The sequence below is a fragment of the Leisingera sp. SA215 genome, assembly GCF_055902035.1.
Genome location: NZ_JBVVXU010000019.1, coordinates 1 through 100441, shown reverse-complemented (window position 1 = coordinate 100441; position 100441 = coordinate 1). Strand labels below are relative to the sequence as shown.

Below are 100441 nucleotides of genomic sequence, written 5' to 3'. Positions count from 1 at the left end.
GCTCAGCAGGGTGTCGAGGCTGGCCTTTGCGTCGCCGTAGAACATGCGGGTGTTTTCCTTGAAGAACAGCGGGTTCTCGATGCCGGAATAGCCGGTGCCCTGGCCGCGTTTGGAGACGAACACCTGTTTCGCCTTCCAGCATTCCAGCACCGGCATGCCGGCGATGGGCGAGTTGGGATCCTCCTGCGCTGCCGGGTTCACGATGTCGTTGGAGCCGATCACGATCGCCACATCCGTCTGCGGGAAGTCCTCGTTGATCTCGTCCATCTCCAGCACGATGTCATAGGGCACCTTGGCCTCGGCCAGCAGCACGTTCATATGGCCCGGCAAGCGGCCCGCCACCGGGTGGATGGCAAAGCGCACGGTCTTGCCTTTGGCGCGCAGGCGGCGGGTGAGCTCGGCGACGTTCTGCTGCGCCTGCGCCACCGCCATGCCGTAGCCGGGGATGATCACCACAGAGTCGGCCTCCTCCAGCGCTGCCGCCACGCCGTCGGCGTCGATGGCGATCTGTTCGCCGTCGATCTCCATCGCCGGGCCCGCCGCGCCGCCGAAACCGCCAAGGATCACGCTGACAAAGGAGCGGTTCATCGCCTTGCACATGATGTAGCTGAGGATCGCACCCGAAGAGCCGACCAGCGCGCCGACCACGATCAACAGGTCATTGCCAAGGCTGAAGCCGATGGCGGCGGCGGCCCAGCCGGAGTAGCTGTTCAGCATCGACACAACCACCGGCATGTCGGCGCCGCCGATGCCCATGATCAGGTGGTAGCCGATAAACAGCGCCGCCAGGGTCATCAGCAGCAAGGGCAGGAAGGCACCGGAGTTGAAATACCAGATCAGGCTGAGAAAGGAGAGGCCTGCGGCGCCCGCGTTCAGCATATGGCCGCCCGGCAGCTTGGTTGCGGCGGATGTGACCTTGCCCGCCAGCTTGCCGAAGGCAATGACCGAGCCGGTAAAGGTGATCGCGCCGATGAAGATGCCGAGGAACAGCTCAACCCGCAGAAACGCGATCTCGGCCGGGGTCTTCTTGGCAATCAGCTTGGCAAAGGTGCCCAGATCCCCGGTGCTGCCCGCGGCCAGGGTCGCCGCCGCATTGCCGATCTCGAAATGGGCGATGAAGCCCACAAACACTGCGGCCAGGCCGACCAGCGAGTGCATCGCCGCAACCAGCTGCGGCATCTCGGTCATCTGCACCTTTTTCGCGACATAAGTACCGATCAGGCCGCCGCCCGCGATCAGCAGGACCGACAACAGCCACAGGCCGGAGCCGGGGCCGATCAGGGTCGCAAAGACCGCCAGAGCCATGCCGGCAATGCCGTACCAGACCGCGCGTTTGGCGCTTTCCTGACCCGACAGACCGCCCAAGGACAGGATGAAAAGAACAGCCGCAACAACGTAAGCGGCGGTGGTGAAACCGTAATCCATTGTACCTGCCTCGCTTTAAGATTTCTGGAACATGGCGAGCATGCGCCGGGTGACGAGGAAGCCGCCGAAGATGTTGATCCCGGCCATGAAGACGCTAAGCGCCGCCAGCAGGATCACCAGCCAGCTGCCGGAGCCGATCTGCATCAGGGCGCCCAGGATGATGATCGAGGAGATCGCATTGGTCACCGCCATCAAGGGCGTGTGCAGCGAGTGCGCGACACCCCAGATCACCTGGAAGCCGACAAAGCAGGCCAGCGCAAAGACGATGAAATGCTGCATGAAGCTCGCGGGCGCAAACAGCCCCACCAGCAGCAAGAGCGCGCCGCCGCCTGCCAGCAGGGTGACCTGGCTTTTGGTCTGCGCCTTGAAGGCCTCGACCTCCTGGGCGCGTTTTTCCTCCGGCGTCAGCTCCGGCACCACCTCCTTGGGCTTGGCCGCAATCGCCTGAACTTTCGGCGGCGGCGGCGGGAAGGTGATCTCGCCCTCAAAGGCCACGGTGGCGCCGCGGATCACGTCGTCTTCCATGTCGTGATTGACCAAACCGTCTTTTTCCGGCGTCAGGTCAGTCATCATGTGGCGGATGTTGGTGGCATAAAGCGTCGAGGCCTGCGCCGCCATCCGGCTGGGGAAATCGGTGTAGCCGATGATGGTGACGCCGTTGTCGGTCACGATCTTCTCATCCGCGACGGTCAGCTTGCAGTTGCCGCCCTTTTCCGCCGCCAGATCGACGATCACCGAGCCCGGCTTCATCGCCGCAACCATGTCCGCGGTCCACAGCTCGGGCGCTTCGCGGTTGGGGATCAGCGCAGTGGTGATGACGATGTCCATTTCCGGCGCCAGCTCGCGGAACTTGGCCAGCTGCGCTTCGCGGAATTCCGGCGAAGACACAGAGGCATAGCCGCCGGTGGCGGCGCCGTCCTGCTGTTCTTCCTCGAAATCGAGATAGACAAACTCGGCGCCCATCGATTCCACCTGCTCGGCCACTTCAGGCCGCACGTCGAAGGCATAGGTCACCGCGCCCAAGCTGGTCGAGGTGCCGATCGCGGCAAGCCCCGCGACGCCTGCGCCGACCACCAGCACTTTTGCGGGGGGCACCTTGCCCGCCGCGGTGATCTGGCCGGTGAAGAAACGGCCGAAGTTGTTGCCCGCCTCGATCACCGCGCGGTAGCCGGCGATATTGGCCATGGAGCTGAGCGCGTCCATCTTCTGCGCGCGGCTGATCCGCGGCACCATTTCCATCGCGATCACATTGGCGCCCTTGGCCTTGGCCGCGTCCATGCCCGCGTCATTGCCGGCCGGGTTGAAGAAGGAGATCAGCGTCTTGCCCTTGGTCAGCCGTTTCAGCTCAGTCTCATCCGGCTGGCGCACCTTGGCGACAATATCGCAGGCTTTCCAAAGCGCTGCCGGCGTCTTGATGATCTCGACCCCCGCCGCCGCATAGGCCGCATCGGAAAAGCCCGCCGCCGCACCGGCCCCCGCCTCGATCGCGCAAGAATACCCCAGCTTCTGCAACTGCGTCGCGGACTCCGGCGTCAGCGCCACGCGCGCCTCTGCTTTCGCCGTTTCCCTCGGCGTTCCAATAAGCACTTTGATGTCCTCCCTTTGCGCAGCCCAGGCCGTTGAAACGGGGGCCGCGATTGAGGAAGAGTATTTGATTCTTTTACTTAGTAGTCAATAAATTTTACAATTCAGATTTTTTCACTTTAAAAACAGATGATTAATCCATTCAAATTTCGTGTTTCTGTATTTTTTTTGATCTACTGATAAAAAATATTTGACAGCCACGGCCCTTCTCCACAGTCTGAGAGGCACAGGGAGGACCCCATGAACACCGAAAAGCTCAGCACAGGCACCGCCTGGGCGGAGACCGGAGATTTGCGCGCTCTGATGATGCGTGCCGCCCGGATCCGCGACACCCACTGGGGCCGCACGGTCACCTATTCGCGCAAGGCCTTTGTGCCGCTGACCAACATGTGCCGCGACACCTGCGGCTATTGCACATTCGTCAAGCATCCGGATTCGCCGGAAGCCAACATCATGACGCCGGAACAGGTTCTGGCAACCGCGCTGAAAGGCGAACGCGAGGGTTGCAAGGAACTGCTGTTCAGCCTCGGCGAGAAGCCTGAGTTGCGGTACGAGAAAGCCCGCAAGGGCCTGGAGCGGCTGGGGTATACGCGCCTTTCCGACTATTTGCGCGACATGTGCAAGCTGGTGCTGGAGGAAACCAGCCTGCTGCCGCATGTGAACGCGGGCACGCTGAGCGATGACGAGATCGACGTGCTGCGCCCGGTGTCGGCCTCGATGGGGATGATGCTGGAAACCGTCAGCCGCCGCCTGACCCGCAAGGGCCAGCCGCACTATGCCTGCCCCGACAAGGTGCCGGTGCAACGGCTGCGCACGCTGGAACGGGCGGGGCAGAAACAGGTGCCCTTCACCACCGGCCTGCTGATCGGCATCGGAGAGAGCTTTGCCGAACGCATCGAGGCGCTGCACGCGATCAACGACGCCCACGCCCGCCACGGCCACATCCAGGAGGTCATCATCCAGAACTTCCAGCGCAAGCCGGATATCGAGATGGCCAGCCACCCGGAACCAACGCTGGACGACATGCTCCGCACCATCGCCGCCGCGCGGATCATCCTGGCGCCGGACATCAGCCTGCAGGCACCGCCGAATCTGAGCGCCCGCCATATCGCCTATCTGGAAGCGGGCATCAACGACTGGGGCGGAATCTCCCCCGTCACCATCGACTTCATCAACCCGCAGCACGAATGGCCGGAGATCCGGGCGCTGGCACAGTCCTGCACCGAAGCCGGATTCGCGCTGCGCGAGCGGCTGACCGTGTATCCCCGCTACCTGACTTGCGAGCAGGACTTCATCAACCCCGCCATTCTGGCCCGCGCCGCCGGCATGGCCGGACCCGGCGGGCTGGCCCGCGACCAACGCCACATCGGAGCGACAGCATGACCCATCAGCCCCCAGCCGAGAAGTTTGCCACCCTGCCCGCGGTCATCGCCGGAGCCTCTGCCCCGGTCCGCTCCATTCTGGAGGTGGCACTGGAAGGCGGCGAGGTGTCTGAGGCGGAAGGCGCCGAGCTGTTCCGCACCACCGGTGCCGATGCCGAGGCGGTCTATGCCACCGCCGATGAGCTGCGCCGCCGCGCCAATGGCGACCACGTATCGTTTGTGGTGAACCGCAACATCAACTTCACCAACATCTGCTACATGGGCTGCCGCTTCTGCGGCTTTGCCAAGCGCAGCGAGGACAAGGACGCCGAGTGGCTGGAGCCGGAACAGATTGTCGAGCGCGCGCAGCAGGCCTGGGACCGCGGCGCCACCGAAGTCTGCATTCAGGGCGGGCTGCACCCCAAGATGGAAGGCACCTACTACCGGGACATCGTGCGCGCCATCAAGGCAGCCCTGCCGGACATGCACATCCACGCGTTCTCGCCGTTCGAGATCTGGTATGGCGCGTCGAAGACCAAGATGTCCTATCACGACTTCCTGGCGGATCTGAAAGAGGCCGGGCTGGGGTCGATGCCCGGCACCGCGGCGGAGATCCTGGATACCGACGTGCGCCTGCAGCTGACCAAGAACAAGCTGAGCGCCGAAAAATGGGTGGAGATCATCCGCGCCGCGCATGAGGTCGGCATCCCCACCACCGCCACCATCATGTACGGCCATATCGATGCGCCTGAGCATTGGGCAGGCCACATCCGCCTGCTGCGCGACATTCAGAAGGACACCGGCGGATTTACCGAGCTGGTGCCGCTGTCCTTTGTGCATACCGAATCGCCCCTGTGGGCGCAGAACCCGGACAAGGTGCGCCCCGGCCCCACCGCGCTGGAGGTCGATCTGATGCACGCGGTGGCGCGCATCATGCTGCATGGCTGGATCGACAACATCCAGGTGAGCTGGACCAAGCTGGGCGCGGCCCGCGCGCAGCAGATGCTGTCGCGCGGGGTCAACGATCTGGGGGGCACGCTGATGAACGAGAGCATCTCGCGCGCGGCTGGGTCGGGCCACGGGCAGGAGATCACGGCCCGCGAGCTGACGCAGATCATCCGCGCCGCGGGCCGGGTGCCGGTACGCCGCAACACGATCTATGAAATCCGCGACATCTATGATGACCACGACCCCGAGGAGCTGGCGCCGCTGGTAGACCGGCAAGGCAGCAACCCTCTGGCATTCCTAGAAATGTTCCCAGATCGCACTGCGCTGGAGGCGGCGGAATGAGCGCCGCGGGCAAGCACAAGGTCACGCTGCTCGCCGGCGGTGTTGGCGGCGCCAAGATGGCCGAGGGGCTGGCGGCGCTGCCGGATGTGGCGCTGTCGGTCATCGGCAATGTGGCCGATGATGACGAATTCCACGGGCTGTGGGTCTCGCCCGATATCGACACGCTGACCTACAGCCTGGCGGATGTGATTGATCGCAACCAGGGCTGGGGCGTGGCGGACGAAAGCCACCGGGCGCTGGACACGCTGACGAAACTGGGCAACGACACCTGGATGTCGCTGGGGGATCGCGACTTTGGCCTGCACATCCACCGCACCATGCGGCGGCTCAAGGGCGAGCGCCCGAGCGTGATCGCCCGCGACGTGGCCCGCGCCTTTGGAGTCGAGGCAGAGATACTGCTGCCCACGGACGACCGGGTTCAGACCCGGGTGCGCACGGATGCGGGCTGGCTGAGCTTTCAGGAATATTTCGTGCGCGAACGCTGCGCGCCGGAGGTGCGCGAGCTGGCCTTTGAGGGGATCGAACAGGCCCGCCCGACGCCAGAGGCGCTGGCGGCCATTGCCGGGGCGGATCTGATCGTGATCGCGCCGTCGAATCCGCTGGTCAGCATCGCGCCGCTGCTGGAAACCCCAGGAATCAAGGCCGCCCTGCGCGCCGCAAGCGCCTTCAAGGTGGCGGTCAGCCCCTTCATCGCGGGCAAGGTCGTCAAAGGGCCGGCCGACCGGATGATGGCGGCGCTGGGGCTGCGGGCCGATGCGGCGGGCGTGGCCGAACGCTATGCTGGGCTTGCACAGACCCTGGTGATCGACCATCAGGATGCCGCTCTGGGCGATGACATCCGCGCCTTTGGCCTCACCCCTGTGTGTTCGCATATCCTGATGAAGGACAAGACGGACAAGGCGCGGCTGGCGCGCGAAGTGGTGGACCTGGGGCTGGCCCCCGCCGTGGCGGAGGCAGTGGCATGAGCGCCGCGGCACAAGGTGGCAAGCGCCTGGTGGTGATCCCGATGAAGGATCCCGCCCGCGCCAAGACCCGGCTGGACCCGACGCTGACGCCGCAGAAACGCGCAACGCTGGCGCTGACCCTGTTCCGCGCCACCGTGACCCGCCTGCAAGAGGCGCTTGCGCTGCTGCCCGGCGCCGGAGTGGAGATCGCGGTGGTGACCTCGAGCCCGAAAATCACCCGGCTGGCGCAGGCCATGGGGCTTTTGCTGATCGACGAGGGCCACCGCCGCGGCCTGTCGGAGGCGCTGGATATGGCGGCGGATTGGGCCACGGCCCGCGGATACGGCGCCATGTGCGCCCTGCCCGGCGATCTGGCGGCGCCGCTTCCGGCTGAGCTGGCACGGCTGCTGGTGCATGATCTCGGCAATGGCCAGATGGTGCTGTGCCCGGCAGCGGATCTGGGCACCAACGCGCTGCTGGTGCCGCTGCCCTGCCCGTTCCGCTTTGCCTATGGCGTGAAATCGGTGGTTGCTCACCGGCAGGCGGCCGAGGTCGCAGGGCTGTGCCCGGTGATGCTGCCACTGGCCAGCCTGCGGGCTGATGTGGACACCGTCAGCGACCTGCAAGACCTGCTGAGCCATCAACCCCAGCTTCTGATGCAGGAGGGTGCCCGATGAGCCTGTCCGTCTCGATCACCGCCGTGCCCGGCATTCCCGACATTCAGAACGGCGACGATCTGGCCGCAATTCTGGGCGATTGCATGGAACAGGCCGGCCTGTTCCCGCAGGAGGGCGACATCCTGTGTATCGCGCAAAAGGTGTTCTCCAAGGCGGAGGGCTGCATCATCCCGCTGTCCACGGTCACCCCCTCGGAAGAGGCGATCAAATACGGCGAGGAGCTGAACAAGGATCCCCGCAAGGTCGAGATCGTACTGCGCGAAAGCACCCGCGTGGTGCGGTCCTTCCGCCGCCCCGATCAGGTCAGCGGCACGATGATCTGCGAACACCGGCTGGGCTTCATCTCGGCCAATGCGGCGGTGGATGAATCCAACTTCGGCGAGGAAGACGCCGCCATGGTGCTGCCCGCCGACCCGGACGCGAGCTGCGCGCGCATTCAGCAGGGCTTTGCCGAGCGCTTTGGCGTGCAGACCGGCGTGGTGATGACCGACACCTTCGGCCGCCCCTGGCGGCTGGGCCAGATCAACGTGGCGATCGGCCTGTCGAAGGTGCCCGCCACCATTCAGGAGCAGGGCAACCTGGACGCCTGGGGACGGCCGCTGATGGTTACGGAACCGGCGCTGGCGGATGAGATCGCCGCCGCCTCGGGGCTGGTGGTGCGCAAGAACGGAAAAACACCGGCGGTGCTGCTGCGGGGGCTGGGCTGGCAGCCAACCGACAGCCGCGGCGCCGACATAATACGAAAAAAACAGGAGGATATGTTCAGATGAAAATCGCAATCATTGGCGGCACCGGGCCGCAGGGCCAGGGTCTGGCCCTGCGCTTTGCCCGCGCCGGGATCGCCGTGGCGCTGGGGTCGCGTGATGGCGCGCGCAGTGCCGGCATCGCGGCCGACCTGATGCAGAAACTGCCCGCAGACGCCGCCCAGATCGAAGGGCTGGACAATGAGGCCGCCACCAAAGCCGCCGATGAAATGGTGGTGCTTGCGGTGCCGTTTTCAGCCCATAACGCCACGCTGGAGGCGCTGAAACCGCATCTGGCCGGCAAGATCCTGGTCGACATCGTGGTGCCGCTGAAAGAGGGCGACCCCAAAAAGGTCGAGATGCCGCCGGAAGGCTCCGCCACCGAGGCCGCGCAGGCGCTGCTGGGGGACGACATCCCGGTGATCGGCGCGCTGCACAACGTGTCCGCCGCCACGCTGAACAACCTGGACTGGCCGATCAACTGCGACATTCTGGTCTGCGGCAACAGCCTGCCTGCCCGTAAGAAGGTGATCGAACTGGTCCGCGCGCTGGAGGTCGAGGGCTACAACGCCGGCGACGCCGAGGCGGCGCGCTGCATCGAGGCAATCACCCCGATCCTGATCCGGCAGAACATTTCCAAGGCGGTGCCGTTTACCCACGCCGGTATCCGCATCTGCCCCCCCGCACATTAAAATTCCAACGAGGAGGAAAACACACATGGAATTCGGAATTTGCTTCAAGGGGTTCGTTGAACCCGACCGCGCCCGCGCATTGGTCCGCCAGGCGGAAAACGCTGGCTTCACCTACTGCTGGTTCTACGACAGCCACATCCTGTGGCGCGAAAGCTTCGTGGCGATGGCGATGTGCATGGAGCACACCACCAGCATGCGCTTCGGCCCGCTGGTGACCAACCCGAACTCGCGCGAGTGGTCGGTCGCGGCCTCGCTGTTCGGCTCGCTGGCGAAACAGTCCGGCGGCCGCTTCGACATTGGTCTTGGCCGCGGCGACAGCGCGGTGCGGGTGATGGGCAAAAAGCCGTCAACCCTGAAGCGGCTGGAAGAATTCACCCATGTGGTGAAATCGCTGATCCGCGGCGAGGAAGTACAGTACGGCGAATGCCCGGAGCCGGTGAAATTCCCCTGGGCCAACGGCTATGAGCTGCCGGTCTGGATCGGCGCATACGGTCCCAAGGCGCTGGCTTCGGCCGGTAAGGTCGGCGACGGTGTCGTGCTGCAAATCGCCGAGCCCAAGATCATCAAATGGCTGGCAGATCAGGCCAAGGCCGGTGGCGAGGCGGAAGGTCGCGACATGTCCAACTACCGCGTGATGGCTGCGGCACCCGCACACACTGGCCCGATCGAAGAAGGCATCGAGAAGACCAAATGGTTCCCCGCCATGGTCGGCAACCACGTCGCTGACATCGTCGAGAAATACGGCACCGACGGCGATCAGGTACCCACCAGCCTGACCGATTACATCAAGAACCGCAAAGGCTATGACTACTCCAAACACGGCCAGAGCGATAACCCCTATCTCGATTTCATCACCGAGGACATCATCAAGAGCTTCTGCGTACTGGGCACCCCGGACGAGCATATCGCCAAGATCCGCGACCTTGAGGCGGCCGGCACCACCCAGTTCAACATCTACCTGGACAGCGGTGACGAGGAAAAGATCATCGCCGATTACGGTGACAAGATCATCCCGGCATTCAGGGAACAGGCTGGCGCCTCATCCCCGATGCTGGCTGCGTCCTGACCTGTCTTCCTTGACGTCATAACCTGCCGGCGGACAGTCCTCTCTGTCCGCCGGCGCTTTGATACGCGCGGCTTCCCGGATTGAAGCCTCCGCCCGCGCCTGCTGGCCTTAGCCTTCGAATTATGACATGACGGCGCCAATTCATATTAGAACGAAGTGGCAATTTTCGTATGGCACGCATGTCGGCAGAGAAACCAAAAACAAAAATTCAACTGCAAAAGACAGAGCAGATCATGGCAGCCGCGCTAGAGGTCTTCTCCCGGCACGGTTCGTCAGGCGCGTCGATCAATCTGATTGCCAAGACCGCCGGGCTGACCACGCCCAACTTGCTGTATTACTTTGAAAGCAAGGATGCGATCCGCCGGGAACTTCTGGCCCGCACGCTTCAGTTGTGGATGGCGCCATTGAACATGCTCAGCCCGCGCGGCGAGCCGATTGACGAAATCTGCGAGTACATCCGGCGCAAGTTGGAGATGTCGCGGAGTTTCCCCAAGGAAAGCAAGTTCTTCGCAAATGAGGTCCTGAGTGGCCTGCCGCGATCCCGCAGCGAGATTTTCGGACCGTTGAAAGACCTGTTCAACGCCAAGGTCGTGATGCTTGAAGACTGGATGCAAGACGGGAAAATTGCGGCCGTCGACCCGCATCACCTTCTGTTTTCGATTTGGGCGACCACGCAGCATTATGCCGATTTCGACGTTCAAATCGAAGAGATCGCCCCAGCGAAAGCGGAAGACCGGTACGCCGAAGCCGAAGTATTTCTGCTGGAGATGTATAGAAAGCTGCTCACAGTCTGACCTGCCAGCGCCGTTTCTTGTCCCGGCGGGCTTGCCGAAATCCGTGCCTGCGCCGAAAGGCCGGCGGGACGCAGCTGCCCCGCCCGGACAACCGGGGTGACGGCCGGACGGCAGGAGCGGGCAGACCGAAGTATTCGATGTGCTGCGAGCTCGCCTTGGCAGCCGGGCGGCGTTCGAACCGCTGGCGCGCCCGCCCCTCACTCTCGTAAAGCTCTCCCAGGTCCATCATAGGTTTGGTCATCGGGGTCTTCCTTCGGTTCAGCTTGGCTTTCACCCTCCCATTCCCGAAGCAGCCTTTCGTTATAACGGCTTAACGGAATCAATTGCTTGCCATGAAGCCAATTTGGAACCGCCGCCAAGCCGCAAAGCCAGACTTTCCCGCTTGACAGAACAAATCCGGTTTGCCTAAGTCCCGGCTATTCTGGTCCGGCTGGGAGACCACCCGGGTAAAAGGGAACACGGTGAGGTGTAGCCAACAGGCGCCGAATCCGTGACTGCCCCCGCAACTGTGAGCGGAGAGCAATGCTGCGAAATGCCACTGCCCCGAGGGGCGGGAAGGCGCGGCAAAGCCTCGACCCGCGAGTCAGGAGACCTGCCAGGATGATCACCCTATCCCGGTGCGGGGCGCGCCGTAGATAACGGATTTCCGTAGTGGTGGCAGTTTTCACCGTCTGCGGAGGCAAGGCCTTTCAAAGACCCGACCCGAATACACTGCCCGCTTGGGCAGTCACTTGGCCTGCGCTTGTTGCGCGGGCCGGGAGGAATGGAATATGCGCAAGGCAAGCTTGTCCCTGGCCGCGGCCCTGGCCGCCACCCCCGCAATCGCAACCGCCCAGGATTCGGATGTCACCGATCTGGGCGAAATCATCGTCTCCGGCGGCTTTACTCCGGTCGAGGCCCAGAAATACGGCCGCTCTGCCTCGGTCCTGACCAGCGAGGAGATCGAAGACCGCGGCATCACCACCGTTCAGGACGCGCTGCGCTCGGTTCCCGGCCTGATGGTGAGCGGCTCCGGCGACAGCTTCACCCAGGTCCGCATCCGCGGCGCCGAAGCCAACCACACGCTGATCCTGATTGACGGCGTCGAGGCTTCCGGCGGCGACAGCGAATACATCCTCTCCGGGCTGGACACCGCCAATATCGAGCGCATCGAGGTGCTGCGCGGCCCGCAATCGGTATTCTACGGCTCCAACGCCTCGGCCGGTGTGATCAACATCATCACCAAGACCGGCGGCATCGGCACCGAATACGGCGGCAGCGCCGAGGCCGGCAGCGACGGCTACCGGGCCTCGGCGCGGGTGTCATCCCGCACCGGACGCGGCGGCGTCTCTTTCAGCCTCGCCCATGACAACGACGACGGCTTCGACACCTCCGGCGATGGCGGCGAAGAGGACGGCATCCGCCGCAACACCCTGCAGTTGAAGGGCGATTACCTGGCCACCGGCCGGCTGAAGCTCGGCTTCAACTTCCGCACCTCGGATGAGCGCTATGACAGCGACAGCACGTCTTTCACCGCAACTGATGCCGCCAGCTATGTCGTGGATGATCCCACGCAGTTCAGTGACCGGGATGAGCAGCAGGCCCAGGTCTATGCCGAGCTGGACACTTTGGGCGGCCGCTTGAAGCACCGGCTGTCGCTGGAGCGCACTGACTTTGACCGCTCCTTCAATGGCGGCACCCCGACCGAGACCAAGACCGAAGCGGCGAAGTACCTGCTGAGCTTTGGCCTGGACGGGCAGCCGGCGGATCAGGCGGAGCATCTGCTGAACACAATGCTGGAATGGGAAGAGGATTCCAGCAGCTCCAATTCTGACTTCCGGCGTAAAACCAACTCGATTGCTCTCGAATACCGCGGCAGTTTTGACAACGGCCTGGATCTGCAGCTGGGGGTGCGCCACGACAGCAACAGTGCGTTTGAGGACGCCACCAGCTGGACCGCCAGCGCCTCCTACACCTTTGCCGGCAGCGGCGTGCGGCTGCACAGCTCGGCCGGCACCGGCGTCGTGAACCCCTCTTATTTTGAGTTGTTTGCAGATGAGGACTATGGGTCCTTCACTTACAGCGGCAACCAAAACCTGCAGCCGGAGGAAAACCGCAGTTTCGACATTGGTATTGAAGTGCCCTTCCTGCAAGGGCGCGGGCTGGTCGATGTGACCTATTTTGACGAAACGCTGACGGGTGAGATTGAGAGCTACGTGGTGAACGCGACCACGTTCTCTTACCGCAACCAGACCGGTGACAGCGACCGCAAAGGCGTCGAGCTGGCGGCCAGCCTGGAAGCCACTGATGCCCTCGACCTGCGTCTCTCCTACACCTATCTGGACGCCTCCAACCCCGATGGTTCGGTCGAGATCCGGCGCCCGGAGCATGAGCTGCTGCTGAGCGCCACGCTCGACACCTTTTATGGCCGCGGCTCCATCACCACCGATATCCGGCATGTCGCGGGCAACTGGGACACTCAGTATTTCAACTCCAGCACTGTTGCCGAACTCGACGACTACACCACCGTCAATGTCTCGGCCCAGTATGAGCTGACGGACAACGTGGTGCTGACCGGCCGGGCGACCAACCTGTTCGACGAGGACTACTCGGACGTTTGGGGCTACGCCAAGCGCGGCCGTGCGGCCTATGTTGGCGTAAGAGCCTCGTTCTGATCCATGCGCAGACTGCCCGGCATAGCCCTTGCCCTTCTGTGGGCCGCCACCGGTGCTTTTGCCGGGCCGTCGCGCGTGGTCACGATGAACCTCTGCGCCGACCAGCTGGCGATGATGCTGGCCGCCCCCGGCCAGCTGGCCTCGGTCTCCTATATTGCGCGGGATGCCCGCGCCTCGGCCATGGCAGGCGCGGCCCTGGCCTATCCGGTCAATCACGGGCTGGCGGAGGAGATCTATCTGCTGAATCCGGATCTGGTGATTGCCGGTGCCTATTCAACGCCGGCCACCACGGATATGCTGCGGCGTCTTGGCGTGCCGGTGGTAGTGTTCCAGCCTGCGCTATCGCTGCAAGACGTTCGTGCGCGTATTCTGCAGATGGGCCAGGTACTGGGCCGCAAAGACGCCGCGCAAGTACTGCTGGCGGAGTATGACCAGCGGCTCGCCGCCTTGCAGGACGCCGGGCCTGAGGCACCGCGGGCCGCGCTTTATGCCGCCAACGGCTTCACCTCGGGCAGTATGACACTGGCGGGCCAGATCCTGCGCGCAGCAGGGCTGCGCAATATCGCGGATGAGCTGGGCTATGCGCGCTCCGGCCACATGCCGCTGGAACTGCTGGCCATGTCGGCACCCGATTTGCTGATCGGAACGTCGCCCTATCCGCGCGCCTCGCGCAGCGAGGACAATCTGGCGCATCCGGTGGTGCGCCAACTGGCCGCCCGCAGCAGCGCCGGGCAGATCCGCGATGCGGATTGGGTCTGCGGCACCCCGCATGTACTGCGCGCGGTGGAAACCCTGGCCGAAGAGCGCCGCCGGTTTGTGGAAAAGGAGGGCAGCCAATGACCCGCCTGGGGTTGCCCCTATCCGCAGTGGTGCTGGCGCTGTTCCTGCTGTCGCTCACGGTTGGACCGGCTGATGTCGGCGCCGGCGATAGCCTGGCGGCGCTGTTTGACGATGGTTACGGGCCGCTCACCCTGGTGATGCGGGAAATCCGCCTGCCGCGGGCGCTGCTGGCGGTGATCATCGGCGGCGGGCTGGGGCTGGCGGGGGCCGCCATGCAGGGCTATCTGCGCAACCCGCTGGCCGAACCGGGGCTGATCGGCGTCTCCTCCTCGGCAGCTCTGGGGGCAGTGCTGGCGATCAACACCGGAGTGGCGGCCAGCCTCACCCTGGGCCTGCCGCTGGCCGCCCTGGCTGGTGCTCTGGCAGGTGTCTTTCTGGTGATGGCGCTGGCCGGACCGCAGGGCGGCTCGCTGACGCTGATCCTTGCGGGCATTGCGATTTCGGCGATGGCTGCGGCACTCACGTCTCTGGTGCTGAACTTGTCGCCGAACCCCTTTGCCGCCAATGAGATTGTGTTCTGGATGATGGGCTCGCTGGCGGACCGCTCGATGCTGCATGTCTGGCTGGTGCTGCCCTTTGCGCTGACAGGGGCCGCGGTCCTTCTGACTCTGGCACGGGGTTTGGATGCGCTGACCCTGGGCGAGGATGCGGCGCAGACCATGGGGGTGAACCTGAACCGGCTGCGGCTGCTGCTGGTGGTCGGCACCGCCAGTGTGGTTGGCGGCGCCACCGCGGTGGCCGGGGCCATCGGTTTCATCGGTCTGGTGGTGCCGCATATCCTGCGGCCCCTTGTTGGCGGCCAGCCGTCGCGCCTGCTGTGGGCCTCGGCGCTTGGCGGTGCCATCATGCTGCAGCTGGCGGATATCGCGGTGCGGCTGATCCTGCCCGCGCGCGACCTGAAGCTCGGCGTGGTCACCGCCCTGGTCGGCGCGCCGCTGTTCCTGCATCTGATCTACAAGACACGGAAGGGGCTGGCATGAGCGTGCTGTCGGTCGAAACCCTCTCGGTCACCCTGCGGGGCCGTCCGGTGATCCGCGATGTGTCGTTTGAAATCCAAGCAGGTGAGTTCGTCGGCCTGCTGGGGCCGAATGGCGCCGGCAAAAGCAGCCTGATGCGATCCGCCCTGGGGCTGATACCGGCGCAGGGCCGCAGCTCGCTGGCGGAAATGACCGCCGCAGACCGGGCCCGCGCAGCCGCCTGGATGCCGCAATCGCGCGAGATCGCCTGGCCGGTTCCGGTGGAGCGGCTGGTGGCGCTTGGCCGCCTGCCGCATCTGCCGCAGGGGCTGCGGCTGCCGCCGGGGGATCAGGCGCTGGTCGATCAGGCCATCATCCGGATGGGGCTGGAGCCGTTCCGCCAGCGCGCTGCCTCGCGCCTGTCGGGCGGCGAGCAGGCCCGGGCGCTGATTGCCCGCGCACTGGCGCAGGACACGCCGCTGTTGATGGCGGATGAACCCGCCGCCGGGCTGGACCCGGCGCATCAGATCTCCGCCATGGAGGTCTTTGCCAGCCTCGCCGCCGAAGGCCGCGCCGCGCTGGTCTCGCTGCATGACCTGGGGCTGGCCGCACGCCACTGTACCCGGCTGATCCTGCTGGCCAATGGCGGCATTCTGGCTGACGGGCCGCCCGCCGAGGTGCTGACACCGGCGCTGATGGCCCGGGCCTTCGGCATCTCGGTCTGGCATCAGCACACAGCGCAAGGGCCGGTGTTCCAGCCGCTGGAGGTGCTGTGATGGGCAGAGTCACGCTGGAACGCCCTTGGATCGAATTTGACCTCGGCGCAGAGATGCGGGTGCTGAGCTGGGCTGTGAACCGCCCCGGCCTCGTCACCGCCCGCCGCATCTTGTGGCGCGAGGTCCGGAACAGCGACCTGCCACCGGGTTTGGATGTTCGCGAATGGTTCGCTGCGGAACTCTTTGCGCGGAGCGGCGAGGATGCCGTGGCCTTTCTCACCTCGCGCGATGTGCGCCGCTATTGCGAGGCAACAGCCGAGGTGGAGGGCATTTGCGCCCATGCGGTGGCCACTGTCGGCCTGTCCAATGCCGAGCGCGTAGGCAGCCGGATAGATTACTCCAGCCGCAACTGGGGTACCATCAATGTTGCCGTGCATCTCACGCACGGCCTGACACATGCCGGGCTGATCGAAGCCATGAGCATCGCTATCCAGGCCCGCACCGCCGCGGTGATGGAGGCAGGCATCACCCTGCCCGCGGGCGCCGCAACCGGCACTGGCACCGATTGCGTCGCGGTGGCTGCTCCTGCAGGCGCAAATCCTTATGCCGGCTTGCACACCGCAACTGGCGAAGCCATCGGCAAAGCCGTTTACCAGGCCGTCCGCATCGGCGCGCTGGAATGGAAATCAACCAACAGGAGGGCAGCACATGCCTGAGCTTGAACAGGTTCTGAAAGACGCGCTGATGCAGGAGGACTGCGGCTGGAACATGGGGTCCTTCGGGGCGATTGCCGAGTTCCATCACGTAGCGGGCGACCCGGCGCCGCGGCAGCACCCCGGGCTGATGCAGGTGACCAGCCGCGGCGGGATCCGCATCGAAACCCTCACAGGCGTGCGCCCGGTGGCGTATGAAACCCTCAGCCCCAAGCCGCACCGCTGGACCCAGGCGGTCTCGCTGTGCCTGCCGCGTGATGCCGCTGCGATGAACCAGCGCGATGTGCTGACTGCGCTTGGCCCCGACGACGATGCCCTGCGGGACGAGGACCGCGGCGCCAGACTGTTCGACATGGGGCTGGGCCAGTTTCAGGCGGATTTCTGCATCCGCACCGCCGACCCGGAACTGCTGGCGGTGCTGGATGAAAACGCCGGCCGTTCGTTGTTCGCGCAGGGCAATCCGGCGATGGGGGCAATCCTGAAGCACCATCCCCGCCGGGTGCTGCTGACCCGCCTCGGCCGGGTCGAGGTCTATCAGATGATCGGCGGTCCCGACACCGGCGGCAAATCCCCGGAGGGCCCGCATACCCATGTGCTGCCCAAGCTCCTGAAGGCCGAGCGCACCCATTCCGCCAACACCCCGATCCCCGAGGGCTGGGTGCCCTGCTGCGATGTGCATCCGGAGAACCCGGTGATTACCCGTCTGGGCGAGGACAAAGTGTTCAACCCGGCCGCCTTTGCTGCCTTCCAGGAACTGCTTGCGGCCTGGGGGGCCGACGCATACTGCCAGGGCAAGCAGGCGGTCTGGGAGCTGCTTAATACGGAAACCCCTGCCGAGGCGGCGAAAGAGCCGGAGACCCGCGAAGGCCGGGCCGGCTGGCGCAATGGCATCCGGCAATGGCGGGTTCTGCATGGGCCGGACCGGCTGACCAAAGCCTATGCGCAACATTTTGACCGCGGTGTTGAGCAAACAGACCCGGAAAACCCGGGCCACTGACAGAGGCTGCGATGCCCCTTGTCGCAGAAAGGGAGAGATCATGACGGCGGAAACAGGCCGGGGCCGCAAACCCGGGCCTTTCGGTCAGGCAAATGTTGTCGGGACGGATAGGCCTCCGGCTGTCTCGGGTGTTCGGCCACTTTGTCCGCTATGCTGATCTCGCCAGGCCTCTGCTTACGCAGTTGCAGCGACTATCTCCTTCGACGGGCCGCGGCGCAGCCTCCTGAGCAAATGGCAGAGCTCTGCTCAGGGCCGTCCCCCATCACCCTTGGCGATGAGGGTATCGGTCGGGCTGCGCAGATCGCTGGCAAAGGCGCCGGCCTTGTCCCGCTCGATGAAACTCCTTGCCCGCGCCAGACCGGACAGCCGCCGGACGATCAGCTTGGCAATGGCCTCGGGGCCGGATTTCCCGGCCAGCGCCATGGGGATCTGCGGCGTTCTATTTGAGAGCGGTGCGGATCGTTGAGCGCAACGGGAGCGGCCTGGTCTGCGAGCACGCACCGAAGCAACTCTACACGGACTCACCAGCCAGAAACACCAGCAATTCGTCCAGACGTTCGAGTGTTGAGGCCAGGCCGGTTTCCATGCCCATGTCGATGACTTTTTGCAGATCTTCTGGAGAATTGTAGGAAACCAGCATTTCCACCATCGTGCGCCCGTCCAGATCGGTAAAGGCCTGGCGGATATGCGAGCGGGGCATGTCCGGGTTCACGACGCCGGTTTCGTCGGTGAAACCGTCATAGGCGGTATAGCCTTCGATCGGCGTGATCGTTTGGTAATCCGTGCGGCTCCAATAATATGTGCCTTCGGGGTCGATCATGGCGAAATGCCAGTGGCCGCCATCGCGGAAATCCATGGATTGGGTCTCTGTCGTCAACGGCTTGGGGGCGTACCATTTGTCCAGAAGCTCAGCTTTGGTGTAGCAGTCCCACACCAGTTGCCTCCCGGCGGCGAATTCGCGCCGGACGGTCAGCGTGCTTTTTTGCATGTCGGCGATAAAGTCAAAGCGCAGATCAGGTTTCATTGATTTCTCCTTTGAGCGTTGTCAGCAGATTGTCGAGATTGTCAAAGCGGCTGGCCCAAATGGCGCGTTGGTCACCGAACCATTTCTCAGCGGCCTCCAACTGGTCGGGTTTCAGCGTGCATGTGCGCACGCGGCCCTGTTTCTGCGAGGCAATCAGCCCGGCCTGTTCCAGCACGCTGATATGTTTCATGAATGAGGGCAGCGCCATCTTGAAAGGGGCCGCCAGTTCCTTCACCGGCGCGGGGCCTTCCACCAGACGCTGCACCACGGCCCTGCGGGTGGGGTCCGCAAGAGCGTGAAAGACCGAATCGAGATAAATTGAATGGTTATCCATGCGGCTAACTTTACGGCGCGGCAAACGGTTAGGTCAATGGGTAACTATCTTCAGCTTTCTGGATGCCCGCTTTCAAGAAGATGGCCTATGCAGTTCTCCTCTGCATCACCGCGGCACATCCGTTGCCTTGTGACCCGCCTCCGCACCGCCGGTCCGTGAAGGCAATCACGTTCAAATTTCCCTGGAACTGCCCTTCCAGAATCTGCTTCTCGCACCCCCGCCAATGATGTAGCGTCCCTGGCAGGGGGCGAGCGTGGCGTCGATCCTCTCGAGGTAAGCAACAATCCCCGGGCCCGTTTCAACTTTGCCTGGATCGCCAACTACATAGCAGGTCATGGCTTGTCTTCCCTTGTTGAATATTCAAGCGACGGCGGGACGGTGCTCCACTGCGCACCCTTCCGGCCAAGCCATATCCTGGCCCGGCTCACCCGTGGGATTGATCCTTCTGCTGACACCACGCTGGTTGCCTTGCGCGGCAAGCCTGCTGCGTTCCCAGCTCCCGCGGGCACTGCGCCCCGCTGCATCTGTGGGGCCTGTGAAAGCCGCATCGAAGCATTCTTTCCGGCAAACCAAGAAACTGACGCCATGAAGGCGCGGATCGCAGAGAAAGGGCCTTGAATGACGGTCAAGCGTATTGTTGCAAACCTGCCTGCCGCACAGATTTCCGAGGTGCAGGATTTCTACACCCGCCTGTTTGACCTGGACGTTGTGATGGATCACGGCTGGATCGTGACGCTCGCATCAGGCGCCGCCGCCGCCGTCCAGATCAGCATCGCGAGCCAAGGCGGATCCGGGACCCCGGTGCCTGATCTGTCGATCGAAGTCGACGATGTGGATACGGTCTTCGCACGGGCCGAAAGCCTCGGTCTCGACATCGTCTACGGCCCCGCGGATGAATCTTGGGGCGTGCGCCGCTTCTATGTCCGCGACCCGGCCGGCAAGTTGCTGAATATTCTGGCTCACCCCGGCTGAGTGGCCGCCGCATTCACCCTTGACGCGCAATTTTAGAATACCCTCAGCAAGGCGCTTCAGGGCAGAGCTGCCGCTGAAGCGCATCTCAGCATCTTCCTCCGCGCTGCGCAGCAGCGCCCGGCCCAACCGGCCAAGGGCATGTCAATGCCTGCAGAACGGGCGGGAGCTCCCGTCCGTCCCAGCCCGCATCTCAATACGGCATCGGATGCATCCGGTGTGCTGCGTTGATCTCCTCCAGCACCTCCTGGCTCAGCTCCAGCTCCACCGATTTCAGCACATGCTCCAGCTGCGGCAGGTGAGTGGCGCCAAAGAGTGCCGAGGCCATGAACGGCCGTGTGCGGCACCAGGCCAGCGCCATATGCACCGGGTCCAGCCCATGCCGCCCAGCAATCTCCAGATAAGCCGCCACGGCATCGTATACCCGCGGGGAATGGCGCCCGCCCAGCTCGGGATTGATCGACTTGCGCGAGCCCTCCGGCACCGCTCCGTCCTGATACTTGCCGGTCAGCAGCCCGGTGCCCAGCGGCGAAAACGCCAGCAGGCCGACGTCCTCGTTGACGCTCAATTCCGCCAGATCGGTGTCATACATCCGGCAGACCAGCGAATATTCGTTCTGGATCGAAGCCACCCGCGGCCCGCCCTGCGCCTCCGCGATCCGCAGCCATTGCGCGGTGCCCCAGGCGCTTTCGTTCGACAGGCCAAAGGCGCGGATGGTGCCGCGCTCCACCTCGCGCTGCAGCGCCTCCAGGCAATCCTCCATATTGGCCAGCGTCTCCACCCGGTTCTGGGCCGACGGATCATAGCTCCAGTTCTGCCGGAACATATAACTGCCCCGGTTCGGCCAGTGGAATTGGTAGAGGTCGATGTAATCGGTCTGCAGCCGCTTCAATGACGCCTCGATGGTTGCAGCGATGGTCCTGGAGGAGATCGGCGCCCCGTCCCGCACATGCTGCATCCCCGCGCCGGAATGCTTGGTGGCCAGAATGTACTCGCCCCGCCGCCCCGTCTGCGCATTCCAGGCGCCGATGATCCGCTCACTGTTGCCCAGGGTTTCCGCACTCACCGGGTTCACCGGATACATCTCGGCGGTATCGACAAAGTTCACGCCGCCCTCCAGTGCCAGGTCGATCTGCGCATGGGCCTCGGCCTCCGCGGTCTGGGTGCCGAATGTCATCGTGCCCAGGCACAGCTCCGACACCATCATGCCGGTGCGTCCCAATGGATTGAGTTTCATGCTGCGGTCCCCTGTCCTCGATTTGCCTGCGACCCTAAGGGCTCGTCCGGGAAGTGCAAGCCGCTTGCACATGCGCGGCAAACCGGCCAGCCTCTGTTCAGCTTAAGGAAAGGATACCCGATGCCGCAGACCATCACCAAGGGCGTCAAGGCGCTGCTGACCGAGGCAAACAGCCTCGTCGAAACCATGTCTGTCGAGGCGGCCAAACAAAAGGTTCTGGACGAGGATTACGTCTTCATCGACCTGCGCGACATCCGCGAGCTGCAGCGCAGCGGCATGATCCCCGGCGCCTTCTCCTGCCCGCGCGGCATGCTGGAATTCTGGATCGACCCGGACAGCCCCTATCACAAGCCGGTGTTCAATCAGGACAAAACCTACGTGTTCTACTGCGCCAGCGCCTGGCGTTCTGCCCTCAGCGCCAAGGCGGCGCTGGAAATGGGGCTGAAGCCGGTGGTGCATCTTGAGGGCGGTTTTACCGAATGGGCCAAACAGGGCGGCCCGGTTGTCCCCCGCGAGGGCTGAGATCCGCCGCCCCGTGCATCGTGCGGCGCCTGTCCAGCGGCGCAGGTCCGCAGCAGTGCGTGATTGAGAACAAAAGTCGAACATGTTAATCTGGCTGCATGCCGACTCACCTGCTCACCCGCCGCCGCCACAGATCCTGCCCGGCCCTGTCCGTGATGGAGGGGGTTGCGCTGGAGCATGGCCGCGTGCACGAGGCCTGCGGCCCCGCCCGCCACAGTTTTGCGCTGTGGCTGGCCGCCGCCGCGCAGGAGATCGCACCGGGGCCGGTCCTGTGGCTGTCCCCGGCGCAGGGCAGCAAGCAGCTGAACCCGGACGGGATGGCGGAATTTGCCAGCCCCGCCCGGTTCCTGTTCGTGCAGCCCCCCCGGACCGAGGATCAGCTTTGGGCCATGGAGGAAGCTTTGCGCAGCGGCGCGGCGGCTCTGGTGGTGGCAGAACTGGCTGAGCCGCCCGCAATGACCCCGGTGCGGCGGCTGCATCTGGCGGCAGCGGCCGGCGGGCGCTTCGGTCCGGCGCCGCTGGGCCTGCTGCTGACCCCCGGCACAGGCGGCGCCCAGGGCATCGAAAGCCGCTGGCACCTGGCCCCTGCCCATACCCCGTTGCCACATGATCCCTTGCCCCATGCCGCGCCGGCACACAGGCCCCCGGCCGGTCCGGCCAGCGATGGCACCGCGAAGACCCGGACCTGCTGGACCTTGCAGCGCCTGCGCGCCCGCACCCTGCCGCCTTGCAGCTGGCAGATCACCCGGGCCGCCGGCGGCTGCCCGCACCAATCTGCCCCGCTCCGGCCCGCTCCGCCCTGCCCTGAGCCCCGCGGCATAGCCCCGCACCCATTCCGGAAGCAGCCCGGACCAGCCCTCCCGCCCTGACGGTGCCCTCCCGCGCCCGCAGGCGGACCTGGCTGCGCCGGCACCGCCTTAGCGGCCTTGGGCCCGGCACCGGGCCACGCCCGGTGCCGGGCCCAACAGGCAGAGGCTTTGCCAAAAGCCGGCGCCTGGCGGGAGCCCGCCGCCGTCTCACAAGCGCCCCCCGCGAAAGTGCGCAGCCTGCGGCGGAAAATCCGGCTAAGGTCAGGGCGCGGCATCAAAGGCGCCCTGTAAAAGCGCCCTGTAAAACCAGCCTGTAAAGCCACCCTGCAACCGGAGAAGAAGCCCCCATGAGCAACCACAGGATGCACCGGCGGACCCTGATCGCCTGCCTTGCCGCCAGCCTGCTGGCCGCGCGGAGGCTGCCTGCAGCGCCCCTGCCTTACCGCCTCATACCGGACGCGACCGAAGTGCGCTTTACCTTCCGTCTCAGCGGCCGGCCGCAGCATGGGCGGATCCCGGTCCGCGCCGCCCGCATCCGGATCGATCCGCAAAACCTGGCCCGCAGCCAGGCCGATATCACGCTTGACGCAACCCGGGCCCGGACCGGGCTGATCTTTGCCACCGAGGCGCTGAAAAGCCCCGGCGTGCTCGACACTGCGCGGTTCCCGGAAATCCGCTTCCGCTCCACCCGCATCCGCCTCGGGCCGGACGGGCGGCTTTCGGGCGGCGCGCGGATTCACGGCGGCCTCACCCTGCGCGGCACCACCCGGCCGCTTACCTTGCATGCCGCGCTCTACCGCCGCCCCGGCACCGCGGCGGATGACTTGCGCGAGCTGGATGTGCATCTCAACGGCAGTCTCAGCCGTGCGGCCTTCGGGGCCGCCGGCTATCCGGATCTGGTTGCCGACCGGGTCACCCTCGCCATCAAGGCCCGCATCCGCCAGGCGGCCTGAGCCGCGGGCAAAACCCTGGTCCGCGCCCGGTGCCGAAAAACACCGCCGCGCAAAAATACGACACAGCCGTGACGGAAACCGGCTGGCAAAGCCGCTGCAGCCTGTCATGGTCGCAGCATTATGCGCCTGATCATCTCCTTTGCCGCCCTTTTCTTATCTGTCATCCTGCTGCAGCTCTCGACCGGCGGCGTCGGCCCTCTGGATGCCATTTCGGGTCTGACGCTGAACTTCAGCAAAGAGCAGATCGGTCTGCTCGGCTCGGCGCATTTCTTTGGCTTCTTCATCGGTTGCTGGTGGGCGCCGCGGCTGATGGGCAATGTCGGCCATTCCCGCGCCTTTGCGGTCTGCACCGCGCTTGGCGCCATGGGCCTGCTGGGCCACACCCTGACCGAAAACCCCTATGCCTGGGCGGCGATGAGGATCGCCTCCGGCCTCTGCGTGGCCGGCGCCTATACGGTGATCGAGGCCTGGCTCAACGCCAAGGTCACCAATGAAAACCGCGGCCGCGCCATGGGCACTTACCGGATTGCCGATATGAGCGCCTCGCTGGCGGCGCAGCTGATCATCGCGGTGCTGCCGCCGGCCGCCTATGTCTCCTACAACCTCTTGGCGCTGCTGTGCTGTGCGGCGCTGCTGCCGCTGACCCTGACCAAGGCGAACCAGCCGGAAACCCCGGATGCGCCGCGCCTGCGCCCCAAGCTGGCCTGGCGCTGTTCGCCGCTGGCGGTGGCGGGCGTGACCGTCGCCGCGCTCAGCTCCGCCTCGTTCCGCATGATCGGCCCGGTCTACGGCCAGGAGGTCGGGCTGGAGATCGGCCAGATCGCCTTTTTCCTTGCCTCCTTCGTGCTGGGCGGGGCGCTGGCGCAATACCCGATGGGCTGGCTGGCCGACAAATACGACCGCCGCTGGGTGCTGATCTGGCTCTCCGCCGCCGCGATCCTTAGCTGCGGCATCACCATGGCGGCCAGCGGCACCGGCACCCTGGGGGTGATGCTGACGGCCGCCATCTTCGGCTTCACCACCTTTCCGATCTTCTCGGTCTCCGCCGCCCATGCCAATGATTTTGCCAGCTCCGCCGAGCGGGTCGAGCTGTCTGCGGCGCTGATGTTCTGGTACGCGCTTGGCGCCATCGCCTCGCCTTATGTCTCCTCGGCACTGATCGACAGCTTCGGACCGCCTGCGCTGTTTGCCTATGTGGCTTGCGGCCACGTGCTGCTGATCATCTACGGCCTCAACCGGATGCGGGCCCGCCCGGCGCCGGAAACGCGCACCAGCTACGTCTATGCGCCGCGCACCTCCTTCACCATCGGCCGTCTGCTGAAACGGTCTCGCCAGAGGCGGTGAAACAGGTCAGAAGCCCTGTCCAATTGTTTCGCGCGCGAAACATCCGGACAGCAGCTCTGACCCTTTAAGGATCTGCTTACACTTGCAAAAGTGCTGAAAGCTCCGGCACCGCCACTCTGCCCGTCAGGGCCAGGACAGGGGTGCACGGCGCGCATTTGCCATCGGACAGAACGCCAAACAGCCTTGGCCGGCCCCAGACGGCTTACACCGGCAGGCCATGCGAACAGCAACGCCCTCGTGTCCTTTCAGAGGCTTGCAACAGGTTTCCGCAACCATCGTGCGCGCCGGCCCGCGGTCCGGGTCAAGCCGGATCCGGCCCTGTATCTCCAATTTTCAGGGAAATCCGCAGCCGGGGTTTCCGCCGCCTGCGCCATGCGGTAGACGGGCCTTTGACACTTTACCTGGATGGATAGCATGGCACGCATTCTGATCACTTCCGCGATCCCCTACATCAACGGGATCAAGCATCTGGGCAACCTGGTGGGCTCGCAGCTGCCGGCCGACCTTTACGCCCGGTTCCAGCGCGGACGCGGCAACGAGGTGCTGTTCCTCTGCGCCACCGACGAACATGGCACCCCGGCTGAGCTGGCCGCCGCCAAGGCGGACAAGCCAGTGGCGGAATACTGCGCTGAAATGCACGCCGTCCAGTCGGAAATCGCCAAGGGCTTTGCCCTGTCGTTCGACCATTTCGGCCGCTCCTCCAGCCCGCAGAACCACACGCTGACCCAGCATTTCGCAGGCAAGCTGGCCGAGGCCGGGCTGATCCGCGAAGTGACCGAAAAGCAGGTCTATTCCAATGCCGACGGCCGCTTCCTGCCCGACCGCTATATCGAGGGCACCTGCCCCAACTGCGGCTATGAACGCGCCCGCGGCGACCAATGCGAGGAATGCACCAAGCAGCTGGACCCGACCGACCTGATCAGCCCGCGCTCCGCTGTCTCCGGTTCCACCGACCTGGAAGTGCGCGAGACCAAGCACCTGTACCTGTGCCAGTCGCAGCTGAAGGATGATCTGGACGCCTGGATCGACAGCAAGAAGGACTGGCCGGTCCTGACCACCTCAATCGCCAAGAAATGGCTGCATGACGGCGACGGGCTGCAGGACCGCGGCATCACCCGCGATCTGGACTGGGGCGTGCCGGTCAAAAAGGGCGGTGCGGACTGGCCCGGCATGGAAGGAAAAGTGTTCTACGTCTGGTTCGACGCCCCGATTGAATACATCGCCTGCGCCGGCGAATGGGCCGAGGCCAATGGCAAGACAGACGCCGACTGGCAGCGCTGGTGGCGCACCGACAAGGGCGCAGAAGATGTTAAATACGTCCAGTTCATGGGCAAGGACAACGTCCCCTTCCACACCCTGTCGTTTCCGGCTACCATTCTGGGTTCGGGCGAGCCGTGGAAGATGGTCGACCACCTGAAGTCGTTCAACTACCTGAACTATGACGGCGGCCAGTTCTCCACCTCGCAGGGCCGCGGCGTGTTCATGGATCAGGCGCTGGAGATTCTGCCGGCCGATTACTGGCGCTGGTGGCTGCTGTCCCATGCGCCCGAAAGCAGCGATTCCGAGTTCACCTGGGAGAACTTCCAGCAGTCGGTGAACAAGGATCTGGCGGATGTGCTGGGCAATTTTGTTTCCCGCATCACCAAATTCTGCCGTTCCAAATTCGGCGAGGAAGTTCCCGCAGCCGGTGAATACGGCGAACAGGAACAGGCGCTGATCGCAGAGCTGACAACCCGCATCCGCGCCTATGAGGGCCATATGGAGGCGATGGAGGTCCGCAAATCGGCGCAGGAGCTGCGGGCGATCTGGGTGGCCGGCAATGAATACCTGCAATCCGCCGCGCCCTGGTCGGTGTTCAAGCAAGACCCCGACCGCGCGTCTGCGCAGGTGCGCCTGGGCCTGAACCTGATCCGCCTTTATGCGGTGCTTTCGGCCCCCTTCATCCCGCAGGCCGCGGACACGCTGATGGCGGCGATGAATTCGGACAACCGCAGCTGGCCCGAAGATGCTGCGGCCGCCCTGTCGGCGCTGCCCGCGGGCCACAGCTTCACCGTGCCCGAGGTACTGTTCGCCAAGATCACCGATGAACAGCGCGAGGACTGGCAGGAACGCTTCTCCGGCACCCGAAGCTGAGCCATTCAGCTCAGAATTTCTCAAAGGCCGCCCAATGGGCGGCCTTTTGCGTTTCCCCTATCCCCTGCTGCCGCCGCAAAAATTATTCCCTACTAAAAAACTCGGATTGACATATCCGAGCAAATAAATCAGGAATATGGCATTCCAGCCAGCCTGACTCGGGTCAGGCGAGCCCGAGCGACCTGTAATCAACCGAGATCGCCCCCATGCCGACCAGAGACAGCCGCCCCAGCGGCCCGCAGACCCCAGAGCTGGAGCCCGAGGACATGCGCCAATTTTGGCCGCAGCTCTTTGCGCCGTCCGGCGCTCTGTCCGGTTTTTGTCTGGAATGGCTTCTGGACAGGGCGGAATTCAGCAATGGGCGAAAGATATGAACCAGATTGCCTCCAAGCCGGTGCCGACCACCGCAACCACCGAAGTTTTCCCCACCTACCACGCCGAGGATCTGACCCGCGGCGGCGCGCAGGCCCGCATTCTGCTGAACGGGCAGATCTATTCGCTGCGCATCACCCGCGCAGGCAAGCTGATCCTGACCAAGTGAGCTGACCGGCATGAGCACTGCGCACCCCTCTCCCCGCGGCGGCGTGACCGTCGGCACCCTGTCCGAGCTGCCGCCGCTGGAAGCCGGCGCGGTGATCTATCTGCGGCACTGGTTTTCCGGTGCCGAGACCCGCGACCGGATGCGCCGGGACTTCGAGGTGAACTTCGGCCCGGAAATGGCCGAAACCGCGTTTGAGGCCTTTGGCTCTCTTTGCAATTTCTGCGCCGCCCATGGCCGCCGCCCGCTGGTGCGCCACGGCATGACCTGCAAATGCCTGGGCGCGGATGAAAACTGCTTTGCCAACCTGCTGGCCTCCGCGGCCGAGGGGCAGCGGGACGATGCGCAGATCCTTGCCGCGCTGCTTGTGACGCCGCGCAAAGCCTCCGAGCTGACGCGGCTGGCGTCCGATTGCGGCTTGCTGATGCAGCAGATCATGGCGCCGCGCCCGCCGCTGCAACCGGCCCGGCCCGCCACCGCAACGCTTCACTGAATTGAATACAGACCTAAGGACTTAGCTGATGAAATCCCTGTTTCTCACGGGCACTGCCCTTGCCGGTCTCGCCTTTGGCACCACCGCCGCCGCCGCCTCCGGCAAGACAGACGTGCTGACCAATTACGCCAATATCGCCGAGGCCAAATACCAGGACAGCCTGGCCACCGCGCAGCTGCTGAAAGCCGCCGTCGATACACTGATTGCGCAGCCGTCGCCCGAAAACCTGGAAGCTGCGCGCAGCGCCTGGATCGCCGCCCGCGTGCCCTATCAGCAATCCGAAGTGTTCCGGTTCGGCAATGCCATCGTGGATGACTGGGAAGGCAAGGTGAACGCCTGGCCGCTGGACGAGGGCCTGATCGATTATGTCGACGCCTCCTATGGCGGGCCGAGTGACGAAAACACCCTGGCGGCGCTGAACGTGATCGCCACCCCCAGCTTCGAGCTGTCGGGCAAGGCGATCGACGCCGCCAAGATCACCCCCGAACTGCTGGAAGGCGCCCTGCACGAGGCTGATGGTGTCGAGGCCAATGTGGCCACCGGTTACCACGCCATCGAATTCCTGCTCTGGGGCCAGGATCTGAAGGGCACCGAACATGGCGCCGGCGACCGCGCCTGGACCGACTATGCCGTCGGCGATGCCTGCACCGGCGGCAACTGCGGCCGCCGCGGCGAATACCTGCAGGCGGCCACCGATTTGCTGATCTCCGACCTGGAGTGGATCGCCGCGCAATGGGGGGCCGGGGGCGACGCCCGCACTGCGCTGCTGGCCGACGAAAACGCCGGCATCACCGCCATGCTGACCGGCATGGGGTCGCTGTCCTATGGCGAACAGGCGGGGGAGCGGATGCGCCTGGGCCTGATGCTGAACGACCCGGAGGAAGAGCATGATTGCTTCTCCGACAACACCCACAACAGCCACTACTACGACGGCCTCGGCGTGCAGAATGTCTATCTGGGCGAATATGTGCGGGTGAACGGCAAGCTGGTCTCCGGCGCGTCTCTGTCGGACCTGGTTGCCGCCAAGGACGCCGGCCTGGACGCCGAGATGCGCAGCAAGCTGTCCACCACCATGCGCGCGCTTGGCCGCATCAAGACCGCCGCCGAAGCAGGCCTGTCTTATGACCAGATGCTGGCCCGGGGCAACAAAGCCGGCGAAGCGCTGGTGATGGGCGGCGTCAACGGGCTGATCGACCAGACCCGCTCGATCGAGCGGGTGGTAGCCACCCTGGATCTGGGCGGCGTTGCCATCGAAGGCTCCGACAGCCTCGACAACCCCTCTGCGGTTTTCCAGTAGGAACCCCGGCAGCTGGCAACGGCGGGCCGCGGTTTCTGCGGCCCCGTCTTGCAGGCGGGATGCTGCCTCACGCTGCAATCCCAAGTATTTTACTCTGGAAAAACCTTGAATCCCCAGCAAATCTGTCGGATATATTTCCCAACGGAATCACTTGGCCATTCAGGCCGCCGGGCAAGGACGCGAACCGCATGATCGTTTGCCACTGCACACAGATATCGGACCATGACATCCGCGCCGCTATCGACTGGATGCGAAATGCTGATCCCGAAACGATAATCACTCCGGGCAAGATCTATCACGCCCTGGGGAAAGCCGCCGATTGCGGCGGTTGCATGCCTCTTTTCCTCGACACGATGCGTTCCAGCAGTAATCTGGAAGTACCTGCGCAGCTTGCAAATTTAGGCGCAGCATCAATTCGGGAGAAAAGTAATGAAGGGCGACGCCAAGGTCATCGACTATCTCAACAAAGCGCTGCGCCATGAGCTGACCGCGGTCAGCCAGTATTGGCTGCACTACCGGCTGCAGGACGATTGGGGCCTGGGCAGCATGGCCAAGAAAAGCCGCGAAGAAAGCATCGAGGAGATGCAGCACGCGGACAAATTGATTGAAAGGATTCTGTTCCTCGGCGGCCACCCGAACCTGCAGAAGCTTGACCCGCTGCGGATCGGCCAGACGCCGAAAGAGACCCTCGAATGCGACCTTGCCGCCGAAGTGGACGCCCGCGCGCTTTACAAGGAAGCCCGCGAAGCCTGCAACAAAGCGGGGGACTACGTCACGCAAAAGCTGTTTGAAGAGCTGATGGCGGACGAAGAGGGCCATATCGACTTCCTCGAAACCCAGCTTGAACTGCACGACCGGATCGGTGCCGAAAACTATGCCCAGCTCAACGCCACCAAGATGGCCGAGATCGAAGACTGAACTGTTTCTGGCTGCCGCATTTGCGGCGGCCAGCCCCGTTGCGGCGCTGGACCTGGCCAGCCAGTACCAGGCCGAGCCGCACCTCTCCCCCCTGCCCCGCACCGACGCCGAACGCACCCGGATTGAGGCCGTGACCGCGCCCGCCGCGGATTTCTCTGCGCCCGAACGGTTCGAAGACCTGCCTGCCGGTGCTGCCACCGTGCGGACGCGGCCGGATGACGAAGCGTTCTCGCAGCATTCCGCCAACCTCAGTTTCGAGCAGGAGCTGGAATTCAAACTGGGCAATGGCCTGTTCAAGAAGATCTGGGTGTTTTCGCCCGCTTCCACCCTGGCCTCTGACGGTCTCGGCCCGCTCTATAACGCCCGGTCCTGCCAGCGCTGCCACCTGAAGGACGGCCGCGGCCATGTGCCGGAGCAGCCGGACTATGCGTCCGCCACCATGTTCCTGCGCGTCTCGATCCCCGGCCCCGTGCCGCCAGAGCTGCGGGCGGTTCATGACTACATCGGCACCGCGCCCGATCCGAACTACGGCACCCAGCTGCAGGATTTCTCCGCCCCCGGCATCGCGCCGGAATACAAGCTGCAGGTCGCATACGAGGACTTCGAAGTTGCCCTGAACGGCGGCGAAACAGCAACATTGCGCCGCCCCGGCTACACCGCTGCAAACCTCGGCTACGGCCCGCTTGCCAAGGGCGCCATGCTCTCCCCCCGGGTCGCGCCGCCGATGATCGGGCTGGGATTGCTGGAGGCCGTCCCCGCCGCCGACATCCTCGCCCACGCGGATGAGGAGGACGCGGATGGCGACGGCATCTCAGGCCGTGCCAACCTTGTCTGGTCGCGCGAATTCAACCGGATCATGCTGGGCCGCTTCGGCCTGAAAGCCGGAATGCCGACCGTGCACGAACAATCCGCCAGCGCCTTCGCCGGCGATATCGGCATTTCCACCCCGCTGTTCCCCGCCCACCCCGGTGAATGCACTGCCCGGCAAACAGCCTGCCAGTCCGCGCCGCATGGCGGCGGTGATTCCCGTGAAACCGAGATCGACCAGCCGAATATGGATCTGGTCGCCTTCTACAGCCGCAATCTGGGCGTGCCCGCCCGCCGGAACGCGGATGACCCGACGGTGCTGCGCGGCAAGCAGCTGTTCTATGACAGCGGCTGCGCCTCCTGCCACGTCCCGAAATATGTGACCCACCGGCTGGCCGGCCGCCCGGAGCAAAGCTTCCAGCTGATCTGGCCCTACTCCGACCTGTTGCTGCATGACATGGGCGAAGGCCTTGCCGACCACCGCCCCGAGGCCCGCGCCACGGGCCGCGAATGGCGCACCGCGCCGCTCTGGGGGATTGGCCTGACGCAGCAGGTCTCGCCCCGCGCCACCTTTTTGCACGACGGCCGCGCCCGCACCCTGCTGGAGGCGGTCCTGTGGCACGGCGGCGAGGCGGAAGCAGCCAAAACCCGGGTGGTGGAGCTGCCGCCGGAAGACCGTGCTGCCCTGATCTCATTCCTGGAGAGCCTCTGATGCGCGCCCTTTCTTTCGCTGTTGCCTTGGCTGCAGCCCCCGCCGCGGCCTCAGACCTGTCCAGCGCCATCACCGATCAACTGATCCTCCCGGCCTTCCAGACGCTTGCAGAGGAGGCGCAGGCACTGGCGGAGACGGCAAAGGCGGATTGCACCCCGCAGTCCGGATCCCTGCGCGCAGCCTACGGCGCCGCCTTCGACGCCTGGATCGCCGCCAGCCCCTACCGTTTCGGGCCGACGGAAACAGACAGCCGCGCCTTTGCGCTGGCATTCTGGCCCGACAGCCGCAGCAAAACACCCAAGGCGCTAGCCAGTCTGATCCGCAGCGAAGACCCCGGCATCTCGGACCCGGCGCAATTCGCAAGCTACTCCATCGCCGCCCGCGGCTTCTATGCCTTGGAATTCCTGCTTTATGATCCTGAGCTCTCCACCGAAGGCAGCGCCGGCTACCGCTGCGCCCTGACCCGCGCCATCAGCACCGACATCGCGGCCACAACCCAATCCATCAAAATGGACTGGGAACAGAGCTACGCCGCCGAAATGCGCAGCCCCGCCAATCGCTACCAAAGCGACGAGGAGATCACTCAGGAACTGCTCAAGGCGCTCACCACCGGCCTGCAGGTGCTGGACGACATGCGTCTGGGGCGTCCGCTGGGAACATATGACAGGCCCCGCCCGGCCCGCGCCGAGGCCCGCCGCTCCGGCCGCAGCCTTCGCCATGTGCTGCTGTCCCTGAACGCGCTGGAGCCGCTGGCGCTGGCTCTGGCGGCCCCCCATGCGGACCTTCAAACCGAATTCACCGCTGGTTTTTCCAAAGCCCGCAAAAAGGCCGAGACCCTCGACGACGCCGTCTTTGCCGGCGCGGCCGATCCCGCCGGCCGCTTCCGCATCGAATCCCTGCAGCAGGAGATCAAGGACCTGCGCGCGCTGGTGGCGGGGGAATTGGGCCCGGCCCTGGGTGTTGAGGCAGGCTTCAATTCCCTGGACGGCGATTGATATGGCGTCCCGCCGCGGTTTTTTGGCCGGCCTTCTGGCCACAGGCCTTGCCCCGCAGGCCAGTTGGGCCAACGCCGGCAGCCCCGCCTTCCTGTCTGCCGGCAAGGACGCCAGCGGCGCCTTCCTGCTTGCGGGCCTCACAGAAGACGGCGAAATCCTGTTCCGCCACCCGCTGCCGGGCCGCGGCCACGCCGCAGCGGCGCATCCCACCCGCCCCGAGGCGGTTGCCTTTGCCCGCCGTCCGGGCCGCTTTGCCGATGTGATCGACTGCCGCACCGGCACTGCCATCGCCCGGTTGGAGCCACCCGCTGGCCACCATTTCTATGGCCACGGCACCTTCTCCCCCGACGGCGCCCGCCTGTTCACGACCGAGAACGACTATGAGAACGCCCGCGGCATCATCGGAGTCTGGGATGCCGCGGACGGATACAAGCGCATTGGCGCCTTTGCTTCCGGCGGCATTGGTCCGCACGATATGCTGCTGCGCCGGGACGCGCCGGGGCTGGTCATCGCCAACGGCGGCATTGAAACCCACCCCGGCAGCGGCCGCGCCAAGCTGAACCTTCCGGACATGCGCCCGAACCTCAGCTACTTGGGTTTTGACGGCACCCTGCAGGACCAGATGGAACTGCCCCGCAGGCTGCATCTGAATTCGATCCGCCACCTCGCCATGCGCATCGACGGCACCGTTGGTTTTGCCATGCAATGGCAGGGGGATCCGGGCGAACAGGTCCCCACCGCGGGCTTGCAGCTTCCCGGCAGCCCCGCGCGTCTGCTGGCGGAGGATGATCCCCGGGTGCTGAACATGAACGGATACGGCGGCTCCATCGCCTTTTCCGGCAATGGCACGCAGATCGGCGTCACCTCCCCGCGCGGCGGGGTGCTGCAGGTGATGGACACTGTCGGCGGCGCGCTGCTGAACGAGCACCGGATGCACGACGTCTGCGGCCTTGCCGCCTCCCCCGGCGGCTTCACCACCAGCACCGGCACCGGCCGGTTATATGCAATCTCGGACGCAGGCCAGCATCCGCTGCACCGGTCAGAGCTGGCCTGGGACAACCACCTGATCCGGCTCCGCTGAGCCAGCCAAGCTGCTTCATCCAAAGGCGCGCCCCACACTGCGAGCCTTTTTTCGTTTTCACCACACACAAAACCAAAACGAAAACGATAGGTGACATTTCACGCGCGATCCGCTAAAGAATCGCAGCGAAAGGAAAGCCTATGGATGCCGCCAGCCGTCAAAACGAAATCATTGCCTTGCTGAACCAGCAGGACCGGGTGGAGGTTGACGGCCTGTCCCAGCGCTTTGGCGTGTCGTTACAGACGGTGCGGGCCGACCTGCGCGACCTGTCTGCGCGCGGCGCCTTGTCCCGCGTGCATGGCGGCGCTGTCCGGCTAAGCTCTGCCGCCAGCCAGGGCTATGAGGACCGGCGCAAGCTGAACGCGGGCAACAAGCTGGCGATGGCGGCGCTGGCAGCTGAACTGATCCCCGACAATTGTTCGCTTACGCTCAACATCGGCACCTCCACCGAGCAGGTGGCACGGGCGCTGTCCGGCCACAGCGGCCTGACTGTTATTTCCAACAATATCAATATTATCAACCTTATGATGGGCGGTCAGGCCAAGGAACTGATCCTGGCCGGTGGCACTGTGCGGCAAAGCGACGGCGCCATTGTGGGGGAGGACGCGGTTGAATTCCTGTCCCGCTTCAAGGTCGATTTCGCCGTCATCGGCGCCTCGGCGCTGGATCCGGACGGCGCCGTGATGGACCACGACGCCCGCGAAGTCTCGGTCGCCCGCGCAATCCTGAAAAACGCCCGTCAGCGGGTTCTGGTTTGCGACGGCAGCAAGTTCGCCCGCTCCGCGCCGGTGCGGATCTGCGATGTGGCAGAGCTGGACGTGATGATCACCGACCGCCCGGTGCCGGAACAATTTGCCGAGGCCGCGCAGGCCGCAGGCACCCGGATCCTCACCGCCGGACAAAACGAAAGCAGCGAAAATGACTGATGCACCTGTCACGGACCTTTTCATCATCGGCGGCGGCATCAACGGCTGCGGCATTGCCCGCGATGCAGCGGGACGCGGCCTGTCGGTGACATTGGCCGAAATGAACGATCTGGCCTCCGCCACCTCCTCGGCCTCGACTAAACTGTTCCACGGCGGCCTGCGCTATCTGGAATACTTCGAGTTCCGCCTGGTCCGCGAGGCGCTGATCGAGCGCGAGGTGCTGCTGAAGGCGATGCCGCATATCTCATGGCCGATGCGCTTTGTGCTGCCGTTTCACAAGGACATGCGCTTTGACAGCGAAACGCCCGCATCGAAACTGCTGACAACCTTCATGCCCTGGATGCGCGGCCGCCGTCCGGCCTGGCTGATCCGGCTGGGGCTGTTTCTCTATGATTCCCTGGGCCAGCGCGGCATCCTGCCCGGCACCGCCAAGCTGGACCTGTCCCGCGACCCGGCAGGCCGGCCGCTGAAAGACAAGTTTCAGACCGCCTTTGAGTATTCCGACTGCTGGATCGAAGACGCCCGGCTGGTGGTGCTGAACGCCCGCGATGCGCAAGCGCGCGGCGCCAGCATCCTGACCCGGACCGAGGTCACTTCAGCCGAACGCCACGCCGGCCACTGGGTGATCCGGACCAAGAACCGCGCCACCGGCGCAGAGCAGGACCACCGCGCCAGGATGCTGGTCAATGCAGGCGGCCCCTGGGTCGCCGATGTGCTGCACCAGAAGCTGGGCCTGAGCAGCCGCGAAAACGTCCGTCTGGTGCGCGGCAGCCATATAGTGGTGCCGAAACTGTTCGACCACGGCCGCTGCTATTTTTTCCAGGGCAGTGATGGGCGGATTATCTTTGCTATCCCCTATGAGCAGGATTTCACCCTGATCGGCACCACCGATGCCGACCACCCCGACCCGGACACCGCCCCCGTCTGCACCGAAGCGGAGCAGGACTATCTGGCTGACTTCGCATCACAATACTTCAAACAGCCGCTAAGCCGCAACGACGTGGTCTGGACCTATTCCGGCGTCCGGCCGCTCTATGACGACGGTGCCAGCTCCGCCACTGCAGCAACCCGCGAATACGTGCTGACACTGGATCAGGCCAAGGCGCCGCTGCTGAATGTCTTTGGCGGCAAGATCACCACCTACCGCAAGCTGGCCGAGGCGGCGCTGGCGAAAATCGGCGAGGTGTTCCCGCAGCTGCCCTCTGACTGGACCGCAGGCGTTGCCCTGCCCGGCGGCGATTTTGCGGTGGAGGATGTGGAGAAACTAAAAGCCAAACTGGCCGCAGACTATCCGTTCCTCACCGCCTATTGGACAGGCCGGATGATCCGCGCTTACGGCACCGAGGCATGGGAGGTTCTGGGCGCCGCCAAAACTGCCGCGGATCTGGGGCAGGACTTTGGCGCGACCATCACGGCGCGGGAGCTGGACTGGACCATTGCCCGCGAATGGGTGCGCAGCGGTGATGATTACCTGTGGCGGCGCACCAAGCTGGGGCTGCGATTGGATGAGGCCCAGCGCGCGGCGGTCGATGCCTACATCCAAGGCAAAGCGGCTCAACTCGCGGCATAACGCGAAGGGCAGCGCCCGTCCCGGCGGGGTGGGAAGCGAAGCGCCCGCCCCGTAGGGGGCGGGACGGGCGCTGCCCGGCCTATCGGCCGGGCGGGACATTCTGAAAGCGTCTTAAAACTCGACGCCCTTCTGCGCTTTTACACCGGCGCGGAACGGGTGCTTGATCTGCCCCATCTCGGTCACCAGATCGGCAATTTCGATCAGTTCTTCCTTGGCGTTGCGGCCGGTCAGCACCACATGGGTCATCGGCGGCTTCTGCTCCACCAGGAACTCCAGCACCTCCTCCAGATCCAGATATTCATAGCGCAGCGCGATGTTGATCTCGTCCAGCAGCACCATGGTGTTGCGCTCGTCCAGGATCATCTCCTTGGCCTTTTCCCAGCCCTTCTGGGCGGCGGCAATGTCGCGGGCCTTGTCCTGGGTCTCCCAGGTAAAGCCTTCGCCCATCGCATAGAACTGGCACAGGTCGCTGAAGTTTTCCTCGATCAGGGTGCGTTCGCCGGTCTGCCAGGCGCCCTTGATGAACTGCACCACCGCCGATGGCATCCCATGCGCAATGCAGCGCATGATCATCCCGAACCCCGAGGACGATTTGCCCTTGCCCGGCCCGGTGTGGACGATGATCAGGCCCTTCTCGCCCTCCTTGGTCTTCATCATCCGGTCGCGCGCGGCCTTCTTCTTGGCCATCTTGGAAGCGTGACGGGCGGCTTCTTCCTCTGAGATGCCGGTTTCAGACTTTTCGCTCATGGGGGCTCTCCAGCTGTTTGACCCATGTCTTGACAAAGAAGGGCACGATAGCGCAAGGGGGTTTCGCTGGTTCCTGCGAAAGCAGGCGAAGAGGGAATGTGAAGGCCATGCGGGCCGAAGCACAGCCGCCCCCGCGACCGTGACCGGATGAGGCCGCCATGCCACTGGGTGATCCCCGGGAAGGCAGGATGGCCGGCAAGGCCTCGTGCCTTGGCATCCGCAAGCCGGGAGACCTGCCAGCGAAGGAGAGTTCAACGGGCGGGCGGGGTGTTCCGCGACCGGTTGAGGGGCAGCCACGCATTGCCCCCTTCTGGCCATGTCCCTGCTTGCCTGACGCGACAGGAGACGCGCCAATGGCAGAAGACAAGGCGGCCCCCCCCGCCAGCACCCCGGGACCGGTCACGCTGACGGTTTGCCTTACCTGCCGCCGCGACGGCGCCGACCCGGAGGCCGCCCGCCCCGGAGCCATCCTGCACGCCGCGCTGGAAGAGGCCGGAATGCCCGACGGCGTCCGCCTGCGCGGTGTCGAATGCCTGTCCTCCTGCAAGCGCGGCTGCGCCGTTGCCCTGATCGGCGGCGCCGAGCGCTGGACCTATGTCTACGGCGACCTCGACCCGGACCAGCATGTCCCCGAAATCCTGGAAGGCGCTGCAGCCTATGCCGGCACCGCCGATGGCCTCGTGCCCTGGCGCCAGCGCCCGCAGACCTTCCGCAAGCAATCCGTTGCCCGCATCCCGCCGGCCAAGTTCTTCTCCGAGGAGTAATCATGAGCGATCTCAACAAGATCCCCGTCACCGTCATCACCGGTTTTCTGGGCGCAGGTAAAACCACGCTGATCCGCCACCTGATGCAGAACCCCCAGGGCAAGCGCCTGGCGGTGGTGGTGAACGAGTTCGGCACCGCCGGTGTGGACGGCGACATCCTGAAATCCTGCGCCGATGAAAACTGCCCGGCGGAAAACATCATGGAGCTGGCCAACGGCTGCATCTGCTGCACCGTGGCCGATGACTTCATCCCCACCATCGAGCAGCTGATGGCCCTGCCCGAGCAGCCCGACCACATCGTCATTGAAACCTCCGGCCTGGCGCTGCCGAAACCGCTGCTGAAGGCGTTTGACTGGCCCGCAATCCGCTCCCGCATCACCGTCGACGGCGTGATTGCCCTGGCCGATGCCGAGGCTGTCGCCAAAGGCCAGTTCGCCCCCGATCTCGACGCCGTGCAGGCCCAGCGCGAAGCGGACGACAGCATCGACCACGAAACCCCGCTGTCCGAGGTGTTCGAGGATCAGATCTCCTGCGCCGACATCGTGCTTCTGTCCAAGGCCGACCTGGCCGGCGACGCAGGGGTCGAGAAGGCCCGCGCGGTGATCGAGGCCGAGGCGCCCCGCAAATTGCCGATCCTGCCGATGAGCGAAGGCGTCATCGACCCGCGCATCATCCTGGGCCTGGGCGCCGCTGCCGAGGACGATCTCGACGCCCGCCCCAGCCACCATGACGGCCACCACGACCACGAGCATGACGATTTTGAAAGCATCGTGGTCGAAATGGGCGAAGTATCCGACCCGGAAGCGCTGCAGAATGCGATCGTGAAACTCGCCCGCGAGCGCAACATCCTGCGCGTCAAAGGCTATGTCGCGGTGGAAGGAAAGCCGATGCGGATGCTGGTTCAGGCCGTGGGCGAGCGTCTGCGCGCCCAGTACGACCAGCCCTGGGGCGCGCAGCCGCGCAAAACCGCCCTGGTGGTCATCGCCGAGCATGACGACATCGACGAGCAGGCTATCCGCGCCGAGCTGGGGGCGTAAGCTGATGCTGGCTTGGGGCGATGATAGCTGCTGTCTTGACCGGCCCTTGGGCCGGACAGCCCCCGGCTCCCCCCCCGGGCGGGGGCTTTACCCCCACCCGCGGCCGGGGGCTGTCCTCCGCGCGTCACGGCGCCCATCGCGAAAGGCCTGACCCATGCACGTCGTCTTCCGCGAAAGCCACGGCCTTGACGAGACCGATACCCCGCAAGACCTCGGGCAGACGCCTGCGGACCTTGTGGTGCTGTCCTTCTCCGACAGCGACCTCGGCGCCTTCGCGGCGGGCTGGCACCGCGCGGACGGCAAGCTGCCCTCGCTGCGCGTCGCCAATCTGGTTGCGCTCAAGCACCCGCTGTCGGTCGACGTCTACGCGGAACAAACGCTGGAGGGCGCCAAGGGCGTCCTCGTCCGCCTGATCGGCGGCGAAAGCTACTGGCCCTACGGCCTCGCCACCCTGCAGGACCTGGCCCGGCGCAAGGGCATTGCGCTGGCGATCCTGCCCGCCGACGGCCGCGAGGACGCACGGCTGGATGAGCTTTCCACCCTGCCCGTCTCCACCCTGCGCCGCCTGCAGGCGCTTTGCGATGCCGGCGGCGCGGTTGCGGCACAGGCAGCCCTGGCCCAGTTGGCTCTCGCGGCCGGCCTCTACGCTGGTCCTGTCCTCGGCCTCAAGACGATGCCGGAACATGGGTTCTACGATCCGGAAAGGGGCGTGCTGCCCGACCTGCCGGCGCAGGACAAACCGCTGGTGCTGGTCAGCTTCTACCGCTCCTACCTCACCGCCGCAGACACCGCCCCGGCCGATGCGCTGATCAAAGACCTGCGCGGCCGCGGCTATGCCGCCTATGGCATCTTTGCCGCCAGCCTCAAGGCCCCGGCCGCCGCAGACTGGCTGCGCGAAAAGCTGCCCGCGCTGAACCCGGCGGCCATCATCAACGCCACCGCATTTTCGGCCCAAGGCACCGACGGCAGCGCCTCTCCGCTTTCCACCACGGGCTGCCCGGTATTTCAGGTCGCGCTCTCCACCGCCCGCAAAAAGGACTGGGCCGAGGCCGGCCGCGGCCTCTCCCCCGCAGATCTCGCCATGCATGTGGTGCTGCCCGAGGTTGACGGCCGCATCTTTGCCGGCGTCGTCAGTTTCAAATCGCCGGGCAAGAAAGACCCGGACCTGCAGTATTCCCGCTTTGCCCACCGCGCCGATCCGGGCCGCATCAAAGCCGCCGTCGACCGCGTCGAAGGCTGGCTGCGGCTTGCCAATCTGCCGAACGCAGACAAACGCCTTGCCCTGATCCTGTCCGCCTATCCGGGCCGCGACCACAACCTCGCCCACGCGGTGGGGCTGGACGCGCTGGCCTCTTGCGACGAAATCCTGCGCGAACTGGCAGCGCAAGGCTACGCTGTCGAGGCGCTGGAAAACACCGGCCTGCGGCTGATGCAGGAGACTCTCAGCGTCCCGCTGGAGGAGTACTTCAAGGCCCTTGCCACCCTGCCGCAAGACCTGCAGGACGCCCTGGCCGAGGCTTGGGGCAGCCCGGAAGAAGACGCGGACTGCCGCGATGGCGCCTTTCATTTCAAGGCCCTGCGCGCAGGCAATGTCCTGATCGCGCTGCAACCCGAACGCGGCGAGGTGAAAACCCGCGTCGATGACTACCACGACCTCGACCGCACCCCGCGCCACGCCTATGCCGCCTTTTATCTATGGCTGCGCGCGCAAACAGACGCCCTCGTCCACATCGGCGCCCACGGCACCCTGGAATGGCTGCCGGGCAAGGCGGTGGCCCTTTCCGGCAGCTGCTGGCCCGAGGTTCTGACCGGCCCTCTGCCGGTCGCCTATCCCTTCATCGTCAACGACCCCGGCGAGGCTGCACAGGCCAAGCGCCGCATCGGCGCCATCACCCTTGGCCACCTGCCGCCGCCCTTGGCGCAGACCAGCCTGCCCGACGGCATGGCCCGGCTTGAAAGCCTGCTGGATGAATACTCCACCGCCGACGGCCTGGACCCGGCCCGCCGCGACCGGCTGATCGGCGATATCCGCGCCGAGGCGCAAGGCACCGGCGTCGAGGCTGATCTGGGCCTTACCCCCGGCACCTCTCCCGCCGAGGCGATCACCCGCATCGACGCCTTTGTCTGCGACATCAAGGAAAGCCAGTACGGCGAAGGGCTGCATATCTTCGGCACCGGCCAATGCGGGGCAGAAGAACGCGCCGGCCTGATTGCGGCCCTGGGCGGCAAGATCGTCCCTCCCGGCCCATCCGGCTCGCCGTTCCGGGGCCGCGACGATGTGATCCCGACGGGCCGCAACCTCTTTACCACCGATCCGCGCGCGGTGCCGTCGCGGGCGGCGCATGCGCAAGGGGTCAAATTGGCAGAAGAGCTGCTGCGCCGCCACCTGCAGGACCACGGCGACTGGCCCAAGGGGCTGGTGATCGACCTCTGGGGCTCCGCCACCATGCGCACCGCGGGCGAGGAATTTGCCATGGCCCTGCAGCTCGCAGGCCTCGCCCCCAAATGGGACGAAGGCTCCGAACGCGTCTCCGGCTTCGAGGTGCTGCCGCTGTCGATGCTGAACCGCCCCCGCATCGACGTGACCCTGCGGGTTTCCGGCCTGTTCCGCGATGTGTTTCCCGGCCTCGCGCAGATGTTCGAAACTGCCGCCGCCGCCCTCGCCCAGCGCGAAGAAACCCAGGCCGACAACCCCTATCTCACCGAGACCCCGCGCGTCTTTGGCCCCAAGCCGGGCCAGTACGGTCTGTCGATGAACCCGCATCTGGACGATTATACCGACGCGGCCCGCGCCGCGGCGGGCGAAGCCTGGCTCAACGCCTCCTCCCACGCCATCGATGCCAAGGGCGCCATCAGCGACGCGCGCGAGGCGCTGGAGGTCCGGCTGCAGGGCGCCGACAGTTTCGTGCATTTGCAGGATCTGCCGGAAACCGACCTGCTGATCGCCTCGGATTATGCCGCGCATGAGGCCGGTTTTGCCGCTGCCATGGCCCGCATCGGCCAGAAGGCGCCCGCGCTCTACCACATGGACGCTACCCGCCCGGACAAGCCGCAGGCGCGCTCTCTGGGCGAGGAAATCGCCCGCGTCACCCGCGCCCGCGCCGCCAATCCGGACTGGGCCACCGCGATGATGGGTCACGGCTTCCGCGGCGCGGCAGAAATCGCCGCCACCCTCGACCACATGGCCGCCTTCGCGCATCTGGCGCAGGTGGTGCAGCCGCATCTGTTCGATCTCTATTTCGAGGCCACCCTGGGCCGCGACGATCTGGTGGCGTTCATGGAGCGCGAAAACCCCGACGCACTTCAGGCCATGCGCGACCGCTTCCGCGCGCTGTATGACGCGGGCCTCTGGAGCACCCGGCGCAACTCGATCATGGCAGAGCTGGAGGGCGCCGCATGAATGGCGGGGCCATCTCCGGTACGCCTAAGGTATACGGCTGGTGCCCGGGAGCCTTGCGCCCGATGATGTCCGGCGACGGGCTGGTCGTGCGCATCCGCGCGCCGCTTGGTAAACTCTCCGTTAACCAGGCGCGCGGTGTGGCAAGACTTTCGCAGGACTTCGGCAATGGGCTGCTGGATATCTCCGCCCGCGCCAACCTGCAGATGCGCGGCCTCCGCGCGGACCGCTATGAGGCGCTGATTGAGGGGCTGCGCGGCCTTGGCCTCCTCGACCCGGATGCACAGGCCGAAGCCCGCCGCAATGTCCTCCTCGCTCCCTTCTGGGCTGAGGGTGACGACACCCACGCCATCGCCACCGACCTCAGCGCCGCGCTGACAGCCGCAACGGACCTGTCTTTGCCCGGAAAATTCGGCTTTGCCGTGGACTGCGGCGAAGCCCCTGTGCTGCAAGACACCGCCGCCGACATCCGCATTGAGCGCGCAGGCGGCACCCTGATCCTGCGCGCCGGCGGCGCGGAGACCGGCACGCCCGTCACACGTGAATCCGCCGTTGCCGAAGCCCTGGCCCTGGCCCGCTGGTTTCTCAAGCAGGGCGGCGCGCCCGAAGGCCGCGGCAGGATGCACCGTCTGATCGCGCGCCGCGGGCCGCCGGCAGCGCATGCCGCACCGATGGCACGCGCCCGCTTCACCGCAAAACCGGGCGCTGTCCCCGCGGGGACACTGGCCGCTTTGGAGTTCGGTCAGATGCCCGCCGCCACGTTGGCACGGCTGGCAGATCATGGGCCTGTCCGCCTCACCCCCTGGCGGATGCTGCTGGTGGAAGGTGCCGCTAGCCTGCCGCCGCTGCCCGGCCTGATCCTGGACGCAGCGGACCCGCGCCTGCAGGTCGTCGCCTGCACCGGCGCGCCCGGCTGCCTGCAGGCGCTGTCCTCCACCAGGGGCTTGGCGCGCCAATTAGCGCCGCATGTCCCCGCGGGGACAAAGCTGCATATCTCCGGCTGCGCCAAGGGCTGCGCCTGCCCGGGCACCGCGCCGCTGACCCTGACTGCAACCGGCCAGGAAGAATTCTCTCTGATCCGCCGTGGCACTGCCGCGGATCAGCCCGTAAAGACCCGCCTGAGCGCCGCCGCCTTGCGCGCCGCTCCCGAACTTCTGAAAGAGGGCAACTGACATGCTCCACACCTATGAAACCAACGGCGCGGCGATCTATGCCGAAAGCTTTGCCACCATTCGCCGCGAGGCCGATCTGGGGCGCTTCAACAAGGACGAGGAAAGCGTTGTTGTCCGCATGATCCACGCCGCCGGAATGGTGGGCCTGGAAGAGCACGTGCGTTTTTCCGAGGGCATGGCCGAATGTGCCCGTGCAGCACTTGCCAAGGGCGCGCCGATCCTCTGTGACGCCTATATGGTCAGCGAAGGCATCACCCGCCCGCGCCTGCCCGCGGACAACGAGGTGATCTGCACCCTGCGCGACCCCAAGGTTCCTGACATGGCCAAGGAAATGTCCAATACCCGCTCTGCCGCAGCATTGGAGCTGTGGCGGCCGAAACTGGAGGGGGCCGTGGTTGCCATCGGCAATGCCCCTACCGCGCTGTTCCATCTTCTGAACATGCTCAAGGATCCCGCCTGCCCCCGCCCCGCCGCCATCATCGGCTGCCCGGTGGGTTTTGTCGGCGCGATGGAATCGAAAGACGCGCTGATGGAAGACCTGCCGGTGCCGTCGATGATCGTGAAGGGCCGCCTCGGCGGCTCCGCCATCACTGTCGCAGCGGTCAACGCGCTGGCGAGCTGGAAAGAGTAACCCATGGGTAAAGTCATCTGCGCCGGGCTTGGCCCCGGGGATCCCGACCTGATGAGCGTCCGCTCGCACCGGCTGATCTCAAACGCGCGCCACATCGCCTATTTCCGCAAGGCCGGCCGCCAGGGCCAGGCCCGCGCCATTGTCGAGGGTATGCTGGGTGACGGTGTCACCGAACATGCAATGGAATACCCGGTCACCACCGAGATCCATTTCGCGGACCCCGAATACAACCGGGTGCTGGCGGAGTTCTATGACCAATGGGCCGACACCCTGGCCGAGATCGCGCAGGACGAGGACGTGGTGGTGCTCTGCGAGGGCGACCCGTTCCTCTATGGCTCCTACATGCATCTTTACACCCGCCTGCAGGGCCGCGCCGTGCAGGAAATCGTGCCCGGCATCACCGGCATGTCCGGCTGCTGGACCGCCTCCGGCCAGCCGATCACCTGGGGCGACGATGTGCTGACCGTGGCGATGGCCACCCTCAGCGAGGATGAGCTGACGGAGCGCGCGTCGAACACCGATGCGCTGGTGGTGATGAAAATCGGCCGCAACCTGCCTAAGCTGCGCCGCGCGCTGGAGCGGGCGGGCCGTGCCGGGGACGCGTGGCTGGTCGAACGCGGCACCATGCCGGGGCAGACCGTGCAGAAGCTCTCGGAGATCGACGGCGACGTGCCTTATTTCTCCATCGTACTGGTTCACGGACAGGGGCGCCGGCCATGAAACTATCGCAAAACGGTTGGGTTGTGATTGCCGGGCTTGGCCCCGGAAACGAAGCACTGGTGACGCAGGAAGTGCGCGACGCCATTGAGGAAGCCACTGATATCGTTGGCTATATCCCCTATGTCAAACGCATCGAGCCACGCCAGGGGCTGACCCTGCACGCCACCGACAACCGGGTCGAGATCGACCGCGCCACCCACGCGCTGGAGATGGCTGCCGAGGGCAAACGGGTTGTCGTGGTGTCCTCCGGCGATCCGGGCGTCTTTGCCATGGCCTCTGCCGTGTTCGAAGCGCTGGAAAGCAACGCCGAAAGTAAACCGGAGTGGCTGGACCTGGAGATCAAGGTTCTGCCGGGCATCACCGCGATGCTGGCCGCAGCTGCCGCCATTGGCGCGCCGCTGGGGCATGATTTTGCGGCCATCAACCTGAGCGACAACCTGAAGCCCTGGAGCCTGATCGAAAAGCGCCTGCAGCTGGTTGGCGAAGCCGGTCTGGCAATGGCGTTTTACAACCCGCGCTCCAAGTCGCGGCCGCATCAGTTTGCCCGCGCACTGGAAATCCTGCGCGAGGCCTGCGGCGCCGACACGCTGATCACCTTTGCCCGCGACGTGACCAAGCCCGGGCAGGAACTGCTGACCGTGCCGCTGAAGGATGCAACGCCAGAGATGGCCGACATGCGCACTGTGGTGATTGTCGGCAACCGCGGCACGCGGCGCGTCGGCAGCTATGTCTATACCCCCCGCTACGCGGCTGAGGGTTAAGCCAGGGGATGCGAGAGCCAGGCCATAACCGCTGCCACACTGCCCATAACGGGCCGCTCGGGCACCTGCGGCCTGCCGATCATGATGACCGGCAGGCTCAGCTCGCGCGCGGCAGCGAGCTTGGCCGCAGCACCCGCACCGCCGGCGTTCTTGGCAACCACATGGGTGATGCCGTGGCGCTGCATCAGCGCAGTGTCACCCGCCGCGTCAAACGGGCCGCGGGCGATTTCAACCGTGGTATGCGGCAGCGGCAATTCCGCCTCGGGTTCGTCCACCAGCCGCAGCAGGTAATGGTGCTGGGGCTTGGCTGCGAATTGGGTGAGGTTCTGCTTGCCGATTGCCAGGAACACCCGGGCTGCCGCCTCGGGCAGAGCTTCGGCGGCTTCCTCTATGCTATCCACATGCACCCATTGGTCGCCCTCCCCGGCCTGCCAGGCCGGGCGTACAAGGGCGCAAACCGGCACCTCTGCCAATTCGCAGGCATGCACCGCATTGCGGCTCATCCGGGCAGCAAAGGGATGGGTTGCATCCACCACATGGGTGATGCCCTCGGCTTGCAGATAAGCGGCCAGTCCCTCGGCACCGCCAAAACCGCCGACGCGGGTGGGCAGCGGCTGATTGACGGGCCTGGCGGTGCGGCCGGCGTAGGAAAACACCGCATCCGCGCCGGTTTCAGCGAGGGTTTTGGCCAGCGCCGAGGCCTCGGTGGTGCCGCCCAGCAAGAGGATGCGTGTCATGTCTGATAGCCTTTCAAAGCACTGGCTGACGATTATCGGTCTGGGCGAAAATGGACTGGAAGGCCTGTGCGATGCAAGCCGGAAGGCATTGGCCGAAGCCGAAGCGATCTTTGGCGGCCCGCGGCATCTGGAACTGGCCGGCGCAGGCAGCAAAGGCCAGCCCTGGCCGGTGCCGTTTTCGATCGGTCCGGTGTTGGAAATGCGCGGACGGCGCGTCGCCGTTCTGGCCTCTGGCGATCCGTTCTGGCACGGCGCCGGCGGGTCGCTGTCCCGGCATCTGGAGGCGGGAGAGTGGGTCTCGCACCCGGTGCCCTCCACCTTTGCGCTGGCGGCGAACCATCTGGCCTGGAAGCTGGAGGAAGTGCTGTGCCTTGGCCTGCATGCGGCGCCTTATGCGCGGCTGCGCCCCGTTCTGGGCAACGGGACGCGCGTCATCTGCACAATGCGCGACGGGGCGGCGCCGGCAGAGCTGGCGGAGTGGCTGGCAGCTGAAGGGTTCGGCCCCTCGCGGCTTACTGTAATGGAATGCCTCGGCGGGCCGCGCCAGCGGGTGCGCTCTGTCTCGGCCGAAGGGTTTACCCTCCAGGGCATTCAGGCGCCGGTTGCGGTGGCGGTTGAGGCTGCGGGCAGCAGGGGCCTGCCGCAAGCCCCGGGTCTGGCGGATGATCTGTTTGCCAGCGACGGGCAGATCACCAAACGGCCCATCCGGGCGCTGACACTGTCGGCGCTGGCCCCGCGCGCAGGCGAGCTGCTGTGGGATATCGGCGGCGGGTCCGGTTCGGTTTCGGTGGAATGGTGCCTTGCGGCATCCGGCGCAAGGGCGATCGCATTCGAGCCGCGCGAAAGCCGGTTGCAGAACATCCGTGCCAATGCGGCGGGGTTTGGCCTGGATCACCGGATGACGGCGGTTCCGGGCAAGGCGCCGGACGTGCTGGCGGGCCATCCCCTGCCGGATTGCGTGTTCATCGGCGGCGGCGGGTCGCAGGATTTGCTGGACCATCTGTGGGAAATCCTGCCCGCAGGCACGCGGCTGGTTGCCAATGGTGTCACGCTGGAGACCGAGACCCTGCTGATGCAGGCCCATGGGAGGCGCGGCGGCCAGCTGCTGAAGGCCGAGATCGCAGAAGCGGGCCCCCTTGGCTCGATGCGCGACTGGCGGCGGGCCCGGCCCGTCATTCAGTGGAGTGTCACCCGATGAAAGTGGCAGGCATCGGATTTCGCACCGCCGCCACCGCAGCGGATTTGCGGGCGGCGCTGGCGCTGACCGGGGTTGAGGTGGATGCGCTGGCCTCCATTGCGGAGAAAGCGGAAGCGCCCGCGATGCAGGAATTTGCGCAGAGCATCGGCCTGCCGGTAATTGCGCTGCAGGACCGGGAAATTGCCGGGGAGCAGACCCTCACCTGCTCGCCCCGGATCAAGGCGCGGTTCGGCACCGGGTCGCTGGCGGAAGCCGCGGCGCTGGCCGGAGCGCGGCACGGGGCACCGGGTGCCGGGGCGCGCCTTCTCGCCCCAAGAGTTGTCACCGCGGATGGGCTTGCCACCGCGGCCATAGCAGAAAGACTTGAGCCATGACCGTTCACTTCATTGGCGCCGGACCGGGCGCTGCCGACCTTCTGACCTTGCGCGGGCGCGATATCCTCGCGGCCTGCCCGGTGTGCCTTTATGCGGGCTCGCTGGTGCCGGAGGAAATCCTGAGCCACTGCCCGGAGGACGCCAAAGTGGTGAACACCGCGGCGATGGATCTTGAGGCCATCGTGGCAGAGATCAAGGCCGCGCATGCGGCGGGCCAGGATGTGGCGCGGCTGCATTCCGGCGATTTGTCGGTGTGGTCGGCGATGGGCGAGCAGATCCGCCGCCTGAAGGCCGAGGGGATCCCGGTGAGCGTCACCCCCGGGGTGCCGTCCTTTGCCGCCGCTGCGGCGGCGCTGGGGACCGAGCTGACGCTGCCCGGTCTGGGGCAATCGGTGGTGCTGACCCGCACGCCGGGGCGCGCGTCTTCGATGCCTGCGGGGGAGTCGCTGGAGAATTTCGCCAGAACCGGCACCACGCTGGCGATCCACCTGTCGATCGGCAATCTGGACCATGTGGTGGACAGCCTGACGCCGCATTACGGAGCCGACTGCCCGGTCGCCGTGGTTTACCGTGCCAGCTGGCCGGATCAGCAGATCATCCGGGCGACGCTGGACACCCTGAAGGCATCGCTGGACGAGAAGATCTCCCGCACCGCGCTGATCCTAGTGGGTCCGGTGCTGAAGGGCGAAGGCTTTGACGAAAGCTGCCTTTATTCGACTGAGTACGACCGCCGCTACCGGCCGCAAAGCGCTGACAGCCCGTGGTCGAGCTGGAGCCATGGGGACGATTGAGGGGAAGAGTGAGCTGATGACTGATATGAACCCTCCCGGACTGATGATCTCGGCGCCCTCATCGGGCACCGGCAAGACCACCGTGATGCTGGGCCTTCTGCGGGCGCTGGCCGAGGACGGGCTGGCGGTGCAGCCCTACAAGAGCGGCCCGGACTACATCGACCCGGCCTTTCACCTGGCCGCTGCAGGGCGTCCGAGTTTCAACCTCGACACCTGGGCGATGGATGCACAGCTGCTGGATGCGGTCACAGGTCAGGCGGCAGGCGCGGAAATCTGCATCGGCGAAGGCTCGATGGGGCTGTATGACGGTGTGGCAACGCGCGGGCAGTCGGGCTTTGGCTCCTCTGCCGAAACAGCCAAGCGCATGGGCTGGCCGGTGGTGCTGGTGGTTGACGTGGGCGGTCAGGCGCAATCGGCGGCCGCCACGGCCTTGGGGTTCAAGAATTATGACAGCGATGTGCCCTTTGCCGGGGTGATCCTGAACCGGGTGGCCAGCCCGCGGCATGAGCGGCTGACCCGATTGGGGATGGAAAAGGCGGGGATCAAGGTGCTGGGCTCTCTGCCCCGCCGCGGCGACCTGACCCTGCCGGAACGGCATCTGGGCCTGATCCAGGCGGTGGAGCATCCCGATCTGGAAGCGGCGATTGCCGGCTACGCGTCCTTTCTACGCGAGAATGTTGATCTGGAGGCGATCAAATCCGCCGCGCTGGCGGGGGCTGCCCCGGCGGCGGCTAAGCTGCCCTTGCCCCCGGCCCAGCGGATTGCCTTGGCGCGGGATGCGGCGTTTTCCTTTACCTACCCGCATCTGCTGACCGGCTGGCGCGCAGCGGGGGCAGAGATCCTGCCGTTTTCCCCGCTGGCGGATGAAGCGCCTGCTGCGGATGCCGACCTGGTCTGGCTGCCCGGCGGCTACCCGGAACTGCATGGCGGCGCGCTGGCGGCGGCGGAGAGCTTCCGCGCCGGGCTTTGCAAACATGCCGAGACCAAACCGGTGCATGGCGAATGCGGCGGCTACATGGCCCTGGGCGAAGCGCTGATCGACAAGGACGGCAACCGGCACCGGATGGCCGGGCTGCTGGGGCTGGTGACCTCCTATGAGAAGCGCAAGTTCCACCTCGGCTACCGCCGCGCCATTCTGCAGGCGGACATGCCGGGGTTTGCGGCCGGCACAGCTTTGCGCGGCCATGAGTTCCACTACTCCACCATTCTGGAAGAACCCGACGCGCCCTTGGCCAATGTCATGGACGCCGATGGCGGGCCGGTGCCCGAGACCGGCTCGGTCAAGGGCCATGTCACCGGCACGTTTTTCCACCTGATCACCGGAGAGCAGGCATGAGCGGCTTTGTCAGCTTTGTGTCCTCCGGCCCCGGCGACCCGGAGCTGCTGACGGTCAAGGCCGTCAAGCGGCTGGAGGCGGCGGATGCGGTGCTGTTTGACGATCTGTCCTCGGGGCCGATCCTGAACCACGCTCGTGAGGACGCCGATCTGGTCGGCGTCGGCAAGCGGGCGGGCCGTCCCTCGCCCAAACAGGACCATGTGAGCCGGCTCTTGGTGGATTATGCCTCCTCCGGCCTTAATGTGGTGCGGCTGAAGTCGGGCGACTCAGGCGTGTTCGGGCGGCTTGAGGAAGAGATGACAGCCCTGCGCAGCGCCGGCATCAAGTTTGAGATCGTGCCCGGCGTGACCGCGGCCTCGGCGGCAGCGGCGGCGGCGAATATTCCGCTGACCCGGCGGCTGACCGCGCGGCGGCTGCAATATATCACCGGCCATGATGTGACCGGCGGCCTGCCGGACAATCTGAACATCGCGGCGCTGGCGGACGCAGAGGCAACAACGGTTGTCTACATGGGCAAGCGCACCTTCGCGGGCCTGTCTGAAAAGCTGATGGAGGCCGGCCTGCCGGAGAGCACACCCGCACTGGTGGCGCTGGGGGTTTCAACCCCGGAACAGTCGCTGCACCGCCATACCGTAGGCGAGTTGCCCCGCCTGCTGCGGGAGATGGAAACCACCGCGCCGGTGCTGATCCTGTACGGTCCGCTGGCGGAGCCGGACCTGCCCGGCGCATGAGTCTGCCCACGGTCACCCTGTGCCGCACCTGCCGCGGCGCGGACCCTGCCCTGTTCGGGCAGGTCCGTGCCGCGCTGGAGGCATCGGGGGTAAAGGCGCAGCTGCAGCAGGTGGATTGCATGTCCGGCTGCAAACAGCCGCAGACGCTGGCGGTGCGCCAATGCGGCAAGACCGCCTATCTGTTCGGCAAGGTCACGGCGAAGGATCTGCCGGATGTGCTGACCTTCCTGCGGATGTATGAGGGCAGCCGGGATGGCAATTTCGCCGATGCCCGGCCGCTGGGAAAATTGCGGTTCAAGGCGATTGCCCGGATCCCGGCGGATTTGGAGTAGCCCGCCTGCAGCGGGCGGCGGCAACAACCCGGCGCGGCATTTTGGCCGGAAAATTTGAAATTTCCGCCTGCAGCTGCGGCAGCTCACCTGTGCCGTGAAACTTGCCCCGCATGACGCTGCAGAGCGCAAACCTGGCGGATTCTTCCTTGACCGGACGCATCCCCGCAGGGCAGAACAATCCGATACGGTGTCTGATAGTGCCTAAGCACTGGGACTGAAACGGGAATGAGGACGGTGGACCAAATCGCGGCACCGAAGCCTCAACCGCCCCCGCGACTGTGAGCGGCGAGCGGCCTTCCAATATCCACTGGCGTGAAGGCGCCGGGAAGGAGGAAGGCAGCAGCGACCCGCGAGTCAGGAGACCGGCCGTGTAACGGACGCAACTTATACCGTCGGGTGTGACGGTAGGGAGGACTACAAATGACGACCAATACGCTTAAGGCTTCTGCTGCCGGCACCAGTGTACTTCCGGCTCTGTTTGCCGTGGTTCTGGGGCTGGGGATCATCACGCTGACCGGCCATGTTCAGGCATCTGCCCTGCATGACGCCGCGCATGACGTGCGCCACGCCACCGGCTTCCCCTGCCACTAAGGCCATGTTCAGCCGCATTCTGACCAGCGGCTTGTTCGCTGGCGCTGCAGCAGGGTTGATTACCGCCCTGCTGCAGCTTTATTTCGTGCAGCCCGTGCTGCTCCACGCCGAGCTGTATGAGAGCGGCGCGCTGGTGCATTTCGGCGCTGACCCGGTCACCGCCCATCCTGCCCTGCCCGGCCTGTTTGCCGAGCCGGTGCGCGATGGCCTGAGCATTATCTTCACCATGCTGACCTATACCGGTTATGCGCTTGTGATGGCGGCGCTGATGTCTGTGGCCGAGCGCCAGGGGCATGAGATCAACGCGCGCACCGGCCTGTTGTGGGGTCTGGCGGGGTTCATCACCTTCCACTTTGCACCGGGCCTGTCGCTGGCGCCGGAAGTGCCGGGTGTCGCCGCCGCTGACGTCGGCGTGCGCCAGATCTGGTGGGCCGTGACAGTGGCTGCGGCCGGTGTCGCCATGTGGCTGATCGCCTTTGGCGGCAACCTGGTGAGCATCCTGATCGCAGCCCTGCTGCTGATGGGTCCGCATATCGTTGGCGCGCCTGAGCCGGAGACCTTCTCGGGCCCGGTGCCGACCGAGATCGGCGCGCTGTTTGCCGCCCGTGCCTTTGGCATCGGCATGGCCGCCTGGGTGCTATTGGGCAGCTTCGCCGGCTATTTCTGGCAGGTTGAAGGCAAGCGCGCAGCCGCCGCAGCCTGATCCCGCCTGATCTGCCCCCCGCCGGCCAGAACCGGCGGGGACAGTCTTTTTCCGAGGATAACACGATGCCCCGCTCCCTTGCTCTTTTTGCCATTGGCCTGATCTTCGGCGGCGGCGCCGGTTTTGTGATTGCCGCCGGCAATGGCGTCACCTTTGACGGTCATGACCACGGCGACCCGGCCCACCATGGCAAATCCGCGGCAGAAGCCATGGCCCATGATCATTCTGCTGCGGTCGACCTGCCCGCCGGCGGCGACGCGCCCAGCGTTGCGATCCGGCTGATCAAGGACCCGATGGCCGGATGGAACCTGCAGGCGACACCGCAGAACTTCCGCTTTGCGCCTGAACACGCCTCTGCCGCTGACGTGCCCGGCGAAGGCCATGCGCATGTCTATGTGAACGGCGAAAAAATCTCCCGCCTCTATGCCGGCTGGATGCACATCCCGTCGCTGCCGGACGGCGCCGAGGTGAAAGTGTCGCTGAACACCAACAGCCACAGCCGGCTGCTGGTTGCAGGCGAACCGGTTGAAGCCAAAACCACCGCGCCCGCTGACGGCGACGGCTCCTGACCGCAACTGCAGGCTTGCAAGAACTCCGGCACGGCTCCATAGGGGGCCGTGTTTTCATGTGAAAGGCCCCGTCATGATTGAGCTTTGCCTGATCGGCATCGGCACCGGCAACCCGCAGCACATGACGCTGCAGGCAATCGACGCGCTGAACGCGCAGGACCTGATCCTGATCCCCAACAAGGGCGCGGGAAAGGACGATCTGGCCGGCCTCAGGCGCGCGATCTGCGACCGGGCGATCAAGGGCAATGGGCCGAAGATCGTCGAATTCGCCCTGCCCGTGCGCGACGAGGCCACCAAAAGCTACCGCAAGCGGGTGGACGACTGGCACGACGCCATCGCGGAAATCTGGTGGCAGAACATCACCGGAAACCTGCCCGCGGGCGGCAAGGCCGGGTTTCTGGTCTGGGGCGATCCGTCGCTGTACGACAGCACCATGCGGATTGCCGAGCGGCTGAAGACGCTGGCGGAGATCAAGCTGACGGTGATCCCTGGCATCACCTCGGTTCAGGCGCTGACTGCGGCCCACGCGATCCCGATCAATGAAATCGGCGCGCCGTTCACCATCACCACCGGGCGGCGCTTGCGGGAAAACGGCTGGCCGGACAGTGCCGATACGCTGGTGATCATGCTGGACGGGGAATGCTCGTTTCAATCCATTGCGGCGCAGGGGATCGAGATCTTCTGGACCGCCTATGCCGGCATGGAGAACCAGATTTCCATAGCGGGCCCGCTGGCGGAGGTTGCGGCCCAGATCATTGAAACCCGCACCAAGGCACGGGCCGAGCACGGCTGGATCATGGACATCTACCTGCTGCGGCGGTGCTGACCCGCCGCCGTCAGGGGCGGAACGGCATTGCAAACAGCGCGAGCGCCAATGCTGTTTGCTGCAGCTGAGGAGCAGCCTGCGGATTTCCTCGCCGGAGGCTTCAGGGGCACTCCACTGAGCGATGCGGCGGATCATCTTGCAGCGTTTCCCGTTCAGTTTCTGGGCATGGGCCGCGACTGGGGCTGCGGTGCCTCGACCCGCCGGCGGGGGCATCCCTTTCGCCGGTTCCGCCAGCCAGTCCGGACCCGGTGCGGCCGGGGCCAAGAAGAGAAAATGCTGGACTGTCTTGTGCATCGCTATGCCGGGGCGCGGCCAAATCCGGTGAAACTTGCACAGCTCAGAAAGAAGCTGCCAGCGTCGAACCAGGCCGGGCAGCACAGATGGGAAGGGAGAGGTGATGGGTCTGCCCTTGCGGCAGCTGCGCGGCGTGGCGGAGGGCACGGGGGGAGCGACCCGGCTGATACTGCTGCCATAGCCCCCCCTTTCCAAGGGCGCCCGTTGCGGCGGCGTGGCGGCGAGAAATCCGGCATGGGCCAGTGAGTCCGGCCATCTGAAACAGCCTCTCGGCCAGTCGAACTGTCTGGCGAAGCGGCAGGCCGAAAACCACATTCAACATGATGCAAGTTCGGATCGCAGCATCCGCGCAGGTTTCAGACCGACCACGCTCGCCGGACTTTTTCGTATTCCAGTTCATGGCGTGACCGAACCAGACTGTTAACGAACCGCGTCTGTACAGGGAGGCATTGCAGGCCGGCCAGTCTGCCCTGCGGTAGCTGGGCGGAGAAGGCTTCGACATGCGTCGGATCCAACCGTCAGAAATCGCGAAGGGAATCCCTGTCACTTTTGGCGCAGCAACGTCCGGATCAGCACGTCATCAGGATGCCATTTGTCCGCCGGGACTGAACGATCCCGGCGGGTCTGGTTACGCGCTGTGGACGCCGGAAGCTTTTGATCCGGGGCCACCCTCAAATGCCGCAGGACAGCTAAATATCGCGCTGCTGCAGCAACTCCGCTCCTGCGCCTGTTTACACGGGCTTTCTGTTGCGGCCCCGGATCAGCCGGTAGATCACCACGAAGAACAGCGGCACGAACACAACCCCCAGAACCGTCGCGGAGATGACGCCGCCCATGACGCCTGAGCCCATCGCCGTGCGCCCGCCCGCACCTGCGCCGGAAGACAGCACCAGCGGCAGAACGCCCAGCGAAAAGGCCATGGAGGTCATCAGGATCGGGCGGAACCGCTGCTGCGATGCGTCCTTCACCGCTGCCAGCAGCGGCTCGCCGGCCTGCACCTTGTCACGGGCAAATTCCACGATCAGAATCGCATTCTTGCCGGTGAGGCCGATCACCGTGAGCAGGGCCACCTGGAAATAGACGCCATTCTCGAACCCGCCCAGCCAGGCCCCCGTCAGGGCGCCGGCAACACCGATCGGCATCGCGAGCATTACCGCAAAGGGGATCGACCAGCTTTCGTACAGCGCGGCGAGGCACAGGAACACTGCCGCCAGCGACAGCGCATACAGAAGCGCGGCCTGATCGCCCGCCTCGCGTTCCTCCAGCGACAGGCCGGTCCATTCGGCCTGGAAGCCGGGCGGCAGCTGTTCCATCAGCGCTTCGATTTCCGCCATTGCCTCGCCGGTGGTGACCCCCGCGGCCGGGCTGCCCTGCAACTGGATCGCCGCAACGCCGTTGTAGCGGTACAGGCCCTGCGGGCCGAACCGCCAGCTGGCCTTGGAGAAGTTCGAGAACGGAACCATACCGCCGGTGTCGTTGCGCACCCGCCACTGTTCGATGTCCTCGGGCACCATGCGGTAGGGGGCGTCGCCCTGCACATAGACCCGTTTGATGCGCCCGCGGTCGAGGAAGTCGTTAACATAGCGCCCGGCCCAGGCGACCGAGAGCATCTCACCCACGTCGGTTGCGGAAATCCCCACGGCGCCGGCCGCGCTCCAGTCGACATTCAGGTTGAACTGGGCCGCATCCTCCAGACCGTTGGGGCGGATCGAGGCGATCTTGTCGCTTTGCGCCACCAGCCCCATCAGCTGGTTGCGGGCGGCCACCAGCTCCTCATGCGGCTGGCCGTTGCGGGCTTGCAGATAGAAGTCGAAGCCGCTGACGTTGCCCAGCTCAATGACCGCGGGCGGAACAATGGGAAAGACAAAGGCCTCGCGGATCTGGGAAAACACCCCGAAAGCGCGCCCTGCAATGGCCTGGACGCTGCGGTCCGGGGTGCTGCGCTCTTCCCAGTCCTTGAGGTTGACAAAGGCGAGGCCCATGTTCTGCCCTTGCCCGGCAAAGCTGAAGCCGCGCACGGTAAACAGCGATTTGACGTTTTCCGCCTCGGTTTCGAGGTAATGGGTTTCAAGCTGTTTCAGCACCTCTTCGGTCGCTTCAGCAGTGCTGCCGGTCGGCCCCTGCACCATGGTGAACAGGATGCCCTGATCCTCTTCTGGCAGGAACCCTGTCGGGGTGCGCAGGAACAGGCCGACCATCACTGCACCGATCATCAGGTAGATCAGTCCGATCCGCACAGGACGGCGGATGACATAGCCGACCGTCGCGCCGTAGCCGCGCGTCAGCCTGTCGAAAGCGCGGTTGAACAGGCCGAAGACGCCGCGGCTGCGGGCGCCGTGGTCGGGCTTGCGCAGCATCGTGGCGCACAGGGCGGGTGTCAGCGTCAGCGCCACCACCACCGACAGCATCATCGCCGAGACGATGGTGATCGCAAACTGCTGATAGATCACTCCGGTAGAGCCGCCGAAGAAGGCCATCGGCACAAACACCGCGGACAGAACCAGCGCAATGCCGATCAGTGCGCCGGTAATCTGCCCCATCGACTTGCGCGTGGCCTCGACGGGATCCAGCCCTTCCTCCTCCATGATCCGCTCGACGTTCTCGACCACTACGATGGCGTCGTCCACCAGCAGGCCGATCGCCAGCACCATTGCCAGCATGGTCAGCGTGTTGATGGAAAAGCCGAAGACCGCCATCACACCGAAGGTGCCGAGCAGAACCACCGGCACCGCCAGCGTCGGGATCAGCGTTGCCCGCAGGTTCTGCAAGAACAGGAACATCACCAGGAACACCAGCACGATCGCTTCGAACAGCGTTTTCACCACCTCTTCGATCGAGATCTTCACAAACGGCGTGGTGTCATAGGGGACCACATATTCGACGCCTTCCGGGAAGAACTGCGAGACCTCTTCCAGGCGCGCCTTCACCCGCTCGGCGGTGTCCAGCGCATTGGCGCCGGAGGCGAGCTGGATCGCCATACCGGCCGTGGGCGAGCCGTTGAAACGGGCCGATGTCGTGTAGCTTTCGGCGCCGATTTCCACCCGCGCAACATCGCGCAGCAGCACCAGACCGCCATCGGTCTCGGCGCGCACCACGATCTGTTCGAAATCCTCGGGTGTCGTCAGCAGCGACTGGGCGGTAATGGTTGCGTTCAGCGCCTGTCCTTCGACCGCAGGCAGCGAGCCGAAGGAGCCGGCCGAGACCTGGGCGTTTTCTTCCGAGACCGCCCGCACGATGTCGCTGGGGCTGAGTTCGAAGGCGGCCAGCTGTTCGGGGTTGAGCCAGATCCGCATGGCGTATTGGGCGCCGAAAACCTGTACGTTGCCGACCCCTTCCAGGCGGCTGAATTCATCCACCATGCCGGACACCATGTAGTCTGACAGGTCAACCGCATCGAGCCGGCCGTCGGTGGAGACCAGCGCCGCCACCAGCAGGAAGCCGCCGGAGGATTTGCGCACTGTGACGCCCTGGCGCTGCACGGTTTCGGGCAGCAGGGGAGTGGCTTGGCCCAGCTTGTTCTGGACCTGAACCTGCGCGATGTCCGGGTCGGTGCCGGTTTCAAAAGTCAGCGTCACCGAGGCGGATCCGGTGGAGGTGGACGAGGAATTGATGTAACGCAGACCGTCAAGCCCGGTCATCTGTTCTTCGATGACCTGGGTGACAGTGTTGTTCACCGTCTGGGCCGAGGCGCCGGGATAGTTGGCGCTGACCTCAACCGTCGGCGGGGCGATTTGCGGGTATTGCGCCACCGGCAGAACCATGACAGCCAGCACGCCAACCCCCATGAGCAGGATCGAGATGACCCACGCAAAGACCGGTCGATCGATGAAATATCTTGCCATTGTAAACCTTTATCTAAAGACGCAGCGCTGCGCGGCCTAGTCTTGCGCCACTTTGCCGGCGGCGTTCTGTTCTTCCGGAATAACCGTGGCGCCTGGGCCGGTCTTTTGCAGCCCGGCAACGATCAGCCGGTCGCCGGCCGCCAGGCCTTCGGAGACGATCCAGCGGCTGCCCTGGGTGCCGAGAACGGTCAGCACGCGGGCTTCGACCACATTGTCCTTGTTCACCACCAGAGCGGTTGGCTGGCCGCGCCGGTCGCGGCCGACACCCTGCTGCGGTGCCAGCACCACATCAGGGGCCAGGCCAACAGGGACATGCGCCTTCACATACATGCCGGGCAGCAGCAGCCCGTCCGGGTTGGGGAATTGCAGCCGCAGAACCGCCACGCCGGTTTGCGGATCCACCTGCGGCTCCGCGGCCAGCAAGGTGCCGCGGTGCTCAAAGGTCATCCCGTCCGCGAGAGTCAGCGTCACCGTCGGGTCCAGTTCCAGTCCGCGGTCGCCTTCGTCCTGCGCATCCCTGGCGCGGGTGTAACGCAGCACATCCGCGGTCGAGGCGGTTACATCGACGTACACCCTGTCGATCTGGCGGATGACCGCCATCGGATCAGCCTGCTGCGCCGTAACCAGCGCGCCTTGGGTGGTCAGCGCCCGTCCGACGCGGCCGGACAGCGGGGCCTCGACCACGGTGTGTTTCAGGTTGATCTCGGCGGCCTGCAGCTGCGCCTTGGCGACCAGCAGCCCGGCCCGGGCGGCATCCCGCCCTGCTAGAGAATCGTCAATCGCCTGCTGGGCGGCCACGCCGCGCTGAAACAATTCCGCGATGCGCTGTTCTTCCTTTTCGGCGGCGGTCAGGTTTGCCTTGGCCTGCGCGACGCTGGCACGGGCCTGCTGGACCTGCGCGTCATAGATCGCATCGTCGATCCGGTACAGCGGGTCGCCTTCTTTGACGGTGCCGCCCTCCTGGAACAGCCGTTCGACAATGATCCCGGACACCTGCGGGCGTACTTCGGCCACGCCAAGCGCCACCACCCGCCCCGGCAGTTCCGAGCTGAGCGTGACATCCTCTGCCTGCAAGGTGACGACAGTAACAGCCTGCGGCGGCGGCGCATCCTGCGCCTGTGCGGCAGTTGCGGATAATACCAGAAGGCTTGCAGCGGTTATCCCCTGCATCCCTTTTCTGATCCAATCCAAATTCATGTCTTTCTCCCGGGAATTAGTTCTAGCGGCTGCAGTTCGGTCAGCCAATTCCTGATCCGGCTGGACTGTAAGGCCCCGCGCAACGGTTCTGCAGACATCTGCATCCTTTGTTAAATTGTATGAAAATTTGCGGCACACTCACGGCTGATTTTCCGGTCCGTTCGATCCGGTCCGGCCGGCAGACTGGAAATGTTCAAATTCACATATTGCCGCAACGGATCAAAGCGCGGCGTCTCTCAGCGCGCTGTAGAACACGGCGCACTGCTGCGGTCTATGAAATAGTTCACAGTTGAACCGGTTTCTGCGCAGGTCTGCCCAGTGCCGGTGCTGTGGACAGTCCACCCCATGCCCGGGACACGTTGCAGCGTCTGGCGCCCGCCGCAAGACAATGCGGAACAGGCTTCGGGTTTACGGCCAGTAAAATACTGGCATTGCTGACGTTCCACTTACATCCGCCGGTTCACAGGCCAGACTGCTTTCCGAAGGAGTGTAAATGGGGCGTCCTGCCCAGCTTTACGCCATCATAAATTTAGTTGCGCAAACAAGTTGACGAATCGGACACCCCGGCCTAAATCCGCTCTTGTGAGTTGTTTGCGCATGCATACATATGGAGGTTTACGTGTATTTACAGCGACTAACAGACTCTTTGAAGTCGATTGCCCAAACGGATCCGTCCCGCACGGCCCTTTCCTGGCCCGGCAATGAACTGAGCTACGGCGGCCTCTGGAGCATGGCGCAGGATTTGGCCTGGCAATTTCCTGAAAGCGTAACTGCCGGCAGCCTTGTGCTCGTCGAAAGCGGAAAGAACCCGCGCTTCGTGGCGCTTATGATCTCCCTTGGGTTGTGCAAAGCCACGCCGCTTGTGGTTCCGGGGCGGCTTGGTGATGAAGTCAGAGAAAAGCTGATCGTGCGTTCAGGAGCCAGCCACATTGCCAGCTTCACGGATGCGGGAAAGCTTCGTGTAGCGGAAACCGGGCAAGTCCCGAAGCTGCACGCCGATGAGCGTGTCCCGCTCTGCCTGACGACCTCGGGGTCTACCGGCGTTCCCAAAGTGGTGGTGCTCAGCAAAGCCGGAATATCCAACTTCATAGACTGGGCGCAGAGCTATTTTTCAATAAAGACTGGCACCAGGATCCTCAGCATCGCGCCGTTCAATTTCGACCTGAGCCTGCTGGAGCTCTGGGCCGGACTTGACGCGGGAGCTGAAGTTATCCTTGCCGATCCTGAGCGGTCAACGGAACCCGGATACCTTATGGATCTCTGCACTGAGGCCAAACCGGAGATTGTCCAGGCTGTCCCCCTGTTTCATGAGCGTCTCTGCGCTACGGAGCGGGAAGAGGCAGGGTTTTCGCCGCGCCATGTCATCGTGACAGGCGAAGCGGCGCCCCGCACCCTGCGCCAGCGGATGGCCGGACAGTTCCCATCCGCGGTCTTCCACAATATCTACGGCAGCACCGAAACCAACGACAGTTTCATCCTGTCGTTGGGCGGCGAAGACTTCGCTGCGGCGGAAAAGCTGGGGATCGGCTGGCCGATCGCGGACACGGGCTTTTACATCACCGAAGACCCTGACGAGCCTGCAACCGGAGAGCTGTTCACCGCGACCCCGTTTGCGGCCAGCGGCTATTCTGACCCCGAACAAACGCTCAACGCCTTCCTGCCCCGGCTGGAGAACGAACGCCTGGTCACTTATTTCCGCACCGGTGACCGGGTGCAGCAGCAGCCGGACGGATCCCTGCTTCTGATTGGCCGCGCCGATTACGTGGTGAAGCTGCGCGGCGTACGCACCAATCTTCTCGATGTCGAAGACGTCATCCGCTTGCATGAGGCGGTGCGCAACGTGGCCACCCTGCCCTACCGCGACATTGTCAGCGGCCAGCAGCAACTGCTTGCCGTGGTGGAAACCTGCCCTGGCACCCCCGTATCCAACTTGGAGATGCGGGCCCATTGCGCCCTGCACCTCCCCAGGAGCGCACTGCCAAACCGCTACGTGCTGACGCAGGAGCCGCTGCCCAAGACCTCAACCGGCAAAATCAACCGCGGCGCTGTGCAGCGCCTCTATGCCCCCAAACCGGAGAAAAGCGCATGACCATGAAACAGACGATCAAGTCCTTCATCTGCGAGGAATTGCTGGCCGATGACATCGCGGTCTCGGAACTTGAGGATGATTATGACCTGCTGCGCAACGGCGTGGTCGACAGCCTTTCGCTGGTCCGCCTCGTTGCCTGGACCGGTGAAGCCTACGGCGTCCCCATCAACGAGATTGAGATCGCGCCGGAGGATCTGGCCACGGTGGCAATGATCGAAGGCTTCATCGAACGCCACACCAGCGTTGCCGCCTGAGGCAGCGCCTGAATTTCCGACAACAGAAATTTCCACAAGGACTACTGCAATGTTTCTCCGTGATACTTCCAACATCGAAGCCGTCAACTGGGGCAATGGCACCAGCGTGCGGCTTCTGACCAAAGCCGACAATATGGGCTTTACGGTCTGCCACACCGTGGTCAACCGCGGCACCGAGTCAAAGCTGCAGTACCGCCGCCACCTGGAGGCCTGCTATTGCATCAAGGGCCAGGGCAAGGTGGTCAGCGCCGATGGCCAGACCGTCCTCGAAGTCCTGCCCGGCTCTCTGTATGTGCTGGACCAGCATGACGCCCATCATTTGATCGCCGATCCGGAAGAAGACCTGCATCTGGTCAGCGTGTTCAATCCGCCTCTCGACGGCACCGAGCACCACCAGCTCGATGCGGCCGGGTATTCGCAGTACTGAAGCGGGCAGGCACATCATGTTGGATATTGCATTTGACAAGGGGGACAGCCCCCTTGCAGCCACCATCGCCCAGGCTGGCCAGACCTGGAACAGCAGTGCGGAACCGCCCGCACCGGATTGCCCGCGGTGGAAGGCCATCAGCGACACCGGCCTGTTCCGCCTCGCCTGCGACCGCGGCAAACCCTTTGCGGAGCGTAACATCGGCATCATTCATGCGATGGAGCGTTTGGGCGAAGAATGCCGCGATGGCGGCTTCACTTTCGCGGTTGCAACGCATCTCGCCAGTACCCTGACAGCGCTCGACAGGTTCGCCAGCGAAGAGCTGCGCGACGAAGTGCTGCCGGAGCTGGCCGCCGGGCGACGGATCGGCGCCCATGCGATCAGCGAGGCAGAAGCCGGGTCTGACGCGCTCGCCATGACCACCGCAGCCCGCCGCGACGGACCGGACTACGTGCTTGACGGTGACAAGGCTTTTGTCACCAACGGACCAATCGCGGACGTCTTCGTGATCTATGCCAGGACCGCCGGCACTGGTGCCGGCGCGGTTTCCGCATTCCTGGTGGACCGGGACACTCCCGGGCTGACTGTCGCCGCGGCCAAGCCGCTGGTGGGCTTGAAAACCTCCATGAACGGGCCGTTGCGGCTGCGGGACTGCCGGGTGCCTGCCAGCCGGCTGATCGGGCGCCAAGGCGCGGGCTTCATGGTGCTGAACCATGTGATGAAGCAGGAGATCCTCTACTCCTTCATGGCCAATGTCGGACAGATGAAGCACACGCTGGCGCGCTGCGTGCGCCATGTGCGCAAACGCCGCCAGTTCGGCCGCCCGATCAGCGACTTTCAGGCGGTTTCGCACCGTATCGCCAATATGAAGATGCGCTATGAGATTTCGCGGCAGTGCATCCTGACTGCGGCGGCCCGGCAGGCCCGGAACAAGGACGTGACCAGCGATGTGGCGATCGCCAAGATCTACGTCAGCGAGGCGCTGCTGGCCAATGCCATCGATGCGGTCCACCTGCACGGCGGGGTTGGCTACCTGGAAGAGACTGGCCTTGGTGCGGGGGTCGCGGATGCTCTGGCGGCGCCAATCTATTCCGGCACCAACGACATCCAGCGCGGCCGCATCGCTGCAATGATGGGAGTCGGATCATGAATGGCCTGGCCCCGGAGCAGCGCGCTGCCCTGACCGCCACGGAAGTGCTCGACATCCAGCACCCCGATGTGCGCGCAGCTTCGGAACGGGCGCTGGCGGATGGTGCAGAGGATGACACTGCCAAAGCGGTCGCCTTTTACTACGCCGTGCGGGACGGGATCTCCTACGAGGTCTTTGGCACCGGACTTTCGGATAATGATTTGAAGGCCAGTTCGATCCTCAAGGCGCGGCGCGGGTTCTGTCTGCACAAAGCGATCCTGTTTGCAGCGCTGTGCCGCTCGCAAGGCATCCCCTGCCGGATAGCAGCAGCCCGCGTGCGCAATCACATCTCCTCTCCGAACCTGACCAAGCTGGTGGGCGGCGATGTGTTTCTGCACTGGTTCAACCAGGTCTGGCTTCAGGGGAGGTGGGTCAAGGCGGCGCCGGTGTTCAACCAGCTTCTGTGCCGGATCTACCGCATTCCGCCGCTGGAGTTTGACGGGACCGGCGATGCCTTTGTCCAAGGTCATATGGACGGCCAGGAGATGCAGTATCTTGACAGCCCGGTGCGGTTCGAAGCGCCAACGGCAGAACAGCTGGTACAGCATGTTGGCAGGCACCACCCCTTGATGGTGCCTGACAGCCTGCGCGTGCCCCGTGAACGCGAGATAGCGGCGCTTTAGCGCCGCCCTCAGCCCTTTCTCACTTAGGACTCCGAACCCGTGAAACAAATCCATGTCTATTCAGATTTTGTCTGTCCCTACTGCCTGCTGGCGGAGCCGCTGATTCGCGAGGCCGCCGCAGCAGAAGCCGCAGAGATCATCTGGCATCCGTTTGAACTGCGTCGCGATCCGGTCCCAACCCTGCGCCCGGAAGATCCCTATCTGCCTGAGATTTGGCAGCGCTCGGTTTACCCGCTTGCGCGGCGGCTGGGTCAGGAAATTACTCTGCCCACGATTTCACCGCAGCCGCGCAGCGCCCTCGCTTTTGAAGGTTTCGCCTTCGCCAGCGACCATGACCGCGGCCATGAATACACGCTTGCGGTTTTTAACGCCTTTTTTGTGCAGGATCGCGACATCGGCGATATCGAGGTTCTGGTCGCGCTGGCCGAAGCGGTGGGGCTGGATGGCGACGTGCTGCGTCAGGCGCTGCAGGACGGGCGTTATCGCACCCGCCACGCCGAAGCCCTGCGCGAAGCCGAAGCGCAACAGATCAAGGCGGTGCCCACCATCGTGATCGGTACTGCCCGCATCGAAGGGATGCCCACGGCCGAGGGCCTGCGCAGCGCCCTCCAATCCCTTGCTGCGGAGGAACAGGTATGAGCCGGAGCATTCTCGCACCCGAGCGCGCCGAACGGCTGATGCAAGATGTTGTCGCATTGTCGGAAGCCCGAGTGGCAGAAGGCGGCGTACCTTTTTCGGCCCAGGTGGTTACCCCGGATGGCCGGGTACTGGGTTCTGGTGTCAACACGGTTCTGGAAGATCATGACCCCACCGCCCACGCGGAGGTCTGCGCTATCCGCAATGCCTGCGCCCGGCACGGCCGCACCAACCTTGCGGGCACCGTGCTGCTGGCTTCCGGCGAACCTTGCGCGCTGTGCTACATGGCGGCGTTGTTCGCAGGCGTGTCCGAAGTCCTCTATGCTGTCAGCGCCAGCGAGGCGGCCCAGTACGGCTACGGCTATGGCTCGTCCTACCGGCTGCTGTCCGGCTTCCCCGAGCATTTCCCCCTGCCGACCCATCATCTGGCGGTGTCCGGTGCCCTCACCCCTTTTGAAAACCAATCCCCTCAGTTCAGGAGAGTTGAAAAATGACGATTCAAGACAAGATTTTCCGCCCCGACGGATGGTCGGCCACCGCGCGTCTCGGGCTGGTGGTTCCGCATGCTGACGTTGGCCCCGAGGCCGAATGTGCCGCACTTGGCGGCACGCAGGTCTCTGTCCACGGCGCACGTATCGGCTTCAGCGCGATGCGCGCTGGTGGTGAAATGGACCCAAAGATTCCACATGACCCGGTAGAGAGCTTCACCAAGCCCCCCTACATCGATGACATCGCCGCCTCTCTTTGTGACTCGCCGCTCACGGCCCTGGGGCTGGCGTTCACGAGTTCCGCTTACAAGCACGGCCCGGAGGGTGAGCGTGCTTTGGTGGAGCGTCTGCGCCCCCGTCTCAGAGGAATCCCGGTGGTCACCACTTGTCTTGCCGCCGAATCTGCCCTGCGCAGTCTTGGTGTCAAGCGGCTGGCTATCGTTAACCCGGCCTGGTTTGACGAACACCTTGATACTCTCGGCGCGCGCTACTTCGAGGCTGCGGGCTTTGACGTGGTTCACCACGCGCCCTGCGGCCTGAAAAGCGGTCAGAAGTATGTGTCCCCTCCCGCGCTTTATGACTGGATCAAGACAACGGTGGCCCCTGCCGGCGCTGACGCTGTTTTTGTGGGAGGCAATGGGCAGCGGGCTATCGGCGTCATTGATGCCGTCGAAAGCCAGCTGGGCATCAAAATGCTGACCGCAAACCAGGTTCTGTTTTGGGGCGCTCTGCAAGCAGCCGGTGTTCAGCCCTCCATTGAAGGGTATGGGGCGCTTTTTTCCAAGAATGTAACGTCAATGTGACTTCCAAGTCTGGCAAGTGGCGCGCAGAGACCATATCTTTGCTTGCAAAAGCAAACGTGTATCGCGCACCACATGCAGGACAAAGGAGCCATGCAATGAAACTAGATGTTTGGGATCAGGTAACGGCCTTGTTCTACGGGATCGAAAACCAGCTCACGGAAGAGCTGCGCAGATCCAGCGACCTTGGTCTCAGCGAGTTCCGGACCCTCAAACATCTGTCAGAACAGCCCGACCTGGAGCTTCGCATGCAGGAACTGGCGGAAACCCTTATGCTGACCCAGAGCTCGACCACGCGTGTGGTCGAGCGGCTGGAGAAAAGGGGGTTTGTTTTCCGCGACAGCTGCCCCAGCGACAAACGGGGCAAGTACTGCGTCCTGAATGAGCACGGCAAGAAATACATCGAGGAGGTCGCCCCGGTGTTCCAAGACTGCCTGGAACGCGTGCTGAAGAAGACCTTTGAACAAGAGGAAGCCCGCGCGTCCGCCCGCGCTCTTTGCGTCCTGACAGAAGCCTGAAGATACTTCGGCGGAGGGCTGCCTCAGCCGGCGCTCTACCTAAAAAGACTTTCCAGCAAAATATGTGCATGCACAAATAAGTTTATTGACAGGCACGGGCGTCCTTCATTATGTTGCATGTGCAAGTAAATAAGCGGCCCTCCACACCTGCAGTAGGGCCACCCAAACACCCGCGTCCCGCACGAACGGGCTCAACTTGAAAGGAACAGAAATGCAGTGGATTTATCTTTTGATCGCAGTTGTTTTTGAGATCATCGTGGCCATCGCCGCCGGAAAATCGGAAGGCTTCAAAAACGGCAAATGGACCGCGATCACGCTTGTCAGCGGTGTGATTGCAACGATTTTCCTCAGCCTCGCCCTGCTGACCTTTGACGTCGGCGTCGGCTACTCCATGTGGACTGCGCTTGCCGGGGTCGGGATCGTGGCGCTTGGCGCGGTTTTCTTCAACCAGCGCCTGAGCCTCTCCAAAGGCATCGGCATCCTGATCGTCATCGGCGGTGTTGTCGGCCTGCGGATGAGCGGCGCCGCGTGAACCAATCCGCCTTCCAATTCCCTGAACAGACACAAAGGAATACATCATGACTGACACACGTACTTCTGCGTTTCCAGCGGCGGAGACAGGTAACAAGGGCGCCTGGGGCGCTCTGCTGCTGGCGGGGGCCTTCGAGGTCGGCTACGCCTTGAGCGTAGGCGGCAGCCAGGCCTTCACCGTCCTGACCTGGTCCGCCTCGGCTATCGTGTTCTTCTTGCTGACCCTCTATTTCCTCAGCGTTGCACTTAAATCCATCGATGTGGGTATCGGCTACGCCGTCTGGGCCGGGATCGGCTCGATCGGCGCGGCGGTTCTGGGTGCCGTGCTGCTGGACCAGCCCCTGACCCTCGCGCAATCGTTCTGGCTGGCGGTCATTATCGCCGGGGTAGTCTGGCTGAAACTGGCAGACAGCCCCAAGCTCAAGTAGACCGGAAAACAGCGGTCCCGCTGTCCAGCCGCGATTGTTGTGCCCGCGTTCCACGAGGAGCGCGGGCTCTTTCAGCTAGATACTCAACGTGATTGTCGAAGGAGGAGTTTGGGCAACCGGCAAGCTTGACTATTGCGCACACCAACACCTTCAAACCACGTTGATTAAAAAAACGAACCTCAATCCGATTGTGAGGCCCGGCCCAAGCCGCCCCTATTGAGTGCAAGCATGGCAACATAATCATCTAATGCTTGTATTTTTGGGGAGATTGAGGTCGTTAAGATTTGCATCATTAACACCGGCGGCACTATCAGCTGCGTCGGCGACCCGCTCGCGCCGATGTCGGCTGCCGATTTCGCTGCAGCGTCACAAAGCATTCGCGACCCGGTCCTGGCTGAGCAGTTCCCGGACACCACTTTGGTTTACGAGACTGATCTGGTTTTTCCGGAAAGCACGACAGGAACTTTGGACAGCACCAACTTACAGACAAGCGACTGGTGCCTGATGGCAGGCTATATTCTCGACCATTGCGCGGATTACGATGGGTTCGTCATTCTGCACGGCACCGACTCGATGGGTTTCACCGGCTCCGCCCTGCCGTTTCTGCTGAATGTCTTCGACGCCCAGGGGGTCGGAACCGCCCTGCTGTCCAAACCGGTGATCATCACCGGTTCGCAAGTGCCGATGTTTGCCGAGACCATGCCAGGGGGCACTTCGGACCTGACGCTCAACTTCAACACAGATGCGTTTCGGAATTACTGCGGTGCGGTGGCCTGCGCGCGGCTCGGCATTTCCGAAGTCGGGGACTATTTCGACAGCTGCCTTTACCGCGGCGACCGGGTGCTGAAAGTGAATGCCAGCGAGTTCGTGGCGTTCAATTCACCCAATTACCCGCCGCTGGCGCAATACGGCATCCGGCTGACGCAATATCCGGACCGGATGCTGCCGGATCCGGTCAGCACCAGTGTCAGCCTGGACAACGCCACCGCCTTGGCCGCTGCGCAGGCCCAGCTGCGTGCCATTTCTGATGCCATCGATGATTTCCCGGTGATGCAGTTCAACGCCTTTCCAGCCGCCTACAGCACAACCAGCGGCACCGCCATCATCGCCAACCTGATCACTGCAGCAGTGGGCACGGGCCTGAAGGGCCTGGTGCTGGAATCCTATGGCGAAGGCAACTTCCCCTCCGGCAATCCGGACAACGTCTCAGAAGGCGCGGTTTATGCCGCTCTGAAAGCCGCCAATGATGCCGGTATCGTGATTGCCGACAGCACACAGGTGATTGCCGGAACCGTGAATGACTCGGCCTATGCCTCGGGGGCGTGGCTGCCCGATGTGGGGGCGCTCAGCGCCTCGGACATGACGCCGATGGCAGCCTTTACCAAGACAATGATCCTGCAAGCCGCCGCGGCCGGCAACAGCTGGACGGCTGATCAGGTCAAGGACCTTATCCAGCTTAACCTGTTCGGGGAGGTCCAGAATGTCAGCCGTCTGGACAGCCGCAGCAACAGCCGGCTGCTGGCAGGCCAGTCGATCATGGCGCTGGATGGCAGCGCGACCCTCAGCAACGACCCGGCCTCCGGCCCGGTCCTGAGCGCCAGCGACGGGAGATTCCTGTGGGCCCCCTTCGGAAGCCAGGCCGCAGGCCATCCCGGCAGCCTGTTCATGCAGAATGACGGCAATCTGGTACTGCGCAGTGCCGACAACGAACCCATCTGGGCCACTGACACCGGTGTCAGCGGCGGTGCCTCTTCCGTGCTGATGTTCTCCGGCTCCTATGGCAGCGGCGACCTCGCGCTCAGCGTCTACAACTATTCAGGCCAGACGCTGTCCGCCACGCTCTATTCGTAAAACTGATTTAAAAACACGGGAGAATATCATGACGCCTGCATTCAAATTCAGCGGCCGCGTGGCCGAAGGTGATCTGCGCCACTCCATCAGGGAAGAGGCGCCTGACGGAGCGCTGATTGCCCCGAATTACGTCGAGACCGCCTGGGGCAACGTGCCGAAATATGCCGCCAGCGTCCGTAATACCAACACCGGCTATGACCCGGCGGGCGATTGCCAAGGGTCCTTCATGTCGGCAAAGTACCAGCCCAACAACAACTGCTATGCCTATGGCTGCAATATCCCTTCGAACTCCTTCCCCCAGCCCGGCCGCGCCAGCGGTGCACCGGCGCTTTCGCAAAATTTCACCGCCGAGCATGTGCGCGACAATGCCGTCAGCGACGGGCTGGTCTATGTCGGCACCACGCTGGCCGAGATCGCACAACATACGTCCACCGCAGGCTCGGGCGGGCACTACGTTGCCCTGATGTTTTCGCCGCCGGAAAATGCCATCGGCGGCGATCCAGAGGCCAATTGGCCAGGGGACTACCACTGGGCCCGGTGCGACAGCCTGTCGCCGATGTCCTGGTCTCAAAAGGATGGCGGCGACCAGGTGACGAATTTCGACTTTGCCGGCAACCCGATCACTGATCCGGCAAGCGCCAATTGGCGGGTCAACCAGGGGCCGATCAAGACCAACGGCACCGGCAAGGACTTCAATGCATACGCCGTGACCTATGGCTTTTTCTGCTACATGTACGTGCCCAATGGATCTGTGAACATCATCTGAACCCTCCAGGAAGTTCAGCGAAAGACACATCCATGTGTATCGTTGGAACCGTTTTTGACGGCCAGACCATCCATACCTTCAAGCAATGCGACCTGATCCCGGTCACCGAATTCAACGAGCCGCAGACCAGGGCCGGCAGCAATGGCGTTGTCAGTTATACCGCCCTGACCCGGGGGGACGGCAGCGGGCGGCTTTGGACGGGCAGCAACAGATCAGGCGTGTCCTTTGTGGCCGCCGATGCCTATACCACCTCCGCCAATTACTACGTCACCGATGCGCAGACCGGCGCCTTGTTCGCGGCCTATGAGAAGAGCATCTCTAGCTTCACCACCGCTACTGCAGCCGCGGACTTCCTGGCGGGTTTCTATGAGGGTATGGGCGGCGGAACCGGATTCCCGACACCCGACATCAGCCTGCTGACCGGTTGGGCGGTCGAGGTGCAGACCCAGCCGGTGTCGATCTTCCTCGAATACATGCCCCGCCCCTACGCAAAAGTGATTACCGGCAATTGGGAACTGGTTCTGGCCGAGGACGCATTCAAATATGCGGGGCCGGTTTACAAGGACATCTCCAAAATCACCGGCGCTGCCGATGACGTGGCCCGCGACGAAGCCTACCGTGCCTACGTCAAGCACTGGGGCGAGTTGAAAAGTTTTGCCATGGCGCTGCAACCCGGCAAGAACAACCTTCGCAAAACCGCAGTGCATCTGAACCGGCTGATCGGTCACGGCCCGGTGACCCTGGACGGCACCTTTGTCAGTGGCCTGGATGCGGACGGCAACTTTGAACGGAACCGCAAGATGTCCTGAAACAGCTACCTGCTGCGGGTGCAGGAGCTGCTGCTGGAGAGCTTTGGTATCGAGGTGCGCGCTAATGACGCAACTGCCGGGCTGGTCGACAGCCTGAGCGGCGGCGGCGGTGCCGAGACCGGCTGATACCAAACCGGGCAACGCTGGCAGGCGGTGCCCGATTGAGGCTTCGCAGTGGATACCCTGGAGCAGATCACCGCCGTGTTTGCGGATTTTGCCAACCCGAAGAAGCGGGTGTTCTTCGGCTACCTGGCCCTGTCTACCCTGCTCGCGCCGGCCTGGCTTGTCCTCATCCGCAAAAGCCCGCTGCGAGCGGTACTGGCACTTGTTTTTAACCGCAAGGTGCTGTTCTCCGGATCATCGCTGGCGGTGTCGGACTGGATGTTCAGTTCGCTGCACCTGTCGCATGGAGAAGAGGAACTGCAAGTCGGGCTGGATGCCTCTGAACGCAGTTCGGCGGCCAGCCTGCGCATCCTGTATCTGCAGCCTCTGCGGGACATCAGCCGGCTCCTCCGCAAACATGCCAGAACCGCCGCAGCTGCGGCAAGGCGGTTAACTTGACAAAAGAACTAAGGTTAATTAGACGTCTGAGCTGCCTTTAACGGGCGCATTACAGCAAGACGGCCGCCACATTTGAGCGGAAAGCAGTCCAGCCAATCCCAAATTAACATCCCGGTACGGTTGCATACCGTGCCAATGGCTGGAGCGAGTTATGAAACTGGGTCGTTTTTTCCTTAACGCAGGTGCCGGTCTGCTTGGCTGCTGCAGTCCGGGAAAGCGGAACCGGCTCAGTGCGGTCCTGTTGCTGGCCGCACCTTTCCTTATCTTTGCGCCCGCGGCTGCCTCCGCGGCCCCTTTCCCCGCTGTCATCGAACACCGCTATGGCACGACAACTGTGCCAGCCAAACCTGAACGCATCATTTCGCTCAGCTTCATCGGGCATGACTTCCTGCTGGCCCTGGGAGAGACACCCTATGCGCTGCGCAAATGGTACGGCACTGACCCCTACGGCGTTTGGCACTGGGGGCATGAGGCATTGGGCGATGCCCGCCCCATTGTGTTGCAGGGCGAAATCGATATCGAGCAGATTGCCGCATTGGAACCCGACCTGATTGCCGCGCAATGGTCCGGTATCACCGAGCGGGAATATGCGCTTCTATCGCGGATTGCCCCGACAATACCGCCACGCGCGGAATATGGTGATTACGGCTCTCCCTGGCAGGACATGCTGCGCAGGCTGGGTGCGGCAACTGGCAAATCCGGCGAGGCGGAGGCTATCATCGCCCGGATCGAAGGGCGGTTCGCCGGTTTGCGCGCCGCACACCCTGAATGGCAGGGGGCAAGTGCTTTGATGGCCTGGGCCGGCCACACCAAGGCCTATACCCGGGCGGATATCCGCGGCCAGTTTTTGGAGTCTTTGGGCTTTTCGGCCCAGGACGCCCCCGGCGGGCTGCGCGCGCTCAACAGGTTCTACACTGAATTCTCCGGCGAGGACCTTTCGCCCATGGATGTGGACGCGCTGATCTGGCTGGATACCGGCCGCAATGCCCGAAAACTCGCCCGTATGCCGCTGCGCCACACCATGCGCGCCTACAGCGAGGGCCGCGAAATCTATGCCGGTCCGATGCTGGCGGCGGCGCTGTCGCATTCCAGCCCGCTGAGCCTGGACTATGCGCTGGACAAGTTGGTCCCGTTGCTGGAGGCGGCAATGGATGGCGACCCAGCAACACCGGTTCCGGGCATGGCCGAAGCCGGGTTATTGCCGGAAGGGTCCTGACATGGCCGATTCAACCTTTTCTGTTCCCTCGGAACATGCCGCCGCAGATTTGCGCCTGCTGTGGCTTGCCGGTTCTGTGCTCGGGCTGACGCTTCTGTCAGCCGCCGCCTTACGCCTGGGAGTACGGGCAACGGGCTGGAGCGATGTCTGGGCGGCCTTGACCGCTTACGATGCGGGCAGCGCAGAGCACATCGTGGTCCGCACCATGCGCCTGCCCCGGCTGCTGGGCGCGGTGCTTGCAGGGGCCGCGCTCGGCATGGCCGGCGCGCTGATCCAGGCCATGACGCGCAACCCGCTGGCCGATCCGGGCCTGCTGGGGATCAATGGTGGCGCGGCGCTGGGGGTCGTGATCTCGATTCTGCTGTTCGGCGTCACCGATCCCGCAGGCTTCGTCTGGGTTGCCCTTGGCGGCGGACTCGCCGCATCGGTTCTGGTGTTCCTGCTTGGCGGCGGCAGCCAGGCCAATCCGCTGCGGCTGATCCTGGCGGGCGCTGCCGTCAGCGCCCTGTTCCTGGCGCTGACCCGGGCGCTGCTTCTGGTCAGCCAGCAGACGCTGGATGTCTACCGCTTCTGGGTGCTGGGCGGGTTTGACGGTGTCTTGCCGGGCACGCTCTATGCGCTGCTGCCGTTTCTTGCCCTTGGAACGCTCCTCGCCGCTGCGGCCGGGTTTGGCCTCAATGCGCTGCTGCTGGGCGAAGACACCGCGAAGGGTCTGGGCGTGCGCACAGGGTTGACGCGTCTGACCGCCGGGGTTGCCATTGTCCTGCTCTGCGGCGCAACCGTAGCGATGGCCGGGCCCATCGCCTTTGCCGGGCTGATCGTGCCGCATCTGGCCCGCTGGACGGCGGGTCCCGGCATTGGCTGGACGATCGCGTTTTCCGCGGTGTTCGGGGCGCTTTTGCTGACCGCAGCCGATCTGCTGGGCCGCCTGCCCCTGCTCGGCGGCAATATGCAGGCGGGAGTGATGACCGCGCTGATCGGCGGGCCGGTGCTGATCTGGCTGGTGCGCCGCAACGGGGTGCGCGAGCTATGATCTGGACCCTGCGCCTTTCCTTCCTGTCGCTGCAGATTTCCCGGCGGGCCGCATTTGCCGGCGCTGCTCTGCTTGCGGTGATTTTGACCGCGGCAGGCTTGGCTCTGCACATGGGCAGCTACCCGCTTAGCCCGGCGCAGACCCTCGGCGCGCTGCGCGGCCAGGGGAACGCAATCCAGCAGATAATCCTGCTGGACCACCGGCTGCCCCGCATCCTGACTGCGCTTGGCGCCGGGGCGGCTTTCGGCCTGTCCGGCGCGATGTTCCAGACCATGATGCGCAACCCACTCGCCTCGCCGGATGTGATCGGCTTCAATGCCGGCGCCAGCTGCGGCGCCCTGGCGGCAATGATGCTTACCGGCGGCATGGTGCTGCCCGGCGCCATTGCCGGAGCCCTGCTGAGTGCCGCCGCCGTGACCTTGCTGGCCTGGAAGCACGGGCTGCCGCCCTACCGGCTGATCTTGACCGGCATTGGCGCAAGCCTGATGCTCACTGCCGCCGCGGACCTGCTTATCAGCCGCATGGACGCGCAGACGGCCTCCGATATGGCGAAATGGCTGATCGGCACGCTCAACGCCCGCGACTGGCACGACGCCGGGCTCGTCTGGGGCGGCCTGGCGCTGCTGGCGCCTGCTGTCCTGTGGCTGCATTTCCCGCTTGCCCGGCTTGGGATGGCGGATGATATCGCAACCGGGCTCGGGCTGCCGCTTTCCCCGCTCCGGCTGGCCGTCACGGCGGCAGGGATCCTGCTGGCTGCGCTTGCCGTCACCACCGCAGGCCCGTTGCCCTTTGTTGCCTTTGCCGCCGGTCCGATCGCCCGCCGCCTGATCCCCAATGGCAAGCCTGTATTGCTTGGCGCTGCAGCGGCAGGCGCGCTGATGACCCTGCTTGCAGATACCGCCGCCCGCGCTGTGCCAATGATCCAGCTGCCCGCCGGTGTCTTCACCGCGCTGACCGGCGCGCCGGTTCTGATCTGGCTGCTGCTGGCGCACTTCAGGAAAGGATCCCTTTGATGACTGCAACCTCCCGCCTGCGGGCCGAAAACCTTTCGGTGTCCTTCGCCCGCACCCCTGTGCTCGACTGCCTGTCGGCAGAAATCCCGGATGGCGGGCTGACGGCGATAGTCGGGCCGAATGCCTGCGGCAAATCCACCCTGCTGAAGTCGCTGGCGCGGCTGCAGCCCGTCGGCGGCGGGCAGGCCGTTCTGGACGGCAAGGCGATCCACCGGCAGGGCAGCCGCTCGGTTGCGCAGCGCCTGGCGATCCTGCCGCAAACCCCCACCGCGCCCGAGGGGCTGACCGTGCGTGACCTGGCAGCCCGCGGGCGGACACCGCATCAATCGGCGCTGCGGCAATGGTCCAGGCAGGATGCAGATGCCGTGGCCCGCGCCTTGGAGCTGACCAATATGGCGGGCCATGCAGACCGGCCGCTGGAGGCCCTGTCGGGCGGCCAGCGCCAGCGGGCCTGGATCGCCATGGCGCTGGCTCAGGACACCGGCATCCTGCTGCTGGACGAGCCGACAACCTATCTCGACCTGCCGCATCAGATCGAACTCCTGAAGCTGGTGCAGCAATTGAACCGCGAGACCGGCCGCACCGTCGCGATGGTGCTGCATGACATCAACCTGGCCGCCCGCTTTGCCAGCCATATGATCGCGCTCAAGGACGGGCGGGTATTCTGCCAGGGTACGCCCGCCGAGGTGGTCACCGCGCCGGTCATGCAATCCGTCTTTGCGCTGCCCTGCCGGATCATTGCCGATCCGGTCCACGGCACCCCGCATGTCATCCCCGAATGAACGAGGCCGCCATGACCGTCAGCCCCGCCTTCCCGCTGCATGCCGATGCCTCGCTGCCGGTGCTGCCCTTTGCTGCCGTCCGTCCGGCCATCATCGGCATGGCACAGGAGCATGAGCTGCCTGTGATCCAGGACAGCGCGGTCAGCGTCATCGTCGAAGTTCCCGCCTTCGGCCACTACAGCTTTGCCGCTGAGGGCGGCGGGACCGCGATCCGCATTTCCGCGGCCATGCCGGATAGGCTGCATATGCTGAAGGAAGGCGTTGCCGGGCATCTGGACGCATTCCGGCCCGGCGCCTCTGAAGCCCTGCGCTGGTCGGACCCCTCCGTCGTTGGCGCGCTGCCGCCCAATGTGCATTTCACCGCGGTCCAATCGGTCACCCCGGTTGGCAGCACCTTCCTGCGGGTCCGGGTAGAAACGCCGGACCTGGTCAGCTTTCAGGACGATGCCATCCATTTCCGCCTGCTGCTGCCGCCCGCAAGCTGCGCCGCACCGGAATGGCCTAGGGTTGCGGAGAACGGCGCCACCGTCTGGCCGAAGGGGGAGAAGGCGCTGCGCCGCCCGGTCTATACCACCCGCTGGATTTGCCATGAGGCCGGGCTGATGGAGTTCGACATATTCCTGCATGACGGTGGCCGCGCCGCCGAATGGGCGCGCCAAGCCAAGTCCGGGGACCGGTTGGCCATTGCAGGGCCCGGCGGCGGCGGTGTTCCCGAAACCTCCAAGATCCTGCTTTACGCCGACGAAACCGCCTTGCCCGCCGCGGCCCGCATCCTGGAGAACCTGCCGCAGGACAGCCAGGGCGAGGCTGTATTGCTCAGCGAAGAGGGTGAAGGTTGCGGTTATCCGGTCACCGTCCCGGAAGGCATCGCCCTGACCTGGCTGCGCCGCCGCGACGGACACAGTCTGGCCGGCCGCGCGTTGGCCGCGCGCAAGGAATTCCCCAGCCATTTCCTGTGGTTCGCCTGCGAGAAGTCCGACGTGCAGCACCTGCGCGAGGCCCTCAGGCAGGACAAGCCCGCCCCCGGGCAAAGCTATATCGCCGCTTATTGGAGCCAGTCATGATCACCCGCGTAGCGGCGGTGCTTGCTGCCCTTTTGCTGACCGCTTCCCTTGCTGCCGCGCAGGAGGCGCCGACACCTGCCATCGCAACCGAGGCGCCCGCCACGCCCGGGATCGTTGCTGCGGCGCCGGCAGGAGCGCAACCGGAGGCCCCTGCGCCCAGCCCGGAAACCGCATCTCAGGCGCCTGCCGCTGATGGTGCCGCCGCTGCAGAACCCACCGGACAGGGCAGCCAGGCTGACGCCGCACCCGCGGCGGAGGTGGCGCCGCCCAACGAACCGCTCACGCGAAAGGAAGCTCTGGCGCTGGCGGCCGAGTGCTCGCCCCAGCCCCCCAGCCCCGGCGCAAGCCCAGCCTGACGCCAATGATCGACGTGGTGTTCCTGCTCTTGATCTTCTTCCTGATGACCTCGCGCCTGGCGCAGCCCGACCCGTTCGATGTCACCCTGCGCGACGCCGCGTCGGAGACCGAGCCGGAAGCCGAGCCGGTGCTCTACATCAATGCCGCGGGCCGGATGCATTTCGACAGGGCAGAGGGAGAAGCGGCGCTGACCCGCCTCGCGGCCGCCAGGGCAGGCAGTCCCAGCGTCCAGCTGCGCGCCGGCGCCCGGCTGGAGGCCAAAACCCTGGCCCGCATCCTGCGCCAGCTGGCCCAGGCCGGGCTTTCCAGCGCCGAACTGGTGGTGCGCCAGCCATGAAACGCGCCGCGCCAAAAAGCTCAACCTCAGCCAGCTCACTTTCAACCTCCGATGAACTTCGAAATAGCCCAGGCCAGTTTCCGTGACGGAAAAGAAGAAGGCCCGCGCTGACTGCGCGGGCCTTTTCCTATCCACCAGCCGCGGCGCCGCAGCTCAGAACTTCGAGGTGAGGGTCAGCGCCACATTACGCCCGTCGCCAAAGTAGCAGGCCCCGCTCTGGCAAGTGCTGACATAGCGCTCATCGCTCAGGTTGCGCACATTCAGCGAAACCAGCCAGTTGTCCTGGCCATAAGACACCGCTGCATCATACAGGGCATATGAGGGCGTCAGCTGGGTGTTGCGCCCGTCCCAAGCCTCGCCGTTGTAGCGCACACCAGCCCCGAACACCCAACCCTGCAGCGCGCCTTCTTCAGGCGCGTAGTTCAGCCACAGCGATGCAGCGTTCTTTGGCACCTGAGCAATATAATCACCTTCGGCATCTTCGGTATCGAGATAGGTATACGCCGCATCGACCGTGATAGCGCCGAACCGGTGAAACGCCTCCAGTTCCAGCCCCTTAGCGGACGCTTCGCCCGATTGGACCTGGAAGCCCGGATTGCCCGGATCGGCCACCGTCAGGTTCGATTTGGTCAGGTCGAACACCGCTGCCGTCAGCAGCGTATCGGTGCCAAGCGGCTGGTATTTGGCACCAATTTCAATTTGCTCTCCCCGGATCGGGTCGAACGGATTGCCGTTCACGTCGGTCCCAATTGCATCCTGGCGGAAGCTTTCAGCATAGCTGACATAGGGCGCAAAGCCATTGTCGAACCGATACATGACCGCTGCATTGCCAGTCCACTCGCTGTCCTTGGCGGCATTGGTTGTTGTCCCGAAGCTGCCATTGCTCGATCCGGTTTCGATGTCGCCATAACGCAGGCCAACATCAATGAAGAGCCGGTCGTCATAGGCGGCACGATGCTGCACATAGGCGCCGGCTTCGGTGATTGAGGTGCCGGGGGTATCGGTTACTGTGATCGGGTTGAAACCGGCATAGGACGGGTTGAACGGGTCAATCGGGCCGACTTGGGCGCCATAGCCGGCATCGCTGTCATAATGCCCGCGGGTATAGCTGACCCCGGCAAAGGTCCTCATATCAAAGCCGCCAAGCGCGTATTCCGACGTAGCATAGGCGTCGATTGCCCAAGTTTTCAGCCGGTTTTCCGCCCGGTAAAAGGTGCGGTTGATGGTGCCGTCCGGGTTATACCGGCCCGTGCCGGTGTTGTCGAAAGCCCACCAGGCATGCTGGTACACAGCCTCGCCTTCAAGATAGCGCGCATTGGCATTGATGCTCCAAACCGGGTTGAAGCGGTGTTTAAACATTGCCGTGATAGCGCGCTGCTCGCTGTCGAACTTGTCAAACCCCGGCTCACCCACAAAGACGCTGTTGGGAAGGAAATCGCCGTTGCCGAACCCAGTCGCAGGCAGCAGCGTGCCATAAATCGAGGCGAACTGGATCAGCGGGCTTCCATCATTTTCCTGATAGTTTGCCAGCACTGTCAGCTCGGTATCCTCATTCGGCCGCCAGGTGACCGAAGGCGCCAGCGCCAGCACGTCATCCTGCGAATGGTCGACCTGGGTTTCCGAGTCCCGCAGAACGCCAACGAAGCGGTAGCGCAAGGTGCCGCTGCTGTTCAGATCGCCGCTCACATCCGCTGCAACCTGTTTGCGGTTATGCGATCCCGCTTGCAACTGAATTAGGTTGTCCGAGTCCTGGGCCGCGGTTTTCGAAGTGGTGTTCACCACACCGCCGACGGAGCCGCTGCCGTAAAGCCCGGAGGCCGGGCCTTTCAGCACTTCGATGCTGTTCAGCAGGAAGGGTTCGGGCTTGGTGTCATTGTAAGCCCCGTAACGGGCGGGCAGGCCGTCATGCAGCGTGCTGGCCTTGAAACCCCGGGCAAGATACCAGTCCGAGCGGTTGTCCAGCCCCCACTGACCGCCGACGATGCCTGCGGAATACTGCAGCGCCTGCTCCACATTCAGCGCACCGCGCGCGGCAATCTCCTGAGCGGTGACGACCGTTACCGACCGCGGCGTCTCCGCAATCGCATCACCTGTTTTGGCCACAGCACCGGTATTGAGTGAAACGCTTTCCCCCAAAAAGGTCTCGCTGCTTTGCTGGCTTACGTTGATTTGTTCAAGTTCGACAACTTCGGCCATTGCGGGCATCGCTGCCAGCAGGGCGCAAGTCGACACAGCAGTACACCGCAGAATCATGTCCCGTCTCCGCTTGTTTGCGGTTGAAGTTTCTGCCTGACGTATCGCTGGGTGAGTGCGGGCTAGCGGCGGCGCGCATAGGGGTCAAGACCCAATCCCCGCCCGCAAGGCGAAAGGGCAACCGGTTGTGCGCATTTAGCAAGTCACAGAAATCATGGCGTGAAGTTCGATCCAAGAAATCACCCTTAAGGAGAGTCATGTCATGCATTCTTCGGCCTTTGCTGCAGGTACACTGTTCTCCGGGAATGTGGTTTCGCCCCTGTATTTTTGCCCTTCTGCAATCGTGTCCCTGCCCGCATTTCGCTTGGGTTTGCTACCAGGTGTCACTCAAGACAGGCATCGTGTGGTCCCTCCGCGAAAATACAATACTGGTCGCCTTGGATCGGCGCTTGTCATATTTCACCTTCGTCGCGCGCTGCTTTCGGCCAGGGATACAGGCGCGTATCCCTTTGTATTTCAACGCTTCTCGGAACCAGTCGGCGTCATAGCCCCGATCTCCTAGGAGCCAATCGACACTTGGCAGGCTATTCAGAAGCGCCCGCGCACTGATGTAATCGCTGACCTGACCGGCGGTGACAAACAGGTTGAGCGGTCGCCCTTGGCTGTCGCAGATGGCATGCAGTTTGGTATTCATGCCGCCCTTGGTTCGCCCGATCAGGCGACCACGCCCCCCTTTTTCGCGGCCATGCTGGTCGCGGTGCGGTGTGCCTTCAGGTAGGTCGCGTCGATCATCACGGTCTTCTCCTCCCCGTGTTCGGCAGCCAGGCCGACCATCATCTGGGCGAAAATCCCTTTCTCGCTCCAACGCTTCCACCGGCTGTACAGCGTCTTGTGCGGTCCGTAGGATTCCGGAGCGTCTCGCCAGCGCAAGCCATTGCGATTGATGAAGATAATCCCACTCAGCACCCGCCTGTCATCGACCCGCGGCTTGCCGTGCGACTTCGGGAAGAAAGGGGAAAGCTTGACCATCTGCGCGTCGGTCAGCCAGAAAAGGTTACTCATGTCACCGCTCCGCTTTCCGAGCCGTGAATCACGCAGTGCGTTGAAAATCAATGCATCCTGACCCTAACGACAGGTGACGCACTTTAAAAGGCCGTGGGGCTCAGTCATCGCAAGCTTATGCGGCGGAAACCAGGAGGCCAAAGAAAGACGCTTTCAACGGAACTTGGCAGCCGCATCTGGCGCTTTGCCGGCATCCTTTCCAAGGCTTCGGACGTTTTGGGAGACCAGAAGCAGGCAGAGGCGTGGCTTCTCGAACCTGCATACGGTCTCGATCGACGAAGGCCCATCGACCTTTTGGGGACAGCTGCTGGAGCCAACGCAATTGAAGAGCACATCACCAGAATGGACTATGGGGTTTGCTCCTAATTCCCACCTTGCCGCTCGTTCTGTCGCCTTGATGATAAACGTGGTGCGCCGCTCAAGCTCAATGATGGACCTCTGCCGCCTCAATCGCTTCGGCGAAGGCTAGTTTCCGATCGAGTCACGCAGGTTCAGCCCGCGCTTGCGTCGATCAATGCCCGTCACCCTCAACGCCGACAAAAAGCTCCGAAATGCCCTTTGATTTGAGGATGGAATACGGCCCAGCCGAGAAACAAAGAGCTGGCGGAAGCAATGCTCCGCCAGCTCAATAATTTCAAAAAAGGTGGCCAGGGCTGAGGGCCAAAAGGTGCATTCATTTACCCCCTTGACAGCCCTTGCGCAGACTTATGCTTTCGTTTGCGCATTCATTTGCTTTCTCTGACTTCTGTCGCACCCGTGAATTATTGGCCATCAGCGACTTTCCCCAGGGTGTAAGTCATTGAAAAATAATGATCGAATTCACCAAAACAAACCCTGAGGCCGTAATCTGTCCATTTCACCCAGAGAAAATGGCCATCGAAAGTTCGTAAAAAAATGCCGCCCGAAGGCGGCATGGTTTGAATTGCCGGGAATGGTCAGGTTCTGAGGGTCATCCCATAAGGAAATATGAGTCCTGGGAAAGGCCTAGCGGAGGGGATTCGAGCAGCGCCTTGATCTCCTCCGGGTCGACAACCACCGCCGCGAATCCGTGTGCTCCGGTCACCCGGAAGACCTGCTTCAGATGCCCGAGGAACATCAGTTCCAGGATAACCTTCACCCGCGCCCGGGATTTCTCGGCTGATTTGGAGAGATGGACGAAACCCTCGGGCGCCTCGTCGATGGTCGGAAAGCTCGTCTCCAGAAACCGAAGGATCGGCTTCACGCCCCGGCCATCTACGGCCTTGCCGATCTTGCTTGCGAGGGCGCGGTGATCCTGCACACGTTGCAGTTGTCCGATCTCGATAAGAAGCGCGATCAGCGGGCGGGAGGCCCCGAGCAAGTCCGGCAGGCGCATGACCGGAACAGCATGCTTTACAACGTCGATCAGATCGCGCGCTGCGGTGTAGTCGACCACGAGCCGGTTGCTCCCCTGCTCCGCCTCTGCCGGGCTCAACAGCCCCGCCACCTGCAGGACGTTGCGCAGCGTTCTGGCGTCGAGACCTTCGGCCTTTGCGATCGATGCCACGCTACAGAGGTGAGGATCAGTAACCGGCTTGCCCAAAAGCATGTGCCCCTTGCTGAGCGGGGTGGTCTCGAGGATCACATCCCTGAGCATGTCGCGGATGGGCCCAGGGTCCTTAGAAAGCCGGCTTCCCGACAGCCAGGCATGCAACATGCCAAAGGCCGCGCGCGGCGCAGCTCTTTTCCCTCTGGATGCCGTGACGCGCGCCATGAGATACTCGCGGATCGCCGCATCGCCCTCGGCGACGATTGACCAACCCGCACGCCCGGCCGCATCCCACATATCCGCATTCATGTCCGAGGCTTTCAGCTTCGGACCAAAGGCCTCGAGGGCGCCCAGCATCTCGGTCGCGCGCACCGCCTGATCGATATCCTGAGCGTCCAGCCATGCGGGCCCGGGGTAGCCCTCCAGACGCGCCACCGCGTAGGCTTGCAGCCGCGAGACCACGCGGACGCCATCCGGCACCTGCCGCTCGGCATCGATCAAGGTAGTCATGACCTGCAGCTCATGTGCGATGTCGTCCCATTTCCCCGACCGCAGATCGCGGAGCCTGACTCCGTGGACCGGACAGGTCCGTACCGGAGCCAACCGCCAGATGAGCCGGTGACGCAGCGCGGCACCGGGCAAACGCGCCCCGCTGAGATCATCTTCCAGGCAGGCAGGACAGATCCGTGTCACAGGACCGCTCGTGAATTCGGCTGCGAACTCCAGCCCCCGCAATTGGTAGCGCCGCCCACCAACTGCGCTGATCGTATTGCGCAGCACCGCTGCGGGATCGTGCCCCGCCCTCTCGCACAGCCGCAGAACCGCCCGCTCGTCGCCCCGCGCGAGGTCCACGAGGGGAATGCCGAGATCCTTCAGGAATGCGAGAGCGCGTCCGCGGGTGTGGAAGGCGGCCTGCCGCGCTGCCCAGGACAGAGGGGTCTCATCATCGGCAAACGGCAGCATGGGGAAAAGCGCGCTCATGAGACCGCCCTCACCGCTTTTTCCGACGAGGATGCTCCTCCTCGACCTCATCGGGTTTCAGGAGCCAGTAGTGGTCGGCGTAGAAAACATTCTCGGCAGCTGTGCAGGCCTCGTTCATCGCGTAGGCCGCCGCGAAATGCCCGATATCCAGTTCCTCATCACCGCGCCCGATGGCGATTTCCATGGCCTGCAGCAACAGCTCGAGGGCCCGTCCGAACCGATAGCGTGCCCCATGGAAGATGCGTCCGATCAGATCCGCTTCGATCGGCGCCCCGAGCCCCACCCGCTGGCAGTATTGCGTAGTGACATCGCGGAAGCTGTCGCCATCGACCTGCTCGACGAGATCGGGCAGCACCATCGCGGTGAACCTGCGCTGCACCTGCGGATCCGTACGAATGACCTTTGCGAGGTCTTCCGTGCCAGACAGGACCACGATGACGGCATCGTCACCCTGCATCAGAGATTTCAGCGCCCGAAGGATCAGCTTGCGGTCCGCGCAGAAGAGGTCCTGCGCCTCGTCGATCCAGAGCACCGAGATCCCGAGAAGCTGCAAGCGGTGACGCAGGTCCTGCCAGAGCGACCAGGCCTCCTTGCGCGGGTTCGCATCGGGGTAGCCACTCTCCGCCAGCAGGGCGAGCGTCATACTCTTGAACGTCGCTGGGCTCGGCACCGAACAACCGAGATAGCGCGGCTGCCCGTACTCGCCCTCCTGCAACACCGTGAGCTTGGACAGCGTGCGCTCCAACAGGTGGGACTTGCCGCTTCCCGGCCCCCCGATCAGCATGACCCCACGGGTTTCCCCGGTCCGGGTGAAGCGCTTGACGACAGGGGTCAGATCCCCCTGTTCGTCCGTGCCAAGAAGACGCGTCATGTGCATTGCCGCCTCGGCATCACGCGCAGAGCCGATATGAAGGCTGCGGACACGTTCCAGGGCACTCTTTGCGGTATCAGCTTGTGCCATGATCAGTCCTCCTCGATGGTCATGTTGGATTTGGGCGAGGTGGGCGTGGCGCCGCGCCCATTGGCGGCCCGCTTTGCGGGTTTGCCGGGCGTCACCGGCGTGCTGGGTTTCTGAGCCGCAACGGTCATCTCGGAGGAGTCCGGGATCTCCATGCCGAGACCGTCTTTCGCCTGGCGCAACTCCTTGCGCTCAACGAACTCGATGCCGGCCAGAAGCTTCTTCTCTTCCTTCGCGCAGCGTTTCTCGGACCAGTCCTCAAGGTTGAGACCGGCCGCGGCCATCGCGGCTTCGTTGCGCGCTCTGATCGCCGTGATGGCGTCACGGACGGCGACGTTGTCGAGGCGGTTCGACTTCGGGTTCGCGTCGCGGACATGACGCACAGCCGTCAGCCAGGTCTGGGCTGCTACGCCCCGCAGTGCCGGGTCAAGCGCAGGCACCTCGTACCATTTCTTGCCCCACTTGACCGAGATGGCGCCGATGTCCTTGGGATGCCAGCGCACGGAAACCTTTTCCGGGTCCTCGCGGCGCAGATAGGTTTGCATCGCCTCGGATTGGTAGCGCACGCCCAGAACGGTGATGCCGGTCTTGTCCAGGCGATACTCGCGCTGCTGGCCGAAGCACAGCCGCATCATCTCCGCGTCCGGCGGCGGCGTCACGCCACGAAGCTTGGACAGGCGACGCCAAGCCTTCACAGGGGATTCTCCGCCCAGCCCGTGATGGGGCGTATTGTGGTAGATGTCGATCACCCAACGCAGCAGCGCGAAGGTAAAGTCATCCAAAGTAAGCGCGGCGCGCTTTTCGGGATCTGCATCGCCCTTTTCCATGATGCTGGAGAACGTGTGGCCAGAGAGACGCGGCGCGAAGTCGCTCCCGAAGCTGTTGAAGACGCGCTCAATCGTTCCGCGGTTTTCCGGCACCCCATTCATCGCCATCTCCCACATCACGCCGAGATCCTCAGCCGCCATGCGAAAACGCATCGACTTGAAGGCAGAGCCGCCATCGAAGACGATCAGCTCGGGAGTGCCATGCATATCCCAGGGAGTCAGTGCCCCGACCGCGTCCGCCCACGCCCCCTTGTTCGTCGTGATCATCTGCAAGAGTTGCACCGCAGCCTCGGAGTTCGCCGAACGGCTCAGGACCATGCCAACGATGCAGCGCGTTGCACAGCAGATCGCTGCGGTCAGCGTCCAGCGATCCTGGGCTTTGGCCTTGGCCTTGTAGCGGGGATTTTTGTCGTCACCTTCGATGTAGAGGCCGAGTTGCCGCTTCTCGTCATCGCTGAGCATGCCATAGATGTTCGTACTCTTGAGCAGGGTCGAGACGTCCACCGTCCATTCGTCGATCTCGACGCGTTCCAACGGGCGGGTCACGCCGAGACCATTCAGAACGGGCCGGAACTTCTTGCGGGCTGCAGCCTCACCATTGCGGGCAACTTCCACGCGAAACGGGTCCAGTGCCCGGATCGCCCGGCGCACCGTCTCGCGGCTCGGTGCGCGGAGATGATCGTCCTTGTTAGTGTATTGTTCGTTGCGTGCATGGATGGCCAGCGCGACATTCTCATAGATCTGCTGCATTGTCGGCTTATCGGGCGACAGATACCCTTGGACTTCCCTACCATGATGGCAGCCGCTTCCGGCTTGACCCGCGTTCCCCGCCAGCCACGCCGATCCATATTGTCCAGATGGCCGGGCAGCCTCAGGTCACGGAGATCAGCGAGCCAGCGGCGCAGCGTGCGCGGGCTCGGAACCTCGCCCATGTTCTCAGAGGGCAGGATATCCAGCGCACCAGAGGGCATGTGCGGCTTCGCCAATTGCGTCGCACGACCGACCAGCATGTCCATCGATGCGGCAATGGAGGCATCAGTGAACTTCATCAGCTTTTCGCGGTGCATGTCGAGCGCGGCCTGACAATAGGCATCCTTGCGCACGAAACGCCGAAGCGGCCGCACGGACAGCGCCCCAAGCGCCACGCCTTCCGTCAGCTGCCGTTTCCGCGCGGCCTCCGGATTGAAGTAGTCACGTTCGACGCGGATGCGGCCCAAGTGACCGAGATCGGCAAGCTCTTCATGGGAGAACTGCCGCGCAAGGCCCTCATGGTTATCATGCGTCATGACGAAGCCCTTCTCGGTTTCCATGTGGAGCCGGAAGGCCATACCGTCGATGGTGACACGGTCGAAGCGGCCAAAGGCATAGCGGGAATTTTCGGAGGTGAAGGAGAGATCCATTTCGAAGTCCTTTTAGGATGTTTGGCGCTGCACAAGGCAGCAGGAGAGAGTGCGGTCGCCGAACGGCACCGCCTGGAAGAGTGATGGGTCGAGTGATTGCGGGTTGCAGTGCGGACGGCATCGTCGGCCGTCTGAACTCAGTCGTCGGCCGTTTCGGCTAGATCAGAGGCGACCTGCAGACCCGTCTGGCTCCGGAAAGCCGTGCCTCCGTCGAGGATCAGCAGGGCCGGAACAACAGGCGCCCCCAACCATGCAGCGCCAGCGTCGTCGTGCTCGACACGATCAACAGGTGCGGAATGGACCCGTTTGGAGCCCTTGCGGCGCCGCGTAACCAGACCGGCGCTCTGCGGAAGAGAGGCGGTCATGCGCAGACCTCCTTCGCCTTGAACACCAAGCTGCTGTGGTCGATACGCTCATAGCTCACCATCTGGAGGTGTCCGGACCGGATCAGCCGAACGAGTGCACGGAACCCTATCCCGTCAAGGCCGGTCTGCTCGACCAGGCTTTCGATCGTGACCACACCGGCCATCCGGCCGACGATATCCCGAGCCACGGGATCGCCGAAGCAGTCCGGCCGCCGCACGGAAAGGAAGAGCTTCGCGTTGAAGAGTTCGACGGGGCAGACATCCCGCTCCGTGAACAGACGGAAGTCGTCCAGAACACCTTGCGCGACGGCCTGCTCCTTGATGCGGGCCAGCTGCGCCAGATAGGCGTCCTTCACCCGCCCCAGGGGACGCACGGCATAGCCGATGACGGTCCCGTTGTGCTCGGTGGCGACAAGGTCGATGTAGTGCTTGTGAATTTCGCCGTCTTTGTCGAACCAGTCGAAAAGGACTTGTTCAACAAGCTCCTGCACTTCGGGCCGCGCCGCCAGCAGCAGGGCAGCTTGCGCCTCGAGATGGCTCTCAACCCCGGTGCGAATGCCAGAGCCGGAGCCCAGGACGATACCGCCGGTGAAGTGTTGGGTCGAACCCACCTGGGTGGCACGGTCGCCGCGGCTGAGTTCGGGCAGGCGGACGCCGCCGCCGATGGAAAGGTCAGACATGATTTCTCCTGCCCCGAGAGCATGGCTGCCTCGGGCTGTGGTTATCTTTGAAGGTTGCGGAGAGCTGTCCTTGTCCTGGCAATAGCGGCATGCTAACTGGCGGGTGCTACACAGGGACCGGGCCCTCGCACGGTTCAAATTGGCGCTATGCGCCTATTTCTGGTTTCTGGTTTTTGAGCCTCTTTGGACAGTGTTTTCCGATGAGCGCCTGCCACCTGCTTGGATCTGAGAATTCAGGACCAAGTCAGGGCATCAGCCGCATATTCGGGAAATGCCCATAAGAGTTGTTTGGGCCCGGTGTCCAGACTGCCAGTTTTGCGGAGAATGGCTCGCATTTTCTTCGTTAATCCTGGCCTCAAGAGCGGGGAACAGTTTCACTCCGATTTCGTCCTGGACTAAGGGATTTTGTGAAAAGAGGACGCGAGCTCCTTTAAGAACACTCGGAACACTAGTTTTTTCTACTGCTACCTGAAATGCCGGGTACATTTTCATCTGGATAAGCCTGTGGATATCAAGGAGCGCCGCTCGAAACGGCTGATTGCTCAATAGGAATTCGATGAATTCGCGAATCGCTTCCCGCAATGTAAAACGTCAAAAACAGGAAACCGCCGCCGCTTGTCATTCCGCGGCATCCCCGCTCGCAAGCGAGGCAAGCCTGTGAAACAGCTTATGGGACATGCAGACCCTCCTTTCCCACTCCGGCTCAGCAATTTCCGCAGAAGACTTACCGAACCAAACTTTGAGGTCTCCCTCCGAGGACACGTGTGAAAATACCGCGTGCGGCCCATTCGTGCTGATCTCGACCGAAACCCTGGCGGGACCAAAGCCATCCGCCTCCGTATTGAAGCCATACTCGAGCCAATGCCCGCAGAACGCTCCGAAGGTGCGCGCCATTTCAAGGCCATCAACAGGCAGACGGTTGAGAGCATCAAGCATCTCGCTGCGTCCCGCTGCCCGACCAGCGACCTCCCACTGAATGTGGTCATCAAGGAAGAGACTGCCCTGTGCGACCCGCAGCTGAGAAAGCTCCTTCACAGCTTCCGGCGCATCTTTGGTTTCAACATTCATGACCAATGCCAAGGTCAGGTGAAAGATATCTTCGCCAGTCATGTGCGCCGCCGCCCGCCCGCGCCCCCCAGGGCTGCGCAGACCGGCACGGGCCATGGCGCGCGTCATGGCATCAACCTTATTGGGATTCAGATCAAAGTACTCCGCAAGAGCACGGACCATTTCACCTTTTGTCGCCATAGGAGATGCCCTCAAGAACTGCCGATGAGGAGTTGATAGCCCATGAATAGGTCACGCGTCAAGTTTACGGTAAAACTTTTTCCGAAAAAAATACAGAAAAGAAATCCAAGGCCTATAGCTCCCCTGTGAGTAGGTCGCTCTGACAGAGAGGCCCGGCAGGAAGCATTGCTCCTAATAAGACAGAAACCTTCACAAATCTCTCCCAAAGGCTGATCTAGTACTCCCCGTAGGAATACTGTACTCCCTGAAGAGATACTGCAGAATACTCGAAGGTTAGACCCGGAAAAGGATAAGAATGATGCCTTCAGGGCTCCATCTCAGAGAGAGAGAGACCCAAGGCTACAAACCTTCAGTCCATTAACGCAGATGGAGCATATTCAGCCTCCGTCACCCGCCCGACACCGTACGCCGACCTGATCGGACCACTACTCAACCTTGAAAAGCGAGGAGCGGCTCCGCCAAATTCATTCGCTTAGCACGACCTTACTAGGAAACGGGAAAGCAACCCCTCAAGCATGCGTGGCGCATCAATGGCCCAACCTGACAGTTGGCTCACTCCTTGAACAATCAGGTTTTACGCTACTCGGACGGAGCGGCGCTAGTAAACTTGGGCGTAGACAGCACATCTCTCCTCTGGCGGCATCGCGTCTAGATAGGCCAGCTCCCCCCTTTTATGAGCAAGGTAAACTTCAGCAAAGCCTTCCGGAAACCAGCTGCGAGCAATGTCATTGTGCTCGAACCGCGCCAGGGCTTCGGGCAGCGCTCCAGGCAGCCGGGTGTAGCCGCGCGCCTTCAAGGCCTCTGCGGACAGCAATGACAAGTCTTCTTGGGTCACTGGCGGCGCGGCCAGGTTCTCTTGCAGGCCTTGCGCCCCAGCATGCACGATTGCAGCAAGCGCCAGATACGGCGAGGCAGCGGCGTCGCCGGCCCGGAACTCAAAATTATACTGGCCGGCAATGCCGGCCTCGTCCTGTGCCGAGGTTGGGCAGATCCGCAAAGAAGCCTCGCGGTCACGCAAGCCCAGATTATTGTAGGCTGCGCTCCAGCGGTGCGGCGTCAGGCGCAGGTAAGACACGTCGCTCGGTGCGGTGAAGGCAACAATGCTGTCTAGGTATTTCAGTACACCTGCCAGAAACGCACCGGTCACGCTGGACATTCCCGCAGGACCTGCCGGATCAAAAGTGGCTGGGATCCCCTGAGCATCTACAAAGCTCATGTGGATATGCACGCCATTGCCGACGTTTTCAGGGTCGCGGATCGGCGTGAAGGTCGCACGTTCCCCGCATCTGCGGGCAACCGACCGGGTGACCTCTCTCAAAACAGCAGCATGGTCGGCGGCGCGCAAACCATCCGCGGGATCAATCGTGACCTCGTACTGGTCGGGGCCGTACTCATTCATGAAAGTATCCGTTTCCATGCCCGCTTGCCCCAGCGCCGCCATCAGGCTTTCGGCCAGTTCACGTTTCTGCTGAAAACCGGAATGGGTATAGGCCTCGCCGAATGCGGGCGTCTCGGCATCCAGCTGGAATTCGTGCTCGAAGGCAGCAACCAGCCTGACTCCGCCAAGATCCTCCAGCCGTTTAAGCGCCTGCTTGAGAATAGAGCGCGTGCAGCAGCTCCAGGGCGCTCCGTCAAGTTCGCGGATGTCTCCCAGCACGAAGCGGTCCGCCGGGCTGTCATCCCCGTAATCGATATCAACCAACGTTTCCGCATCGGGCACCAGCAGAAGATCGCCCAGGGATCCAAATGGTGTCTCGGCAATCTTGTCGAAACAGGTGATCTGAACATTGGTGGGCGTCCATCCGACCCCCTTGGCCGAGCGTTTTTCCAGGTCCGCCAGCGGAAAGCTTTTGCCGCGGATCTTGCCGGCAAAATCCGAGGTTGCTGCGAATACCAAGGGGGTCTTAATCATCGCTTATCTCTCCTATGTCCAAACGAAGAGAATCCCATCGCTCAATTCTCTTGCGCGCCTTATCCCAGCCGCCTTCCGCAATCCGCGTGACCACCGCCTCCAGCAGCACCAGCGCGCCTGCATAGCTGTCCCAGACGGTACCGCTTTCGATAGGTGTCGCGATGACTTCGCTTGCCACCCGCGCAACAGGTGAAAGCCACTTGTCCGTTAGCAGGACAACCTGCGCCCCCTGTCGGCTTGCCGCCCGCTCCGCAAGCTGTTCGAGGCTGGGCTGGTAGCGCCGGAAATCCACCACAAACACCACATCGCGCGGCTTCATGCGCAAGAGGTATTCGGGCCAGATTTCGGGATCAGCGGGCAGGTGATAGACATTGCCCCGCATTTGCCGCAAGTGGCGCGACAGATACAAAGCCAGCGCATCGCTGATGCGCCCCCCAATCACATAAACGCTGCGCTTTTCGTCAGCGAACATTGCACAGACACGGTCAAACTGCGCTTGCGTTATCGCTGCTGTCGATTCCGAAAGCAGCGCCGTGGCCCTGTTGACGAAATCTTCCAGGAAGTCACCCTGCATCGCCCGATCGCTCTGATGCAGGTCCAGAGGCGAACGGTTGCCCTCCTTCAGTTCGTCGATCAGGTGGCGCTGAAAGTCCTGATAGCCCGAGAAGCCAAGTTTGGCGACAAACCTCGAGATGGAGGGAGGCGACGTTTTCGTCTTTTCCGCAAGCACTTGGATCGGCTCCAAGCCAGCGAATGGATAGTCCAGCAATAACGCCGTACACAGTTTTCGCTCGGTCGCGGTCAGCGTGTCCGACAAGGATTCCAGCCGCGTTCTGACATGCATTTCTTGTTTCATGCATCCAAAGACGATTTTGAAAATAAAAAGTCAACAAGCAAAAAACCATTGACTTTGAAAATATGCAATCAGCATTGTAGGGGCAACTTCACGGGAGCCGTCTATGATCACTTCGTCAAGAACGCACATGCTTGCCGCCCTCTCTGCAATCATCGCCGGAGCCGTCGGCACCGCAGTGATCGCAAGTTTCCTTGGGCCCGCTGCGGAGCGGATTGTCACGGTGTTCTTCATTTCGCTGATCGGCGTGGTCGGCATCGGCATCTACAGCGGCAACAGCGGCATTCTTAGCTTCGGCCATGTGGCCTTCATGGCAATTGGCGCCTATGTGTCCGCCCTGCTGACCCTGCCGTCGCAACTGAAGATCGCGACCCTGCCGCATCTGCCAGAGTGGCTGGCAACCACCGAAATGGGGCTGCTGCCCGCAACGGTGATCGCGATGGCAGTGACGGGCCTCGTGGCGCTGCTTGTCGGTGCGGCAATCGGCAGATTGGAAGGATCCGCCGCCACGATTTCGACCCTGGGTCTCTTGATCATCGTGCATGGTGTCATCATCGGCTGGCGGGATGTGACCCGCGGCGCCCAGTCCTTCTTCGGAGTGCCCCGCGAAACCGGCATCTGGACTGCGGTGGCAGGCGTCATCGTGGCGCTGGTACTTGCGCGGCTGTACCGAGATTCGATTTCGGGATTGAGGCTGCGGGCGGGCCGCGAAAACGCGATTGCGGCTTCGGCCGTCGGCATCAACATCCCGCGCGAGCGCCTGATCTCCTTCGTGCTGGCGGGGATGACCATGGCGCTGGCAGGTGCTTTGCTGGCTCATTTTCTGGGCGCTTTCAGCCCCAAGAAATTCTACTTCAACGACACGTTTCTACTTCTGGCTATGCTGATCGTAGGCGGCATGAGCACCATTACGGGCGCCGTGACCGGCGCGGTGATCATCACGCTGGTGACCGAGGTTCTACGCCGACTGGAAAGCGGCCTGTCCATAGGCGGCATCGAACTTCCCGCGGTTTTCGGCACAACACAGATCGGCATTGGGCTGATCATTCTACTCGCCATGTTCCGCAAGCCCGAAGGCCTTGCCGGATTGAAAGAATGGGAAGAAAGACTTTTTCCGCCCGCTGCCGCTGGCAACGCTGCGCCCGCCATGCCAAAAGCACACGCCTCCACGCCGCTTGTCGCAAAGGGCATGACCATGCGGTTTGGCGGCCTGGTCGCGGTCAGCGATGTGTCACTGGCCTTGCAGCCCGGCGAAATCCTCGGCCTGATCGGCCCTAACGGCTCTGGCAAGACAACGCTGCTGAATATGCTGTCGGGTGTCCTGCAGCCGAGCGACGGAACCGTGACGCAAGGCAGCGTTGACCTGACAGGGATCCCTTCGCACAAGGTTGCGGATCACGGTATAGCACGAACGTTTCAGAACATTCGCCTGTTTCCCGATCTGACGGTTCATCAGAACGTACTTGTTGCCGCCCTGTCAACGCGCGGCGGCGCCAAAGCAGAGGAGCGCGCTCAGGCGGCGCTGGCCGAACTAGGTGTTGCAGCCTTGGCTGGAGAAAATGCCGGCAACCTCTCTTACGGCGATCAGCGCCGCGTTGAAATTGCCCGTGCATTGGCGTGCCAGCCGACCCTACTGTTTCTGGACGAACCCGCGGCGGGCATGAACCGTGAGGAAACCGACGCGCTGATGGAAACCCTGCGCGGCCTCACCCGCAATCTGGGCATCGGCATCCTGATGGTCGACCACGACCTGGCACTGATCAATCAGCTGTGCGACCGGCTGGCGGTGCTGAACGAAGGTAAACTGATCGCCCAAGGAACCCCGGCCGAGGTCCGGCAGGACCCCGCGGTCATCGAAGCCTACCTCGGCCCCGGAAAACTAAGCTCCAAGAAAAGCACCAAGCCCCAGGGTCAACCCGGGCGCAAACCAGAACTGGCCGGCTGATCCCAGCGGCCAGAACCCAACAGACGGAGACTTACCCATGAAAGCACTGCTTCTATCATCCACTCTGGCTGCCGCCATTGCGGCGGCTCCCGCCCTCTCCGAAACGCTGCGCGTCGGAGTCGCCACAGCACAAACCGGGGCCCTGGCCTACGCGGACGTGCCGGTGTCTGGCGGGATGCGCTTGGCCGCCGACGAGATCAATGCAAAGGGCGGCATTGGCGGCGACGTCAAGATCGAACTTGTCGAAAAGGACGTGCGGTCCGATGCGGCGCAAACTTCGATTGCGACCCAAGAGCTGGCGGATGACGGTGTCTCCGTGATCGTGCTGCCCTGCGACTCCGATCCGGCGCTGGCTGCAATCGGCGTCATTTCCTCGGCTCAGATCCCGGCAATCTCGACCTGCGCCTCCTCGCCGACCCTGCCGATGATCGGCGGCGACTACATGTTCTCGAACTTCCCGGGCGACAATGTGCAGGCGACCGTTTCCGCCAAATGGGCCTGGGACGAGGGCCACCGCAACGCTTATATCATCTACTCGCCCGACACCCAGTACACGACTATGCCGCTCTATTTTTCTGAAGTGTTTGAGAAACTGGGCGGCACCATCGCCGGGCAGGCAACCAATACCATCGGCCAGCAGGATTTTTCCGCTATCGCCACCAAGGTTGCAGCGCTGGACCCGCAGCCGGATGTCATCATGACGTCGGCCTATGAGCCGGACTTTCCTTCGCTGCTGAAGGCGCTGCGCGCGGCGGGCGTGACCGGCCAGGTCATCGGCTCTGACGGCATCGATAGCCCGACGACCTTCTCGCTGGGCGACGTTGCCGAGGGCGTCATTTTCACCACCGCGGGCCACGCAACGCCCGGAAGTCCGCTGGAAGCTTTCAACTCCGCCTATGAAGCCGCCAACGGCGCCCCGCCGGAAACGATTTTCAGTGCAGTCGGCTACGACCTCATCAAGGTTCTGGAGGCAGCTGTACTTGCGGCAGACGGATCGGTGGAACCCAGCGCCTTGCGCGATGCGATTGCCGGGCTGGAGAATGTTCAAGGGGCGACCAGCCTCATCACCTACAAAGGCACGGATGGAATGCCGGTTCGCCAGGTCTCGCTGATCCGCGTTGCGGACGGCGAGCGTGAACTCGTAGGGCAGCCCTCACCAGACGCCTCGCTGATCCCAGCGCCACGCATGCAATAAGGAGCGTCCCGGTGTCAGCGCTTTTGTCTGTTCAATCATTCCATGTTCACTACGGAGCAGTCGAAGCGGTACGCGGCATCGACTTTGAAATCCGGGAGGGCGAAATCATCGCCCTTCTGGGAGCCAACGGGGCCGGAAAGTCCTCAACACTTAATGCCCTTGTCGGCCTTGTTCCCGTCGCCGCCGGTACAGTTATGTTTGACGGGTCGGACATCACCCACAAGGCTCCTGAGACCCTGGCCCCAGCAGGGCTCACTTTGTCGCCGGAAGGGCGCCGTGTTTTCGGCACCCTCAGCGTGGCAGAAAACCTGCTGATGGGTGCCTATGGCATCCGCGACAAACAGGCCGTGGCGGCGGCTTGGGACCGTGTCTACACGCTGTTTCCAATCCTGCATGAGCGCCGCGATCAATTCGCCGGCACGCTGTCGGGCGGGCAGCAGCAAATGCTGGCCGTCGGCCGCGCTCTCATGAGCAACCCTCGGCTGCTGCTGCTTGATGAGCCGTCGCTGGGGCTTGCCCCGAAGATTGTCGAGCAGGTGTTCGAGCTGATCACCTTGCTGCGCGAACAAGGGGTGACGCTGGCCGTCGTCGAACAGAACGTAGCCATGGCTTTGGAAGTCGCTGATCGCGGCTACCTGATGTCTGGCGGCAGGATCGTCGCAGCGGGCTCTGCTGCAGAACTGGCGCAGTCGGATTCACTGCAATCTGCGTATTTGGGAGCAGGCTGATATGGACCTGGTATTACAGCAGACCGTCAATGCATTTGCGCTGGGGGGCACCTATGCGCTGCTCGCGCTTGGGCTGGCGGTTGTCTTTTCCATCATGGGGCTGATCAATTTCGCCCACGGCGAACTGATGACAATTGCCGGTTATGTGCTGATGTATTGCGGGCTTGCGGGTTTTCCCTTTGCCCTGTCCGTCGCCCTGGCCATCAGCGCAGCAGTGGCGGCAGCAGTCCTGATGGAGCGGATCGCCTTCCGCCCTGTCCGCAATGCCTCCGGCGCGACAATGCTGGTCACCAGCTTTGCCATCGCAATGATCCTCCAGGTTCTGTTTCAGAACCTGATCTCGGCGCGGTCCCAGGCTGTGGTGCTTCCCCAGTTCCTCTCGGACAGCGTCCAGTTCGGCGGCTTGATCATCGGCATCAACAAGATCGCCGCGATCGCGGCAACGGTCATCATGTTAGTGTTCCTTGACCGGTTCATGAAACACCAGAAAACAGGCATCGCCATGCGTGCCTCAGCCGAAGATTTTGCCGTGGCAAGGCTGATGGGTATCCGTGCCAATACAGTGATCGCCGGCGCCTTTGCCCTGTCCGGCCTGCTGGCCGGTGTCGCAGCGGTCTTGTGGGTCAGTCAGCGTGCCTCGGTGGATCCGCTGATGGGCTTCACACCGGTACTGAAGGCCTTCATCGCAGCCATCTTGGGCGGTCTGGGATCCTTGCGCGGTGCGGTAGCCGGGGGCTTTCTGCTCGGCTTTATCGAGATTTATCTTGCAGCCTTTCTGCCGCAGGAGCTGCAGGAGTTCCGCGACCCGATTGGCCTGTGCATCGTTGTTGCCGTGCTCCTGTTCCGTCCCAACGGACTAATCCCATCCCTCGCATTGAAGGCGGAAAAAGTGTGACTTACGGAAACGTCAAATCCGATCCTGCGACGCTGCTGGGTCCGCGTGACCCTGCCCCGGTGGAGCTTCTGAATAGCGCCAGCCGCCATCCGGTTCTGCTGGTCTGCGAACATGCGGGGCAGCAGATCCCGGAACGCTTGTCCGGCCTCGGGCTGTCGCGCACAGACCTCGACCGCCATATCGGCTGGGACATCGGCGCCGCGGCAGTGACCCGCAAGCTGGCCCACGCGATGGGAGCACCTGCGGTTCTGCAGGCATACAGCCGGCTGGTGATCGACTGCAACCGGCCGCCGGAGGCATCCGACGCAATGCCACTGATCAGCGACGGAACGCCTGTTCCCGGCAACCGCGGCCTGACCGCGCAGGACCGGGCTGAGCGGATTTCCGGTATTTTCGCCCCCTATCAGGCGGCTGTCGCCGAAGCCTGGCGGCAGCCCGGACGGCAATTGCTGATCTCGGTCCACAGTTTTACCGCCCAGATGGACGGCAAGGTGCGCCCCTGGGACGTGGCCTTTCTCTACCGCGGCGATGCGGAAACACCTGAAAAACTGCGCCGTGCGTTGCTGGCGCAAGCGCCGGAGCTGACCGTGGGCATGAACGAACCCTACCAGATCGAGGACGAGTCCGACTGGTTCGTTCCCCGCCACGGAGAGGCCAGCGGCCTGCCCCACAGCCTGATCGAAATCCGCAACGACCTGATCGCCGATGACGCGGGCCAAAGCCGCTGGGCCGGTCTTTTGCGTCCCGCCATCGAAAGCCTGCTTCAAGGAAAAGCCACATGACACTGAGCCGAGACATTCCCGTCGATCCGCAGCAAACCGCCCTATTGTTCATCGACGTCCAGAACTTTGGCGCCCACCGTAAGGGCGCCGAATTCGTCAACCTGCCCCAGGCCGAGCTGGAAGAGAAATACGGCTGGTACTTCGCAGAGCTGGAAAGCCGGGTCATCCCGAACATGCAGCAGCTTCAGCAGGCCAGCCGCGCCGCCGGGCTGGAGGTGATGTACACCACCATCGAAAGCCTCACCCTGGACGGGCGCGACCGCAGTCTCGACTACAAGATCACCGGCTTCAATGTGCCCAAGGGCGCTTGGGACGGCAAGGTGATCGATGCGCTGGCCCCCGGCGAGGATGAAATCGTGCTGCCAAAGTCATCTTCCTCGGTCTTTGTGTCGACGCATATCGACTATGTTCTGCGCAACTTAGGTATCAAACAACTGGTGATCAGCGGGCTTATCACCGATCAATGCGTTGAGAGCGCCATCCGCGACGCCTGCGATCTGGGTTATCTGGTGACACAAGTAACAGATGCCTGCCTGACCTATAGCCCCGAACGACAAGAAAATTCCATTTCGGCCGTACAGGGCTACTGCCGCCAGCGCACCACATCTGAGTTACTTGAAGAGCTGACTCCGACCTGACGCCCCGCCAATCTTGCTGGGCGCAGGCCTTTGCAAACAAGCATTCTTAGCGCCGCGAGGGCGTCTGCGCCCTCTTTCGTAGTCCGCCAGCCCGCGGATTGCGGCGCCCTGACATATATTCGAACTGCAGGAGCGATCGCCCGATGGTACATCACTGGCAACAGGTTCTAAGCGATCATTGGGGCATCACTGCCGCGCTGACACCGCTGAACGGTGAGTATGACCAGAATTTTCTGGCGCAAGGGGAGCATGACCATGTGATGAAGATCATGCGGCCAGACTGCCAGGCTAGTTTCATTGATCTGCAGTGCCGTGCGCTTGAGCACATCAGGACACAAGCCCCCGACGTCCACGTTCCCGCAGTCTGCAGGAGCATCCGCGGCGACATGTTCTTGGCCGTAGCGGACGAGGGTGGGGCTGAGCGGCTGGTCTGGGTCATTGAGAGGCTTCCAGGGAAGACTTTTGCCGAGTTCAAGCCGCAGACCGATGGACTGATGTTTGATGTGGGGCGCGCCGTCGGGCAAATGGGGCTTGCCTTATCCGGTTTCGCCCATCCCGCGCTTGAACGTGACTTCAAGTGGAACCTAATGCAATCGGATTGGATTCTTGATTGTCTAGACACGGTTGAGGGTCACGATCGGCGCGCGCTCCTGGATTGTATCGTCGCGGAATTCTCCGCCGTTTTACCGCTTCTGAGAGATTTGCCTAACGTGGCAATCCACAACGATGTCAATGATTACAACATATTGGTCCGCGGCTCGCTGAGTGAGCCACCGCGCGTTTCCGGGCTGATCGACCTCGGCGACATGTGCGCCGGGCCGCGCATCTGTGACCTGGCGATTACTTGCGCCTACATGGTTCTTGGTCAGGAGAACCCCGAAAAGGCGCTGCAATCCGTAGTGGCCGGATATCATAGCATCTGGCCCCTCACCGCGGCAGACGTTGATCTGCTGTGGCCGCTGCTGCGGATGCGGCTGGCGGTCAGCGTCGTCAACTCGGCGCTAATGGCCAGTGAATATCCAGATGATCCGTATGTTGTGATTTCACAGAAACCCGCTTGGCAGTTTCTCGAAAATCCCAGCGTCAGCGGCGACCTGATCAAGGCCCGCCTTCGTGCGGCCTGCGGCCTGCCGGTTACCGGTGCAGCCCCGCGCATCCTGTCTTGGCTCAACCACCAGCGGGGCCAGTTTGCACCGCTGGTGGGTAAACCCCTGGACGGAATGGCGATGCGCAGCCTGTCGGTGGAGCGCTCGGTCATCCCGCGCGACCCGTTTGCCGCCGAAACCGAGGCGATGGCGGACGGCCAAAGCAGCAAGAACATCTGGCTAGGATACTACGGCGAGCCTAGGTTGATCTACACTGGTCCTGCCTTTCAAACCGGGCCGTGGAAGGCCTCCAACCGCCGCACGGTGCATCTGGGGATAGATGTCTTTTGCGCTTCGGGAACGCAGGTGTTTGCCCCCGTTCCCGCGACGGTTCACAGCGTAGAGAACCGCTGCGGCCGCCCGGGCCAAGGGGGCGTTGTCGTCCTGCGTCATGAAACGCCAGATGGGGATCCCTTCTTTACCCTCTACGGGCATCTCGACCCAGAGGTCTGTGGCCGTCTGAAAGCAGGTCAGCAGATCAAAGAGGGTGAGGCCTTTGCCCGGCTGGGAGATGCGGCGCAGTGTGGCGGCTGGCACCCACATGTGCATTTCCAGCTAATACTCAGCACCGAGGGCATAGCTGAACACTGGCCCGGCGCCGCTGACCCGGACGAACTGGGCCTTTGGGGAGCGCTCTCCCCGAACCCGGCCGCGCTTCTTAACCTGCCGGACGCCGACATGGTCTACCAGCCAGCCGACAAAACCAAGCTTTTGGCGGAGCGGGCGCGCTGCTTTGGCGAAAACCTGAGGCTCAGCTACGCCGATCCTGTGATGCTGCTGCGCGGCTGGCGCCACCACCTGTTCGACGAATGGGGGCGGCCCTATCTGGACGCCTACAATAACGTCCCGCACGTCGGCCACGCACACCCGCGCATTCAAGCGGTCGCGGCGGACCAGCTGCTGCGCATGAATTCCAACACCCGCTACCTGCACCCCGCGCAGGTAGCTTTTGCGGAAAAGATCACCTCAAAACTGCCTGAATCGTTGTCAGTGTGCTTCTTCGTCAACTCTGGTTCTGAGGCCAATGAATTGGCCCTGCGCTTGGCTCGCGCTGCTAGCGGTGGGCGCGACATGGTAACTCCCGATCACGGCTATCACGGCAATACAACGGGAGCGATCGACCTGTCGGCCTACAAATTTAACGCCAAAGGCGGCATCGGACAAAGTGATTGGGTGCATTTGGTTGAGGTCGCCGACGATTACCGCGGCCGTCATCGCCGCGAAGATCCGGACCGGGCCGAAAAATACGCGGCGCAGGTGGACAAGGCCCTACCCGCGATTGCAGACCGAGGCGGTAAACTGGCTGGTTTCATCGCCGAGACGTTTCCAAGCGTCGGCGGGCAGATAATCCCGCCCAAGGGCTACCTGGCCAAAGTCTATGCCCGGATTCGCTCCGCGGGCGGCATTTGCATAGCAGATGAGGTGCAAACCGGGCTTGGACGGCTGGGAGACTATTACTTCGGCTTCGAACAGCAGGGCGCCGTGCCGGACATCGTTGTGCTGGGCAAGCCGATCGGCAACGGGCACCCGCTGGGCGTTGTAGTCACAACACGGGAGATCGCCGACGCCTTCGCCCGCGGGCCGGAGTTCTTCTCAACCTTCGGAGGGTCAACCCTGTCCTGCCGCATCGGCAAAGAGGTGCTGGACATCGTCGACGATGAAGGTCTGATGAAGAATGCGCAGCAGATGGGCACGCGTTTGCTTGCGGGACTGCGGACCTTGGCGGAGCGGCACCCCCTGATCGGCGATGTGCGAGGTTTCGGACTGTTTATTGGTGTTGATCTGGTAACGGACCGCAACAGCCGCACGCCTGCTACGCAGGCTGCGGACTACGTCAAGAACCGGCTGCGAGAGCACCGCGTATTGATCGGGTGCGAAGGACCTGCGGATAACATTCTGAAGATCCGCCCGCCGCTCACCGTAGATGACCAAGCGGTTGAGATGATATTGACTATTCTGGACCAAGTACTCAACGAAGCAGAATACCTCTGCGGAAAGGCAGGCTAACCCACCACGTCAGTATTCCCTAGATGAACCGTGAAAATTACCGCTTTGCACAAAGCAGGACCAAACAGCTCAAAGACAGTTCATGAAAGGAAACTCCAATCGGTCCTGACAGACCAAGTCGCCTTGGCACACGTCGGCTATTTAACGAGCGCACATGCCTAGGCGCCAGTTGAACCTGCACTGGCAGGTGAACTTCGTTCCTGTTCCCGGACACCGGGGTAAAGTACCCCTGTCCAAGAAAGGAACATGGAATGGGACACTCGAGGCGGACGTTCACAGACGAGTTTAAAGCCGCAGCTGTTGGTCGGCTTTATAAGCCTGGCGCCACACAAACCGGCGTGGCCAGGGAACTGGGTGTGACGAGCTCGCAGTTGAAGACCTGGCGCTTGGAGATCGAAGCGGCAGGATCAATGGCGGCACTGCGCAGGCAGCAGGCGGATGCGGCGGAGCTGGACCGTCTGCGCAAGGAAAACAAACGTTTGAA

General features: G+C 63.6%; 99 protein-coding genes, 1 pseudogene and 3 riboswitches. Of the genes and pseudogenes, 79 read left to right on the top strand and 21 right to left on the bottom strand.

All coding sequences use genetic code 11. The annotated features are described in order from the left end of the window. Positions 1–1425, bottom strand: a 1425-nt coding sequence (locus AC0KW6_RS17395) for an NAD(P)(+) transhydrogenase (Re/Si-specific) subunit beta (RefSeq protein WP_474035518.1), incomplete at its 3' end; no start/stop codon positions are given. Positions 1426–1440: 15 nt separating this feature from the next. Further along, a complete protein-coding gene (locus tag AC0KW6_RS17390) occupies positions 1441–3012 on the bottom strand; it encodes a Re/Si-specific NAD(P)(+) transhydrogenase subunit alpha (RefSeq protein WP_474035517.1) in 1572 nt (523 codons plus the stop codon). Between the two features lie 237 nt (positions 3013–3249). Here AC0KW6_RS17390 and cofG point away from each other — a divergent pair, with 237 nt between their 5' ends. The 14 genes from cofG to AC0KW6_RS17320 all read left to right on the top strand — a co-directional run bounded on the left by cofG (position 3250) and on the right by AC0KW6_RS17320 (position 17452). Next, the gene (gene cofG / locus AC0KW6_RS17385; protein WP_474035516.1) at positions 3250–4392 is read left to right on the top strand and encodes a 7,8-didemethyl-8-hydroxy-5-deazariboflavin synthase CofG; all 1143 of its coding nucleotides are present in this window, start codon (positions 3250–3252) and stop codon (positions 4390–4392) included. Continuing rightward, positions 4389–5660: a 5-amino-6-(D-ribitylamino)uracil--L-tyrosine 4-hydroxyphenyl transferase CofH gene (gene cofH, locus AC0KW6_RS17380; protein WP_474035515.1), complete on the top strand. Its 1272-nt coding sequence runs from the start codon at positions 4389–4391 to the stop codon at positions 5658–5660. The genes cofG and cofH overlap by 4 nt, the downstream gene beginning before the upstream one ends. Then, positions 5657–6625, top strand: coding sequence for a 2-phospho-L-lactate transferase (gene cofD / locus AC0KW6_RS17375; protein ID WP_474035514.1), 969 nt, complete (start codon positions 5657–5659; stop codon positions 6623–6625). Before cofH ends, cofD begins: the two co-directional genes overlap by 4 nt. Continuing rightward, positions 6622–7281, top strand: coding sequence for a 2-phospho-L-lactate guanylyltransferase (cofC, locus tag AC0KW6_RS17370; RefSeq protein WP_474035513.1), 660 nt, complete (start codon positions 6622–6624; stop codon positions 7279–7281). The genes cofD and cofC overlap by 4 nt, the downstream gene beginning before the upstream one ends. Beyond that, on the top strand, positions 7278–8051 hold the full coding sequence (gene cofE, locus AC0KW6_RS17365) for a coenzyme F420-0:L-glutamate ligase (protein ID WP_474035512.1): 774 nt from the start codon (positions 7278–7280) through the stop codon (positions 8049–8051). Before cofC ends, cofE begins: the two co-directional genes overlap by 4 nt. Next, positions 8048–8716 carry an NADPH-dependent F420 reductase gene (gene npdG, locus AC0KW6_RS17360; protein ID WP_323783041.1) on the top strand — a complete coding sequence of 223 codons (669 nt, stop codon included), beginning with the start codon at positions 8048–8050 and terminating at the stop codon, positions 8714–8716. The genes cofE and npdG overlap by 4 nt, the downstream gene beginning before the upstream one ends. Before the next feature lie 25 nt (positions 8717–8741). Further along, positions 8742–9782: a TIGR03842 family LLM class F420-dependent oxidoreductase gene (locus AC0KW6_RS17355; protein ID WP_474035511.1), complete on the top strand. Its 1041-nt coding sequence runs from the start codon at positions 8742–8744 to the stop codon at positions 9780–9782. Positions 9783–9952: 170 nt separating this feature from the next. Further along, positions 9953–10576, top strand: a complete 624-nt coding sequence (locus AC0KW6_RS17350) for a TetR family transcriptional regulator C-terminal domain-containing protein (RefSeq protein ID WP_323783035.1) — start codon at positions 9953–9955, stop codon at positions 10574–10576. Between the two features lie 405 nt (positions 10577–10981). After that, a riboswitch (cobalamin riboswitch) is annotated at positions 10982–11190 on the top strand. Positions 11191–11346: 156 nt separating this feature from the next. Further along, positions 11347–13230 (top strand): TonB-dependent receptor plug domain-containing protein, encoded by a 1884-nt coding sequence (locus AC0KW6_RS17345; RefSeq protein ID WP_474035510.1) that lies wholly within the window; start codon positions 11347–11349, stop codon positions 13228–13230. A 3-nt stretch (positions 13231–13233) separates the two neighbouring features. Further along, complete coding sequence (locus AC0KW6_RS17340; RefSeq protein ID WP_474035509.1) at positions 13234–14070, top strand: ABC transporter substrate-binding protein; 837 nt, start codon at positions 13234–13236, stop codon at positions 14068–14070. Continuing rightward, on the top strand, positions 14067–15050 hold the full coding sequence (locus AC0KW6_RS17335; protein ID WP_323779770.1) for a FecCD family ABC transporter permease: 984 nt from the start codon (positions 14067–14069) through the stop codon (positions 15048–15050). Before AC0KW6_RS17340 ends, AC0KW6_RS17335 begins: the two co-directional genes overlap by 4 nt. After that, on the top strand, positions 15047–15802 hold the full coding sequence (locus tag AC0KW6_RS17330; RefSeq protein ID WP_323779773.1) for an ABC transporter ATP-binding protein: 756 nt from the start codon (positions 15047–15049) through the stop codon (positions 15800–15802). Before AC0KW6_RS17335 ends, AC0KW6_RS17330 begins: the two co-directional genes overlap by 4 nt. Beyond that, entirely contained in the window at positions 15802–16458 is a 657-nt protein-coding gene (locus AC0KW6_RS17325) for an adenosylcobinamide amidohydrolase (protein WP_474035508.1), read from the top strand. Before AC0KW6_RS17330 ends, AC0KW6_RS17325 begins: the two co-directional genes overlap by 1 nt. Beyond that, positions 16451–17452 (top strand): DUF6925 family protein, encoded by a 1002-nt coding sequence (locus AC0KW6_RS17320; RefSeq protein WP_474035507.1) that lies wholly within the window; start codon positions 16451–16453, stop codon positions 17450–17452. The genes AC0KW6_RS17325 and AC0KW6_RS17320 overlap by 8 nt, the downstream gene beginning before the upstream one ends. A 246-nt stretch (positions 17453–17698) precedes the next feature. Here the strand turns inward: AC0KW6_RS17320 and AC0KW6_RS17315 are convergent, their stop codons facing one another. The 3 genes from AC0KW6_RS17315 to AC0KW6_RS17305 form a co-directional block, all read right to left on the bottom strand. Further along, on the bottom strand, positions 17699–17875 hold the full coding sequence (locus AC0KW6_RS17315; RefSeq protein WP_474035506.1) for a DUF6880 family protein: 177 nt from the start codon (positions 17873–17875) through the stop codon (positions 17699–17701). An 88-nt stretch (positions 17876–17963) separates the two neighbouring features. Then, positions 17964–18476 (bottom strand): SRPBCC family protein, encoded by a 513-nt coding sequence (locus AC0KW6_RS17310; RefSeq protein ID WP_474035505.1) that lies wholly within the window; start codon positions 18474–18476, stop codon positions 17964–17966. Next, entirely contained in the window at positions 18466–18810 is a 345-nt protein-coding gene (locus tag AC0KW6_RS17305; protein ID WP_474035504.1) for an ArsR/SmtB family transcription factor, read from the bottom strand. Before AC0KW6_RS17305 ends, AC0KW6_RS17310 begins: the two co-directional genes overlap by 11 nt. Positions 18811–19428: 618 nt before the next feature. On the opposite strand from AC0KW6_RS17305, the gene AC0KW6_RS17300 reads away from it, so the two are divergent. Further along, complete coding sequence (locus tag AC0KW6_RS17300) at positions 19429–19782, top strand: VOC family protein (protein ID WP_323779793.1); 354 nt, start codon at positions 19429–19431, stop codon at positions 19780–19782. Between the two features lie 190 nt (positions 19783–19972). Here the strand turns inward: AC0KW6_RS17300 and AC0KW6_RS17295 are convergent, their stop codons facing one another. Next, complete coding sequence (locus tag AC0KW6_RS17295) at positions 19973–21016, bottom strand: aldo/keto reductase (protein WP_323779796.1); 1044 nt, start codon at positions 21014–21016, stop codon at positions 19973–19975. Positions 21017–21136: 120 nt separating this feature from the next. Here AC0KW6_RS17295 and AC0KW6_RS17290 point away from each other — a divergent pair, with 120 nt between their 5' ends. The 15 genes from AC0KW6_RS17290 (at position 21137) to glpD (ending at position 36114) form a co-directional block, all read left to right on the top strand. After that, the gene (locus tag AC0KW6_RS17290; RefSeq protein ID WP_323779800.1) at positions 21137–21538 is read left to right on the top strand and encodes a rhodanese-like domain-containing protein; all 402 of its coding nucleotides are present in this window, start codon (positions 21137–21139) and stop codon (positions 21536–21538) included. Positions 21539–21636: 98 nt separating this feature from the next. Continuing rightward, positions 21637–22407 carry a hypothetical protein gene (locus AC0KW6_RS17285; protein WP_474035503.1) on the top strand — a complete coding sequence of 257 codons (771 nt, stop codon included), beginning with the start codon at positions 21637–21639 and terminating at the stop codon, positions 22405–22407. A gap of 287 nt (positions 22408–22694) precedes the next feature. Further along, complete coding sequence (locus AC0KW6_RS17280; RefSeq protein ID WP_323779806.1) at positions 22695–23300, top strand: YceI family protein; 606 nt, start codon at positions 22695–22697, stop codon at positions 23298–23300. 120 nt (positions 23301–23420) lie between these two features. Continuing rightward, a complete protein-coding gene (locus tag AC0KW6_RS17275) occupies positions 23421–24644 on the top strand; it encodes an MFS transporter (RefSeq protein WP_323779809.1) in 1224 nt (407 codons plus the stop codon). Positions 24645–25058: 414 nt separating this feature from the next. Continuing rightward, complete coding sequence (gene metG, locus AC0KW6_RS17270) at positions 25059–26777, top strand: methionine--tRNA ligase (RefSeq protein WP_474035502.1); 1719 nt, start codon at positions 25059–25061, stop codon at positions 26775–26777. A 370-nt stretch (positions 26778–27147) separates the two neighbouring features. Beyond that, a complete protein-coding gene (gene hemP, locus AC0KW6_RS17265) occupies positions 27148–27318 on the top strand; it encodes a hemin uptake protein HemP (protein WP_024089159.1) in 171 nt (56 codons plus the stop codon). A gap of 10 nt (positions 27319–27328) precedes the next feature. Further along, entirely contained in the window at positions 27329–27808 is a 480-nt protein-coding gene (locus AC0KW6_RS17260; protein ID WP_474035501.1) for a hypothetical protein, read from the top strand. A 28-nt stretch (positions 27809–27836) separates the two neighbouring features. Then, positions 27837–29105 carry an imelysin family protein gene (locus tag AC0KW6_RS17255; RefSeq protein ID WP_474035500.1) on the top strand — a complete coding sequence of 423 codons (1269 nt, stop codon included), beginning with the start codon at positions 27837–27839 and terminating at the stop codon, positions 29103–29105. Positions 29106–29293: 188 nt separating this feature from the next. Further along, positions 29294–29587, top strand: a complete 294-nt coding sequence (locus AC0KW6_RS17250) for a (2Fe-2S)-binding protein (RefSeq protein WP_323784258.1) — start codon at positions 29294–29296, stop codon at positions 29585–29587. Continuing rightward, the gene (gene bfr, locus AC0KW6_RS17245; protein WP_024089156.1) at positions 29535–30023 is read left to right on the top strand and encodes a bacterioferritin; all 489 of its coding nucleotides are present in this window, start codon (positions 29535–29537) and stop codon (positions 30021–30023) included. The genes AC0KW6_RS17250 and bfr overlap by 53 nt, the downstream gene beginning before the upstream one ends. Then, positions 29980–31542, top strand: a complete 1563-nt coding sequence (locus AC0KW6_RS17240; protein WP_474035499.1) for a di-heme oxidoreductase family protein — start codon at positions 29980–29982, stop codon at positions 31540–31542. The genes bfr and AC0KW6_RS17240 overlap by 44 nt, the downstream gene beginning before the upstream one ends. After that, entirely contained in the window at positions 31542–32537 is a 996-nt protein-coding gene (locus tag AC0KW6_RS17235; protein ID WP_474035498.1) for an imelysin family protein, read from the top strand. Before AC0KW6_RS17240 ends, AC0KW6_RS17235 begins: the two co-directional genes overlap by 1 nt. A gap of 1 nt (position 32538) precedes the next feature. After that, the gene (locus AC0KW6_RS17230) at positions 32539–33618 is read left to right on the top strand and encodes a DUF1513 domain-containing protein (protein ID WP_474035497.1); all 1080 of its coding nucleotides are present in this window, start codon (positions 32539–32541) and stop codon (positions 33616–33618) included. Positions 33619–33758: 140 nt separating this feature from the next. Then, positions 33759–34544: a DeoR/GlpR family DNA-binding transcription regulator gene (locus AC0KW6_RS17225; protein ID WP_474035496.1), complete on the top strand. Its 786-nt coding sequence runs from the start codon at positions 33759–33761 to the stop codon at positions 34542–34544. After that, the gene (gene glpD / locus AC0KW6_RS17220; RefSeq protein ID WP_474035495.1) at positions 34537–36114 is read left to right on the top strand and encodes a glycerol-3-phosphate dehydrogenase; all 1578 of its coding nucleotides are present in this window, start codon (positions 34537–34539) and stop codon (positions 36112–36114) included. The genes AC0KW6_RS17225 and glpD overlap by 8 nt, the downstream gene beginning before the upstream one ends. A 111-nt stretch (positions 36115–36225) precedes the next feature. Here the strand turns inward: glpD and cobO are convergent, their stop codons facing one another. Continuing rightward, positions 36226–36861, bottom strand: coding sequence for a cob(I)yrinic acid a,c-diamide adenosyltransferase (gene cobO / locus AC0KW6_RS17215; protein WP_039173313.1), 636 nt, complete (start codon positions 36859–36861; stop codon positions 36226–36228). Positions 36862–36911: 50 nt separating this feature from the next. Continuing rightward, positions 36912–37116, top strand: a riboswitch (cobalamin riboswitch). Positions 37117–37214: 98 nt separating this feature from the next. On the opposite strand from cobO, the gene AC0KW6_RS17210 reads away from it, so the two are divergent. From AC0KW6_RS17210 to cobJ, 7 genes are all read left to right on the top strand, one after another. Then, the gene (locus tag AC0KW6_RS17210; RefSeq protein ID WP_474035494.1) at positions 37215–37625 is read left to right on the top strand and encodes a DUF1636 family protein; all 411 of its coding nucleotides are present in this window, start codon (positions 37215–37217) and stop codon (positions 37623–37625) included. A gap of 2 nt (positions 37626–37627) precedes the next feature. Continuing rightward, entirely contained in the window at positions 37628–38662 is a 1035-nt protein-coding gene (gene cobW, locus AC0KW6_RS17205; RefSeq protein WP_323778452.1) for a cobalamin biosynthesis protein CobW, read from the top strand. 154 nt (positions 38663–38816) lie between these two features. After that, positions 38817–42062, top strand: coding sequence for a cobaltochelatase subunit CobN (gene cobN / locus AC0KW6_RS17200; RefSeq protein ID WP_474035493.1), 3246 nt, complete (start codon positions 38817–38819; stop codon positions 42060–42062). Next, positions 42059–43231, top strand: coding sequence for a precorrin-3B synthase (gene cobG / locus AC0KW6_RS17195; RefSeq protein WP_323778448.1), 1173 nt, complete (start codon positions 42059–42061; stop codon positions 43229–43231). Before cobN ends, cobG begins: the two co-directional genes overlap by 4 nt. Before the next feature lies 1 nt (position 43232). Continuing rightward, positions 43233–43862, top strand: coding sequence for a precorrin-8X methylmutase (locus AC0KW6_RS17190; RefSeq protein ID WP_323778446.1), 630 nt, complete (start codon positions 43233–43235; stop codon positions 43860–43862). Between the two features lie 3 nt (positions 43863–43865). After that, positions 43866–44582, top strand: coding sequence for a precorrin-2 C(20)-methyltransferase (gene cobI, locus AC0KW6_RS17185; RefSeq protein ID WP_474035492.1), 717 nt, complete (start codon positions 43866–43868; stop codon positions 44580–44582). Next, on the top strand, positions 44579–45343 hold the full coding sequence (cobJ, locus tag AC0KW6_RS17180; RefSeq protein WP_474035491.1) for a precorrin-3B C(17)-methyltransferase: 765 nt from the start codon (positions 44579–44581) through the stop codon (positions 45341–45343). Before cobI ends, cobJ begins: the two co-directional genes overlap by 4 nt. On the opposite strand, the gene AC0KW6_RS17175 is transcribed toward cobJ, so the two are convergent. Further along, positions 45340–46080 (bottom strand): cobalt-precorrin-6A reductase, encoded by a 741-nt coding sequence (locus AC0KW6_RS17175; protein ID WP_474035490.1) that lies wholly within the window; start codon positions 46078–46080, stop codon positions 45340–45342. The two genes, cobJ and AC0KW6_RS17175, sit on opposite strands and share 4 nt — an antisense overlap. Between AC0KW6_RS17175 and cbiE the strand changes: the two genes are divergently transcribed. From cbiE to cobF, 10 genes are all read left to right on the top strand, one after another. Continuing rightward, the gene (cbiE, locus tag AC0KW6_RS17170; protein WP_474035489.1) at positions 46079–47278 is read left to right on the top strand and encodes a precorrin-6y C5,15-methyltransferase (decarboxylating) subunit CbiE; all 1200 of its coding nucleotides are present in this window, start codon (positions 46079–46081) and stop codon (positions 47276–47278) included. The two genes, AC0KW6_RS17175 and cbiE, sit on opposite strands and share 2 nt — an antisense overlap. Continuing rightward, the gene (locus AC0KW6_RS17165) at positions 47275–47652 is read left to right on the top strand and encodes a cobalamin biosynthesis protein (RefSeq protein WP_323778437.1); all 378 of its coding nucleotides are present in this window, start codon (positions 47275–47277) and stop codon (positions 47650–47652) included. The genes cbiE and AC0KW6_RS17165 overlap by 4 nt, the downstream gene beginning before the upstream one ends. Next, positions 47649–48443: a precorrin-4 C(11)-methyltransferase gene (gene cobM / locus AC0KW6_RS17160; RefSeq protein WP_474035488.1), complete on the top strand. Its 795-nt coding sequence runs from the start codon at positions 47649–47651 to the stop codon at positions 48441–48443. Before AC0KW6_RS17165 ends, cobM begins: the two co-directional genes overlap by 4 nt. A gap of 16 nt (positions 48444–48459) precedes the next feature. Further along, entirely contained in the window at positions 48460–49779 is a 1320-nt protein-coding gene (locus AC0KW6_RS17155; protein WP_474035487.1) for a cobyrinate a,c-diamide synthase, read from the top strand. After that, the gene (cobA, locus tag AC0KW6_RS17150) at positions 49776–50510 is read left to right on the top strand and encodes a uroporphyrinogen-III C-methyltransferase (protein ID WP_323778431.1); all 735 of its coding nucleotides are present in this window, start codon (positions 49776–49778) and stop codon (positions 50508–50510) included. The genes AC0KW6_RS17155 and cobA overlap by 4 nt, the downstream gene beginning before the upstream one ends. After that, complete coding sequence (locus AC0KW6_RS17145) at positions 50507–50842, top strand: DUF1636 family protein (RefSeq protein WP_474035486.1); 336 nt, start codon at positions 50507–50509, stop codon at positions 50840–50842. Before cobA ends, AC0KW6_RS17145 begins: the two co-directional genes overlap by 4 nt. 170 nt (positions 50843–51012) lie before the next feature. After that, positions 51013–51227: riboswitch (cobalamin riboswitch) on the top strand. Between the two features lie 35 nt (positions 51228–51262). After that, positions 51263–51433, top strand: a complete 171-nt coding sequence (locus tag AC0KW6_RS17140; protein WP_024089135.1) for a CbtB domain-containing protein — start codon at positions 51263–51265, stop codon at positions 51431–51433. Positions 51434–51437: 4 nt separating this feature from the next. Further along, complete coding sequence (locus tag AC0KW6_RS17135; RefSeq protein ID WP_474035485.1) at positions 51438–52136, top strand: CbtA family protein; 699 nt, start codon at positions 51438–51440, stop codon at positions 52134–52136. 65 nt (positions 52137–52201) lie between these two features. Further along, positions 52202–52705: a hypothetical protein gene (locus AC0KW6_RS17130; RefSeq protein WP_323778426.1), complete on the top strand. Its 504-nt coding sequence runs from the start codon at positions 52202–52204 to the stop codon at positions 52703–52705. 73 nt (positions 52706–52778) lie between these two features. After that, positions 52779–53531, top strand: coding sequence for a precorrin-6A synthase (deacetylating) (gene cobF / locus AC0KW6_RS17125; RefSeq protein ID WP_323778424.1), 753 nt, complete (start codon positions 52779–52781; stop codon positions 53529–53531). A 337-nt stretch (positions 53532–53868) separates the two neighbouring features. Here the strand turns inward: cobF and AC0KW6_RS17120 are convergent, their stop codons facing one another. The 3 genes from AC0KW6_RS17120 to AC0KW6_RS17110 form a co-directional block, all read right to left on the bottom strand. Next, positions 53869–54327 (bottom strand): transposase, encoded by a 459-nt coding sequence (locus tag AC0KW6_RS17120; protein WP_474035484.1) that lies wholly within the window; start codon positions 54325–54327, stop codon positions 53869–53871. Between the two features lie 229 nt (positions 54328–54556). Next, complete coding sequence (locus tag AC0KW6_RS17115; RefSeq protein ID WP_474035483.1) at positions 54557–57667, bottom strand: efflux RND transporter permease subunit; 3111 nt, start codon at positions 57665–57667, stop codon at positions 54557–54559. Between the two features lie 36 nt (positions 57668–57703). Next, positions 57704–58864 carry an efflux RND transporter periplasmic adaptor subunit gene (locus AC0KW6_RS17110; RefSeq protein ID WP_474035482.1) on the bottom strand — a complete coding sequence of 387 codons (1161 nt, stop codon included), beginning with the start codon at positions 58862–58864 and terminating at the stop codon, positions 57704–57706. Positions 58865–59594: 730 nt separating this feature from the next. On the opposite strand from AC0KW6_RS17110, the gene AC0KW6_RS17105 reads away from it, so the two are divergent. The 22 genes from AC0KW6_RS17105 (at position 59595) to AC0KW6_RS17000 (ending at position 76636) form a co-directional block, all read left to right on the top strand. Beyond that, positions 59595–60953: an AMP-binding protein gene (locus tag AC0KW6_RS17105; RefSeq protein WP_474035481.1), complete on the top strand. Its 1359-nt coding sequence runs from the start codon at positions 59595–59597 to the stop codon at positions 60951–60953. Then, positions 60950–61207, top strand: coding sequence for an acyl carrier protein (locus AC0KW6_RS17100; RefSeq protein WP_323781191.1), 258 nt, complete (start codon positions 60950–60952; stop codon positions 61205–61207). The genes AC0KW6_RS17105 and AC0KW6_RS17100 overlap by 4 nt, the downstream gene beginning before the upstream one ends. A 49-nt stretch (positions 61208–61256) precedes the next feature. Beyond that, the gene (locus AC0KW6_RS17095; protein ID WP_323781194.1) at positions 61257–61634 is read left to right on the top strand and encodes an ectoine synthase; all 378 of its coding nucleotides are present in this window, start codon (positions 61257–61259) and stop codon (positions 61632–61634) included. A 16-nt stretch (positions 61635–61650) separates the two neighbouring features. Further along, positions 61651–62784: an acyl-CoA dehydrogenase family protein gene (locus tag AC0KW6_RS17090; RefSeq protein WP_474035480.1), complete on the top strand. Its 1134-nt coding sequence runs from the start codon at positions 61651–61653 to the stop codon at positions 62782–62784. After that, the gene (locus AC0KW6_RS17085) at positions 62781–63446 is read left to right on the top strand and encodes a transglutaminase-like domain-containing protein (protein WP_323781200.1); all 666 of its coding nucleotides are present in this window, start codon (positions 62781–62783) and stop codon (positions 63444–63446) included. The genes AC0KW6_RS17090 and AC0KW6_RS17085 overlap by 4 nt, the downstream gene beginning before the upstream one ends. 39 nt (positions 63447–63485) lie before the next feature. Further along, positions 63486–64085 carry a DsbA family oxidoreductase gene (locus AC0KW6_RS17080; RefSeq protein ID WP_474035479.1) on the top strand — a complete coding sequence of 200 codons (600 nt, stop codon included), beginning with the start codon at positions 63486–63488 and terminating at the stop codon, positions 64083–64085. Then, positions 64082–64576 (top strand): nucleoside deaminase, encoded by a 495-nt coding sequence (locus AC0KW6_RS17075; RefSeq protein ID WP_323781205.1) that lies wholly within the window; start codon positions 64082–64084, stop codon positions 64574–64576. Before AC0KW6_RS17080 ends, AC0KW6_RS17075 begins: the two co-directional genes overlap by 4 nt. Further along, complete coding sequence (locus AC0KW6_RS17070; protein ID WP_323781207.1) at positions 64573–65373, top strand: maleate cis-trans isomerase family protein; 801 nt, start codon at positions 64573–64575, stop codon at positions 65371–65373. Before AC0KW6_RS17075 ends, AC0KW6_RS17070 begins: the two co-directional genes overlap by 4 nt. Before the next feature lie 95 nt (positions 65374–65468). Continuing rightward, the gene (locus tag AC0KW6_RS17065; RefSeq protein ID WP_323781210.1) at positions 65469–65888 is read left to right on the top strand and encodes a MarR family winged helix-turn-helix transcriptional regulator; all 420 of its coding nucleotides are present in this window, start codon (positions 65469–65471) and stop codon (positions 65886–65888) included. Between the two features lie 211 nt (positions 65889–66099). Beyond that, the gene (locus tag AC0KW6_RS17060; RefSeq protein ID WP_323781212.1) at positions 66100–66420 is read left to right on the top strand and encodes a DMT family transporter; all 321 of its coding nucleotides are present in this window, start codon (positions 66100–66102) and stop codon (positions 66418–66420) included. A gap of 46 nt (positions 66421–66466) precedes the next feature. After that, positions 66467–66847 (top strand): DMT family transporter, encoded by a 381-nt coding sequence (locus AC0KW6_RS17055; protein WP_323781216.1) that lies wholly within the window; start codon positions 66467–66469, stop codon positions 66845–66847. A gap of 255 nt (positions 66848–67102) precedes the next feature. Next, positions 67103–68698 (top strand): asparaginase domain-containing protein, encoded by a 1596-nt coding sequence (locus tag AC0KW6_RS17050; protein ID WP_474035519.1) that lies wholly within the window; start codon positions 67103–67105, stop codon positions 68696–68698. A gap of 28 nt (positions 68699–68726) precedes the next feature. After that, positions 68727–69464 (top strand): hypothetical protein, encoded by a 738-nt coding sequence (locus AC0KW6_RS17045; protein WP_474035478.1) that lies wholly within the window; start codon positions 68727–68729, stop codon positions 69462–69464. 32 nt (positions 69465–69496) lie between these two features. Continuing rightward, entirely contained in the window at positions 69497–70273 is a 777-nt protein-coding gene (locus AC0KW6_RS17040; RefSeq protein ID WP_474035477.1) for a hypothetical protein, read from the top strand. Positions 70274–70447: 174 nt separating this feature from the next. Further along, positions 70448–70834 carry a hypothetical protein gene (locus tag AC0KW6_RS17035; protein ID WP_474035476.1) on the top strand — a complete coding sequence of 129 codons (387 nt, stop codon included), beginning with the start codon at positions 70448–70450 and terminating at the stop codon, positions 70832–70834. Between the two features lie 334 nt (positions 70835–71168). Beyond that, on the top strand, positions 71169–72050 hold the full coding sequence (locus AC0KW6_RS17030; protein ID WP_323777917.1) for an ABC transporter substrate-binding protein: 882 nt from the start codon (positions 71169–71171) through the stop codon (positions 72048–72050). Between the two features lies 1 nt (position 72051). Next, positions 72052–73083 carry a FecCD family ABC transporter permease gene (locus AC0KW6_RS17025; protein WP_323777919.1) on the top strand — a complete coding sequence of 344 codons (1032 nt, stop codon included), beginning with the start codon at positions 72052–72054 and terminating at the stop codon, positions 73081–73083. Then, positions 73080–74096, top strand: coding sequence for a FecCD family ABC transporter permease (locus AC0KW6_RS17020; protein WP_474035475.1), 1017 nt, complete (start codon positions 73080–73082; stop codon positions 74094–74096). The genes AC0KW6_RS17025 and AC0KW6_RS17020 overlap by 4 nt, the downstream gene beginning before the upstream one ends. Continuing rightward, complete coding sequence (locus tag AC0KW6_RS17015; protein ID WP_323777922.1) at positions 74096–74878, top strand: ABC transporter ATP-binding protein; 783 nt, start codon at positions 74096–74098, stop codon at positions 74876–74878. Before AC0KW6_RS17020 ends, AC0KW6_RS17015 begins: the two co-directional genes overlap by 1 nt. Further along, positions 74875–75942 carry a siderophore-interacting protein gene (locus tag AC0KW6_RS17010; protein ID WP_474035474.1) on the top strand — a complete coding sequence of 356 codons (1068 nt, stop codon included), beginning with the start codon at positions 74875–74877 and terminating at the stop codon, positions 75940–75942. The genes AC0KW6_RS17015 and AC0KW6_RS17010 overlap by 4 nt, the downstream gene beginning before the upstream one ends. After that, entirely contained in the window at positions 75939–76298 is a 360-nt protein-coding gene (locus AC0KW6_RS17005) for a hypothetical protein (protein ID WP_474035473.1), read from the top strand. Before AC0KW6_RS17010 ends, AC0KW6_RS17005 begins: the two co-directional genes overlap by 4 nt. Before the next feature lie 5 nt (positions 76299–76303). Continuing rightward, positions 76304–76636 carry an ExbD/TolR family protein gene (locus AC0KW6_RS17000; protein ID WP_474035472.1) on the top strand — a complete coding sequence of 111 codons (333 nt, stop codon included), beginning with the start codon at positions 76304–76306 and terminating at the stop codon, positions 76634–76636. 153 nt (positions 76637–76789) lie between these two features. Here AC0KW6_RS17000 and AC0KW6_RS16995 read toward each other — a convergent pair whose 3' ends face one another. Then, positions 76790–78889: a TonB-dependent siderophore receptor gene (locus tag AC0KW6_RS16995; RefSeq protein ID WP_474035471.1), complete on the bottom strand. Its 2100-nt coding sequence runs from the start codon at positions 78887–78889 to the stop codon at positions 76790–76792. Positions 78890–79241: 352 nt separating this feature from the next. Further along, positions 79242–79891 (bottom strand): annotated as a pseudogene (locus tag AC0KW6_RS16990) (IS5 family transposase); the annotation flags it as partial. A 93-nt stretch (positions 79892–79984) separates the two neighbouring features. Here AC0KW6_RS16990 and AC0KW6_RS16985 point away from each other — a divergent pair. After that, on the top strand, positions 79985–80257 hold the full coding sequence (locus AC0KW6_RS16985; protein ID WP_416361501.1) for an antitoxin Xre/MbcA/ParS toxin-binding domain-containing protein: 273 nt from the start codon (positions 79985–79987) through the stop codon (positions 80255–80257). A 583-nt stretch (positions 80258–80840) separates the two neighbouring features. Here the strand turns inward: AC0KW6_RS16985 and AC0KW6_RS16980 are convergent. Genes AC0KW6_RS16980 through AC0KW6_RS16970 form a run of 3 tightly spaced genes read right to left on the bottom strand, consistent with a single transcriptional unit; the run spans position 80841 to position 84914 of the window. Then, entirely contained in the window at positions 80841–82379 is a 1539-nt protein-coding gene (locus AC0KW6_RS16980) for a TniQ family protein (RefSeq protein ID WP_474035470.1), read from the bottom strand. Positions 82380–82389: 10 nt separating this feature from the next. Further along, complete coding sequence (locus AC0KW6_RS16975) at positions 82390–83340, bottom strand: TniB family NTP-binding protein (protein ID WP_474035469.1); 951 nt, start codon at positions 83338–83340, stop codon at positions 82390–82392. Positions 83341–83342: 2 nt separating this feature from the next. Further along, positions 83343–84914 (bottom strand): Mu transposase C-terminal domain-containing protein, encoded by a 1572-nt coding sequence (locus AC0KW6_RS16970; protein ID WP_474035468.1) that lies wholly within the window; start codon positions 84912–84914, stop codon positions 83343–83345. Positions 84915–85021: 107 nt separating this feature from the next. Here AC0KW6_RS16970 and AC0KW6_RS16965 point away from each other — a divergent pair, with 107 nt between their 5' ends. Beyond that, the gene (locus AC0KW6_RS16965; protein WP_474035467.1) at positions 85022–85648 is read left to right on the top strand and encodes a hypothetical protein; all 627 of its coding nucleotides are present in this window, start codon (positions 85022–85024) and stop codon (positions 85646–85648) included. Between the two features lie 53 nt (positions 85649–85701). On the opposite strand, the gene AC0KW6_RS16960 is transcribed toward AC0KW6_RS16965, so the two are convergent. The 5 genes from AC0KW6_RS16960 to AC0KW6_RS16940 all read right to left on the bottom strand — a co-directional run bounded on the left by AC0KW6_RS16960 (position 85702) and on the right by AC0KW6_RS16940 (position 90625). Continuing rightward, positions 85702–85929: a hypothetical protein gene (locus AC0KW6_RS16960; RefSeq protein WP_474035466.1), complete on the bottom strand. Its 228-nt coding sequence runs from the start codon at positions 85927–85929 to the stop codon at positions 85702–85704. Then, positions 85926–86609, bottom strand: coding sequence for a hypothetical protein (locus AC0KW6_RS16955; protein WP_474035465.1), 684 nt, complete (start codon positions 86607–86609; stop codon positions 85926–85928). The genes AC0KW6_RS16960 and AC0KW6_RS16955 overlap by 4 nt, the downstream gene beginning before the upstream one ends. A 618-nt stretch (positions 86610–87227) precedes the next feature. Beyond that, entirely contained in the window at positions 87228–87857 is a 630-nt protein-coding gene (locus tag AC0KW6_RS16950) for a hypothetical protein (RefSeq protein ID WP_474035464.1), read from the bottom strand. A gap of 598 nt (positions 87858–88455) precedes the next feature. Next, the gene (locus AC0KW6_RS16945; RefSeq protein ID WP_474035463.1) at positions 88456–89769 is read right to left on the bottom strand and encodes a glutamine synthetase family protein; all 1314 of its coding nucleotides are present in this window, start codon (positions 89767–89769) and stop codon (positions 88456–88458) included. Further along, positions 89762–90625, bottom strand: a complete 864-nt coding sequence (locus AC0KW6_RS16940; protein WP_474035462.1) for a MurR/RpiR family transcriptional regulator — start codon at positions 90623–90625, stop codon at positions 89762–89764. The genes AC0KW6_RS16945 and AC0KW6_RS16940 overlap by 8 nt, the downstream gene beginning before the upstream one ends. A gap of 103 nt (positions 90626–90728) precedes the next feature. Between AC0KW6_RS16940 and AC0KW6_RS16935 the strand changes: the two genes are divergently transcribed. The 8 genes from AC0KW6_RS16935 to AC0KW6_RS16900 form a co-directional block, all read left to right on the top strand. Continuing rightward, positions 90729–92567, top strand: a complete 1839-nt coding sequence (locus AC0KW6_RS16935) for a branched-chain amino acid ABC transporter ATP-binding protein/permease (protein ID WP_474035461.1) — start codon at positions 90729–90731, stop codon at positions 92565–92567. A gap of 37 nt (positions 92568–92604) precedes the next feature. Beyond that, positions 92605–93762, top strand: coding sequence for an ABC transporter substrate-binding protein (locus AC0KW6_RS16930; protein ID WP_474035460.1), 1158 nt, complete (start codon positions 92605–92607; stop codon positions 93760–93762). 11 nt (positions 93763–93773) lie between these two features. Beyond that, complete coding sequence (locus AC0KW6_RS16925; protein ID WP_474035459.1) at positions 93774–94490, top strand: ABC transporter ATP-binding protein; 717 nt, start codon at positions 93774–93776, stop codon at positions 94488–94490. A gap of 1 nt (position 94491) precedes the next feature. Next, complete coding sequence (locus AC0KW6_RS16920) at positions 94492–95385, top strand: branched-chain amino acid ABC transporter permease (protein WP_474035458.1); 894 nt, start codon at positions 94492–94494, stop codon at positions 95383–95385. Continuing rightward, positions 95382–96167: an N-formylglutamate amidohydrolase gene (locus AC0KW6_RS16915; protein ID WP_474035457.1), complete on the top strand. Its 786-nt coding sequence runs from the start codon at positions 95382–95384 to the stop codon at positions 96165–96167. Before AC0KW6_RS16920 ends, AC0KW6_RS16915 begins: the two co-directional genes overlap by 4 nt. After that, positions 96164–96805, top strand: a complete 642-nt coding sequence (locus AC0KW6_RS16910; RefSeq protein WP_474035456.1) for a cysteine hydrolase family protein — start codon at positions 96164–96166, stop codon at positions 96803–96805. The genes AC0KW6_RS16915 and AC0KW6_RS16910 overlap by 4 nt, the downstream gene beginning before the upstream one ends. Before the next feature lie 143 nt (positions 96806–96948). Next, the gene (locus AC0KW6_RS16905; RefSeq protein ID WP_474035455.1) at positions 96949–99957 is read left to right on the top strand and encodes an aminotransferase class III-fold pyridoxal phosphate-dependent enzyme; all 3009 of its coding nucleotides are present in this window, start codon (positions 96949–96951) and stop codon (positions 99955–99957) included. Positions 99958–100208: 251 nt separating this feature from the next. Further along, the coding region (locus AC0KW6_RS16900; protein WP_474035454.1) for a transposase at positions 100209–100441 on the top strand (233 nt) is incomplete at its 3' end.

What these genes read in the sequence shown, in the direction of transcription:
- AC0KW6_RS17075 (WP_323781205.1), top strand. Translation starts at nt 64,082, where the DNA reads ATGAGCCGGAGCATTCTCGCACCCGAGCGCGCCGAACGGCTGATGCAA.
- cobF (WP_323778424.1), top strand. Translation starts at nt 52,779, where the DNA reads ATGATTGAGCTTTGCCTGATCGGCATCGGCACCGGCAACCCGCAGCAC.
- AC0KW6_RS16965 (WP_474035467.1), top strand. Translation starts at nt 85,022, where the DNA reads ATGGCCGGGCAGCCTCAGGTCACGGAGATCAGCGAGCCAGCGGCGCAG.
- cobI (WP_474035492.1), top strand. Translation starts at nt 43,866, where the DNA reads ATGGGTAAAGTCATCTGCGCCGGGCTTGGCCCCGGGGATCCCGACCTG.
- AC0KW6_RS17005 (WP_474035473.1), top strand. Translation starts at nt 75,939, where the DNA reads ATGATCACCCGCGTAGCGGCGGTGCTTGCTGCCCTTTTGCTGACCGCT.
- AC0KW6_RS17095 (WP_323781194.1), top strand. Translation starts at nt 61,257, where the DNA reads ATGTTTCTCCGTGATACTTCCAACATCGAAGCCGTCAACTGGGGCAAT.
- AC0KW6_RS17240 (WP_474035499.1), top strand. Translation starts at nt 29,980, where the DNA reads ATGCCCAGCTCAACGCCACCAAGATGGCCGAGATCGAAGACTGAACTG.
- AC0KW6_RS17090 (WP_474035480.1), top strand. Translation starts at nt 61,651, where the DNA reads ATGTTGGATATTGCATTTGACAAGGGGGACAGCCCCCTTGCAGCCACC.
- AC0KW6_RS17300 (WP_323779793.1), top strand. Translation starts at nt 19,429, where the DNA reads ATGACGGTCAAGCGTATTGTTGCAAACCTGCCTGCCGCACAGATTTCC.
- AC0KW6_RS17120 (WP_474035484.1), bottom strand. Translation starts at nt 54,327, where the DNA reads ATGTCGAAGCCTTCTCCGCCCAGCTACCGCAGGGCAGACTGGCCGGCC.
- AC0KW6_RS17070 (WP_323781207.1), top strand. Translation starts at nt 64,573, where the DNA reads ATGACGATTCAAGACAAGATTTTCCGCCCCGACGGATGGTCGGCCACC.
- AC0KW6_RS17040 (WP_474035477.1), top strand. Translation starts at nt 69,497, where the DNA reads ATGTGTATCGTTGGAACCGTTTTTGACGGCCAGACCATCCATACCTTC.
- AC0KW6_RS17305 (WP_474035504.1), bottom strand. Translation starts at nt 18,810, where the DNA reads ATGGATAACCATTCAATTTATCTCGATTCGGTCTTTCACGCTCTTGCG.
- cobA (WP_323778431.1), top strand. Translation starts at nt 49,776, where the DNA reads ATGAGCGGCTTTGTCAGCTTTGTGTCCTCCGGCCCCGGCGACCCGGAG.
- AC0KW6_RS17230 (WP_474035497.1), top strand. Translation starts at nt 32,539, where the DNA reads ATGGCGTCCCGCCGCGGTTTTTTGGCCGGCCTTCTGGCCACAGGCCTT.
- AC0KW6_RS17255 (WP_474035500.1), top strand. Translation starts at nt 27,837, where the DNA reads ATGAAATCCCTGTTTCTCACGGGCACTGCCCTTGCCGGTCTCGCCTTT.
- AC0KW6_RS16960 (WP_474035466.1), bottom strand. Translation starts at nt 85,929, where the DNA reads ATGACCGCCTCTCTTCCGCAGAGCGCCGGTCTGGTTACGCGGCGCCGC.
- AC0KW6_RS17295 (WP_323779796.1), bottom strand. Translation starts at nt 21,016, where the DNA reads ATGAAACTCAATCCATTGGGACGCACCGGCATGATGGTGTCGGAGCTG.
- AC0KW6_RS17290 (WP_323779800.1), top strand. Translation starts at nt 21,137, where the DNA reads ATGCCGCAGACCATCACCAAGGGCGTCAAGGCGCTGCTGACCGAGGCA.
- AC0KW6_RS17135 (WP_474035485.1), top strand. Translation starts at nt 51,438, where the DNA reads ATGTTCAGCCGCATTCTGACCAGCGGCTTGTTCGCTGGCGCTGCAGCA.
- cobW (WP_323778452.1), top strand. Translation starts at nt 37,628, where the DNA reads ATGAGCGATCTCAACAAGATCCCCGTCACCGTCATCACCGGTTTTCTG.
- cofC (WP_474035513.1), top strand. Translation starts at nt 6,622, where the DNA reads ATGAGCGCCGCGGCACAAGGTGGCAAGCGCCTGGTGGTGATCCCGATG.
- cbiE (WP_474035489.1), top strand. Translation starts at nt 46,079, where the DNA reads ATGTCTGATAGCCTTTCAAAGCACTGGCTGACGATTATCGGTCTGGGC.
- AC0KW6_RS16940 (WP_474035462.1), bottom strand. Translation starts at nt 90,625, where the DNA reads ATGAAACAAGAAATGCATGTCAGAACGCGGCTGGAATCCTTGTCGGAC.
- AC0KW6_RS17085 (WP_323781200.1), top strand. Translation starts at nt 62,781, where the DNA reads ATGAATGGCCTGGCCCCGGAGCAGCGCGCTGCCCTGACCGCCACGGAA.
- AC0KW6_RS17115 (WP_474035483.1), bottom strand. Translation starts at nt 57,667, where the DNA reads ATGGCAAGATATTTCATCGATCGACCGGTCTTTGCGTGGGTCATCTCG.
- AC0KW6_RS17310 (WP_474035505.1), bottom strand. Translation starts at nt 18,476, where the DNA reads ATGAAACCTGATCTGCGCTTTGACTTTATCGCCGACATGCAAAAAAGC.
- cofE (WP_474035512.1), top strand. Translation starts at nt 7,278, where the DNA reads ATGAGCCTGTCCGTCTCGATCACCGCCGTGCCCGGCATTCCCGACATT.
- cobJ (WP_474035491.1), top strand. Translation starts at nt 44,579, where the DNA reads ATGAAACTATCGCAAAACGGTTGGGTTGTGATTGCCGGGCTTGGCCCC.
- AC0KW6_RS17155 (WP_474035487.1), top strand. Translation starts at nt 48,460, where the DNA reads ATGACTGATATGAACCCTCCCGGACTGATGATCTCGGCGCCCTCATCG.
- AC0KW6_RS17345 (WP_474035510.1), top strand. Translation starts at nt 11,347, where the DNA reads ATGCGCAAGGCAAGCTTGTCCCTGGCCGCGGCCCTGGCCGCCACCCCC.
- AC0KW6_RS17260 (WP_474035501.1), top strand. Translation starts at nt 27,329, where the DNA reads ATGAGCACTGCGCACCCCTCTCCCCGCGGCGGCGTGACCGTCGGCACC.
- AC0KW6_RS17330 (WP_323779773.1), top strand. Translation starts at nt 15,047, where the DNA reads ATGAGCGTGCTGTCGGTCGAAACCCTCTCGGTCACCCTGCGGGGCCGT.
- AC0KW6_RS17235 (WP_474035498.1), top strand. Translation starts at nt 31,542, where the DNA reads ATGCGCGCCCTTTCTTTCGCTGTTGCCTTGGCTGCAGCCCCCGCCGCG.
- AC0KW6_RS17025 (WP_323777919.1), top strand. Translation starts at nt 72,052, where the DNA reads ATGGCCGATTCAACCTTTTCTGTTCCCTCGGAACATGCCGCCGCAGAT.
- AC0KW6_RS17285 (WP_474035503.1), top strand. Translation starts at nt 21,637, where the DNA reads ATGCCGACTCACCTGCTCACCCGCCGCCGCCACAGATCCTGCCCGGCC.
- AC0KW6_RS17100 (WP_323781191.1), top strand. Translation starts at nt 60,950, where the DNA reads ATGACCATGAAACAGACGATCAAGTCCTTCATCTGCGAGGAATTGCTG.
- AC0KW6_RS17145 (WP_474035486.1), top strand. Translation starts at nt 50,507, where the DNA reads ATGAGTCTGCCCACGGTCACCCTGTGCCGCACCTGCCGCGGCGCGGAC.
- AC0KW6_RS17315 (WP_474035506.1), bottom strand. Translation starts at nt 17,875, where the DNA reads ATGGCGCTGGCCGGGAAATCCGGCCCCGAGGCCATTGCCAAGCTGATC.
- AC0KW6_RS16975 (WP_474035469.1), bottom strand. Translation starts at nt 83,340, where the DNA reads ATGGCACAAGCTGATACCGCAAAGAGTGCCCTGGAACGTGTCCGCAGC.
- cofD (WP_474035514.1), top strand. Translation starts at nt 5,657, where the DNA reads ATGAGCGCCGCGGGCAAGCACAAGGTCACGCTGCTCGCCGGCGGTGTT.
- AC0KW6_RS16950 (WP_474035464.1), bottom strand. Translation starts at nt 87,857, where the DNA reads ATGGCGACAAAAGGTGAAATGGTCCGTGCTCTTGCGGAGTACTTTGAT.
- AC0KW6_RS17325 (WP_474035508.1), top strand. Translation starts at nt 15,802, where the DNA reads ATGGGCAGAGTCACGCTGGAACGCCCTTGGATCGAATTTGACCTCGGC.
- AC0KW6_RS17000 (WP_474035472.1), top strand. Translation starts at nt 76,304, where the DNA reads ATGATCGACGTGGTGTTCCTGCTCTTGATCTTCTTCCTGATGACCTCG.
- AC0KW6_RS16905 (WP_474035455.1), top strand. Translation starts at nt 96,949, where the DNA reads ATGGTACATCACTGGCAACAGGTTCTAAGCGATCATTGGGGCATCACT.
- AC0KW6_RS17015 (WP_323777922.1), top strand. Translation starts at nt 74,096, where the DNA reads ATGACTGCAACCTCCCGCCTGCGGGCCGAAAACCTTTCGGTGTCCTTC.
- cobO (WP_039173313.1), bottom strand. Translation starts at nt 36,861, where the DNA reads ATGAGCGAAAAGTCTGAAACCGGCATCTCAGAGGAAGAAGCCGCCCGT.
- AC0KW6_RS17010 (WP_474035474.1), top strand. Translation starts at nt 74,875, where the DNA reads ATGAACGAGGCCGCCATGACCGTCAGCCCCGCCTTCCCGCTGCATGCC.
- cobM (WP_474035488.1), top strand. Translation starts at nt 47,649, where the DNA reads ATGACCGTTCACTTCATTGGCGCCGGACCGGGCGCTGCCGACCTTCTG.
- AC0KW6_RS17110 (WP_474035482.1), bottom strand. Translation starts at nt 58,864, where the DNA reads ATGAATTTGGATTGGATCAGAAAAGGGATGCAGGGGATAACCGCTGCA.
- AC0KW6_RS17190 (WP_323778446.1), top strand. Translation starts at nt 43,233, where the DNA reads ATGCTCCACACCTATGAAACCAACGGCGCGGCGATCTATGCCGAAAGC.
- AC0KW6_RS16980 (WP_474035470.1), bottom strand. Translation starts at nt 82,379, where the DNA reads ATGAGCGCGCTTTTCCCCATGCTGCCGTTTGCCGATGATGAGACCCCT.
- AC0KW6_RS16945 (WP_474035463.1), bottom strand. Translation starts at nt 89,769, where the DNA reads ATGATTAAGACCCCCTTGGTATTCGCAGCAACCTCGGATTTTGCCGGC.
- cofH (WP_474035515.1), top strand. Translation starts at nt 4,389, where the DNA reads ATGACCCATCAGCCCCCAGCCGAGAAGTTTGCCACCCTGCCCGCGGTC.
- bfr (WP_024089156.1), top strand. Translation starts at nt 29,535, where the DNA reads ATGAAGGGCGACGCCAAGGTCATCGACTATCTCAACAAAGCGCTGCGC.
- AC0KW6_RS17320 (WP_474035507.1), top strand. Translation starts at nt 16,451, where the DNA reads ATGCCTGAGCTTGAACAGGTTCTGAAAGACGCGCTGATGCAGGAGGAC.
- AC0KW6_RS16910 (WP_474035456.1), top strand. Translation starts at nt 96,164, where the DNA reads ATGACACTGAGCCGAGACATTCCCGTCGATCCGCAGCAAACCGCCCTA.
- hemP (WP_024089159.1), top strand. Translation starts at nt 27,148, where the DNA reads ATGAACCAGATTGCCTCCAAGCCGGTGCCGACCACCGCAACCACCGAA.
- AC0KW6_RS17140 (WP_024089135.1), top strand. Translation starts at nt 51,263, where the DNA reads ATGACGACCAATACGCTTAAGGCTTCTGCTGCCGGCACCAGTGTACTT.
- npdG (WP_323783041.1), top strand. Translation starts at nt 8,048, where the DNA reads ATGAAAATCGCAATCATTGGCGGCACCGGGCCGCAGGGCCAGGGTCTG.
- AC0KW6_RS17165 (WP_323778437.1), top strand. Translation starts at nt 47,275, where the DNA reads ATGAAAGTGGCAGGCATCGGATTTCGCACCGCCGCCACCGCAGCGGAT.
- glpD (WP_474035495.1), top strand. Translation starts at nt 34,537, where the DNA reads ATGACTGATGCACCTGTCACGGACCTTTTCATCATCGGCGGCGGCATC.
- AC0KW6_RS17130 (WP_323778426.1), top strand. Translation starts at nt 52,202, where the DNA reads ATGCCCCGCTCCCTTGCTCTTTTTGCCATTGGCCTGATCTTCGGCGGC.
- AC0KW6_RS17340 (WP_474035509.1), top strand. Translation starts at nt 13,234, where the DNA reads ATGCGCAGACTGCCCGGCATAGCCCTTGCCCTTCTGTGGGCCGCCACC.
- AC0KW6_RS17280 (WP_323779806.1), top strand. Translation starts at nt 22,695, where the DNA reads ATGAGCAACCACAGGATGCACCGGCGGACCCTGATCGCCTGCCTTGCC.
- AC0KW6_RS16955 (WP_474035465.1), bottom strand. Translation starts at nt 86,609, where the DNA reads ATGTCTGACCTTTCCATCGGCGGCGGCGTCCGCCTGCCCGAACTCAGC.
- AC0KW6_RS17065 (WP_323781210.1), top strand. Translation starts at nt 65,469, where the DNA reads ATGAAACTAGATGTTTGGGATCAGGTAACGGCCTTGTTCTACGGGATC.
- AC0KW6_RS16920 (WP_474035458.1), top strand. Translation starts at nt 94,492, where the DNA reads ATGGACCTGGTATTACAGCAGACCGTCAATGCATTTGCGCTGGGGGGC.
- AC0KW6_RS17020 (WP_474035475.1), top strand. Translation starts at nt 73,080, where the DNA reads ATGATCTGGACCCTGCGCCTTTCCTTCCTGTCGCTGCAGATTTCCCGG.
- cobG (WP_323778448.1), top strand. Translation starts at nt 42,059, where the DNA reads ATGAATGGCGGGGCCATCTCCGGTACGCCTAAGGTATACGGCTGGTGC.
- cobN (WP_474035493.1), top strand. Translation starts at nt 38,817, where the DNA reads ATGCACGTCGTCTTCCGCGAAAGCCACGGCCTTGACGAGACCGATACC.
- AC0KW6_RS17350 (WP_323783035.1), top strand. Translation starts at nt 9,953, where the DNA reads ATGGCACGCATGTCGGCAGAGAAACCAAAAACAAAAATTCAACTGCAA.
- AC0KW6_RS17105 (WP_474035481.1), top strand. Translation starts at nt 59,595, where the DNA reads ATGGCGCAGGATTTGGCCTGGCAATTTCCTGAAAGCGTAACTGCCGGC.
- AC0KW6_RS16930 (WP_474035460.1), top strand. Translation starts at nt 92,605, where the DNA reads ATGAAAGCACTGCTTCTATCATCCACTCTGGCTGCCGCCATTGCGGCG.
- metG (WP_474035502.1), top strand. Translation starts at nt 25,059, where the DNA reads ATGGCACGCATTCTGATCACTTCCGCGATCCCCTACATCAACGGGATC.
- AC0KW6_RS17175 (WP_474035490.1), bottom strand. Translation starts at nt 46,080, where the DNA reads ATGACACGCATCCTCTTGCTGGGCGGCACCACCGAGGCCTCGGCGCTG.
- AC0KW6_RS17060 (WP_323781212.1), top strand. Translation starts at nt 66,100, where the DNA reads ATGCAGTGGATTTATCTTTTGATCGCAGTTGTTTTTGAGATCATCGTG.
- AC0KW6_RS17045 (WP_474035478.1), top strand. Translation starts at nt 68,727, where the DNA reads ATGACGCCTGCATTCAAATTCAGCGGCCGCGTGGCCGAAGGTGATCTG.
- AC0KW6_RS17250 (WP_323784258.1), top strand. Translation starts at nt 29,294, where the DNA reads ATGATCGTTTGCCACTGCACACAGATATCGGACCATGACATCCGCGCC.
- AC0KW6_RS17335 (WP_323779770.1), top strand. Translation starts at nt 14,067, where the DNA reads ATGACCCGCCTGGGGTTGCCCCTATCCGCAGTGGTGCTGGCGCTGTTC.
- AC0KW6_RS16935 (WP_474035461.1), top strand. Translation starts at nt 90,729, where the DNA reads ATGATCACTTCGTCAAGAACGCACATGCTTGCCGCCCTCTCTGCAATC.
- AC0KW6_RS16970 (WP_474035468.1), bottom strand. Translation starts at nt 84,914, where the DNA reads ATGCAGCAGATCTATGAGAATGTCGCGCTGGCCATCCATGCACGCAAC.
- cofG (WP_474035516.1), top strand. Translation starts at nt 3,250, where the DNA reads ATGAACACCGAAAAGCTCAGCACAGGCACCGCCTGGGCGGAGACCGGA.
- AC0KW6_RS17355 (WP_474035511.1), top strand. Translation starts at nt 8,742, where the DNA reads ATGGAATTCGGAATTTGCTTCAAGGGGTTCGTTGAACCCGACCGCGCC.
- AC0KW6_RS17210 (WP_474035494.1), top strand. Translation starts at nt 37,215, where the DNA reads ATGGCAGAAGACAAGGCGGCCCCCCCCGCCAGCACCCCGGGACCGGTC.
- AC0KW6_RS16995 (WP_474035471.1), bottom strand. Translation starts at nt 78,889, where the DNA reads ATGATTCTGCGGTGTACTGCTGTGTCGACTTGCGCCCTGCTGGCAGCG.
- AC0KW6_RS17275 (WP_323779809.1), top strand. Translation starts at nt 23,421, where the DNA reads ATGCGCCTGATCATCTCCTTTGCCGCCCTTTTCTTATCTGTCATCCTG.
- AC0KW6_RS17225 (WP_474035496.1), top strand. Translation starts at nt 33,759, where the DNA reads ATGGATGCCGCCAGCCGTCAAAACGAAATCATTGCCTTGCTGAACCAG.
- AC0KW6_RS17055 (WP_323781216.1), top strand. Translation starts at nt 66,467, where the DNA reads ATGACTGACACACGTACTTCTGCGTTTCCAGCGGCGGAGACAGGTAAC.